At 41.1% G+C, this 115,343-nt stretch carries 103 protein-coding genes, 10 tRNA genes and 3 rRNA genes (2 of these 116 running past the window's edge); 49 read left to right on the top strand and 67 right to left on the bottom strand.

Annotated features, from left to right (window positions below):
• Window positions 1-284, bottom strand: partial view of an exonuclease III gene (locus EVU92_RS13935; RefSeq protein WP_130051726.1) — the 5' portion only. It extends 151 nt beyond the left edge of the window; the window shows 284 of its 435 coding nt (coding positions 1-284); it begins with the start codon at window positions 282-284; the stop codon falls past the left edge of the window.
• Between the two features lie 243 nt (window positions 285-527).
• Here EVU92_RS13935 and xthA point away from each other — a divergent pair, with 243 nt between their 5' ends.
• Genes xthA through EVU92_RS13950 form a run of 3 tightly spaced genes read left to right on the top strand, consistent with a single transcriptional unit; the run spans window position 528 to window position 2,778 of the window.
• Window positions 528-1,337: an exodeoxyribonuclease III gene (xthA, locus tag EVU92_RS13940; RefSeq protein WP_130051727.1), complete on the top strand. Its 810-nt coding sequence runs from the start codon at window positions 528-530 to the stop codon at window positions 1,335-1,337.
• Window positions 1,334-1,984, top strand: a complete 651-nt coding sequence (locus EVU92_RS13945) for an energy-coupling factor ABC transporter permease (protein ID WP_130051728.1) — start codon at window positions 1,334-1,336, stop codon at window positions 1,982-1,984. The genes xthA and EVU92_RS13945 overlap by 4 nt, the downstream gene beginning before the upstream one ends.
• Window positions 1,981-2,778, top strand: coding sequence for a putative RNA methyltransferase (locus tag EVU92_RS13950; protein ID WP_130051729.1), 798 nt, complete (start codon window positions 1,981-1,983; stop codon window positions 2,776-2,778). Before EVU92_RS13945 ends, EVU92_RS13950 begins: the two co-directional genes overlap by 4 nt.
• Here the strand turns inward: EVU92_RS13950 and yfbV are convergent.
• Complete coding sequence (yfbV, locus tag EVU92_RS13955) at window positions 2,775-3,221, bottom strand: terminus macrodomain insulation protein YfbV (RefSeq protein ID WP_130052297.1); 447 nt, start codon at window positions 3,219-3,221, stop codon at window positions 2,775-2,777. The two genes, EVU92_RS13950 and yfbV, sit on opposite strands and share 4 nt — an antisense overlap.
• Window positions 3,222-3,511: 290 nt before the next feature.
• On the opposite strand from yfbV, the gene EVU92_RS13960 reads away from it, so the two are divergent.
• The 7 genes from EVU92_RS13960 to EVU92_RS13990 all read left to right on the top strand — a co-directional run bounded on the left by EVU92_RS13960 (window position 3,512) and on the right by EVU92_RS13990 (window position 10,169).
• Complete coding sequence (locus EVU92_RS13960) at window positions 3,512-4,726, top strand: acetate kinase (RefSeq protein ID WP_130051730.1); 1,215 nt, start codon at window positions 3,512-3,514, stop codon at window positions 4,724-4,726.
• A 4-nt stretch (window positions 4,727-4,730) separates the two neighbouring features.
• Window positions 4,731-6,887, top strand: a complete 2,157-nt coding sequence (gene pta, locus EVU92_RS13965; RefSeq protein ID WP_130051731.1) for a phosphate acetyltransferase — start codon at window positions 4,731-4,733, stop codon at window positions 6,885-6,887.
• A 210-nt stretch (window positions 6,888-7,097) separates the two neighbouring features.
• Entirely contained in the window at window positions 7,098-7,490 is a 393-nt protein-coding gene (locus EVU92_RS13970) for an ACT domain-containing protein (RefSeq protein ID WP_130051732.1), read from the top strand.
• A gap of 57 nt (window positions 7,491-7,547) precedes the next feature.
• Entirely contained in the window at window positions 7,548-7,991 is a 444-nt protein-coding gene (locus EVU92_RS13975; protein ID WP_233786733.1) for a PTS glucose transporter subunit IIA, read from the top strand.
• A 5-nt stretch (window positions 7,992-7,996) separates the two neighbouring features.
• Window positions 7,997-8,341, top strand: a complete 345-nt coding sequence (locus tag EVU92_RS13980) for an ArsC family reductase (protein WP_130051734.1) — start codon at window positions 7,997-7,999, stop codon at window positions 8,339-8,341.
• The gene (dapE, locus tag EVU92_RS13985) at window positions 8,341-9,471 is read left to right on the top strand and encodes a succinyl-diaminopimelate desuccinylase (protein ID WP_130051735.1); all 1,131 of its coding nucleotides are present in this window, start codon (window positions 8,341-8,343) and stop codon (window positions 9,469-9,471) included. Before EVU92_RS13980 ends, dapE begins: the two co-directional genes overlap by 1 nt.
• Entirely contained in the window at window positions 9,468-10,169 is a 702-nt protein-coding gene (locus tag EVU92_RS13990; protein ID WP_130051736.1) for a M15 family metallopeptidase, read from the top strand. Before dapE ends, EVU92_RS13990 begins: the two co-directional genes overlap by 4 nt.
• Here EVU92_RS13990 and EVU92_RS13995 read toward each other — a convergent pair.
• The gene (locus EVU92_RS13995) at window positions 10,150-11,019 is read right to left on the bottom strand and encodes a DMT family transporter (protein WP_130051737.1); all 870 of its coding nucleotides are present in this window, start codon (window positions 11,017-11,019) and stop codon (window positions 10,150-10,152) included. The two genes, EVU92_RS13990 and EVU92_RS13995, sit on opposite strands and share 20 nt — an antisense overlap.
• A gap of 136 nt (window positions 11,020-11,155) precedes the next feature.
• Here EVU92_RS13995 and EVU92_RS14000 point away from each other — a divergent pair, with 136 nt between their 5' ends.
• The 4 genes from EVU92_RS14000 to EVU92_RS14015 are packed head-to-tail and all read left to right on the top strand — an operon-like array spanning window position 11,156 to window position 14,056.
• The gene (locus EVU92_RS14000; protein WP_130051738.1) at window positions 11,156-12,520 is read left to right on the top strand and encodes an adenine DNA methylase; all 1,365 of its coding nucleotides are present in this window, start codon (window positions 11,156-11,158) and stop codon (window positions 12,518-12,520) included.
• Between the two features lie 8 nt (window positions 12,521-12,528).
• On the top strand, window positions 12,529-12,954 hold the full coding sequence (locus tag EVU92_RS14005; protein ID WP_054552954.1) for a YcfL family protein: 426 nt from the start codon (window positions 12,529-12,531) through the stop codon (window positions 12,952-12,954).
• A 10-nt stretch (window positions 12,955-12,964) separates the two neighbouring features.
• On the top strand, window positions 12,965-13,576 hold the full coding sequence (gene lpoB / locus EVU92_RS14010) for a penicillin-binding protein activator LpoB (protein ID WP_054552953.1): 612 nt from the start codon (window positions 12,965-12,967) through the stop codon (window positions 13,574-13,576).
• Between the two features lie 12 nt (window positions 13,577-13,588).
• Entirely contained in the window at window positions 13,589-14,056 is a 468-nt protein-coding gene (locus tag EVU92_RS14015) for a glycine zipper 2TM domain-containing protein (protein WP_130051739.1), read from the top strand.
• Window positions 14,057-14,081: 25 nt separating this feature from the next.
• On the opposite strand, the gene EVU92_RS14020 is transcribed toward EVU92_RS14015, so the two are convergent.
• Together EVU92_RS14020 and EVU92_RS14025 are read right to left on the bottom strand one after the other, a co-directional pair.
• A complete protein-coding gene (locus EVU92_RS14020; protein ID WP_130051740.1) occupies window positions 14,082-15,299 on the bottom strand; it encodes a pyridoxal phosphate-dependent aminotransferase in 1,218 nt (405 codons plus the stop codon).
• Window positions 15,300-15,392: 93 nt separating this feature from the next.
• The gene (locus tag EVU92_RS14025; RefSeq protein ID WP_130051741.1) at window positions 15,393-15,737 is read right to left on the bottom strand and encodes an Hpt domain-containing protein; all 345 of its coding nucleotides are present in this window, start codon (window positions 15,735-15,737) and stop codon (window positions 15,393-15,395) included.
• 129 nt (window positions 15,738-15,866) lie between these two features.
• Here EVU92_RS14025 and EVU92_RS14030 point away from each other — a divergent pair, with 129 nt between their 5' ends.
• Together EVU92_RS14030 and EVU92_RS14035 are read left to right on the top strand one after the other, a co-directional pair.
• Window positions 15,867-16,466, top strand: a complete 600-nt coding sequence (locus EVU92_RS14030; protein WP_130051742.1) for a tRNA-uridine aminocarboxypropyltransferase — start codon at window positions 15,867-15,869, stop codon at window positions 16,464-16,466.
• Window positions 16,466-17,242 carry a CLCA_X family protein gene (locus EVU92_RS14035; protein ID WP_130051743.1) on the top strand — a complete coding sequence of 259 codons (777 nt, stop codon included), beginning with the start codon at window positions 16,466-16,468 and terminating at the stop codon, window positions 17,240-17,242. The genes EVU92_RS14030 and EVU92_RS14035 overlap by 1 nt, the downstream gene beginning before the upstream one ends.
• Here the strand turns inward: EVU92_RS14035 and EVU92_RS14040 are convergent.
• Both EVU92_RS14040 and dcd read right to left on the bottom strand, forming a co-directional pair.
• Window positions 17,208-19,703, bottom strand: coding sequence for an EAL domain-containing protein (locus EVU92_RS14040; protein WP_130051744.1), 2,496 nt, complete (start codon window positions 19,701-19,703; stop codon window positions 17,208-17,210). The genes EVU92_RS14035 and EVU92_RS14040 overlap by 35 nt on opposite strands.
• A 133-nt stretch (window positions 19,704-19,836) precedes the next feature.
• Window positions 19,837-20,424 carry a dCTP deaminase gene (gene dcd / locus EVU92_RS14045; RefSeq protein WP_130051745.1) on the bottom strand — a complete coding sequence of 196 codons (588 nt, stop codon included), beginning with the start codon at window positions 20,422-20,424 and terminating at the stop codon, window positions 19,837-19,839.
• 281 nt (window positions 20,425-20,705) lie between these two features.
• Between dcd and EVU92_RS14050 the strand changes: the two genes are divergently transcribed.
• Window positions 20,706-21,032: a hypothetical protein gene (locus tag EVU92_RS14050; RefSeq protein WP_130051746.1), complete on the top strand. Its 327-nt coding sequence runs from the start codon at window positions 20,706-20,708 to the stop codon at window positions 21,030-21,032.
• A 96-nt stretch (window positions 21,033-21,128) separates the two neighbouring features.
• Here the strand turns inward: EVU92_RS14050 and EVU92_RS14055 are convergent, their stop codons facing one another.
• From EVU92_RS14055 to apbC, 3 genes are all read right to left on the bottom strand, one after another.
• Window positions 21,129-24,080: a TonB-dependent receptor gene (locus EVU92_RS14055; protein ID WP_130051747.1), complete on the bottom strand. Its 2,952-nt coding sequence runs from the start codon at window positions 24,078-24,080 to the stop codon at window positions 21,129-21,131.
• 78 nt (window positions 24,081-24,158) lie between these two features.
• Entirely contained in the window at window positions 24,159-26,810 is a 2,652-nt protein-coding gene (locus tag EVU92_RS14060; protein WP_130051748.1) for a glycoside hydrolase family 16 protein, read from the bottom strand.
• 309 nt (window positions 26,811-27,119) lie between these two features.
• A complete protein-coding gene (gene apbC, locus EVU92_RS14065; protein WP_130051749.1) occupies window positions 27,120-28,199 on the bottom strand; it encodes an iron-sulfur cluster carrier protein ApbC in 1,080 nt (359 codons plus the stop codon).
• 178 nt (window positions 28,200-28,377) lie between these two features.
• Between apbC and metG the strand changes: the two genes are divergently transcribed.
• Window positions 28,378-30,402: a methionine--tRNA ligase gene (gene metG, locus EVU92_RS14070; protein WP_130051750.1), complete on the top strand. Its 2,025-nt coding sequence runs from the start codon at window positions 28,378-28,380 to the stop codon at window positions 30,400-30,402.
• 71 nt (window positions 30,403-30,473) lie between these two features.
• On the opposite strand, the gene EVU92_RS14075 is transcribed toward metG, so the two are convergent.
• A complete protein-coding gene (locus tag EVU92_RS14075; protein ID WP_130051751.1) occupies window positions 30,474-31,289 on the bottom strand; it encodes a hypothetical protein in 816 nt (271 codons plus the stop codon).
• 84 nt (window positions 31,290-31,373) lie between these two features.
• Window positions 31,374-32,033 (bottom strand): signal peptidase I, encoded by a 660-nt coding sequence (gene lepB / locus EVU92_RS14080; RefSeq protein WP_130051752.1) that lies wholly within the window; start codon window positions 32,031-32,033, stop codon window positions 31,374-31,376.
• Between the two features lie 186 nt (window positions 32,034-32,219).
• Between lepB and EVU92_RS14085 the strand changes: the two genes are divergently transcribed.
• Entirely contained in the window at window positions 32,220-32,678 is a 459-nt protein-coding gene (locus EVU92_RS14085) for a hypothetical protein (protein WP_130051753.1), read from the top strand.
• Window positions 32,679-32,885 carry a helix-turn-helix transcriptional regulator gene (locus EVU92_RS14090; RefSeq protein WP_054552938.1) on the top strand — a complete coding sequence of 69 codons (207 nt, stop codon included), beginning with the start codon at window positions 32,679-32,681 and terminating at the stop codon, window positions 32,883-32,885.
• A 60-nt stretch (window positions 32,886-32,945) separates the two neighbouring features.
• On the opposite strand, the gene EVU92_RS14095 is transcribed toward EVU92_RS14090, so the two are convergent.
• The 4 genes from EVU92_RS14095 to aceK are packed head-to-tail and all read right to left on the bottom strand — an operon-like array spanning window position 32,946 to window position 36,484.
• Window positions 32,946-33,206 (bottom strand): DUF2999 family protein, encoded by a 261-nt coding sequence (locus EVU92_RS14095; RefSeq protein WP_130051754.1) that lies wholly within the window; start codon window positions 33,204-33,206, stop codon window positions 32,946-32,948.
• A 53-nt stretch (window positions 33,207-33,259) separates the two neighbouring features.
• Entirely contained in the window at window positions 33,260-34,222 is a 963-nt protein-coding gene (locus EVU92_RS14100) for a zinc-binding dehydrogenase (protein WP_130051755.1), read from the bottom strand.
• A gap of 8 nt (window positions 34,223-34,230) precedes the next feature.
• A complete protein-coding gene (locus EVU92_RS14105) occupies window positions 34,231-34,623 on the bottom strand; it encodes a hypothetical protein (protein ID WP_168990023.1) in 393 nt (130 codons plus the stop codon).
• 52 nt (window positions 34,624-34,675) lie between these two features.
• Entirely contained in the window at window positions 34,676-36,484 is a 1,809-nt protein-coding gene (gene aceK, locus EVU92_RS14110) for a bifunctional isocitrate dehydrogenase kinase/phosphatase (protein ID WP_240701320.1), read from the bottom strand.
• A 126-nt stretch (window positions 36,485-36,610) separates the two neighbouring features.
• On the opposite strand from aceK, the gene EVU92_RS14115 reads away from it, so the two are divergent.
• Window positions 36,611-37,558, top strand: a complete 948-nt coding sequence (locus EVU92_RS14115; RefSeq protein WP_130051757.1) for a LysR family transcriptional regulator — start codon at window positions 36,611-36,613, stop codon at window positions 37,556-37,558.
• 111 nt (window positions 37,559-37,669) lie between these two features.
• Window positions 37,670-38,113, top strand: coding sequence for a hypothetical protein (locus tag EVU92_RS14120; RefSeq protein WP_130051758.1), 444 nt, complete (start codon window positions 37,670-37,672; stop codon window positions 38,111-38,113).
• 5 nt (window positions 38,114-38,118) lie between these two features.
• On the opposite strand, the gene icd is transcribed toward EVU92_RS14120, so the two are convergent.
• The 6 genes from icd to EVU92_RS14150 form a co-directional block, all read right to left on the bottom strand.
• Window positions 38,119-39,384: an NADP-dependent isocitrate dehydrogenase gene (gene icd, locus EVU92_RS14125; protein ID WP_130052299.1), complete on the bottom strand. Its 1,266-nt coding sequence runs from the start codon at window positions 39,382-39,384 to the stop codon at window positions 38,119-38,121.
• Between the two features lie 92 nt (window positions 39,385-39,476).
• Window positions 39,477-42,158, bottom strand: a complete 2,682-nt coding sequence (locus tag EVU92_RS14130; protein WP_130051759.1) for a 7TM diverse intracellular signaling domain-containing protein — start codon at window positions 42,156-42,158, stop codon at window positions 39,477-39,479.
• Window positions 42,159-42,195: 37 nt separating this feature from the next.
• Window positions 42,196-44,460 carry a TonB-dependent receptor gene (locus EVU92_RS14135; RefSeq protein WP_240701321.1) on the bottom strand — a complete coding sequence of 755 codons (2,265 nt, stop codon included), beginning with the start codon at window positions 44,458-44,460 and terminating at the stop codon, window positions 42,196-42,198.
• A 142-nt stretch (window positions 44,461-44,602) separates the two neighbouring features.
• Window positions 44,603-46,834: an NAD(P)-binding protein gene (locus EVU92_RS14140; RefSeq protein WP_130051760.1), complete on the bottom strand. Its 2,232-nt coding sequence runs from the start codon at window positions 46,832-46,834 to the stop codon at window positions 44,603-44,605.
• A gap of 8 nt (window positions 46,835-46,842) precedes the next feature.
• Entirely contained in the window at window positions 46,843-47,784 is a 942-nt protein-coding gene (locus EVU92_RS14145; protein WP_130051761.1) for an acetoacetate decarboxylase, read from the bottom strand.
• Window positions 47,785-47,830: 46 nt separating this feature from the next.
• Window positions 47,831-48,406: a hypothetical protein gene (locus EVU92_RS14150; RefSeq protein ID WP_130051762.1), complete on the bottom strand. Its 576-nt coding sequence runs from the start codon at window positions 48,404-48,406 to the stop codon at window positions 47,831-47,833.
• Window positions 48,407-48,769: 363 nt separating this feature from the next.
• Between EVU92_RS14150 and EVU92_RS21625 the strand changes: the two genes are divergently transcribed.
• The gene (locus tag EVU92_RS21625) at window positions 48,770-48,937 is read left to right on the top strand and encodes a hypothetical protein (protein ID WP_165381452.1); all 168 of its coding nucleotides are present in this window, start codon (window positions 48,770-48,772) and stop codon (window positions 48,935-48,937) included.
• A gap of 111 nt (window positions 48,938-49,048) precedes the next feature.
• Window positions 49,049-49,909: a TIGR02285 family protein gene (locus tag EVU92_RS14155; RefSeq protein WP_130051763.1), complete on the top strand. Its 861-nt coding sequence runs from the start codon at window positions 49,049-49,051 to the stop codon at window positions 49,907-49,909.
• 32 nt (window positions 49,910-49,941) lie between these two features.
• Here EVU92_RS14155 and EVU92_RS14160 read toward each other — a convergent pair whose 3' ends face one another.
• The 7 genes from EVU92_RS14160 to EVU92_RS14190 all read right to left on the bottom strand — a co-directional run bounded on the left by EVU92_RS14160 (window position 49,942) and on the right by EVU92_RS14190 (window position 55,212).
• The gene (locus tag EVU92_RS14160) at window positions 49,942-50,520 is read right to left on the bottom strand and encodes a YceI family protein (RefSeq protein ID WP_130051764.1); all 579 of its coding nucleotides are present in this window, start codon (window positions 50,518-50,520) and stop codon (window positions 49,942-49,944) included.
• 1 nt (window position 50,521) lies between these two features.
• Window positions 50,522-51,076 carry a cytochrome b gene (locus EVU92_RS14165; protein ID WP_130051765.1) on the bottom strand — a complete coding sequence of 185 codons (555 nt, stop codon included), beginning with the start codon at window positions 51,074-51,076 and terminating at the stop codon, window positions 50,522-50,524.
• A gap of 256 nt (window positions 51,077-51,332) precedes the next feature.
• Window positions 51,333-52,184: a GNAT family N-acetyltransferase gene (locus tag EVU92_RS14170; protein WP_130051766.1), complete on the bottom strand. Its 852-nt coding sequence runs from the start codon at window positions 52,182-52,184 to the stop codon at window positions 51,333-51,335.
• Window positions 52,185-52,319: 135 nt separating this feature from the next.
• The gene (locus tag EVU92_RS14175; RefSeq protein ID WP_130051767.1) at window positions 52,320-52,682 is read right to left on the bottom strand and encodes a hypothetical protein; all 363 of its coding nucleotides are present in this window, start codon (window positions 52,680-52,682) and stop codon (window positions 52,320-52,322) included.
• Window positions 52,683-52,894: 212 nt separating this feature from the next.
• Complete coding sequence (locus EVU92_RS14180) at window positions 52,895-53,698, bottom strand: ScpA family protein (protein ID WP_130052301.1); 804 nt, start codon at window positions 53,696-53,698, stop codon at window positions 52,895-52,897.
• 41 nt (window positions 53,699-53,739) lie between these two features.
• Complete coding sequence (locus EVU92_RS14185) at window positions 53,740-54,363, bottom strand: L-threonylcarbamoyladenylate synthase (RefSeq protein WP_130051768.1); 624 nt, start codon at window positions 54,361-54,363, stop codon at window positions 53,740-53,742.
• 9 nt (window positions 54,364-54,372) lie between these two features.
• Entirely contained in the window at window positions 54,373-55,212 is an 840-nt protein-coding gene (locus EVU92_RS14190) for a PHP domain-containing protein (protein WP_130051769.1), read from the bottom strand.
• A 535-nt stretch (window positions 55,213-55,747) separates the two neighbouring features.
• On the opposite strand from EVU92_RS14190, the gene EVU92_RS14195 reads away from it, so the two are divergent.
• From EVU92_RS14195 to trpA, 6 genes are read left to right on the top strand one after another with little or no spacing between them, the layout of a single operon-like run.
• A complete protein-coding gene (locus EVU92_RS14195) occupies window positions 55,748-57,316 on the top strand; it encodes an anthranilate synthase component 1 (protein ID WP_130051770.1) in 1,569 nt (522 codons plus the stop codon).
• A complete protein-coding gene (locus EVU92_RS14200) occupies window positions 57,316-57,921 on the top strand; it encodes an aminodeoxychorismate/anthranilate synthase component II (protein ID WP_130051771.1) in 606 nt (201 codons plus the stop codon). Before EVU92_RS14195 ends, EVU92_RS14200 begins: the two co-directional genes overlap by 1 nt.
• A gap of 9 nt (window positions 57,922-57,930) precedes the next feature.
• Window positions 57,931-58,950, top strand: coding sequence for an anthranilate phosphoribosyltransferase (gene trpD, locus EVU92_RS14205; protein ID WP_130051772.1), 1,020 nt, complete (start codon window positions 57,931-57,933; stop codon window positions 58,948-58,950).
• Window positions 58,943-60,307 carry a bifunctional indole-3-glycerol-phosphate synthase TrpC/phosphoribosylanthranilate isomerase TrpF gene (trpCF, locus tag EVU92_RS14210; protein WP_130051773.1) on the top strand — a complete coding sequence of 455 codons (1,365 nt, stop codon included), beginning with the start codon at window positions 58,943-58,945 and terminating at the stop codon, window positions 60,305-60,307. The genes trpD and trpCF overlap by 8 nt, the downstream gene beginning before the upstream one ends.
• Window positions 60,308-60,314: 7 nt before the next feature.
• Complete coding sequence (gene trpB / locus EVU92_RS14215) at window positions 60,315-61,499, top strand: tryptophan synthase subunit beta (RefSeq protein WP_130051774.1); 1,185 nt, start codon at window positions 60,315-60,317, stop codon at window positions 61,497-61,499.
• Window positions 61,496-62,308, top strand: a complete 813-nt coding sequence (gene trpA / locus EVU92_RS14220) for a tryptophan synthase subunit alpha (RefSeq protein WP_130051775.1) — start codon at window positions 61,496-61,498, stop codon at window positions 62,306-62,308. The genes trpB and trpA overlap by 4 nt, the downstream gene beginning before the upstream one ends.
• A gap of 54 nt (window positions 62,309-62,362) precedes the next feature.
• Here the strand turns inward: trpA and EVU92_RS14225 are convergent, their stop codons facing one another.
• Window positions 62,363-62,935, bottom strand: a complete 573-nt coding sequence (locus tag EVU92_RS14225; protein ID WP_130051776.1) for a type 1 glutamine amidotransferase domain-containing protein — start codon at window positions 62,933-62,935, stop codon at window positions 62,363-62,365.
• 136 nt (window positions 62,936-63,071) lie between these two features.
• Entirely contained in the window at window positions 63,072-63,341 is a 270-nt protein-coding gene (locus EVU92_RS14230; protein ID WP_130051777.1) for an HU family DNA-binding protein, read from the bottom strand.
• Window positions 63,342-63,533: 192 nt separating this feature from the next.
• Here EVU92_RS14230 and EVU92_RS14235 point away from each other — a divergent pair, with 192 nt between their 5' ends.
• Both EVU92_RS14235 and EVU92_RS14240 read left to right on the top strand, forming a co-directional pair.
• The gene (locus EVU92_RS14235; RefSeq protein WP_130051778.1) at window positions 63,534-64,121 is read left to right on the top strand and encodes an inner membrane-spanning protein YciB; all 588 of its coding nucleotides are present in this window, start codon (window positions 63,534-63,536) and stop codon (window positions 64,119-64,121) included.
• 58 nt (window positions 64,122-64,179) lie between these two features.
• On the top strand, window positions 64,180-64,818 hold the full coding sequence (locus EVU92_RS14240; RefSeq protein ID WP_130051779.1) for a CPBP family glutamic-type intramembrane protease: 639 nt from the start codon (window positions 64,180-64,182) through the stop codon (window positions 64,816-64,818).
• A 71-nt stretch (window positions 64,819-64,889) separates the two neighbouring features.
• On the opposite strand, the gene EVU92_RS14245 is transcribed toward EVU92_RS14240, so the two are convergent.
• Window positions 64,890-66,314, bottom strand: a complete 1,425-nt coding sequence (locus EVU92_RS14245) for a sodium-dependent transporter (protein WP_130051780.1) — start codon at window positions 66,312-66,314, stop codon at window positions 64,890-64,892.
• Between the two features lie 176 nt (window positions 66,315-66,490).
• Between EVU92_RS14245 and EVU92_RS14250 the strand changes: the two genes are divergently transcribed.
• The 5 genes from EVU92_RS14250 to EVU92_RS14270 all read left to right on the top strand — a co-directional run bounded on the left by EVU92_RS14250 (window position 66,491) and on the right by EVU92_RS14270 (window position 69,605).
• Window positions 66,491-66,790: a YciI family protein gene (locus EVU92_RS14250; protein ID WP_175580462.1), complete on the top strand. Its 300-nt coding sequence runs from the start codon at window positions 66,491-66,493 to the stop codon at window positions 66,788-66,790.
• A 152-nt stretch (window positions 66,791-66,942) separates the two neighbouring features.
• Window positions 66,943-67,194 carry a PepSY domain-containing protein gene (locus EVU92_RS14255; protein ID WP_130051781.1) on the top strand — a complete coding sequence of 84 codons (252 nt, stop codon included), beginning with the start codon at window positions 66,943-66,945 and terminating at the stop codon, window positions 67,192-67,194.
• Window positions 67,195-67,196: 2 nt separating this feature from the next.
• Complete coding sequence (locus tag EVU92_RS14260) at window positions 67,197-67,871, top strand: response regulator transcription factor (RefSeq protein ID WP_054552907.1); 675 nt, start codon at window positions 67,197-67,199, stop codon at window positions 67,869-67,871.
• A complete protein-coding gene (locus EVU92_RS14265) occupies window positions 67,865-69,202 on the top strand; it encodes an ATP-binding protein (protein WP_130051782.1) in 1,338 nt (445 codons plus the stop codon). The genes EVU92_RS14260 and EVU92_RS14265 overlap by 7 nt, the downstream gene beginning before the upstream one ends.
• Entirely contained in the window at window positions 69,189-69,605 is a 417-nt protein-coding gene (locus EVU92_RS14270) for a hypothetical protein (protein ID WP_130051783.1), read from the top strand. Before EVU92_RS14265 ends, EVU92_RS14270 begins: the two co-directional genes overlap by 14 nt.
• Window positions 69,606-69,664: 59 nt before the next feature.
• Here the strand turns inward: EVU92_RS14270 and EVU92_RS14275 are convergent, their stop codons facing one another.
• Entirely contained in the window at window positions 69,665-70,702 is a 1,038-nt protein-coding gene (locus tag EVU92_RS14275; RefSeq protein WP_130051784.1) for an AI-2E family transporter, read from the bottom strand.
• A 152-nt stretch (window positions 70,703-70,854) separates the two neighbouring features.
• Here EVU92_RS14275 and EVU92_RS14280 point away from each other — a divergent pair, with 152 nt between their 5' ends.
• The 3 genes from EVU92_RS14280 (at window position 70,855) to EVU92_RS14290 (ending at window position 73,013) form a co-directional block, all read left to right on the top strand.
• The gene (locus EVU92_RS14280) at window positions 70,855-71,445 is read left to right on the top strand and encodes a hypothetical protein (RefSeq protein ID WP_130051785.1); all 591 of its coding nucleotides are present in this window, start codon (window positions 70,855-70,857) and stop codon (window positions 71,443-71,445) included.
• Between the two features lie 62 nt (window positions 71,446-71,507).
• Window positions 71,508-72,413 carry a M14 family metallocarboxypeptidase gene (locus tag EVU92_RS14285; protein ID WP_130051786.1) on the top strand — a complete coding sequence of 302 codons (906 nt, stop codon included), beginning with the start codon at window positions 71,508-71,510 and terminating at the stop codon, window positions 72,411-72,413.
• Window positions 72,414-72,596: 183 nt separating this feature from the next.
• A complete protein-coding gene (locus EVU92_RS14290) occupies window positions 72,597-73,013 on the top strand; it encodes a hypothetical protein (RefSeq protein ID WP_130051787.1) in 417 nt (138 codons plus the stop codon).
• A 29-nt stretch (window positions 73,014-73,042) separates the two neighbouring features.
• Here the strand turns inward: EVU92_RS14290 and ccoG are convergent, their stop codons facing one another.
• The 9 genes from ccoG to EVU92_RS14335 form a co-directional block, all read right to left on the bottom strand.
• Entirely contained in the window at window positions 73,043-74,425 is a 1,383-nt protein-coding gene (ccoG, locus tag EVU92_RS14295; protein WP_130051788.1) for a cytochrome c oxidase accessory protein CcoG, read from the bottom strand.
• Window positions 74,426-74,575: 150 nt separating this feature from the next.
• The gene (locus EVU92_RS14300) at window positions 74,576-75,982 is read right to left on the bottom strand and encodes a sigma 54-interacting transcriptional regulator (protein WP_130051789.1); all 1,407 of its coding nucleotides are present in this window, start codon (window positions 75,980-75,982) and stop codon (window positions 74,576-74,578) included.
• Between the two features lie 112 nt (window positions 75,983-76,094).
• Window positions 76,095-76,652, bottom strand: a complete 558-nt coding sequence (locus EVU92_RS14305) for a DUF1439 domain-containing protein (protein WP_130051790.1) — start codon at window positions 76,650-76,652, stop codon at window positions 76,095-76,097.
• Between the two features lie 54 nt (window positions 76,653-76,706).
• Entirely contained in the window at window positions 76,707-79,388 is a 2,682-nt protein-coding gene (locus EVU92_RS14310) for a DUF349 domain-containing protein (RefSeq protein ID WP_130051791.1), read from the bottom strand.
• Window positions 79,378-79,659 carry a DUF1315 family protein gene (locus tag EVU92_RS14315; protein WP_130051792.1) on the bottom strand — a complete coding sequence of 94 codons (282 nt, stop codon included), beginning with the start codon at window positions 79,657-79,659 and terminating at the stop codon, window positions 79,378-79,380. Before EVU92_RS14315 ends, EVU92_RS14310 begins: the two co-directional genes overlap by 11 nt.
• 1 nt (window position 79,660) lies before the next feature.
• Window positions 79,661-79,987, bottom strand: coding sequence for a hypothetical protein (locus EVU92_RS14320; RefSeq protein ID WP_130052303.1), 327 nt, complete (start codon window positions 79,985-79,987; stop codon window positions 79,661-79,663).
• Window positions 79,988-80,138: 151 nt separating this feature from the next.
• A complete protein-coding gene (locus EVU92_RS14325; protein ID WP_130051793.1) occupies window positions 80,139-81,641 on the bottom strand; it encodes an alanine/glycine:cation symporter family protein in 1,503 nt (500 codons plus the stop codon).
• 286 nt (window positions 81,642-81,927) lie between these two features.
• The gene (locus tag EVU92_RS14330; protein ID WP_130051794.1) at window positions 81,928-83,055 is read right to left on the bottom strand and encodes a M14-type cytosolic carboxypeptidase; all 1,128 of its coding nucleotides are present in this window, start codon (window positions 83,053-83,055) and stop codon (window positions 81,928-81,930) included.
• 202 nt (window positions 83,056-83,257) lie between these two features.
• Window positions 83,258-84,700: a glyceraldehyde-3-phosphate dehydrogenase gene (locus EVU92_RS14335; RefSeq protein WP_130051795.1), complete on the bottom strand. Its 1,443-nt coding sequence runs from the start codon at window positions 84,698-84,700 to the stop codon at window positions 83,258-83,260.
• 174 nt (window positions 84,701-84,874) lie between these two features.
• Between EVU92_RS14335 and EVU92_RS14340 the strand changes: the two genes are divergently transcribed.
• On the top strand, window positions 84,875-85,681 hold the full coding sequence (locus EVU92_RS14340; protein ID WP_130051796.1) for a DUF2989 domain-containing protein: 807 nt from the start codon (window positions 84,875-84,877) through the stop codon (window positions 85,679-85,681).
• Between the two features lie 62 nt (window positions 85,682-85,743).
• Here the strand turns inward: EVU92_RS14340 and ihfA are convergent, their stop codons facing one another.
• The 8 genes from ihfA to EVU92_RS14380 all read right to left on the bottom strand — a co-directional run bounded on the left by ihfA (window position 85,744) and on the right by EVU92_RS14380 (window position 96,516).
• Window positions 85,744-86,043: an integration host factor subunit alpha gene (gene ihfA / locus EVU92_RS14345; protein ID WP_002960690.1), complete on the bottom strand. Its 300-nt coding sequence runs from the start codon at window positions 86,041-86,043 to the stop codon at window positions 85,744-85,746.
• Between the two features lie 2 nt (window positions 86,044-86,045).
• On the bottom strand, window positions 86,046-88,433 hold the full coding sequence (pheT, locus tag EVU92_RS14350) for a phenylalanine--tRNA ligase subunit beta (protein WP_130051797.1): 2,388 nt from the start codon (window positions 88,431-88,433) through the stop codon (window positions 86,046-86,048).
• 15 nt (window positions 88,434-88,448) lie between these two features.
• The gene (gene pheS, locus EVU92_RS14355) at window positions 88,449-89,429 is read right to left on the bottom strand and encodes a phenylalanine--tRNA ligase subunit alpha (RefSeq protein ID WP_062568835.1); all 981 of its coding nucleotides are present in this window, start codon (window positions 89,427-89,429) and stop codon (window positions 88,449-88,451) included.
• 77 nt (window positions 89,430-89,506) lie between these two features.
• Entirely contained in the window at window positions 89,507-90,217 is a 711-nt protein-coding gene (gene hda, locus EVU92_RS14360; protein ID WP_178927468.1) for a DnaA regulatory inactivator Hda, read from the bottom strand.
• Window positions 90,217-91,272, bottom strand: a complete 1,056-nt coding sequence (locus EVU92_RS14365) for a DUF2066 domain-containing protein (RefSeq protein ID WP_130051798.1) — start codon at window positions 91,270-91,272, stop codon at window positions 90,217-90,219. The genes hda and EVU92_RS14365 overlap by 1 nt, the downstream gene beginning before the upstream one ends.
• 303 nt (window positions 91,273-91,575) lie before the next feature.
• A 5S ribosomal RNA gene (gene rrf / locus EVU92_RS14370) occupies window positions 91,576-91,690 on the bottom strand.
• 124 nt (window positions 91,691-91,814) lie between these two features.
• Window positions 91,815-94,697, bottom strand: a 23S ribosomal RNA gene (locus EVU92_RS14375).
• 278 nt (window positions 94,698-94,975) lie between these two features.
• Window positions 94,976-96,516, bottom strand: a 16S ribosomal RNA gene (locus tag EVU92_RS14380).
• Together the 16S, 23S and 5S rRNA genes form the textbook arrangement of a ribosomal RNA operon.
• A 591-nt stretch (window positions 96,517-97,107) precedes the next feature.
• Between EVU92_RS14380 and EVU92_RS14385 the strand changes: the two genes are divergently transcribed.
• Window positions 97,108-98,526, top strand: coding sequence for a sodium:alanine symporter family protein (locus EVU92_RS14385; RefSeq protein WP_130051799.1), 1,419 nt, complete (start codon window positions 97,108-97,110; stop codon window positions 98,524-98,526).
• 17 nt (window positions 98,527-98,543) lie between these two features.
• On the opposite strand, the gene EVU92_RS14390 is transcribed toward EVU92_RS14385, so the two are convergent.
• The 13 genes from EVU92_RS14390 to EVU92_RS14450 all read right to left on the bottom strand — a co-directional run bounded on the left by EVU92_RS14390 (window position 98,544) and on the right by EVU92_RS14450 (window position 104,691).
• Entirely contained in the window at window positions 98,544-98,990 is a 447-nt protein-coding gene (locus EVU92_RS14390; RefSeq protein WP_130051800.1) for a hypothetical protein, read from the bottom strand.
• Window positions 98,991-99,173: 183 nt separating this feature from the next.
• Window positions 99,174-99,260, bottom strand: a tRNA-Leu gene (locus tag EVU92_RS14395).
• Between the two features lie 35 nt (window positions 99,261-99,295).
• A tRNA-Cys gene (locus tag EVU92_RS14400) sits at window positions 99,296-99,369 on the bottom strand.
• Window positions 99,370-99,387: 18 nt separating this feature from the next.
• Window positions 99,388-99,463: transfer RNA gene (locus EVU92_RS14405), tRNA-Gly, on the bottom strand.
• A 211-nt stretch (window positions 99,464-99,674) separates the two neighbouring features.
• A tRNA-Leu gene (locus EVU92_RS14410) sits at window positions 99,675-99,761 on the bottom strand.
• Between the two features lie 39 nt (window positions 99,762-99,800).
• A tRNA-Gly gene (locus EVU92_RS14415) sits at window positions 99,801-99,876 on the bottom strand.
• Between the two features lie 63 nt (window positions 99,877-99,939).
• A tRNA-Leu gene (locus EVU92_RS14420) sits at window positions 99,940-100,026 on the bottom strand.
• A 34-nt stretch (window positions 100,027-100,060) separates the two neighbouring features.
• Window positions 100,061-100,134, bottom strand: a tRNA-Cys gene (locus EVU92_RS14425).
• 12 nt (window positions 100,135-100,146) lie between these two features.
• Window positions 100,147-100,222 (bottom strand) — tRNA-Gly (locus EVU92_RS14430).
• Window positions 100,223-100,361: 139 nt separating this feature from the next.
• On the bottom strand, window positions 100,362-100,907 hold the full coding sequence (pgsA, locus tag EVU92_RS14435) for a CDP-diacylglycerol--glycerol-3-phosphate 3-phosphatidyltransferase (protein ID WP_130051801.1): 546 nt from the start codon (window positions 100,905-100,907) through the stop codon (window positions 100,362-100,364).
• 41 nt (window positions 100,908-100,948) lie between these two features.
• A complete protein-coding gene (uvrC, locus tag EVU92_RS14440) occupies window positions 100,949-102,772 on the bottom strand; it encodes an excinuclease ABC subunit UvrC (RefSeq protein ID WP_130051802.1) in 1,824 nt (607 codons plus the stop codon).
• Window positions 102,773-102,780: 8 nt separating this feature from the next.
• Complete coding sequence (gene uvrY / locus EVU92_RS14445; RefSeq protein WP_054553647.1) at window positions 102,781-103,431, bottom strand: UvrY/SirA/GacA family response regulator transcription factor; 651 nt, start codon at window positions 103,429-103,431, stop codon at window positions 102,781-102,783.
• A 108-nt stretch (window positions 103,432-103,539) separates the two neighbouring features.
• Window positions 103,540-104,691, bottom strand: a complete 1,152-nt coding sequence (locus tag EVU92_RS14450; RefSeq protein WP_054553767.1) for a dicarboxylate/amino acid:cation symporter — start codon at window positions 104,689-104,691, stop codon at window positions 103,540-103,542.
• Between the two features lie 227 nt (window positions 104,692-104,918).
• Between EVU92_RS14450 and EVU92_RS14455 the strand changes: the two genes are divergently transcribed.
• From EVU92_RS14455 to EVU92_RS14470, 3 genes are all read left to right on the top strand, one after another.
• A complete protein-coding gene (locus EVU92_RS14455) occupies window positions 104,919-107,240 on the top strand; it encodes a carbohydrate binding family 9 domain-containing protein (protein ID WP_130052305.1) in 2,322 nt (773 codons plus the stop codon).
• A gap of 458 nt (window positions 107,241-107,698) precedes the next feature.
• A complete protein-coding gene (cysK, locus tag EVU92_RS14465; RefSeq protein ID WP_130051804.1) occupies window positions 107,699-108,667 on the top strand; it encodes a cysteine synthase A in 969 nt (322 codons plus the stop codon).
• A 148-nt stretch (window positions 108,668-108,815) separates the two neighbouring features.
• Window positions 108,816-109,256, top strand: coding sequence for a hypothetical protein (locus EVU92_RS14470; RefSeq protein WP_130051805.1), 441 nt, complete (start codon window positions 108,816-108,818; stop codon window positions 109,254-109,256).
• Between the two features lie 53 nt (window positions 109,257-109,309).
• On the opposite strand, the gene EVU92_RS14475 is transcribed toward EVU92_RS14470, so the two are convergent.
• Both EVU92_RS14475 and EVU92_RS14480 read right to left on the bottom strand, forming a co-directional pair.
• Window positions 109,310-109,609: a DUF6172 family protein gene (locus tag EVU92_RS14475; RefSeq protein WP_130051806.1), complete on the bottom strand. Its 300-nt coding sequence runs from the start codon at window positions 109,607-109,609 to the stop codon at window positions 109,310-109,312.
• Window positions 109,610-109,759: 150 nt separating this feature from the next.
• Entirely contained in the window at window positions 109,760-110,275 is a 516-nt protein-coding gene (locus EVU92_RS14480; protein ID WP_130051807.1) for a VC2046/SO_2500 family protein, read from the bottom strand.
• 112 nt (window positions 110,276-110,387) lie between these two features.
• Between EVU92_RS14480 and EVU92_RS14485 the strand changes: the two genes are divergently transcribed.
• Both EVU92_RS14485 and EVU92_RS14490 read left to right on the top strand, forming a co-directional pair.
• Window positions 110,388-110,472, top strand: a tRNA-Tyr gene (locus EVU92_RS14485).
• Window positions 110,473-110,520: 48 nt separating this feature from the next.
• Window positions 110,521-110,605, top strand: a tRNA-Tyr gene (locus EVU92_RS14490).
• A 68-nt stretch (window positions 110,606-110,673) separates the two neighbouring features.
• Here EVU92_RS14490 and EVU92_RS14495 read toward each other — a convergent pair.
• A complete protein-coding gene (locus EVU92_RS14495) occupies window positions 110,674-111,357 on the bottom strand; it encodes a SprT family zinc-dependent metalloprotease (protein ID WP_205987934.1) in 684 nt (227 codons plus the stop codon).
• A 99-nt stretch (window positions 111,358-111,456) separates the two neighbouring features.
• On the opposite strand from EVU92_RS14495, the gene EVU92_RS14500 reads away from it, so the two are divergent.
• Window positions 111,457-112,437 (top strand): ion channel, encoded by a 981-nt coding sequence (locus EVU92_RS14500; protein ID WP_130051809.1) that lies wholly within the window; start codon window positions 111,457-111,459, stop codon window positions 112,435-112,437.
• Here EVU92_RS14500 and EVU92_RS14505 read toward each other — a convergent pair.
• Entirely contained in the window at window positions 112,434-113,504 is a 1,071-nt protein-coding gene (locus EVU92_RS14505; protein ID WP_130051810.1) for a GGDEF domain-containing protein, read from the bottom strand. The genes EVU92_RS14500 and EVU92_RS14505 overlap by 4 nt on opposite strands.
• A 137-nt stretch (window positions 113,505-113,641) precedes the next feature.
• On the opposite strand from EVU92_RS14505, the gene EVU92_RS14510 reads away from it, so the two are divergent.
• Window positions 113,642-115,343: the 5' portion of an MHYT domain-containing protein gene (locus EVU92_RS14510; RefSeq protein WP_130051811.1), read on the top strand. It continues 1,628 nt past the right edge of the window; the window shows 1,702 of its 3,330 coding nt (coding positions 1-1,702); it begins with the start codon at window positions 113,642-113,644; its stop codon lies beyond the right edge, outside the window.

Genomic DNA, 115,343 nt, shown 5'->3' on the forward strand with positions numbered 1-115,343 from the left:
TTAGCAAACACTTCAACTGCTGCTTTTGATGCTGAATTTTGTGATTGTGCTTTTTTAGCAATGTCACGGATGTCAGTACCGTTGCATAAAATGCTTTTTGAAAAACGCGACATTGAAATGCCATGCTTTGCTGCTTCTTTACGTGCAGCGGTAAACCCTTCATTCGCACTTAAGCTACATAACTTAGATTCAATACGGTTATCAGCTGAAAAGTAGTGCGGGTTGCTTGCTAATGAGCCAAATGAGATACATGCAAGAGAAAGCATCACTAATTGTTTTTTCATGGTTTACCTTTAAATAGTACATAATATGAACGGATGGTTTGCGCGCATTATATAAACAAAAATAAGTAGATCAACTGAATTATTTATTTAATTTAATAATTAATAGTGAGTTAACAATGTTTTTAAATTAAGCAGCAATTGATCAACATTTACCCAATTTGATTTTCGTAATTAGCTCATGAATAAGCCCTAGTTTGATGATAGAATTGCGCTAAACACTGAAACAAAAATAATAGGTGCACCATGAAGGTAATCTCATTCAACATTAACGGCCTGCGCGCCCGTTTACACCAGTTGCAAGCCGTAATTGATAAACATCAACCAGATATTATTGGCTTACAAGAAATCAAAGTGCATGATGAGGCCTTCCCTCTCGAAGACGTGCAAAAAATGGGTTATCACGTTTATTTTCATGGTCAAAAAGCGCACTACGGCGTGGCTATGTTGTGTAAGCAAGAACCAAAATCAGTCGTTAAAGGCTTTGCAACTGATACTGACGAGTCACAGCGCCGTATGATCAGTGTTACTGTGACACAAGAAAATGGTCGTGACCTAACGGTGATGAATGGCTATTTCCCGCAAGGCGATAATATTGCCCACGAAACCAAGTTCCCATATAAGCGTCAGTTCTACAAAGATTTAATGACCCATTTAGAAGATAACCACACGCCTGAGCAAGATGTTATCGTGATGGGCGACATTAATATTTCACCGACCGATCTCGACATTGGTATTGGTGAACCAAACCGTAAGCGCTGGTTAAAAACAGGTAAGTGTTCGTTCCAACCAGAAGAGCGTGAATGGCTAAGCACTTTATTAAACTGGGGCTTTAAAGATACATTCCGAGAGCTTTACCCAGAAAAAACCGAGCAATATTCGTGGTTTGATTACCGCTCAAAAGGTTTTGATGACAACCGCGGTTTACGTATTGATGTGATCTTAGCAACTCCAGCGCTTGCTAAACGTTGTGTTGAGTCTGGCATCGATTACGAATTACGTGGTATCGAAAAGCCATCTGATCATGCCCCAATTTGGTCAACTTTTAACGCATGATAGACACTATGCAATGGCAGCTCCCTTTGTGGAGCTGTGTGGCTTTAATACTTTGGCTGAGTTTCGATAAACAAAGCGCATCACAATTATTGGCAACACCAATAAGACAAGTTGGTGTACTCGCTTGTGCTTTAGTACTTGCAGTACTGTGGCGTATTAAAGCGGGGATATTGCCAGGCCTCGAATTGCATATTTTAGGGGTCACTGCAGTGACCCTGATTTTAGGTTGGCGACTGGCCATTTTTGCAAGCCTTCTTGCAAGTTTACTCTTGGTATTAGTCGCTCAGCTGCCAGTATCAATACTGCCAGTGCATTTATTGTTTACTGCTTTTTTACCAGTTACGTTAAGCTATTTGTGTTTTGTGCTTTGCTATAGCTATCTGCCAAGGCACTTTTTTATTTATATCTTTTTATGCGCGTTTTTAACCGCTGCTGCTATTGCCTGTATCAAAATACTTACCAGTGGTGTGTTTTATTACTTGCTTGGTGATTACAGTTTTATTGAAATTTCAGAAAACTATCTGATTCTTTGTGCCATAATTTGGTTTCCTGAAGCAATGCTCAATGGCATGGCCATTACCTTGATGATCACGTATCGCCCTCACTGGGTTAAAACCTTTTATGATAAGGACTATTTAGACTCATGAGTCTTCACTATCACTGCCCACTTTGCAAACTTGAACTTACTCTAACCGACAAAACTTACCGTTGTGACAACAATCACAGTTTTGATATCGCCAAAGAGGGTTATGTCAATTTACTTCCCGTGCAAAATAAAAAGTCTAAACAACCGGGCGATAACCTTGAAATGGTGCAGGCTCGCCGCGCATTTTTAAGTGCCGGGCACTATTTGTTTTTACAGCAAGCTTTAGCAGATTTAGTGACATCACTCGAACCAACTTCAGTGATTGATTTAGGCTGTGGTGAAGGCTTTTACACTCAAGCAATAGCAACGCAATCGAGTGCCGATGTCTATGGTGTCGATATTTCGAAACCCGCGGTAAAATACGCTGCTAAGCGATATGAAAATGCGCATTTTAGCGTTGCCTCAATTAGCCAAGCCCCTTTTGCAGACGCCAAAGCGGATGTGCTTGTTAGTGTGTTTGCACCACTATTTGCACAAGAACTTGCCCGCCTTGCCAAACCACAAGCTAGCTTAATTGTTGCAAGCCCTGGCCCTTGGCACCTAAAAGAGTTAAAAGCATTTATTTATTCCGATGTTAAACCACATACTGAGATAGAACCACCAGCGGGTTTCAGCAAAGAGTCGACGAATTTACTAGAGCAACAGGTGTTGTTATCTGTCGATGAGATTAAACATTTAATTATGATGACGCCGTTTGCATGGAAGTTTCGCCCAGAGCATTGGCAGCAGATAGAGCAGCAAGGCCCACAAAAAATTACGTTATCGTTTTATGTGAGCCAGTTTATTCGGGATTAAAAATGCTCTTTAGTGAAGGCTTTGTCCATTTTTTCGAACATATCCTTTAACAGTTGAGCTAAATCTATATAGCGTGGTTTTTCAGTCGTTAATTGTGACTGATAACCATGCGCCTTCATTTTACTGTGCAATTCTGTATACCAACTTAGCATCGCTGGTTCTAATCTGGTTTGAGCACGTCTTCCTAACCACAACAAACCTTGCAGCGGAAGTGACAAAAAGAATAGCGCAATAGTGATAGCTTGTGGAAAATAATCACTGCCTAAGTAATTAACTTGCATGAATACGGTCAGCATTGCCAAAATTGGCATCACAGTAATTGCCAGATCAGTAGCTTTGATCACTCTAAATTCGGCAAACAATGGAGCGAGCTCTTGTCGCATCGGCCATTTTTTAGCGTACTGACGACCTGTTTGCACTTGTGACATGACACCTTTTTGCATCATCACTCCTAGGGTTTTCATCTCGTTTCACAACCGAGTGTAACACACTCCCGGATACAATCCCTGCAAAACCTGTCCTAGTTCTAATACCAAATTAATGGCAATGAGACTAACGTTTAAAGTCTAAATGAGATAAAATGTTATCGGCTTAAGTCAACTAGACTTTAGTGTAATTACAGCCTAGCTTTGTTAAGTGTAGCAACAAAATACTTATTTACTATACTGGCAAAGAATTCTAATTATCAAGCCTTAATACACACTGACTGATATCGTACTTTTAGGACCTAGCTATGCCGAAGCACCTTTGCTCACCACATCACGTTTTAGTACTAAACTGTGGTAGTTCGAGTTTAAAATTTGCCATTTTAGATGCCACCACTTCTGACGAAGTTATTTCAGGGTTAGCTGAACGCCTTGGATCAGATACGCCTTCAATAAAATATAAATATAATGGTGAAAAACAACTTATTGAACTTGCAAAAGGACAAGCCCATGATGCAGCAATTAATAAACTTGTTTACCTGGTCAAAAACTTAGGTCTTGAGGATAAGTTAGTTGCCGTGGGCCATAGGGTCGTACATGGTGGCGAACATTTTACCGAGTCAGTATTAATTGATAATGACGTATTAATAGAAATCGAGAAAACGGCAGCATTAGCGCCTTTACATAATCCAGCGAATTTATTAGGTATTCGCACCGCACAGCAAGCGTTCTCGACACTACCACAAATTGCGGTGTTTGATACTGCGTTTCATCAAACTATGCCAAAAATTGCCTACTTATATGCATTACCTTACTCGCTTTATAAAGAGCATGGTGTAAGACGTTATGGTTTCCATGGCACGAGCCATTATTATGTTGCCGGTGAAGCGGCGAAATTACTCGGCAAAGAACGCCAGCAAACTAATGTGATCAGTGCGCATTTAGGTAATGGTTGTTCTGTGTGCGCTATTAAAGATGGTAAGAGTGTTGATACCAGTATGGGGCTTACCCCTCTGGAAGGCTTAGTCATGGGTACGCGCAGTGGTAGCATCGATCCTGGTTTATTCACCTTTTTGACTCAACAACTTAATTATTCAGTTCAAGAAATTGATGATTTGTTGAATAAACAAAGTGGTCTGTTAGGCATTAGTGAATTATCAAATGACTGTCGCACTATTGAAGAAGCGGCTGTTGAAGGCCACCCACAAGCAAACCTTGCTCTCGATATTTTCTGTTACCGCTTAGCAAAACAAATCGCTGCGTTCTTGGTGCCTCTGCAACGCCTTGATGCGCTTATTTTTACCGGTGGCATTGGTGAAAACTCAGACATCATTCGTGACAAAGTGATTTCACACTTAGGCTTTTTAGGCCTTGAGTGTGATGAAGCTGCTAACTTGGCTGCTCGCTTTGGTAAAGAAGGCCTAATTTCAAAAGGCCAAGCGCATGTTAAAGCGTTTGTGATCCCAACAAATGAAGAATGGGTTATTGCTAACGATGCAGCCCGCATTGCAAAGGAGGCTTAAGTAAATGGCACGTAGAATTATGTTGATCCCTATTTCAACTGGGGTTGGTTTAACATCTGTTTCTGTTGGTTTGGTACGTGCGCTAGAGCAAAAAGCGCTTAAAGTTAACTTTTTCAAACCCATTGCACAGCCACGCTCTGGCGATACAGGCCCAGAAAAGTCGACGCAAATTGTTACCCATGGCTCGCCAATTAATCCACCGACACCATTCGATTTGAGCTATGCAGAGCAAATGATTGGTGATGGTAAAGGCGACGACTTACTAGAAGAAATCGTAGAGCGCTTTGAAAGCACCATTAAAGAAGACGAAATCGCCATTATCGAAGGTATGGTGCCAACACGTCGTCAGCCTTATGCTGGACGCGTAAACCGTGAAATTGCGCAAACGCTAGGTGCTGATATTGTTTTTGTTTTAACGCCTAGTAACGATAGCAATGACCAAATTGAAGACCGTTTAGAAATCGCCTCTGGCAACTATGGCGGTGTTAATCACCCTCGCGTGTTAGGCTGTATTTTCAATAAAGTAAATGCGCCATTGGATGACGAAGGTCGTGCACGTGCAGATCTTGTTGAGGCCCATGAACCTGAACAACTCGAGAACGAATTAAACCGTTTAGCATCGCTGCCTATTTTCAGAAAGCACCCATTTAAGTTATTAGGCTCAATTCCTTGGGATTTTGACCTAGTAGCACCGCGTGTACGAGATTTATGTGAATACTTAAAAGCTGAAGTAATTAACGAAGGTGACATGGCTCACCGCCGTTTACGTCGCGTCACTTTCTGTGCCCGTACAGTGTCGAATATCTTAAGCCACTTTACCCCTGGAGCATTGCTGGTAACTCCTGGCGATCGCTCTGATGTATTAGTTGCAGCTTGTTTATCAGCCATGAATGGCACCAAGCTTGGGGCAATTTTATTAACTGGTGGTTTTAAACCTGAAGATCGCATTATGAAATTATGTGAACAAGCGATGGATACAGGTTTACCAATTATCGCAACAGAAGAAGATACGTGGCGTACCTCACTGTTACTGCATAACTTCAATATGGAAGTGCCTTGTGATGATGATCAACGCATCGATAAAGTAAAAGATCACAACGCCAGCCATATTGACTCAGACTGGTTAGACAGCCTTGCACAAAGTGTTGGTCGTACTCGTAAAATGTCTCCTCCAGCATTTCGCTTCTTACTAACGGATAAAGCCCGTCAAGCGAATAAAACGGTTGTTTTACCAGAAGGTAATGAGCCACGTACTATTAAAGCTGCTGCTATTTGTGGTCAACGTGGTATTGCTAAAACAATCCTTCTTGGCGATAAAGAAGAGATTTTACGTATTGCTGAACAACAAGGTGTTGAGCTTAACGATAACGTAACCATTATTGAGCCAGCTGATGTAATCAACGATTACGTGGCGCCTATGGTAGAGATTCGTAAAAACAAAGGCTTAACAGAAGTGGTCGCACAAGAGCAATTACTAGATAACGTAGTACTTGGCACCATGATGCTTGAACAAGGTAAAGTAGACGGCTTGGTGTCAGGTGCTGTTAACACAACAGCTAACACGATTCGCCCACCGCTACAATTGATTAAAACAGCTCCGGGTTCATCGTTAGTATCATCGGTATTCTTTATGCTATTACCTGATCAAGTACTTGTTTACGGTGACTGCGCTATCAATCCAGATCCTACCGCTGAGCAATTAGCTGATATTGCTATTCAATCGGCTGATTCAGCTGCCGCATTTGGCATTGAACCTCGCGTTGCAATGATCAGCTACAGCACGGGTACGTCAGGCTCAGGCGCTGATGTAGAGAAAGTCCGTGAAGCCACTAAGCTTGCCCAGCAAAAGCGCCCAGACTTAGTGATTGATGGCCCGCTTCAATACGATGCAGCTATTATGGAAAATGTAGCAATTAAGAAAGCACCCGATAGCCCTGTGGCAGGTAAAGCAACTGTGTTTGTATTCCCAGACTTGAATACTGGTAATACAACTTACAAAGCAGTACAACGTAGTGCTGATTTAATTAGTATTGGCCCAATGCTTCAAGGTATGCGCAAGCCGGTAAATGACTTAAGTCGTGGTGCATTAGTAGACGATATTGTTTACACCATTGCCCTTACAGCGATTCAAGCTAAGCAAGTCGAAAGCATAGAAAATTAACCCTTCAAAATTTAGGCTAATTTATAAAACCTTTATAAATTAGCCTATTAGCTTCTTTATACTGACCTATTCCCATATTTATCCACAGATTCTGTGGACAACATTTAAAGACTGAGCTGAGTAATTCCTCAGCAATCAAAATTATTGCGCTTTATCTTAACTTTGTTTACCTATACTATAAATTCAAAGGCTTCAAAGATAGGATCGCAGATGTCAAAACAAACGTTACAACTTCATAGTGAAGAACTTACCATTCATAGTTTAGATGTCGATGCGACGATTGATCCTACCCTACTTCAACAAGCTATTTTCTTTATTGCTAAAACCGCTGATGAGTTGTCTATAGTGTGTCCAAGTAGTTTTGAGCTAGACAGTCTTGATCAAGAAACGGATTGGTTGGCACTTGAGGTGATTGGCCCTCTTGGTTTTTCACTAACAGGTATCATGGCAAATATTTCTGGAGTACTGGCAAAAGCGTCGATTTCGATTTTTGCTTTATCAACTTACGATACCGATTATGTACTGGTGAAGAAGCAAAGTATGGCCAAGGCAATTACAGCCCTGAAAAAAGACGGTTACCATGTGCTAGGTGATGTTAAATAAGCCATGACTAACGAAGTTCAATACTTACCCGAACGCAGCCTCAGAAAAGCGCGCTGCATGGCTATTAAAAGCCCATTTACTGGGCGTGTAAAAAGCATTAGCGAGCACCCAGAGCCATTTTTCCGCTTTGCGACACTTGGACCAAGTATTAGTGTTGAATTAACTAGTCACAACATCATCGCACCATTCGATGGCACCCTATTACAAGTTAAAAATGCCGGTAAAGAATACATTTTACAGGCAAAAAACGGTTTAAAAGTTTTATTAAACTTATCGTTTTCATCGGTTGAAGAACATATTAATCACACCAATATTGCAAAATTAAATGGCAGTAAAATTAGCCAGGGTGAACGGTTAGCCTATTTTGATTTACGCGAGCTGAGCAGCCCAATGCTCGGTACTCTTTGCGTACTCAATAGCCAACACCTTGGCCCTCTGTATTATTCACTATCTCAGGTCATTGCTGGGGTAGACACATTACTCACTGTAACTAAAAAGTAGAATTTATGACTATCATGTACGGTATCAGCAACTGCGATACAATTAAAAAAGCCAAGAAATATTTAACTGATAACAACCAAGAATTTACTTTCCATGATTACCGTAAAGACGGCATTAGTGCTGAGCTAGTTAATGAGTTTGCAGCACATATTGATTGGCAAGATTTAGTTAATAAACGCGGCACAACTTACCGCCAATTATCTGATGAGCAGAAACAAAACCTAGATAAAGAATCAGCATTAGCATTACTGGTTGAGCAACCTGCAATGATCAAGCGTCCGGTACTCGTGCATAACGGCCAGTACTACTTAGGTTTTAAAGCAGCTCAATACGATGAGATTTTTGCCTAATGACTCACCCTGTTATTGAACTTGCTCAAGCACTTATCCAGCGTGAATCAGTAACGCCTGAAGATGCCGGTTGCCAAGCGTTAATGAACGAACGTTTGGAAAAGCTAGGGTTTAATATAGAATCACTGTTTTTCACTGATACCTTAAATACTTGGGCTCGTAAGGGAGATGCGTCACCGCATTTTTGTTTTGCGGGTCACACCGATGTTGTACCAACTGGTCCCGAGAAAAATTGGCAGCACCCGCCCTTTTCGGCACTAGTAAAAGACGGCATGTTACATGGTCGCGGTGCAGCCGATATGAAAGGTTCTTTAGCTGCAATGGTGGTTGCCACCGAGCGTTTTGTGGCTAAGCACCCAGATCATAATGGATCTATTTCGTTTTTAATTACCTCAGATGAAGAAGGCCCGTTCATCAACGGCACAACCCGTGTTATCGATACCCTTGAAGCGCGTGGTGAGAAGATTGATTTATGCTTAGTCGGCGAGCCATCATCACGGGATGAACTTGGCGATGTGGTAAAAAATGGTCGACGTGGCTCATTAACTGGCTTTTTAACCATTAAAGGTGTGCAAGGCCATGTTGCTTATCCGCATCTTGCTCAAAATCCGATTCACTTAGCCGCCCCTGCGTTAACTGAGCTAAGTCAAACCGAGTGGGATCAAGGTAACGAATTTTTCCCTGCAACGAGCTTTCAGGTTTCGAATATTAACGGTGGCACCGGTGCCGGAAATGTGATCCCAGGTGAACTTGAGATTCAATTTAACTTCCGCTTTAGCACAGAAGTTACACACCAGCAGCTACAACAACGAGTCGTTGATATTGTTGAAAAACACAATCTGAATTATGAGTTAAATTGGATTGTAAATGGACTGCCGTTTTTAACCGACCACGGCCCGTTAGTTGATGCAACTGTGCATGCTATTAAGCAGGTGACTGGACGCGAAACAGCGCTTGAAACCACTGGTGGGACATCGGATGGTCGTTTTATCGCACAAACAGGTGCTAAAGTCATTGAACTTGGCCCGCGTAATGAAACCATTCATAAAGTAAACGAATGTGTTAGCACAGAGGATTTAATTCAACTTGCTGATATCTACGAAATCATTTTAGAGCAACTGCTTACATGAACCAAGCTGAGCTTAAACAATGCGCCACCGGGTCATGTAGCTCACATTTAGTTGAGCTACAACACCATCGCTTGCATCGTGATATTGTCGATGATTTTTTAGCTCTTCAGCAAGGTGCGAAAGAAGCGGGTATTGATCTGACAATTGCCTCAAGCTTTCGTGACTTTCAACGTCAAAGCACTATTTGGAATGCAAAATTTCAGGGCCTTCGACCGGTTTATACCCTTGCACAAAAAACGGTAGACTTAGAAAGCTTGAGTGATATTGAAAAGTGCCACGCTATAATGCTTTACTCCGCACTACCTGGGGCAAGCAGACATCACTTTGGCACCGACCTCGACATCTACGATAACCGCCCTATTGACGATGATTATCAGCTGCAATTAACGCCAGATGAGTATTCGGCCACTGGGCCGTTTGCAAAGCTTGCTGCATGGCTTGATGATAACCTCGAAAAGTATGGTTTTTATCGCCCTTACCAAGAATATAAAGGGGGGGTTGCCCCTGAGCCTTGGCATATCAGTCATATCAATGCATCGCATAAGATGATGCAATATTTGTCAGTTGAAACATTACAGCAATGTATTGAACAAAGTGAACTTATTGGCAAGCAAGCGATACTAGCCGAACTAAACACCCTGTATGAACGCTACGTGTTAAATATTAATACGCCAAAGTCTAAAGGCTGCGCTTTTTAGTCATTAAAAACACCAGTACAGCGCCAAGAATCAAGGCGCTGGCTGTGATTAAACGCGCTGTTAGTTGCTCATCTAAAAATACCACCCCAGCTAACGTAGCAAGCACTGGAACCGTTAGCTGTACCACACCTGCTTGGCTACTTTTAAGCCTTGGTAGTGCAATATACCAAATGCTATAACCAAGGCCTGATGCTAAAGCTCCTGAAGCTATCGCCAAATAAACGCCTGTTGCTGTGATCCCCTGCCAATCGACAACGGCTAGAAAGACTAAAATTGGCACAAGTATTAAACTTCTTAGAAAATTAAAGCTGGTTGCTTGCAAAGGTGAGCTGCATGATTTTCCACGAATACTGTAAACACCCCACGCTACACCACTTAACGCCATGAGCATTGCTGGCATGAAAGAAGGCACCGTCGCTGAGGGCAGCATTAGGTAAATAAAACCCGCAAAAGCGACAAATAAAGCCCCCCACTGCACTTTACTGAGCGGCTCTTTATTTAAAACACTATGGCCTATCATGGTTAACTGCACTGCAGAAAATAAGATAAGTGCGCCTGTACCTGTATTTAAATCAACATAAGCAACTGAAAAGCACAGCGCGTAAACAAATAAACTAAGGGCACTGATATTGTTACCTTTATCGGATAAAGGTTTAGCCCTTTGCGATTTTAATTGCCTTAACTTTGCTTGCCATAACAGTAAGCCAAGCAACATAAATGCCCCACTTGCTAAACGAATAGCAGTAAAGCTCAAAGGATCAATATCACCACTTTGTAATGCCATTCGACACAACAAAGAATTAGCTGCAAAAGCACTAAGTGCAATCAAGGTATACAGTATGGTGCTCAACAAATGCAGTGTCCTTTAACGTTACAAAACAGAAGACCAGAAAGTTGTCTATTAACTTACGATTTTTTACATAATTTATCATAGAAGGTTAAGCCGCGTATGCTAATCTGAGTACATTGTTTAAAAGGAGTGTTCAGTGCATCGACGTTTATTTATTGGAGCTGCTTTACTGTTATCTGGTTGCAGTACCATAGGTATTACTGATCTATTCCAAGATTATGCGACGCAGCTAAAACCTGTGCGCCAAGCTGTTTCTCAAAATAACATAGCAAGTGCTCAGCAACTTTTGCCGAGTAACAGCCGAGGCCATAGTAACTATTTATTGAATCAGCTTGAAACGGCCCGTCTTGAGTTTTTGGCTAAACAAAATTCCGAGGCCAATGAGACCTTTGAAGCTGTTTATCAAAATATGGAAAAAAAGCGTCAAGCAGCCAAAGTACAGCTAAGTGCAGGCCTTGAACAAACAAACTCATTATTGACCAATGATTCAGTGATTGGTTATGAGCCAGCAGCCTATGAAATGACTATGCTGCATAGCTACAAAGCACTGAGCTATGTATTTGATAAACAACTTGAATCTGCATTAGTTGAAGTTAGACGTGCTAATAAAGTGCAAGAAGATGCATTAAAAGACAACCAAGCTGTACTTGATGAACAAGCAGAAAAGGCAGCCGAAGGCTACCCTGATATGGCTGAGCTAATTGGTAATGTCAAAAATGGCTTTCAAAATGCCTTTACGTTTTATTTGTCTGGTCTACTTTATGAGGCAGATAAACAGTTTGATGATGCCTATATCGACTATAAGAAAGCACTCGAAATAAATAGCGAAAATAGCTACTTACAGCAAACAGTGTTACGCCTTGCCAAAAAGCAAGGGTTTGATCAGGATTTTGAAGAATTTAGCAAACGCTTTGGCAAGCTAAAGCAAACTCAAGCAAACACAGGCCAAGTAATTGTAATTGCAGAGCAAGGGTTAATACCAGCAAGGCAAGAGTTTCATTTACGATTACCCATTTATACCTCCCGGGGTGATGCACGCTTTTACAGTATTGCCATGCCTGTTTATCGCGATGCGCCTTATGCGGGCAGTGATAAAACAGTGAGTCTCGATGGCGAAAACTTACCGCTGACACCCATTGTTAGGCTTGAAGCGCTGGCAGCAAAAACTTTAAAAGATCAAAGTGCTGGCAGAATAACCCGCCAGGTTATGCGATTGGTTGCGAAAGAAAAGATGCGTGCAGAATTGGCAAGAAGCGGCGGCGATGTCGGTAATATTTTAGCGAATATTTATAACATTGCATCAGAGCAGGCTGATACGCGAAGCTGGTCGACTTTACCAAGTCAACTGAGTATTGCTCAGCACGCGATGCCAGCAGGTCAGCACGCTTTAAGCGTGCCAGGACATAGCGAAATAGACTTTACGGTTAGTAAGCAAAGGTTAACCTTGATTTTTCTAACCTCTATAAATAACTACTACGACACACATGTCGTACAACTCTAGGAGCAATGATGAAATACTTAGTGCCACTATTAACCATTTTACTTGTTGCGGCTTGCTCCTCACGCCCTACCACTTCTGGCATTGGTGTTGAGCAGGCATCACAACAGTATAACCAACAACTGATTGTTAATAACCCTGAACTTGGTAAGAAATTAGCCATTACAGATGTAAAAACACGTCAAACAAATGGCTTAACTGATGTTGTTGTGACACTGGCAAGCCAATATAAAAAGTCTCAATACTTACAATATCAATTTACTTGGTATGACGCTGATGGCTTTGTTATTCGCGGCAACCATTCGCCTTGGCAACCTATCACTTTATTTGGATTTGCTAAAACCCAGTTACCGGGCCTAGCCCCGACAGCAAATGCTGTCACCTTCTCGCTTGCAGTGCGTGAAGTGTCAACAGAAGCACAAGAATTTGAAGATTAAGGATACTACAATGAAATTACTTTCTGTTAAGTCGGCTGCGGCCGTTGCAATGACAAGCGCTTTATTGCTGTCTGGTTGTGCAAATAAAGCCGTTGTTAGCTATGGTGATGCACAAGCTGTTGAAACTACTGATATAAATTTTGGCTCAACGGATCTACAAAAAGTAGCAAGCCAGATGACAGACTCATTACTTGCTTCACCTGTGGTTGGCACCATGACAGCAAATACTCGCCCTATCGTGTTTGTTGAGCGTATTAAAAACAAAACGAGCGAGCATATTGATACTGAATCAATTACTGATTCAATCTCAACACAGTTATTACGCAGTGGTAAGTTCCGCTTTGTTGATATGACCCGTGTTGAAGCTGTGCGTGAGCAACTTAATTTCCAAAACGTCGATCCACTTGTTGACCCAAATACAGCGATTGCTTTTGGCCAGCAAGTTGGTGCGCAATATATGTTATACGGCAACTTATCGAGCATTGTTAAATCAAATGCTGACAAGGCTGATGTTTATTACAAATTCACAATGCGTTTAATGGATTTAAAAAGCGGTCTAGTTGAATGGGCTGATGAAACTGAAATCCGTAAAACTCGTGAGAAATCAACTTTTGGCTGGTAGCCAGGAGGGTATATGAAATACCTAATTACTATCCTAGCAAGCTGTTTATTACTGAGCTCGCCTAGTTATGCTGATTATCAGCGTAACAAAGCAGTACCAGTACAACAGGTGTTGTTTGGCTCTGTACAATCCGTACGAACCATTACCGAACAAGAGCTAGTCAGAGATAAAACAAACGGCTGGGAAACGTTTGGTGGTGCGCTTATTGGCGGCGTTATCGGTAACCAGTTCGGTGGCGGCAGTGGCCGCACTGTAGCAACCATTTTAGGTTCGATGATTGGTGGCTCTGTTGCTCACAACCGTCAACAAAACAGTCGCGTTATACAATATCAGCTCGTTGAATTGATGATCAAAGTAGAAAGCGGCGAGCAGTTCATGGTTGTGCAAGACAAAGATAACCAAATGCTGTTTAACCAAGGTGATAAAGTTCGCCTGGTGTACCTCACCGATAACACGGTACGTGTTGATAAAGCGTATTAAAAAAGCGAGCCTCGGCTCGCTTTTTTTAGCTTTGTCGATAATCAGCGAAGAATCGCTGCATCTTACTCATGGCTTCTGTTAAATCATCTTTGTTTGGTAAAAACACCAATCTGAAATGATCAGGATCAGGCCAATTAAATGCGCGACCATGCACTAATAAGATTTTCTCAGCTTTGAGTAAATCTAAAATCATGCGTTCATCATTTTTGATATTAAAGTGTGCTGTATCCACTTTCGCAAATGCATATAGCGCCCCTTTAGGCTTTTTACAGCTAATACCATCAATGGCATTTAAACCACGCCATGCAATATCTCGCTGAACGTACAGCCGACCACCTGGGTTAATAAGATTATCAATCGATTGCACACCACCTAACGCTTGCTGAATAGCGTATTGTGCAGGTACGTTGGCACATAATCGCATAGACGCCAGCATATCTAGGCCACGACTTAAGTCGTCCATCATGCTAGTACGACCGCTTAACACCATCCAACCCATTCGCAAACCCGCAGCGCGGTACGTTTTGGCTAAGCCATTAAAAGTGATGATTGGCACATCATCACACAATGCACCAATAGAGCTGTGTGTGACACCGTCGTACAAGATTTTCTCGTAAATTTCATCGCTCAATAGCAAAAGCTTGTGTTCACGAGCAATATTGATAAGTTCCATCAAAAGATCATCACTATACACCGCACCGGTGGGGTTATTAGGGTTAATAAGCACCAGTGCTTTGGTCTTTGAAGTGATCTTCGATTTTATATCAGCAATATCAGGGAACCAATCTTGTTCTTCATCACATAGATAATGCACAGGGTTACCCCCTGCTAATTTAACCGATGCTGTCCACAGCGGATAATCCGGTGCGGGAATAAGCACTTCGTCGTCATTATCAAGTAATGCTTGGGTGGTCATTTGAATTAATTCGCTGACCCCATTGCCGATATAAATATTATCGACATCAAGATTAAATAAACCGCGTTGCTGATAGTGTTGATAGACAGCCACACGGGCTGAGTAGAGGCCTTTAGAGTCACAGTAGCCTTGGGCTGAATATAAGTTACGAATGATATCTTTGTGCATATCTTCAGGCATATCAAAGCCAAAGGCAGCCGGGTTGCCAATGTTTAGCTTTAATACTTTTTGCCCTTCATCTTCCATTTTTCGAGCTTGTGCAAGCACAGGCCCACGTATGTCATAACAGACACCGTCTAGTTTGTGACTCTTTTTGATTTGTGACATGGTTACCTCTACTAATTAGCCTTAAGACTAACCTAGTACGGGGCCACCACGCCAGAGGATTTTTGCGGTTATAACTGAAATAAATTCAAGTTTTTAGCGATTAGCAAACCAAGCTTGTAGTTTTTCTACAGAACCTGATACTTGAACATCTAAACTCTGTGAGTTTTGCTCTGCAGTTGCTAGATCATTTTGATTAAGTGCTTGTTCGATTGACTGCGCAAGTTTAGACAGGCTCGCAGCACCAAATTGGGCTGCATTTGATTTTAAACTGTGTGCATGTCGTGCTGCAGCTTCGTTATCTGAACCAAGATTTGCAAGTACCTCAGAGCCTAAACGCTGAAATTCACTACAACAAAAGGTCAAGGTGTCGGCAAATTGGTCACCTAAAAGTGATTCCATCCCTTCAAGTGCACTCTCATCGATTGTGATTGTCGTCATCTTTATCCCTTAATCAAAAACGTAATTATATAAATCGCAACTTTAGCCGTTCATAGCTAAAAAGCAAACCTGCTTTGCGAGTTAAGCTCATGTATACTAGGCATAGTTTTGATTTACACCTGAGTTCGTATGGCTAGAGAATTGTGCTCACATTGTGGCTTTTCAGTTAAAACCTGTTTATGTGATTCAATAAGCATAATCAATAATAAACTAAAAATCATTATATTACGCCACCCTAATGAGGAAAAAATTACTAAAAACACCGCTAATTTACTGAATTTAGGCTTAGAGAATTGCCAAATCATCGCAGGCGAGTCAGAACGGGACTTTTTGCAGCTTGCAACATTACCAAAGGCAACAACAGCGGTACTCTACCCTGCGGATGACGCATTAAATTTAGACGAGCACACTGCCACTACAGATGCTTTCAAACAGTCTTTGACCCATTTAATTGTGATTGATGGCACATGGAAAAAAGCCTACAAAATGCTGCAATTAACCCCAAGCCTCCACGCATTTGAGGCTGTGAGTTTTAAACAGGTACCACAAAACAAATACGTCATTCGCAAAGCGCCACGAGCAGATAGTTTATCAACTTTAGAAGCTGTGGCTCATAGCCTTAAATTAATTGAAGGCCTTGATGTAACGCCACTATATAGATTATTAGCTGCGCTGGTCGATAAGCAAACTCAGCATATGCCAGCTAATGTTAAGGCGCGCTATCTATAATGCGAGTATCAAAACGACTTAGTGCGGGTTTTCATCGTCAGGGACCCGATTATCGCTTTGATGATCAGGTCGATTTTGACGATATTCGGGATACATTTGGCTTTCGTACAATGGTGGTTGGCAATTGGGTCAACAAACAAGAACGTTTATTAGCGGCAAATTTAATTTACGATGCCTTAGCTGATCTTGCGCAAATACTGACTTTACCACCAACGGCAATTGGTCTTAGGGGGAAGCTTAATTTTGCCTTTGGTCATGGCGGCCAAAAAGGTGTGCAGGCTCATTATAATGCCAATAGTCAAACCCTTGCTCTGGCTAAAAATGCCGGTGGTGGCGCACTCGCCCATGAATGGTTTCATGCTTTTGACCACCATATTTGTCAGCATTTGTTTAGCGACAGAAAGAGTAAGCAATTTTGCTCGGCGCTATGGCTCGAACAGTCACCAGATTTAAGTCATCCACTTAATCAGCGCTTAAATGAGTTTTATCATCAGGTATTTTTAGACAACTCAGGTGCGAACCCAAATGAGTTTGTGAAGCAATCTATCGCTTTTGATCAGCAGGTTAAGCAACTTTATATGAGTATGCCTGAAGAACTCGCGGCCCGCTGTTTTGAACAGTGTATTGACAGGCACCCTGATATAAAAAATAGCTTTTTGGTAAGTGGTTTATCAACAAGTGGCTTAATTTACCCAGATGAGCAACATACCATGCGCTGTTTTGCAGCGCTACTTAATTACTTTAATCAATTAGGTTCGCTGTTGCATCAAGACTAATTTCAACTTTCTGCACCTCGTTTATCCAATCTAAATAATCATCTGCACAGAGCGGCTTTGAAAAATAGTACCCCTGCCCAAACTGGCAGCCATAACTCTGTAACATAGCCAGACTTTGCTCATCTTCGATACCCTCAGCTACAACATGCGCCCCTAAAGTAGTGGCTATATCACAGGTTGCCCTACAGATACTTTGATCATTAACCGAAAACGGCAAATTCAATACAAACTGCTTATCTATTTTCACTTCATCAAAGCCAAGCTGACTTAAATAAGCAAGTGAAGAATAACCTGTACCAAAATCATCAATCGCGAGCTTTAATCCGATTAAACGGTAGTCATCCAGTGTTGCTTTAATCTTTTTACTTTCTTCCAAAGTTGCTGATTCTGTAAGCTCTAACATCACTGAGTCAGCCGATACTTTTTGCTCATTTAAAATGGTGATTAAAAGCACCGGTAAGTCTTTATTTAATAGATCTTTTGCTGATATGTTAATGGAAATAACGTGATCGGGTATCAGTTTGCAAAACTTCGCTTGCCACTCAATACCTCTTTCAACAACCCATTCAGTCAACTGATTGATCACCCCTGCTGACTCTGCTATCGGAATAAACACATCAGGGCTTACTGCGCCAAATACTGGATGCTGCCAACGCAGTAATGCTTCACAACCCACTACTTTGCCTGTTTTCAGACATATCTGCGGCTGAAAATGCAAGCTAAGTTGGTTTTCATCAATTGCAATTTTAAGAGCCGCAGCAATAGATAACCTTTGCTCTGAAAGACGCGCACTTTCAGAGTCGAACATACGCCAACGCTCACCTTGTAAACGCTTTTCCGACATCGCTTGTATAGCACATTGAAAAATTTGCTTCGCAGTATTGCCATGCATAGGGTAATACGCAACACCAATATCAACACTGTCGACTAAATTAATCTCTTCATGAGTTAGTCCTTCTTCAAACACGCCATGGATCAAACATGCAAACTGCTCTATGTGACTTAGCTCAAGCTCTCCCATTACTAAACAGCCAAACGTACTGTCATCAACATGAGCGAGCCATGCACTTCTGCTGGCTTGAATTTCGAGTTTCAATGCATTCATACTCTGCAGCTGACTATTTAAAATACTTAATCTTTCATTGATACAAATATTGGCTTGTTCAAAGCCAAAAGTAGAACGTGCATTTGAAAGTACATGAGCCTTAAATAATAAAACTGAAAAGTGTTGTTTCTGCGATACTTTTTTTACAATTTGCGCGATCAAAAATTGTTTATTTGGCAGTCTAGTATCTACATCATGCAGCATCGAATAACTAAATGCTGAAATTTGTTGGCGATCTTTTAACAACAGCACAGAACAAATCGCCAATGAAGTAATAAGCAAAATGGTATTATGAACGTCATGATAACCAATGCCAAAGCCATTCCAGATGAATAAACTAAATACTTGAATAACGATGGTTAAAAGCATAAAAACACGCAGATGAGTACGGTTGTTAATACGCTTAATCAAACTGTAAAAGATTGCTGCAACAAAGCCCAAAAAGCCCAAACAGCTGACTATAAATAGCCACTGACGATTAAATTGAGGCAATATTGATGAGAGCAAGGCCGCAATCAACAAACAAGCCATCATTGCTTGCCAAGCTTTTTTAAACTTAGCTGTGTAAGTATGAATCGCTAAAAAGTGATATAAAAAATAGCTAACAAAGCACAATGCAAGCTCATTAACAGGCCATTTAGCTTCCCAATCTAAGCCGTCAACTAGGTAGCTAATCAGGCCGTTATCAATCAAGAAACCGATACAAACCAGTACAAAGTAAGCACTTAACACCATATATTTTGGTTGCTTCGATACAAAGAAGTACATTGCGCTTACTAAGATACATAAAATAAGTACACCTAAAATAGCACCGTAACCTAAAATTGTTTGGTGTAAGTTGGCTTCAAATACTTTTGCAGCAACAACTCCCACCTCAATGGTCAACGCCCTATCATGCACAAAATTAACCAATGCCCAGCGATGCCCTTGGCCATGCTCAATCAACCAATGAGGGCGAACATTCGATAAGCTTTCTAGTGAAGCAAGCCGCTGATTATTAGTAGCCTGAAAATTTTCATCTAAAAGATAAAATTTAGCCCATGTTAAGTTTGGCTCGCCGAGAAAAACAACATAGTTTTTGTTCTTGGGTAATTGATATAAATCGATGATCAGCCAATGAGATGTTTTTGCTGCAAGGCGAATCGAGCTTGTTTCTAACGCATTTAATTTTTTTGCATTTTGTAACGATGCTTCGAGGGATTGGCTCAGTTTGGCAAGTGGCTGCTCTGAATCAAGCAACCATACAGGCAAATCTTCATTAGCAGCAGAAACAATGCCGCTGTGTAGCAATACACAACACCATAATATGAGCAGCTTTGTAATTATCCGACTGACTTGCTTGCCAATAAAGTGCATTTTAGCTCCGTGCTTTAAACACCAGCTAAAAGTATGGGGGTGATAAGCTTAAATTGCCAATTATAGTTAACTAAATTAGGTAAAAAGTTTGGCAACAAAATATTATGTGGCACTCAAGCCACATAATATACGATTATTTATTATCATCACTGATACGACTTGCAACGGCCGAATTTTGATCTTTATATTTCGCGTCTTTACGGGTGTTATATGGATTTTCTGCAGGGCTTGTCATGGTTTCAAAGCTCATAGCACCAATTTTCATCATCGGACGAAGTGCTAACGGCAATTTGCCTGAGTTATAAAACTCTAAGACAATATTTCCAGACCAACCTGGATCAATACGATGAGCGGTTACGTGTACCATTAAGCCTAAGCGAGCTAATGATGAGCGTCCATCTAACCAACCAACAATATCAGCGGGCAAAGTCACTTTTTCATAAGTGATAGCCAAAGCTAACTCGCCAGGATGAAGGAAGAAAGCTTCTTCTTCTGCAAGCACAATTTCATCACTCATGATTGATTCCATCGCCTTGTTTAGCTGATCTTTTGGACCACTTAAGTCAACATAAGCTGCGGTATGATCTTGAAAGACTCGAAATTTATTGCCCAAACGTAAGTCCACAGTCACACCTGAAATCATTTCTTTACTCGGTGTTGGCTCAATAACAATGCGGCCTTCGTCAATATACTGCTGAATATGGGTGTCTGATAATCTCATTAATTATTCTACCTAAAACAACTTAAACATCTGATTTTAAGCTGAAAAAACACGCTAAGCTTTAAACTAAACACAGCAAAAGTCGCGTGTGTATTAGTAAAGCCAAATGGGGTGGATATAGTGTGACATATATTACACAAATCAACAGCGTGTTGCGCGAATAATTCTCAACAAAATAAGATAAGCCATCTCAGCTAATAACATCAGCTATTTCCGATTTATCTGAACTGCTGAGGTTTGTTTTAATTCCCCGATTACAGGGAGAATGAGGATAAGTTGTTATGGATTACGTTATTTTATCCGTAATAACATTGCCAGCATGCGTTGTCGCAATTTTAATCGCCAAACATTACGCTAAAAAGCACGATTTATGGTATGGCTTTCTCGTTTTTGTAGGTTCACTACTATTAACTAGCTGGTCGGTGGCTGGCTTAGTTGCTAACGAAACTTTCTTTTTTCCGCTACCTTCATTGCTCAGTATTGCCTTTTACTTCTACTGTTTTGGTGAAACCGATATTGTGTTTATGCCAAATTTTTTAATTAATCCTGGCATTGCTATTTTTTGCTATTTTTCTGGTTACTTTTTTTATCGTAATAAACTCTTTTAAAGCCCTGCTATTTTAAATCGATTAGCTTATCTCCATTAGTTTAATAAAAATAAAAGCCGCTCATTGAGCGGCTTTGGTTCTATCAGGGATCATATATTAAAAGCTATAACGGGCACCAATTGTGTAACGAGGTCCGTATTGACGAGCAAATAAGAATTGCTCTTCGTAACGACCGTAGCCACGCTCAGTTTCGTTGTTAAGATTTATACCTTCAAAGAAAACGGTCATGTTTTCGTTAATGTCATAGTTAACGCTTAAGTCCCATTGACCGTAAGTGTCGCCAAACTGTGGCGGCGCATCAGATGAACCTTGTGACTGACCCACACCAATCAAGTACGAATCACGCCATGCGTATGTTACTTTAACTGACAAGCCATCTTTATCATAAAAGGCTTGGAAGTTAGCTGAATCGCTCAAACCTGATAATGGAGCTTGTTGGGTCAAACTATCAACATCAAATTCAACATCACCATCTACAAATGTGGCATTAACACCTAAACCGAAGCCACTTTCACCAAATAAGTGTTGAACAGCAAGTTCAAAGCCATCGACTGATTTGCTGTCGGTATTTTGTGGCTGAGAAATGTTCCATACCATGAGGGGGTCTGAGCTCGTCGGTTCAATAGCGCCATCCGCATTGCCATAACCAAGCGCTAACATTTCATTGAAAATAGCATCACTCGTAGCCTGCTCTCCGCGCGCTTCAACTGACGCTACAGCCTCTTGGTAACGAGGACCATTTAAGATGTCATGTAAACCATCAATCGTTGTTTCAGTAATTTGTGTTTGAATAAAGTTATCAACGTCTTTTTTGAAGTAGCCAAGCGATGCATAGCTACCTTCGCCGTAGTAATATTCAAGCGATAAGTCTAAGTTAGTTGATTCAAAAGGTAAAAGACTAGTGTTACCTTGGCCACCAGTGCGTGAACCCGGTTTAGGACTACCTGATAAACTTCGGCCACCAGCAAGGTTACCAAGCGGTGCACGTGCCATGGTTTTACCCCATGAAACACGCCCCACAAGCTCGTCTGTGATCTCAACTTTTACATCGATATTAGGTAACCAGATATCGTAATTACCTTCTTCTTGATAAAAATTATCTGTGCCACCAGTTTCGTACTGCATAATCCATTCAGATGCACTCACCCAGTTCACTTGGCTTTCAACGCGTTGGCGAACCGTACTGGTTACATCCGTTTCTTCATAACGAAGACCTGCGTTAATCTGAACGAAGTAATTAGCTACATCAAATTCCCACAAGCTGTTCACATAAAAACTTTGCGTTTTCTCTTCTACATAGCTTTCGCTATCGATACCATCAAAGAATGGGTCAATTGAATATTGATTATCACCCAATAAATCTTCATTTAAAAAAGCAAGCTGACGAGCTAACGCCTCTTCAAAGCTATAGGTGTAATAGTAATTTGGCTCAAGGGCACTACCACCACCAGCGAACTGGTCAAGCATGTCACCAGTTTCGTTATAAGTGAACATGCCGTCAGGGAGAATTTCGGTAAATGATGGATTAAAACCCGGACCGCCTCTTAAGCCACTCCAGGCCGTGAAACCACCCATGGTTTGCTTGGTATTCGCCGCCCCAAATTTTACTTTAACTAATGGAATTTCGAAGCTTTCATTAAACCAAGTTGTATGAAGCTGGGCTTGCTCAACCTTAGACTCACCTGGCGAATAACTAAACTGGCTGAAGTTTGAATCAATTTCACTTGGGTCAAGTACTGTTGTGCCGTTGTTCCAGTTAACGTATGCGTGCGGAATTTCACCTGTGCGGTAGTCATATACTTTGCTCTTTAACTGGTCAGAACCAAGGATAATTTGACCGTCTGAGCCTAAACCGTCATCTGCACCATTATCTGTTTCGTTTTTCGAATCATGATAATCGAACTCAACTTCCCACTGATCGTTAATTTGCCACTCTAGGTTTAAACCGATTGAACGCGCTTTAACTTCTGTAGTAACACGGCTTGCAGTAAATGAGCCGTCGTTTCCACTGATATCGGCATAAAGTGCAGTACCATTTTCATCAAGCTCATAGCCATTAATGTTACCACCGAACTCATTCCAGATACCCCAACCTACGGTATTCACACCAGTAATAGCACGGCTTGCTGTGTAATCAACTGTTGCAGTAAAGCTTTCAACTGGCGAGTACTGTAAAGTTACTTGGCCATTAGTACGCTCACGTTCAACATCAGCAATACTGTAGTTCATGTCTTTCGGGAAGAAATGATTACCGACACGGTTGCCTTCGCTATCTAATGGACGCGGGTCAATGTACTCTCCTTCATCAAGAGTTGGTAAATCAACATTAGCTTGCCAACCTTGAATATTGGCACTTTGCTGTTGAAAGTCACGTTCTTGATGTGAGAAAGATGCCGCAAAACCAAATGTATCATCAGCATAGGTATTGCTGTACATCGCTGAAAATTCTGGCGTTACATCATCACCTTTTTCATTTGACGAGTCATGAATAGCTTTAATAGACGAGCTAAACTTTTCGCCTGGGCTATTTAATGGGCGAGTTGTAATAATATTTACAGTAGCGCCTAGACCACCACTTGGTACATCAGCTTGACCTGATTTTGCTACTTCAAGTGCACTTACACCATCAGCGGCAATATTCTCAAGGGCGTATGAACGCGTATAACCCGTGCCTGGCATTTGGCGACCATTAAGCATTACTAGGTTAAACTCAGGGCCAAAACCACGTACCGTAATTTCGCTACCTTCGCCGTTTGAACGACTCACCGATACACCGGTAATACGCTGTAATGATTCAGCTAAGTTAGTATCTGGGAATTTACCCATCTCTTCTGCTGAAATCGCATCAACAACACCTGTTGCATCACGTTTCATATCCATGGCGCGGATCATACTGCCACGAATACCTTTAATTTCGATAACTTCAATATCGTTATCAGCTTTCTCTTGCTCATCCTGTGCATAAGCCGACATAGTGCCTAGCCCTGCGGTTAAAATCATCGCAACTGACGCTGCAAGAGGTGTTTTAATAAATTTTGTGCTTTTCATGATTTACCTGCTTTTGCAATATGTTGTCATGGATACTGGGTGCTGTAATCAGCACCCATCACTTGTTGCCAATGTTCATTACGGGTTTGCAATAACTGCATTATCAATACGGTAAACCGCACCTTCACCCATCCCCCATGACGGGAACACCATAACAACGTCGATTGCACTAATATCAAGACCTGCACTTAGTAGATCAGCAAGTGTATAGGTATACGTTTGCCACTCACCAACTACAGGCTCGACACCTTCTTGGCTTGCACTTAACGCAAGCTCCACAGCTTGAGCTGCATCGTTTGACTCAATTTTGAATAACCACTGAGCATCTTGGTTGCTGGCGTTTGAAACTATTTTCATTTCAAAGCGAACCACACCTTGTGATAATAAGTGTGAAGCATCAAAGCTTACGCCGTCATCAGCTAAGAAGCCCATAACTGTTGGTTGAGCGCCAATTTGAAACTCAGCAACTGAGCCATGTGCTTCGTCGTCAGTTTCAACTGTTGGCGTACTACCTGCACAACAATCCCAAATACTCCATTGGTCAGCTACATTATTAGCAAATAATGTTAGCTCTGACGCAGCCGTATCTTGCTCAGGTGCATAGATGCGGGCATTGTCAACACGGTAAACCGCACCTTCACCTTGCCCCCATGCAGGGAAAATCATAATTACATCAATTGTACTGACATCTAAACCAGCGTTTAATAAGGTGCTAATTGGGAATGTATAGGTTTGCCACTCTCCAGCAACAGGATCAACACCTTCAGCACTCGTGTTAAGGTTTAATTCAACCGCTGTAGCACCTTCATTTGACTCTACTTTTAAAAGCCAAGGTGCATCTGGCGTTGACGATAAAGACGTGATCTTCATTTCAAATTGCAACATGCCATCATCAACTAATGCTGATGCATCAAACTGGCTACCACTACCACCTGATGAAGTACGGTTGATAAAGCCCATTACTGTTGGTTGAGCACCAATAGAGAACTCAGCTGTCACACCATGCTCTTCATCGTCGATTACTTCGACAGGCGTTGAACCGCCACAACAATCCCATAACGGCCAATCAAGGTTCATTTCATCTGCAAATAAGGTTAATGAAGGTAATGTCGTCGTCGCACCATTGGTGATCTCTACGTTATCAACACGGTAAACTGCGCCCTCACCTTGACCCCATGCAGGAAAAATCATAATCACATCAATCAGTGAAACATTTAGCCCTGCATCTGCCAGTGTTTGCAGAGGGAATGTATAGGTTTGCCATTCACCGGCAACTGGACTTACACCTTCAGTACTCGCACTTAGATTTAACTCAACCGCTGTCGAGCCTTCATCGCTCTCAATTTTAAATAACCAAGGTGCATCTGGAGTTGAAGGAAGCGAAGTTACTTGCATGTCAAAAGTTACATAACCGTCTTCTAACATAGCACTAGCATCGAAAGGTGAGGCTTCTCCGTTTTCATCTGTGATAAAAGCATCACGACTAATGAAACCATTTACAGTAGGTTCTGCGCCAACAACAAACTCAACCACATCACCGCGCTCAGCATCTTCTACTAGCGCAGGTGTTGAACCGCCACAGCAGTCCCATGCAGGCCAGTTAGGATTAAAGCTGTTATCAAAAATGGTGAGTGGCGTTACGGTGCCATCACTCGGTGGAGTCGGAGCTGGTGCTGCACCCTGCACAAGTGCATCTTCTGGATTGTCGTAACCAGGACGAACCGTTTCACAGCCTTTGCCTGTGTCTGGGTTTTGCGAACATTCATAAACACGAACATAGTCAACTTCAAAAGTCTGACCATTTTCGAATGCACTAGCATCAATACCTAAAGCATTAACGTTTTCTGGCCAGTCACCGCCCACTGCAAAGTTAAGAATTAAATAAAACTCTTGATCGAATGGGGCTGTGTCCCAATGAGTTTCTAACTCACCCGTTGTTTGATCAAAATACTCGGTATACCAACCCTTATGTTTTAGAGCAAGCGCCTCACCATTTGCATTGTAAAGTAATTCTGATTTGCGCTGCGTGGCATACAAGTAGTCATCGACGTACCAGCGGATTTCACCCTCTTGCCACTCAATAGCATAGGTATGAAAGTCATCAGCAGGGTTTACACCTTGGTCAAATGTGTAAGCTTTGCCGCTTTGATCGTTATTTGGCCACTCTTTACCATAATGAAGTGTTCCGTAGATGTTTGACTCGACACCATCCTCGGTTGGAACTTTCAAGTTAACCGACTCAACAATGTCAATTTCGCCTGAACGAGGCCAGCCACCGTAAACTTCATCGGTTGGCATCATCCAAAACGCAGGCCAAGAGCCTTGGCCACTTGGTAATTTAGCTCTTACTTCAAAGCGACCATATTTAAAATCAGCTTTGTAACGAGTATTAATACGTGCAGACGTATAAGGTTTTGCTGCCCCTTCTTCTGCAGGTAATGCAACAATATTAAGAATACCGTCTGCAACAAAGGCGTTTTCTTCACTATCGGTATAACATTGTTTTTCGTTATTACCACCACCTGCACAGTCTATTTCGAAATTCCATTTGTTGTCATCTATGGCATCGCCGTCAAAGTTATCTTCCCAAACCATAACCCAATCTGAAACTGGCTCAGTCGGGTTTACAGTATCTATTTTTGTATCTGTGGCAGAGCCACCGCAGCCAGCTACAGTCACTACTGAAAGCGCCATTGCTAGTTGTGTTAAGTGTGTTTTGAATTTGTTCATTGCATTGAACCCTAACATTATGTGTTTGTTAGTACTCAACTGATTCATATAGTATTATTTTAATCAGTTAATTGTAAGCGCTTACAAAACAGATTAAATAAAAAGAACCATTAATGTAAGCGCTTACATTAGAGTATGGCATGGTTATTAAAACGTCAATAAATTATTAACAATTACTGCAAATTTTTTGACATTTTTTACGCAAATTTAGGCTATATGCTGCTAAAAGCGTGGTTGGGAGTGAATTTAGTACAAAATAATCAAGTCTTTGTTAATAAGAAAAACCCATTAACAAAATCTTTGCAACAATCAATCTTCAGTAATAACAATTTCAACGGAGCTTGTGTGTGACTGCTGATAATACAAGCTACTAGCAAGTACACGGGCAGCTGTTTTGTATGTTTCACTTATTTGAGCCGCGTTATCTTTCGCTATTAAATTGCCCTGCTCTGAGCTTTCACGAATTTCAATGGCCAACGGAATATTAGCAAGTACAGGCACACCATGGCGATGAGCTAATTTTACGGCGCCATCTTTACCAAATACATGGTTTGGTTGCCCACAATGGCCACACAAGAAGTAGCTCATATTTTCGATTAAACCAAGCACAGGGACGTTTACTTTATTGAACATAGCTATACCTTTTTGTGCATCGGCAAGGGCTAAATCTTGAGGGGTGGTAATGATCACAGCACCACTAGCAGGCACTTTTTGGCTCATCGTCAATTGAATATCACCCGTACCAGGGGGCATATCAACGATTAGATAATCAAGCTCTCCCCAAACGGTTTCGTTCATTAATTGATTAAGTGCTCCTGATGCCATAGGACCACGCCAAACGGTGGCATCATCACTTGGAACTAAAAAGCCGATCGATTGCGCTTTGAGATTATGTGCCTCAAAAGGAAGTAAGTTTTTATTATCCGCTGTTTTAGGTTCAGCTCCTTGCAGACCTAAAAGTAATGGAATAGACGGGCCATAAATGTCGGCATCGAGAATACCTACTTGTGCACCCTCTTGCTCTAAAGCCGAGGCAAGATTCACTGCCGTGGTTGATTTGCCAACTCCACCTTTACCTGATGCAACTAGAACAATATGTTTAATTTGCTTAAAACTATAAGAATTAGGTAATTTGACTTTGGCGCTAATTGACACAGGCACTGATAATTTATCGGCGACAAACTTTTCAATTTCGTTGATTTCACCACAGCCAGCAAAAGGTAGGCTTAGTTTTACTTGCCAGCTTTTATCGCTGTTTTGATTAAGCTCTTCGAGCCAGCTTTGCTCAATACCAATGGCAAATGCGCTACTACGATAGGCGGCGAAGGCATCAATGATCGGTGCTTTTTCAGTCGATTTACTTGAGAATAGTTTTGACAGTCCAAACATAGCAATAAATTAGCGTTTCTTTGATGAAAAGTGCTGCGGAATTATGTAACATTCAAGGCATTAAAACCAGACAATTAGATAATATCATTGCTTTAGGTTGTATATAAGCAACTCACAATGAATTAAATAATGATATTCGTGCATGTTTGCATCGAACTAATCTCAATTCGGAATGATTATGGCACAGCGAAAGATCCTGATTACTAGCGCATTACCTTATGCCAATGGCCCGACTCACTTAGGTCATTTACTAGAATATATCCAAACTGATATTTGGGCGCGTTACCAAAAACAACAAGGTCATGAAACCTACTACGTTTGCGCGGATGATGCCCACGGCACACCAATTATGCTTAATGCGCAAAAACAAGGGATCACGCCTGAGGAAATGGTTAAAAACGTGAGTGTTGAGCGTCAACGCGACTTTGCTGATTTCAACATTGAATTTGATAACTATCACAGCACGCACAGTGAAGAGAATCGTCACTTTAGTGAATTAATCTACAATCGTTTAAATGAAGCGGGTCACATTAAAAAGCATACTATTTCTCAACTGTTCGACCCAGAGAAAGGTATATTCTTACCAGACCGCTTTGTAACAGGTACTTGCCCTACGTGTAAGTCAGAAGATCAAAACGGTGACAGCTGTGATTCTTGTGGTGCTACTTACAGCCCAACTGAGCTTATCAACCCACGTTCTGTAATGTCGGGTGCTGAGCCAATCTTAAAAGATTCTGAGCATTACTTCTTCGATCTTCCAGCTTTTGAAGACATGCTTAAAGAGTGGTTACACTCAGGTACGATTCAACAAGAAATGGCGAACAAGTTAGATGAATGGTTTGCAGATGGCTTACAGCAGTGGGATATCAGCCGTGACGCACCTTATTTTGGCTTTGAAATCCCTGGTGCACCGGGTAAATACTTCTACGTATGGTTAGATGCTCCAATTGGTTACATGGCGAGCTTTAAAAACTTGTGCGATAAAAAAGGTATCGATTTTGATGCATTCTGGAGTGAAGACTCAGATGCAGAGCTTTACCACTTCATCGGTAAAGACATCATCTATTTCCACAGCTTATTCTGGCCGGCAATGTTAGATGGCGCAAAATTCAGAAAGCCAACAAACGTATTCGCCCACGGTTTTGTGACAGTAAATGGCGCAAAGATGTCTAAATCAAAAGGCACCTTTGTTAAAGCGCGTACTTACCTTGATAACCTAGACCCTGAGTATCTTCGTTATTACTACGCAGCAAAACTAAACAACGGCATCACTGACCTTGACTTAAACCTTGAAGACTTTGCACTGCGTGTAAACTCTGACTTAGTAGGTAAAGTTGTTAACATCGCAAGCCGTTGTGCAAGTTTCATCACCAAGAAATTTGACGGTAAGCTTAGCGACATAGTGATGGATGAAGCACTGTTAGGTGAGTTCCAAGCGGCTTCGGCAAGCATTGCAAATCACTATGAAAACCGTGATTACAGCCGTGCAATTCGTGAAATCATGGCCCTTGCTGATAAAGCAAACCAATTTATCGATGCTAAAGCGCCGTGGGTGTTAATTAAAGACGAAACAAAACAACAAGAAGCACACGATGTATGCTCTCTTGGTTTAAATATGTTCCGTGTACTTATCACTTACTTAAAACCAGTTCTTCCAGGTATGGCTGCTAACGTAGAAGCCTTCTTAAACGACGGTTTAACATGGCAGGGTGCGCAAACAGCGCTTGTAGGTCACGCAATTAATAAATTCAAACCGTTAATGCAACGTGTTGAAATGGATAAAGTAAATAAAATGATTGAAGAATCTAAAGAAAGCCTAGTTGCTGAAAAAGATAAGATTGATCCAAACAGCCCACTAGCAAAAGAGCCAATCAGCCCAGAAATCGAATTTGATGATTTTGCGAAAGTTGATTTACGCGTAGCAAAAATTGCTAAAGCAGAACACGTTGAAGGCGCAGATAAGCTATTAAAACTAACCTTAGATTTAGGTGGCGAAACGCGCCAAGTATTCGCAGGTATTAAATCTGCGTATGCACCAGAAGACATTGAAGGCAAACTAACGGTAATGGTAGCGAACCTTAAGCCTCGTAAGATGCGTTTCGGTATGTCTGAAGGTATGGTATTAGCGGCAGGTCCTGGCGGTAAAGAAATTTATATTCTTAACCCAGATGAAGGCTCAGAGCCTGGCATGCGCGTAATGTAATTGCACAATTACTAGCTACTAAAAAACCGTTGTGTTTTAGGCACAACGGTTTTTTTATGTTGAATGTATGGTTATGAACTTGGGCATGCCGGGTGCTCAGTCAGTACTTGAGTAATTATTTGCCCGAACTGCTGGTGTTGTTGCTCTGTGATAGCAAAAGCAGCATTGTAAGCGAGAGTGTCAGCAAGCTCACCGGTTACTACTTCATAAAAGGTCATTGCGGTAAGTAAGTGCCCTGCATCTGAAGCATGATTACCATCGGCACTGTAAAAATTCAGATCTGGTAATGCAGCTATTGCTTTGTCCCAAACTAAACCGACAGGTGCAACACAGCTTGTTTCTTTTTCGCTAATAGACAAGTGTAATTGATAGACAAGCTCCCCTTCTTTGCTGTCACCTCGCTGTGGATGCTCAGGAAATAAGATGGGTGTGATATCCAGCTCTTTCGCACTTGCAATCAATCGCTCTGCCTCACTCGTAGAATAGTTAACAGAGCCAGACTGAGAATATTTCTGACCTTGAAAAATAGCATGACTCCAATTGTCTTGCTGTAGCTTTTCAACATTGCCCGATTCGTTAACTATCTCATCTAAAAAGCGACCACTGACGGTAAGGGTTGATACTTGAGCGTTGGTTAACTCACTTGAAATGAGCTGTTCAAGCAAATCCCCTAATTTAGCGCTATGGCTATTACCGTAAATAATAACTTTATAGTCAGCACTACCACTGTTATCGACTAGCCCAACAGTTGTATCTGGGGTGGAGCTGTCAGGCTCATCGACTTTTGTAGTTTCGCTTTTTGAGCTTGAACCACATGCAACGAGACTAAATGAAATGACTAGTAACAAATAGCATCGAATTAACCTAGCAAGCTTATCATTGATCATATTTAACCTTTTTGGCTTATTATTTTTATGTCGTTAATATTGAGACATAAAACTGTAAATTGCCAATTTTTATACGATTTTCATCTAAGGTGCTAAATATAAATCATGTAAAACTCGCTCTTTTCGAGGTAAATAATAGTCATCATAATCAAGTGACACTATGACTCTTTTAGCTTTACCTAACAACTCACTGCGAGGCACTAAACCAATCACTCTCGAGTCTGCACTATGATCGCGATTATCACCCATCGCTAAATACATATCCTTAGGAATTACGACAGGTGCAAAATGCTGCATCACCGAAGAGGCTGTTGATACCTGGATGGCGTGCTGAACACCTGCAAGGTTTTCAATCAGTGTCTGCTGTTGTTGCTTGTCATCAGTTAATGCGTAATTAAGCGCTTTACCGTTAATAATCAATTTATTATCTACTAAAGTCACTGTATCGCCCGGCACACCAATAACACGCTTTATTAAACGATTATTTGCAGCCTTGGAATCAAATACGATGATATCCCCGGCTTTTGGCTCATCGGTGCGCATAAGCGAAATATGAGTAAATGGCACACGCAGATCATAAGCCATTTTATCCGTTAAAATACGATCCCCTTCGACAATGGTCGGATTCATTGAACCTGTTGGCACTTCATACCAATCAGCTACCGCACTTCTAAAAACACTCATCAAGCAGATAAATACAATCAATGAACGGTTATTTTTCCATACTTTTACAATCCAGTTCATAGTCATTCCTTATTTTGTGGTTTGTTTTACTAAGAGCCTTTAGCTGAGAATTAGTTCTTAACTAAATGTAACGAGATACGTCAAAGATAAAAATATCATACATGATGTTAAAAATATTTGACACAGCAAGCGATGAGTAGTTTACTTAACATCAAGTCAAATATATTTTACATGGGATTATGAAATATGAGCTACAAAGAAATGACAATTTGGGGCACTTTAGTAGTGACAATTGGCCTTTTAAGTTATTACCTCCTAGGTATTAATTCACTACAAGCTGCTGGAAATCTTAGCCAAGATACCATGGTTTCATACTTATATAAGGTCGTTGTTGTAGCGGTAATCTTAGAGATAATCATGCAATCGATACTTGCAGGCATTAAACACAAAGAAGCAGACTTAGGTGATGATGAACGCGATAAGCTCATTGAATTAAAAAGTACCAAACTTGGACACTGGTTTTGCTCTGCAATTATCTTAATGTGTGTATTTCTAACGACTCAAATTGAGCGTGTGTCAGACCGTATGTTGTTACCTGAGGTCTCTGATCTATATAATATTATGCATTTACTTATTATAGGTTTTTTAATTAGTGAAATTATCACTAATGCTAGCAAAGCATATTTATATCGAAGAGATAGCTAAATGACAAAACAGCTCAGTAATACCATTCGTGAACTTCGATTTCATCACAATGAAATGACTCAGCAAGCATTGGCAGAGGCTGTTGGCGTTTCAAGGCAAACCATAGTAGCGATTGAAAAAGGTAAGTATTCTCCGTCGCTCGAAGTGGCTTTTAAGATTGCTCAATTGTTTGATAAGAAGCTGGATGATGTTTTTTCATATCAATAGGCCAACAAAAAAGGTTAGCTATTTAGCTAACCTTTTTTGTTCAGTAAGCATCGTAAAATCTTACGGCTGCTGATTTTTGAACTGCGCTTTGGCTTGTTCAACTTCGTCATCACTGATCCCAACTGATTCAGCCGCTTCTTTAATAAGGTGTGGCTGCGTCATCACTAATGCCATAAGTTGTTGAAGCTTTTCTGGTGGGATACCTAACTGTTGAACCAAACCCATTGCCATCATTGGGTTTTCCATAAATGCTTGGAACAGCTCACGCACTTTTTCGTCACTTACATTGTGCTCTTTGAGCATTGCAATAATTGGGTTCATACTAACCTTTACTTTTAACTACTAATAAAACCAATAATATGGGCAAATTAATGTTATTCAACTAACATCACCACTTTTCCCGAATTTTCGTTGTTATCTAAAATACGATGAGCCTCATTTGCATCTTGCCAATTTAACGTTTTATAGATATTGCAATCCAACAGTCCTTGTGCCAAATCATCATAAAAGCGGGTTATAAACTGCTCTTTTAAATCGCGCTTAAATTCAATTGAACGGTTTCGTAAGGTTGATGCATGAAAGGAAATACGTTTGCTAAGCAGCCTTGCAAAGTCAACCTCAGCAAAGCGCGCATCTAAAAACGCTAACATCACAATTTGGCAATCCATTGCTGCAACGGCGGCATTTTTGTTTAAATAGCTCCCTGAAACTGGATCAACAATGGTATTGGCCTGTAAATTATTTGCTTTGAAGTATTCTACAAAGTCGGTGGTTTTATAATTGATGGTATGGTCAGCACCCAGCTGTTTGGCATGCTCGCACTTTTCATCGCTTCCGGCGGTGATCACCACTTGAGCGCCAGCGCGTTTAGCCATTTGAATTGCGGCACCGCCTACGCCACTGGCTCCTGCATGAATAAGTGCCGTTTGCCCTGCTTTAAGCTGACCAAATTGAAACAAAGCAGAAAATGCCGTTAAGTAAACTTCGCTGATAGCAGCGCCTTGGGCCATTGTCATTTCATCTGGTAAAGGCATCACTTGCGCAGCATCAACGGCAACATACTCGCTGTAAGCACCGCCCGCACACAAGGCAAAAACGCGTTTATTAAGCCAGTCACCGGATACTGCACTACCTTGCTCAACAATGGTACCGGCGCATTCTAACCCTAGAATTTCACTGTCACCTTTGGGCGCAGGATATTTACCTTGTCGCTGTAAACAATCTGCCCGATTAACGCCGACTGCTTCAACAGCAATAAGAACTTCGTTATCTTTTAGGGCTGGTTTATCTGTTTGCGCAAAATGTAACTGTGAATCTTCGTGCTTAATATAACGCATATCACCTTCTATTTAATTCGTTGCCAGATCTCAGCTTCGACTAATTTGCCATTTTCATACAAAGTGTGGTGCCATAAGTCACCTTCAACTTTGTAATCAAATGCCATACTCTTACCAAGTAGTGAAGGTACATTACCATAGGAAAAAGTTTCGATAAATTGCTGGTCTTGCAAAACATATTTGCCACCACCAGCATAATGAAAGTTGCCTTGCTTTTGGGTGATATAGCTAAAATGACTGGGTGTAATCAGTTTAACAGAGGTTATTTCTGGCGCTTTTGCCGTTACATAACCATCACTGGTTGCATATTTACCTTCAACAAATTGCCAACTACCTAATAACGGATTGGCGCTTACCATAGACGAAATAAATAAACTCGATAATAACAGTGTGTTTTTCATAGTGCGTTCCTTAGCAATTTTTTCAATAGCATACGCTAACACTATGTTTCGATTAAACAGTTACAGGTTGAGATTTTTTCATTTGAGCTTTCATCGAAGAAAAGCGCCAAGACTGCTTATAAGGATAAACATCAAGCAATTGCCCATCGTTAATAGCCGCTTGTAATTGCTGCCACATAGTGGCTGTGAAAATATCTTGGTGGGCTGCATTAAAATAATCAAACGCCCGCTTATTGGCGCTAAAAAATACTTTAAACTGGCTAGGAAATACATCGTTTTCTGCGATGTCAAAGTAGCTTTCGCTGCTGAGCTCATCCAATGAGTCATCAGTTTTTGGCAGCTCTCTAAATTGACATTCTGTCATTGGGCAAATTTCATCGTAGTCATAGAACACTACTCTTCCCCAACGAGTGACACCAAAGTTCTTCATCAGCATATCACCGGGAAAGATATTAGCCCCCGCGAGCTCTTTTATTGCTTTACCGTAATCAACCATGACTTGCTGCAGTTTTCGCTCATCACAGTCATTGATATACAAATTAAGCGGCGTCATTTTGCGTTCTACATAAACATGGCGCAATATAAGTGCATTCCCCGAAATTACTAAACTATCACCAATTTGCTGCTGCATTGTCTTTATTAGCTCTTCACTAAATCGACTTAAATCAAACGCTAAATAACGAAATTCATGTGTATCAACTAACCGGCCAACTCTGTCGGCTTGTTTAACAAAATCGTATTTGGCCATGACCTGCTGTTTGGTGGCTGTTTTCGGTGCACTGAATTTATCTTTGATTACCTTATAGACATAATCTGAGCCTGGGGTTGTAAATACTAGCATTACCATGCCCGGCGTTCCTGGTGCAATAATGTATTTATCATCCACAGGGCTATTGCGCGTGGTATCAACTTTGTAACGATAGAACTCGGTTTTAGCATGTTTGATAAAGCCTATGGCATTAAACAACTCAAAGCGTTGCTTATGGGGCATTAAAACACTGAGATAATCAACGTATCGTGCGGGTTGGTCGGTATCGACCATAAAATAAGTACGCGCAAAGCCAAACAATAAGCTAAGTTGGTCAGCTCCCATCATCACAGCATCAATATGCAGACCTTTTTCACTGTTTAATAACGCAATCGCAAATGGCATGTTATCGCCATTTTTAGCAATACATCGACCTATGATGTAACACGCTTTATTTCTGAAAAACAAAGAATTTGCGTATTCAATATAACCATCGTTGAGTGCAAGTAGCTCATAGACTTGCGGGCATTGCAGTTTTGCACCCGCAATTAAAGTACGCTGCAACATGGCAACATCACCAGTAAAATCAGCGTATTGTGAACGAAACACATGGCGTTTTATTAAGCTGCTGATGGCACTTTCAAAACCATTTTGTAAAGAAATGCGGCTAACCAATGAATCAAAAGGCCGCGGCCCAAGTTGATAACGTGCTTTTAGTACAAACAAATGTACATTGCGGATTTTTCGTGAGTCCCAAATAGCACCGAAGGTTGAGTTAAAAAAAGTATGAGCAATCGGCTGATTTTCATGGCTTTGCACCATTTCTGCGTATATTTTTTTGGCTAGTAACCAAATTGCAGGATCATCTACCTCGCTATAAGCAATAATTTTTACTGCTTGGCTTACCTTTTTTACTTGCCCTTCATAAACCTGTAATCGCGATTTCATAGCCCCTTGAACTTGATGCCACTGGCGCTGTTCAAAACGACTTTGTGCACCGAGGGTAATATTTAAAAACTCTGCAAACATTGCCTCAAAGCCAGCATACACCGCGCGGGCAAGCTTAGTCGCTACTACCTGATTTAACTGTTCGCTGTGTGATTTAACAGCCAAATGTGAGCTCTGCAGTGGCATTATTTTTATCGCTTATGCTGATTATTTTAGTCGCCTTGTTTACACACAATAGCAAGCGCGCTTTAATTTAGGTAATTAATAAAGATAATAAATAAGATTGATCAAATGAATATTAGGCACGTCGACCTCAACCTATTAGTGTATTTAAATGTCCTCATTGATGAACAAAGTGTGTCAAAAGCCGCCAATAAACTGGCTTTGACTCAACCAGCAATGAGTAATGCCCTTAAGCGTTTACGTGATTTATTTGATGATCCATTATTAGTGAGAGCCGCTGGCACGATGACGCCGACAGCAAAAGCGCTCAGCCTTAAACCTGAAATAGAATCACTGTTAAAAATGGCCGAAGAAATTACTCAGCCAAGTGAAGTATTCGACCCTAGCACAGCTAAAATTACATTTCGGATTATGGCAAACGACTACCTTGAATCAACCCTAATTGCGCCGTTTATCACGCAGCAGCTGGAAAAAAATCCGGGACTTAACTTTGATATTTTGAGCCCAAGCGATGTTAATCTTCAAGATATGGAAAAAGGCACCATCGACCTTGCCATAAACCGCTTTAACGGCCTGCCCCGCTCATTCCACCAAGCCAGTGTTTGGCGCGATAATTACTGCTGCTTAACACACCCAGACAATCCCTACTTACAACAGCAAAATCTTGAAGGCTACCTTGCACAAGAGCACATTTGGGTGAATCGGGCAGGTTGGGGCGTAGAAGCGGCATTGACGAATAAATCAGGTAGTCAAAAACTCGGCTGGGTCGATGAGGCATTATGGCAATTAGAACAAACCCGCAATATTCGCGTATTCACCCGCCACTACATGGTGGCAAGCTTGCTGTGTCAATCACCAAAACTGATTGCCACATTACCTCGTCGACAAGCCATGTTATTAGCAAAACACACTGATTTGGTAATAAGTCCAGTACCTTTTCAAATTGTTCCTATTGAAGTGAAAATGTTATGGAGCCCTTTGTTACATCACGCAAACCCGCACCAGTGGCTTCGCAGAGAGCTACTTGCCTTTGCCAGCACCGTGGCTGATCGCTAAAAACAGCGTAATATTGATAAAATCAATATCAGTTATTGAAAACAACAATTTCATTAATAATGAGTGAAGGGCTAGAGTGAAGTTAAGCACATAAACAAAGAGAAAATGATTATGGAAACTTCAGCGCAATTCACTCAACAGGACGGCCTTTACATTAATGGTCAATTACACTCATTCATCGAGCAACAACTTTGTAAAAAAAGTAATTTACCTTGTGAAGAAATTTACCAAACATTAGCCACTATGGTTGATGAGTTTGGTTGCCAATGCCGTAAAACCAAACATCAAGATGATGATGTTTTACAAGCGGACACACTGTTAAAAGCATACAGCACAGTACGCACTCACCCGCATTGTCATGTTGATGCTCAAACAACAACTGCAGTACTCGATGAATACTGCTGCCAAGTACCAGCTATTTTAGTGGTTGCGTTAATGGACACATTAACAGGCATGACAAGCAATGAACCAGGTGCAGAACATATTTACCAACGTGCAGCACAATTAACAGGTAAACCATGTGTCTACGCAGTTAAAAGCGCCAGTGCCGCATAATATGGTTAATTATTTGAGTTACTTATTCGCGCGATGATGCTTTTTGCAAAATCACTGCAACTAAGCATCGTCGCATCGGCTACTAAATTAGCCAAGTCAAACGTCATTTCATTTGCTTTAAGCGTCTCTTCTAGAGCTTTTTCTATTCTATTCGCAGCTTGATGCCAGCCCATAAAACGTAGCATCATTACCGCACTTAAAATACTGCTTGTTGGATTTGCACTGTCTTCACCGGCAATGCGATTAAATGTGCCATGAGTCGGTTCAAAAAAGGCTACTTCATTATTTAAGTTTGCCGCAGGCATAATTCCTACCCCACCGACTTGTGCTGTTAACATATCAGCTAAGTAATCGCCGTTTTGATTGGTTGTTACCACCACATCGAATTGCTCAGGAGTGAGCAGCGCTTGTTGTAACATGTTATCGGCAATGACTTCTTTGATGATTAAATCATCTTGCTCTTCACGTTTGATAACTAACCAACGACCATTGTCATGCGCTATAGCGTTAAATTCTTGCTCAGCAAGGGCAAATGCCCAGCGTTTAAAAGCGCCATCGGTAAATTTAAGTACATTACCTTTGTGCACCACAGTCAGTGATTCACTGTGCTCTTTAAGGGCAAAGTTAAGGGCATAGCGCATCAAGCGTTCTGCCGCCTCTTTCGAGCTGTTTTTAATACCAATGCCGCATTGGTTATCAAAACGTAGTCGGGTGACACCCATTTCTTGACACAGAAAATCAAGCATCCGCTCGTTGTCAATACTGCCAGCCTGCCACTCAATGCCTGAATAAACGTCTTCTGAGCTGTCGCGGATTACTGTTATTTGGGTTTTTTCAGGTTCTTTTAAAGGTGATGGTAAGTGCGGATAACTGCGAATGGGCCGCATGTTAACGAATAAATCCATCTCATGACGAAGGGCCACATTTAAAGAGCGAAAGCCACCGCCAAGGGGAGTTGTTAGCGGTCCTTTTATGGCAATTTTAAACTGCCTAACGGCATGCAGGGTTTCTTGCGGGAACCAGTCACCATCATAAAGCGCTGCTGCTTTTTCGCCATTGAACACTTCCATCCAATGTATTTGTTTATCGCCTTGATAAGCATGGTCCACTGCTGCATCGACAATCTCACGCATCACCGGGCTTATATCATGACCGACACCATCGCCTTCAATGTAAGCGATAACTGGATTGTCAGGAATATGCCACTGGCCCTTACTATCGATAGTAATTTGCACGCCATTCGATGGTACTGAAATATGTTGATACTGCATCATGTCTTCCCAGCAAGGTGTTTTAACAATATTAATATCAGGAAATAATTAATTTGTCTGTGCTTACAAAGAAATAGCCGCTATTCAAGCAATCAATGCGTTACCTTGGTTATCTCGTCTTGCATGGCACAAAATAAGGATGCAATAAGCTGCGTATCGAGCGTGACCGTATCGTTTTTTAGCGCAGTATCAACGGCAACCGCTTTAACATAGAGCATTTCACATTCGAACATGTTTGCAGCGCCTTTAAGCATATGAACATTTCTGCTTAAGCCATCAATATCCATGTTTTTATATTGCTCGCGCATTTCTCGATATTGTTCTTCAAGGCCCTTTATATAATCATCTTTAAGCGCCTGAAACTCTTTTTCAGGTAATTTAATATCAGCTAATTCATCGCAATCTAAGTAACTGGCAATTTTATGACTAAACGCATTTCTATCAATTGGTTTGGCGATTAAATCATTGAAGCCTTGCTTCATATAACGGGCAATTTCATGCTTCATGGTATTCGCTGTCAGTGCAATGATTGGCGCACTCACTCCCGTTGCTTGCATCATTTTTAATGCTTCTTGACCGTCCATAATCGGCATTTGAATATCCAGTAGAATAAGGTCAAAGCTGTCTTCTAGGGTTGCTTGCACTGCGTCTTTACCATTTTCAACGGTGGTCACTGTCAGCCCCATACGCTCTAATATTCGCGCAATTAAACGCCGGTTGTCTGGGTGGTCTTCAGCAAGTAGTACCCTACCCTTTAAGTTCTCAGGTGCATCAAGCTTACTAAACGGTGAGGTTTCAACAAGTTTGACTTCACTCATATCATTGAGCCAACGTGTATTATCTGTGGTATAAACCGACATGGTAAAAATAAATTCACTGCCAGAACCGACATTACTTTTAACACTGATATCCCCATCCAATTTTTTGGCGAGGCTTTTAGAAATATTAAGGCCAAGACCAGTGCCGCCATACTGGCGAGAAATACTTGAATCCGCTTGATAAAAGGCACTAAACAAGGCTTGTTGCTCTTTGTCTGTCATGCCGATACCGGTATCTTTTACGCTTATCGACAACTTATCGTTATGACAGCTCACCGTTAAGGTTATACGCCCGACTTGAGTAAACTTAAGGGCGTTGGTTGTTAGGTTTAATAAGATTTGCCTTAATCGACTCGGATCAGTAATTAGGTAGTCTGGCAACGGGAACTGATAATCAACACTGAACTTTAAGCCCTTATCACGGATTTGCTTGCCAATAAGTGACTCAATATTGGCAATCGTGGCAAACAAGTCTGTTTCGACTAAATCTATTTCTAGCTTGTTGGCTTCAATCTTCGACATATCGAGTATATCGTTTATTAATCCAAGAACATGGCGGCTATTTTGCAATATAACGCCAATCCCATGGTTGCGCTCATGAGGCTTAATGTCCCCGAGCATAATGCCATCTGCATAGCCAATAATTGATGTCATTGGGGTGCGAATCTCATGACTGATATTCGCTAAAAAGCGACTTTTAGCTTCATTCGCATCGCGAAGCTCAGAGGCAAGCTCTTCAAGCTCCAAGGTTCTTAAATGTACTTTTTCTTCTAGATTTTTATTGAGCTCTACGTTGTCATCGTGAAGCAGCCTAAACTTATCGGCCACAGCAAACGCCAGCAACATGGCGTCCATGGCTGTGCCTATCAACCCCAATAAATATAAATTAATGGAAGTAGCTGGCAGCAAGCCTAAATTAGTTAAATTACCCACCATATTCGGTAGCATCATGGCAATGTAAGCCAGCACAAAATAGCGTGCTGGCTTAAAGCCAATGAGCATACAGCGAATACCTATGTATAAGCCTAAACATAAAGCAACACCCGTTACTAACGTTGACCAATAAAAACCAAAGCTTGGCCATAAAATACAAAACGGAATACCCAAAGTGGCAATTACACCCACCGTGAGTGATAATTGCGCCAGTTTCGGAAATGTTTCTTTGAGTTTAAGTAAGTTGTTGTAAAACAGAATATTGGTTAATGGTGTGAGGGCAAAGCCGAGCCAGTGAAGATGAGGATTATAGTAACCAAACAGCTGATCAGAAATATGGAAAAAATGGCTCCAAGCAAACACCCAGGATGCAGTAAATAATGCGTAATACAGGTGTGTAACATCACGGGAAACCAAGTAAATTAATAAATTATATAAACCAAGTGCAATGCCCACCCCAAAGCACAGCATCATGATCATATTTTCGACGGTTATGTTCTGAAAATAATCTTGATAAGGCGTTAATACCAGCTTTGCGGGAGTATAAAAGTAGTCACTCTCAAAATAAGTGATTAACGTGTAGTGCTTACCTTTTTCAAGAGATAAACGATTGCCATAGTGAAAAGCAAATTGGTTAGGCTCGACCCCACCGGTTACAAAGTGCTGTATCGGGGCACTTGGATCAGATATATCATAAATGCGGCTTTCTATTTTCGAAACCAAAGTGTTATACGGATAGAGGACTAAATCTTCGATATCACTTTGATTTTCAATTTCAACAATTAACCAATAGCTACCGCCGACAGAGCTTATTCGAGATTGCGGTTTTTTGCTGACTCGCCAAGCATCAATCGCAGCCACAGATTGCGGGAACATATTATCGTTCGCCATAAACACTTCACCGACATCATGGAGGTTTTGATCAGCTACAGCATCAGTGTAGACAAACGTATCTTGTGCATTAGCCGAAACACTTAATATAAACAATAACAGCAGAGTACTTAAATACAGCTTTAACCGCATTCACAAAACCCCTGTACCATTGTGGTGATGGCAACGACTAGAATTGTAGTGAAACATCAAAGCCATAGCGACGCCCTTCCCCTTTAAAGTCTTCAAGCATGCCTAGGAACGAACTTAAATCGAACTTTAACTGACTATATTCAGTATCAAATAAATTTTTGCCCCACAAAGTAAATGACCAATTATCAACATAGTATTTTAGATGCGCATTCACAATGCTAAAGCCGTCTTGGCGAGCATATGGATTCATATTCTGATCAAAATAGAACTCAGACTGATAATCGTAAATAATGTTGGCCGATAACGGATACGACGCCAAGCTGGTATCGTATTTTATCCCCGCTGAAACATTCCATTTAGAGGTAAATGGCAGTTGGTTATCGGTAATACTGTTACCAAGTGGGTCAACGTATTCTTCAAATTCAGCATGGGGGATATAACCTACTGAAAGTAGCATGGCTAATTGCTTAGTTGCTTGGTAATTAATTTCAGTTTCAAGACCATAAATAGTTGAATCAGCAACATTTTCAAGTAATTGCACAGGAGGCATTTGCGGTGTTTCTGACGCTTGGTTCATAAACACCTGTTGGTCGTTATAATCATAGTAAAACGCTGCCCAATTCATTCTTAATTGCTGGCTAGGCCAGAACGACTTCAAGCCAACTTCATGGGCATTTAAGCGCTCTTTGCCGTAGTTTGCTAACATTGCTTGTTCTTCAGATGACAAAAAGCCGCCGTTGTAGCCACCACTTTTACTACCATTAGCAAAACGATAATAAAGATTGCTTGCATCTGAATAGCGATAATTAACTGCAAATTGGCCAGTAAAGCCATTGTCTGATTGCTCATCGGTAACACGATAAAATGGTACAAGCACTCCGTCTAAGTCATTCACATCAACCACCGCATTTAACGTGGCGATTGAGTCATACTCAAGTGACTCATAGTCATATCTAAGACCCGCGGTGATCATCCATTTATCTGCGACAGGCACTTCAATTTGGCTAAATACTGCCAAATTTTGCATCTCGATTTCGTTATCGTAGATAAAGGTCGCGGTTAAGTTTGTGGGTAAAATGCCACGAAAATCGCGCAAAATATCATTTAAATTATCTTGCTCAATTGTTTCATCTGCAAAATACACCCCACTGGTTAACGTGTAATCAGCAAATTCGTTAAGTAATCTGAATTCTTGGCTAATTAGATGTGTATCTAACCCTAATACTCCTTCACACAAGCGAGCTGGCGAGCCATCGCAATTAAAAGCATGGCTTCTTTCGAGATCGTTAAAGCTCGAAATCGTTGTAAAAGTACTTTGCTCGTTTAAATGCCAATTTACTTCAGCAATAAAGCCATAGCCATCAGATTTATGAGGCGAGTCATTATTGACGCTTACCGCAAAGAAATCATCACTGCCATCATTAAAACCAAAGTTGTCAAAGCAGCGTGTTGAGCCTGCATCTGCTGGTGAACACAGCTCACCCGTTAAAGGGTTGGCGACAATACCAATACTGCCAACAGGCTGGGCAATACCATCCCAGTCTTCAATATGCGCTTGCAGGTAAAGATCAACCTCATCCCACTCAGATAGAAAAGACACACGGGCATTTTTTTGCTCCATACCTGCTGTTGGTGAGTCTGTATAGATATTATTTGTTGAGTACTCGTAGTCTTGATAGTTAACAGTAATACGCATTGCACTTGAATCTGATAGTTGTTGGTTCCACATACCATCGATGCTAGTAGCGTTATTATTGGCAATGCCTAATGTCAATGAACCATAGCTATCAAACTCAGGGCGGTTTGAGCGAATTAGAATTGCACCACCGGTAGAATTGCGCCCAAACAGAGTGCCTTGTGGGCCGCGTAAAATATCGAGCTGTTCAATATCGTATAAGTTAACTATTTGATTATTGGCAGACCCCACCGCAACGCCATCAATATACATAGCGACAGGTGAAGTGTTCGCCGTATTGTAATCAAGTAACCCTACCCCTCGAATACTAACAGCAGGTGGCGTTCCTTCTGCGGCGTTTTGGGTTATTTTTACATTTGGCGCAAACAAACCAATTTCAGTTGAATCTTTAAAATGCTGAGCTTTTAAAATTTCGCCATCCACTTGGCTTACCGCTACACTCACGTCTTCAATTGCTTGCGGACGTTTTTGTGCATAAACGCTAATAACTTCCATGTCTTTTTCAATCTCAGCTCCTTGTGCAACAGCGCTTGCCATTACACATGCCGCCAAGCTGGTGCTCGACAACATCATAAACTTAGGATCTTTCAGAAAGGGTCGCTTCATTAGCTTTTAGACCTTAAAAGAGGGAAACTTGTTAAATTGTTGTAATTTAGTGGTAAGTATAGACCAAACAATCAATTAAAGTCGCATATAAATCATGGAATTTCATGACTTATATGCATACTTATTTACAACTTTACTCACACTAACCTTTTTCGAATGCGTGCTCTCCGCTGATCTTAGTTGGCCAACCACATATTGCCCGCGCTGTTTGCATACCTGCCATCACAGCAGCCTCAACACAGCCTGCATTAACCCCTGTTTTTATCCAGTCGCCAGTGATGCGTAAATTGACAAACTGACTGCCATCTGTAGCAAGGCGGTATTTACTCGAATCAACCACAGATAAAACATAGCGCTCACTAGGGTCTACATTAACGCGCCAATATTGCTGTTCGAGAACAGGTAAAATGCTGTGTGGATCACTATAAAAAACCTGCCAATCAAACTTGTTATCAATATAGGCTTCGGGCCAAAGTGGCCGCATATCTGCGCTAAACAAATTATGCATATTCAATTTGACTTCGGCTTTCATTTGCTCTGGGAATTGATGTGCACTGGCAGGTGGGTAGTTTTCGCAGCTAAACGCACTGCAAAAATAGGCAATGTTCACTGGCGCATTTTCACTTGGCCAATCTTCTTTATCTAGCAAATTGCCCATTGCGGCCCAAGTATCAAACGGCTCAACAAAGCCGCTTAAAATAGGCCCTTCATCAGCGGCATTAGTTTGCGTAAAGCCAAGTTGTGGATCGGTTTTATTCAACCATACTTGGCAAGCCTGGGTCGCCACACTTTGCACTTTTGTTGCTTGTTGAGAAAGCGCGTAATCTACAGCTAAAAGTTCAGAGGCTACATGTTCAAGTGAGGCAACTGAGACACCTAAAATCAGTGTATCAAAATCAATACCATGGCGAAGCGTCACTGTTGGCAATGGGCTACTAAAGTGCTCTTGATAGACCTCGGGCCAATTACTCCAAAATGACTCTAAATTGATCTGATATTCTTGTAATAAATGCGCTTGTTCAGGACTGATTTGCTCATACAATGGCTCACTAGGCCAGCAAGGTAGCTTTTTTACATCAATAAGCGGTTCATAATCTTGGCCAATTAAACTCACCTGTTGGCAAAGTTTAATTTCACTTACCAGCGGCTCACCTTGGTCATTTTGTCCTGCCGATAAGTTAGTTAACTGATGAAAAAACTTAAACTTAACGCCGCGCTGCTTTAAAAGCTCATAAATTGGACCGAAAATGACATCGCCCATCCCAGCTTGCATTTTCCACATCACACCACCTTTGTAGCAAAGGCCTATTCGTAACATGGCAAGGGCGGCAACGCCGGCTTCAACATTGGGTTTATTAAAGTCTCCTTTTGGGTAAGCGAACACCAAATCATAAAAGCCACGTACTGGCGCTGAATCGACGCTGTAAGTTTTGTTAGCACCATTTTTTTCTAGCCACTGACGAAAATCGTAGCAATTAATGACGCCAAAACCGTCTCGATAGACCTGGTCTTTAATCAGTCCTGTGAGCATTGCAATAGCAAGATCGGCGCAAATATAAAGTCTACGCAACTCTGGGTTGTCATCCAGTAAATCAATGACTTGATCTTTGAACCAACGTTTTAACTTTCTGACGATATACCAAATCACCAAGCGATCAGCTTGATTATCGGTGTGCGTAGCCTGCTTTTCAGTGAACTGTAGCAAATGGGTTATCAATGTTCGTGGGTTCGAGGCAATTTCAGTTGCGCCTGCTTCAATATCATCAATAAACTGCTTTGCGCCATTTAAATGGGTATCAATATCTGCTTTGATTTCTTGATACATGTGCTTGAGTAACGATTGATCCCGTGATTTTTTAGTCACTAACGTAGTTTGAGCATGTTGCTGCTGACAAACATGCTCAATGCCTTCGGTCCATTTTTTTAGCCATGCTAATGTCATGGTGACAAAGTCCCACACTGTTATATCTAGGCTGCCATCAGCGGGGTTACCTGCAACGGTTGGAAAATCAATCGGCCAAGTTTGCCATTCGTTATCAATAAACTCTTGTAAGGCAATAAAGCTGTGTGGTTTAAAGGCCTGCTGCCAAGTAGCCAATGAACAACTAGCGGGTCTATTGAGTGAATTATATACACCTTCTAAGGTGCGAAAACTATTCACGTATGCGCCAAACCAAACATGTAAACCATGCTCTTCAATTCGCTGTCCGAAATGGGCGTTACGGCCACTTGCCCCTTTCCCGCCAAGACGCCAGCCTTGTTGATAGACAGTAATTTCGCGCTGGCTTTGCCAATTAACTTGCTCGGTTAAGTACACAGCCGCAGTCATCGCTGCAACACCGCCCCCGACAATAGTGATTTTTTCTTTTTCCATGGTCACCTCTATGCTGGTAACAGTTGTGTTGCGCCAAGCTGGTCAAAATCCATATTGACGTAAAAAGGTAAATGAACAACTTGCTTGCCAAGTGCGATGCCAAACATGTCATTTAAAGGAAAACTCGCAAGCGCTTTTACATCAAGACTAAAATCATTGTGTAAAAGTTTTAATTGGTGGATTTTTTTGATTAGTGATGGCGAATGAACAACGCTCTGATAAACCGCTTTTTCTCCTACACCATCAGGAAATTGTTTAAATAAAATCTGATCCATCTGCGGATGAATAAACCCGTCTAACAATTGTTTAAGAAGTGATATGTCAATGCCTTTAATTTGCGCATCAAACAAGTCTGTTACGTGCTTAGAAAATTGCGATAAGTTATCGAGTAAGTTTTCCTTGGTACTTGCTTGTGTTTGCTCAATGGTTAATAGCTCATGCATCGCTAATTTAGAGTCTGGGTGAAATACATCAAAACATTCTAAAGTTATACTAAAGGGCCCCGCATCACTCACAGCTGTAGGCATTTGGTATTCACATAAGTATTTATTGTAACCCCAAGCCTCTCTGCCATTAATTAAGGCATAGATATTATTCACACTAATAAAAGCCGGATACCAATATAAATGGCTAATATCACCATCTTGCATTTTTGCTACTGGGAGCCAAATAATAATATCGGTTTCTTGCATCCAGCCATGCTCAGAAAACGGTGGCGTTAACGAAGAAATTTTTTCGATATCAGTGAAGGTAAGTAAACAAGCACTCCCTAACACATTAAACGAGGTTGATTCAGTTGCTAGTAGATTTAAAGTTGCATCAACATACTGCTGCATTTTTTGCTCGCAGCCAGACACAAAAAAACCATACATTTGCGCGTTGATCATTCGACAAGGTGGTTTAGCAACCGGGTTAGATAAGAAGTGGCTGTAATTTGTTTGGTCCGTCATAGTCATTACTTATATTGTTGTTTAGTAATGACTATAGACCAGTTTTTTAATCGTTGGGGACAAGTTCTGAGTTACAACACTCTTTTAATAGCTGTTCGGTAAATTGCTGATAGCCGAGCTGATTAAAATTCTCAGATAGCGGGTTCATAAACCCATGAGCATAGTCGGCTACTTCACAGCTCACCTTGGCTTTACTTTTTAATGAAGCAATCACAGGCTTAATATCAAAATGCTCTTCACTGTGAGGAAAAATAAATCGACAAGGAACGTTAGCCTCAAGCTCAAGATGATGTCTAACTTGTGATGGATAAAAGGCAATGATTTTTTTAATGAAAGAATCTTTTAATTCTGCTTGAGCACGCCACACAGCGGCAGCGCCTGCACTAAATGCAATAATCGTGGTTGGCTGACGGACAGTCGCCATTTTTAAATGCACTAGCTCAAAATAACTGTCATGGCCGCATTGAGTCATAAAATGTTGATATTGAAACTGCTCATTTATGGGGAGCTGAATTTCCCCCATGTAAGGGTCACAAAGACTAACCTTACCGCGAAGCTGCTGAGCAAGCAGCGATAGATGCGCTGTTTTACCGAATATATCTGATACCAAAAGGTAATTCATAAGCATACTTCTTATTGTTATTTTGTGCCTAATCACAATACGCCTGTTTCTATTAAACATCCAGAGATTATTTTTGATGTTTAAAAAATAAACCTTGCGCTTAATTGATTCTTACAGTACTCTGATTGTCTGGTTTTTAGAAACCACGCGGTTAACCCCTTACCTTGATCCAGTAATTCCCGCATATTCGTATAAATACTTGCAGCTTGTTCGCTAAATGACATTTTGATGAATTTTCAAATCATCACCAAACTGTCACAAACTTAGTCAACACTGTTAGCAAGACAACAAATGTCGGTCTGTATTTTTTAAATGCCTATTAAAGCTCTACAGACACAGACAAAAGAAAAAGTGAGTTTTATTATGTCATATAAATACAACGGATCTTTGATCCAGATCGCACATCCAGTGCAATCAATCTCGGTAAACAAACAGCGTGTAATTTTTAGCGACACGCAGGGCTTAAAAAATGCCATCTTCCAAAAGGCTAGTGATGCACGCCAATTTGTGAAGTGGTTAAAAGCCAACTAAACCCTACCGATAAACGCCAGCCAACAAGCTGGCGTTTTAGTTTTCACCACCAGCCACATAAGCCTATATTCCTGCTACACTTATATTTTAGTTCCTATATAGGTAGTAACTATGCGTAGTGTGTGGTCTATTTTACTATTACTTTTTTGCTTGCCAGCTTATGCAAATAAGCAACCTAAAGCCATTGAGTGGATCATGGTTGATTTTGCCCCCTACTACATCATGCATGATAAATATGAAGGCACAGGTCGTGATGAAAGTGTGATCAAATTATTAGAAAAAGCACTGCCTGAGGTCTCATTTAAACGCACTTTATTGCCAGCCAGTCGTGCTGTGCATGAACTATCAAACCCACACAATAATTACTGTATGCTGTCGTTATATCAAAACGAGCACCGTAAGCAGCATATTCAGTTTACTGAACATTCATCAACTGTAGGTTTGTCGCCGTCTATTGCAATACGTAAAGAGTTAGCCGCAAAACTTGAGTTAGACGTCACAAAACCTGTGTCACTAAAATCATTATTAGCCGAAAACCTTGCATTAGGGGTATCAATGAGCCGCTCTTTCGGGACTAATATCGACAAGGTGATTAACGAAAGTCATGATGCCAATATCATTTCACGCCCCGGCAGAGACACCCTCGCAAGCTTGACTTATATGCTACAAAAAAAGCGTATTGATATATTACTTGGCTACCCAAGCGAGCATTATTATCTTGCTCATTCCATGGGCTTTGAAGATGAACTAACCCAAATCACACTTACTGAAGCACCAGCGTTAAGCATTGGCTATGTAGGCTGCACTAAAAACAAGCAAGGTGAGGTAACGGTAAAATTATTAGATCAAACACTTGAGAAAATCGCTCATACAGATGCTTTTCATGATGTGTTAGTGCGCTGGCTACCTGATAATTTGCAACCAATTTTAGAAAAGAGATTAAAAGATAGAAACGAAAGTGCCGCTCACTAAGCGGCACTTTTATTAATTAAACATTGATAAACTTACTTACGTACGCCTTCAATAAATAAACCTATATCAACATGTGTCGAAGCAGGACCAAGGTTGTAGTCGATACCATAGTCAGCTAGTTTTAGGCTTGTTTCGCCTTCAAAGCCAACACGATAACCACCCCATGGATCTTTACCTTCACCAATTTTATCAATTTCAAAGGTAATGGTTTTAGTGACACCATTTAAGGTGAATTCACCCGTTACATCAGCTTCATCACCGTCTTCATCAAATTTGATTGAAGTACTTTTAAATGTTGCGGTTGGGTACTTATCAACATTTAAGAAATCTTTGCTACGTAAATGTTTGTCACGCTCAGCATGATTTGAGTCGATGCTTTTCGTTTCAATCGTTACATTGATTTTAGACGCATTCGGCGCTTTATCGTCATAGCTAAAATCACCTGAAAAGGTATTAAAACGACCATGTAACCAACTGTAACCTAAGTGCTTAATTTTAAAAGTTACAAATGCGTGCGCACCGTCTGTATCAATAACGTAGTCAGCTGCATTTGCGTTAGCAGTTGAGAAAAGTGCAGCACTTAGTGCTGTGCCTAATAGTAATTTTTTCATGTTAATCATCCTTCAATGGTTTGATCATTCTAATTAAGGTTTTATCTTTATCGATAAAATGATGTTTTAGTGCCCCTAAAGCATGTAAAACAACCACAGCTATTAGCCCATACGCGGCATAAAAGTGAATTTTACCTGCAATATCTTCTTGGTTTGCGACCGACTCTGGTATTGCCGGTACAGCAAATAAATTAAATACTTCAATTGCACGGCCATCAGCCGTTGAGATTAAATAACCCGATGTCACAATGACAATTAAAGCTAAATAAATCAGTTTATGTACTGAGTGTGCAACCCGATTCATTGCTTTCGAGTTACCTGCAACAGGCTCAGGTTGAGTACCTAACAAGCGCCAACCAAAACGAAACAACAATAATGCCGCTAAGGTAATACCCACGCTTTTATGTAAATCCAACGAGCCTTTGTACCAAGCGTCGTAATAAGTTAGCTCAACCATATAAACGCCTAAGCCAAACAAACCAAACACCCCAAGTGCCATTAACCAGTGCACTAAGATAGCCACCCAGCCATAACTTGACTTTGAATTCTTTAACATACTCATTTCCCATGAGAATCGTGAAACTAAATACAGGTTAACCGATGGGTTAAATAATGAAAATAGCGTAAAACGAACAGCTTCTGTGCGTATATGCACACACAAGGGGAAAGAGAAAAGGTGCTAGGTGCTAGGTGCTAGGTGCTAGGTGCTAGGTGCTAGCAGTAATATGAATCCTCGTTAATAAAAGCGTCTAATTCTTAACGTGAAAATTTTTAGTTTTCTCACAACCGATTAATCGCTCACCCCAATAAACTCAGCCGATTTCAAAAGAAGTAACACCGAAAATACGGTTTAATGGCAAACTCGGAGAGTCGTTGGTATACATTCTGGCGGTTTCAAATGACACCTGCATGTTGTACTTCTGTGCTAAAGCGACAGCAGCTTGATTGATTTCTGGCGTATCAAGGAAAATAGCGTCAGAGGCACCCACTTTAGATTTTAAAGCTAGAAATAGAGATTCAGCCATTTCTGGTGAGTCGGCAAATAAAGGGCCAATTTTAAAGCCGTTTTGGCATTTGCGAATTACGCCGTACCCTGCCAATTTCCCGTTATTCATTATGCCAAACGCGTCGCACTGGGGTTGGCTTAACCATGCTTTATTAAAGTTTGACCTATTCACAGGAAAAAATGCCTGTTCGTATGCGTCAATGATTTCGAATGGCACAGCATTAAGATCAACAATGTCAGCATTTTGCGGTGTACTACCTCCACCTACTCCTGCAAAGCGAATATTGCGATAGGCCAGATTAAAACCAGACTTTTTATAATTTTCTTGCTGTTCCACCACACCATCAAGGCCAATATTCAAGCCTTCAAGACGTTTTAAAGCGGCATTCCAGATTTGCATTCCGTAACCTTTACCACGGTAATCGGGTTTAACAATGTAGAAACCGATAAAGCCAAATACATCGTGGTAATTAATGGCAGAAATTGTCGCTATAGGCTCATCGTCAAGAAAACCAACAAAAAACCCTTCAGGATCAGCAGCAAAGTAACAATCAGCATCATTAAGGCCTGGATTCCACCCCTCTGCTGCTGCCCAATCAATCATGAGATCGACTTCCTTCTTGGTCATGGTTTTGATTGTAAAGTGTTTACTTTGCATCTGCTTTCCTTAAAAAGTTGAAATGCCTCTAACTCAATAGCTATTTGTATTATGATGCCACTCAAAATACATCTATTTATTAAACGCATACCTAAATCTAGCCGCTATAAAAATGTATAGTAAATTTCAGAGCAGCTATATTTTACTTGCTGTTATTTCAATCCTATAAACTTCAACACCCTCAGTACCAACCTCAATCGCTGCAGGTTTATCAAGGTTTACCATTAACTTAGGTTCTTGAAATTTATTGTAAGAACCATTTTCAAATTTATATAGTGTTGATGTCAGTGTCACAATTTGGTTGTTCAACGAAGGGGTTACATCAAATTTAAGAATGCCATCTGCAGTCACTGTTTGAATTTTGTCTTCTTCAGTTTTAACTGCGTGCGTTTTTACAAGTTGGTTATTCAAATAAAGGTTAAGGTCTAATTGCAAATTTTCTGCAGCAGAGGCTCCAAATGCCGCGAGAGATAACAGTACCATTCCTAACTTTTTCATTATATTTTCCTTAATAGTAGGCTTATACCTAGCAGCGTGGGAAAAACAACTTAACAGGTACTGAGCCTTGGCGCAATTATTTAACACTCTGTTAGTTAAGCGCTTCATTCGTATGGAAATATCTATTTTTTGAGTGGTGAATACCTACTTGCTATGAAAGCAGGTACAGCTTTGAAACTTAAAGCTTAAAGCTTAAAGCTATTAACCTCCAGCTATTCGCCTTCTTCCACCAAACCAACATAAATCTGGCTATTGGCATCAACCTGAAAGCAACTGATCAGGTTTTCTTTCACTAGCTCTAACATAGCGATAAAGCTTACTACAACACCACTTCTGCCCTCTTCAATAGTAAAAAGAGTATGAAAAGGTAATTGTGATTGCGCTTCTGAGAGCTTATCTAATATTAAGCTCATGCGTTCACGGGTCGATAAAGCTTCTGCTGTAATATGATGGTGTTCAAATGTTTTAGCTCGGGCCATAACGTCGCTTAGCGCAACGAGCAAGTCTTTCATGTCAACATCAGGTAACAGTACCTCACGTTCACTGAATTCTGGCACCAGAGCTTCGGCTACAAAGATATCGCGGCCTTCGCGAGGGATTTCATCAAGATTCTCCGCTGCTTTTTTAAATTGCTCATATTCTTGTAAACGTCTTACAAGCTCAGCTCTTGGATCTTCTTCCTCTTCAAGCTCTTCATGTTTTGGCAGTAATAATCGTGATTTAATTTGTGCTAATAGCGCCGCCATCACAAGGTACTCACCAGCTAGTTCAAGCTGAAACTCGCTCATCATTTCAACATAACTAACGTATTGCTCTGTAATACTAAAAATAGAGAGCTCTAGTACATCAAGTTTATGTTTTTTGATTAAATACAGAAGTAAATCGAGAGGCCCTTCAAAGGTTTCTAAAATGATCTCTAACGCATCAGGTGGAATGTATAAGTCTTCAGGTTTGTCGACTACCGCTTTGCCATGCAAAAAAGCCAGTGGCAGCTTTTGCTGAACTGGCTCTTGTATATTATCTGGGGCATCAAGCTCTGGGCTAGTCAACGAAGTCTCTACATTTCAAATGGTTTAGTATCACCACAACCCACACGTAAGATTTCAATATCATCATCCGACAAATCAATCACTGTGGTTGCTTGTTCAGGAAGATAACCACCATGAATAATTAAATCAACTTGCTTTTCAATGCGATCGCGAATTTCATCAGGATCAGCCTCGGTATATTGCTTACCCGGTAAAATCAAAGAACACGACATTAACGGCTCCCCTAGTTCAGCCAATAAAGCGCAGGTGATTGGGTGTTCGATAACACGAATACCAATGGTTTTTTTCTTTTCGTTTAATAAACGCTTTGGTACTTCTTTTGTGCCTTTAAAGATGAAAGTATAAGGCCCCGGCGTGTTATTTTTAATTAATCTGAATAGCTGGTTATCGACGCGAGCATAAGTAGATAGCTCCGATAGGTCGCGGCAAACCAAGGTAAAATTATGGTGTTTTTCAATACCACGAATACGTTCGATGCGCTCTTTTGCTTGCTTATTACCAATGCTGCAGCCAAGTGCATAACCCGAATCGGTTGGGTATACAATAACACCACCTTGCTTAATAATATCAACCGCTTGGCTGATTAAGCGTGGTTGCGGATTATCTGGATGAATATGAAAAAACTGACTCATTACACGCTCCTATTGCCCTTCCCATGCTTGCCAAACCCCTTGGCAATCTTTTGGCAAGTATAAATTTTTACCTAACTCCAACCAACTGGTCGGAAAATGAAAATCTGACCCTTGCGACGCAAGTAAACCATATTCACGACTAAGTTCACCTAAAAACTGGCGCTCACTCGGTGCTTGTTGTGGTTGTGCTACTTCCATTGCATCGCCACCCGCGTCTTTAAATTCAATAATTAACTTACGCAGCCATTTGTTAGACATTTGATATCGCCCAGGGTGAGCGAGTACTGCAACCCCACCAGCTTGGTGAATTGCAGCAATTGCCGTTTGCATATCGCACCAACTACTTGGTACATAGCCTGTTTTTCCTCGCCCTAAGTATTTTTTAAATACGCCAGGGAAGTTTTTAGCTACGCCACGCTCTATCAGTGCACGAGCAAAATGCGCGCGTGTGATCTGTGCGTTTTCAGCGAATGTTTTTGCTTGGTCGTAAATGCCTTCAAAACCATTTTTAGCGAGGCGGCGACCTATCTCGGTGGCTCGCTCTTCACGCTTGGCTTGTTGCGCGTGTAATAATGACAGCAGTGAATTGTTCTCATCATCAATATTTAAGCCAACAATATGAATCTCAAAGCTTTCCCATTTTGTTGATACTTCAACACCAGCAATCAATTTAAGCGGTAAATTATCATCTGCAATGACTTTGCGTGCTGGTTTTATCGCACTTAACGTATCGTGATCGGTAATTGCAAACACATCTATGTTTTTCTCAACCGCGCGGTGTAACAATTGCTCGACTGATAGCTGACCATCTGAGTATGTGGTGTGGCTATGTAAATCGTATTTTATCAAAGGGAAAGACTGCTTTACGTAAGTTCTTGAATCAATGATGTGAGTATAACAAAAATTTAGTGCGAGGGCGTGATTATCTTTTTAAGTAAGACATATAACTGTGTGTTTTACCCTCATAAATGGGCAATTACGATGGGTAAATGCCGAACTCGTATTAATATGTAAATTAATGCTTGACAGTATCGGCTTAGGTACGCTTTACTGTAGGCACTTTCAGACACGTTAAATAAGAAATAACAATGAACAAAACAATTCAAATCACAATTTGGTGGTGGCACTCGTAACTAGCGGGTGACGAATTGTCGTGTCTAACGATTTCAAAACCCGCTCATGTAGCGGGTTTTTTTATATCTAAATTTTAAGGTTTTATAATGAATTACATAGCAACTCTTACACATCATTGGTGGTGGCGCCTGGCTTAGCGGGACGGTAAGGGTCTATCTAATTTATAGGCATCTTTATACGAACCCCGCCAAGCATCGCTTCGCGGGGTTTTGTTTTTTAAAGAGTTTTTGGGAATGAGGGAGAATAAGGTTTGATTTTTAGTCATATAACGACGACACCGGGTGAAGTAACCAGTATCACTCAAGTGCGTGACTACATTAGTAGCCCACTTGCGTTATACAGTTTACTCGATAAGCCTAATTCACTGCTGTTAGAGTCTGCTGAAATTGATTCAAAAGACAGTGTAAAAAGTCTAATTTTGGTTGACTCAGCGCTACGTATTGTTTGCCAAGGCAAACAGGTCACACTCACAGCACAGTCAAATAATGGCAAACAATTACTGCCTTATTTACAAAGTCATGTGCAAAACTGTTCTGCTGAGCTTGTAGATGACACGTTAACGTTAACCTACAACGAGATCGCAAGCGACATTGATGAAGCCAGTAAATTAGTAGCAGATAACGCATTTAGTGCGCTACGTAGCTGCATTAACAGTATTAAAAGTACCACAGACAACCCGTTTTCTGTGTTCTTAGGCGGTGTGTTTGCCTACGATATGGTTGCTAATTTCGAAGCCCTTTCTGATGTACCTGACGGCGAAAATAGCTGCCCAGATTATGTTTTCTACTTAGCTGAAACGTTAGTTGTCATCGACCATCAGGCAAAAACAACAGAACTAATCGGCAATGTGTTTAACGGCCCTGAAGTACACGCTAACTGCTTTGAAGTGGGTCAACAGTTAGAACGTTTAAATACCGTATGTGACAATGCACAAAGCTACCAAGGGCAAAAACAAACAGGCTCAAACCCTATTTCTATCGATGTTAGCGACGAGCAATACTGTGAACATGTTATCAGGTTAAAAAAGAACATTGTTGATGGTGATATTTTCCAAGTTGTTCCATCACGTACTTTTTCTCTCGCCTGCCCTGACTCACTTCATGCTTACAGCCAATTAAAACAACAAAACCCAAGCCCATATATGTTTTACATGCGCGATGAAGAGTTTGTATTATTTGGTGCATCGCCCGAGTCAGCCCTCAAATATTGCCCAGAGAGTAAACAAGTTGAGGTATACCCTATTGCCGGCACTCGACCTCGTGGCAAGTTTGCTAACGGACAAATTAATCCAGACCTAGACAGCCGCATTGAGCTTGAGCTTCGCAACGATCAAAAAGAACGTGCTGAGCACCTGATGTTAGTAGATTTAGCGCGAAATGATGTAGCTCGTATTAGCGTACCTGGCACACGCCACGCTAAAGAGTTATTAAAAGTAGACCGCTACTCACAAGTGATGCACTTAGTTTCACGTGTTGTTGGTACTTTAAAGCCAGAATTAGATGCGCTCCATGCCTACCAAGCCTGTATGAACATGGGCACGTTAGTGGGCGCACCTAAAGTACGTGCCGCTGAATTAGTTCGTCAAACCGAACAAAAACGCCGTGGCAGCTATGGTGGTGCAGTAGGTTATTTAACGGGTGATGGTGCCATGGATAGCTGCATTGTTATTCGCTCTGCCTTTGTTAAAAACGGCACAGCCTTCGTGCAAGCAGGTGCAGGTGTGGTGTTTGATTCAGAACCACAATCAGAAGCCAATGAAACTCGTGCTAAAGCGCAAGCCGTGATCACTGCGATTCAATCGACCTACGAGGCACAATAATGACAACAACATCAGCCTATAAAATCTACTTTTTAGATAACTTTGATTCATTTAGTTATAACTTAGTCGATGAACTTTCTATGTTAGGGTGCGAGTTAGTGGTATACCGTAATAACATCAGTGCACAAAGCATCTTTGACAAAATGTGCCAAGAGACAATGCCCGTGTTATTAGTGCTTTCACCCGGCCCTGGCGCACCATCGGATGCGGGTTGTTTAATGGAACTCATTGAACTGTGTAAAGGCCGCTTCCCGATGCTGGGCATCTGTTTAGGACAGCAAGCACTAACACAAAGCTACGGTGGGATTATTGGTCATGCAGGTGAAACAGTGCATGGCAAGTCATCAATTATTGCGTTGACTGAGCACCCAGTATTTGCAGGTATGGGCGATAAAATGCCGGTTGCTCGTTATCATTCATTAATGGCAACCAAAGTCCCTGATGACGTTGAAGTAATTGCTTCTTATGAGACTATTCCGATGGCAATTTACCACCAACAAGATAATGCCCTTGGCTATCAGTTTCATCCTGAGTCAATTTTAACGCCAAATGGCGCATTGCTATTACAGCAAAGCATTGAATTTTTAACCGCACGCGTGCAGTAGAGGAATAACATGGAAGCAACAACCCAAACCCAGTTAAACCAATTATTAGCAAAGCAAGATTTATCATTTCTGCAAGCAACTGCATTGTTTGACGCCATCATGAATGGTCAGCTTAATGATATTGAATTAACCGCTGCACTTATCGCCCTAAAACTAAAAGGCGAAACGAGTGATGAAATCGCCGGTGCGGCAGCATCAATGCGCGCCAATGCAGTGCCATTTAAAACCAGCAAAACCTTGCTTGCAGATAGCTGTGGTACCGGTGGCGATGGCTCAAATACAATTAATATTAGTACCACTGCTGCTATTGTAGCCGCCGCTGCGGGCATCAACATGGTCAAACATGGTAATCGTAGTGTATCGAGTAATTCTGGCTCTGCGGATTTACTAAAAGCCTTGGGTATCAATATCGATATGAGCCCTGAGCAAGCAGCCATTTGTTTAGAAAATACTGGCTTCACATTTTTATTTGCGCCGCATTATCACAGTGGTGTACGCCATGCGATGGGCGTGCGAACAGCCCTTAAAAGCCGCACAATTTTTAATATTTTAGGGCCGCTTGCCAACCCTGCTGCACCCGAGGTTCAATTGCTTGGTGTTTATGACGCTTCACTGTGTTTACCAATGGCAGAAACCTTAAAAACCCTTGGCACTAAACGCGCCATGGTGGTTCATGGTGCAGGCACTGACGAAATTGCCTTGCACGGGACAACCAAAGTGGTTGAGCTAAATAACGGTGAACTAAGCGAATACACGCTAACAGCGAGCGATTTTGGTCTTGCAAACTATTCACTTGAACAACTAGCAGGCCAAGGGCCAGAATATAACGCAAAAGCAAGCTTAGCGATTTTACAAGGTCAAGGTGAAATGGCGCATAACGCAGCTATTATAGCCAACGTTGCGGCACTTCTTTATTTAACTGATAAAACAAGTGATTTAAAAGCAGCCGCAGATCAAGTAAGTGAATTATTAGCATCAGGCAAAGCGATGGACACATTGAACGCAATTATTGAGGTAAGTCATGGCTAACGTGTTAGACAAAATTGTTGCCGACAAACGCATTGAATTAGAACAAAGAAAAGCACAGCGCCCGCTTGAGTCATTCATTGAGGATGTTGTACCAACCAAGCGAGACTTTGAAGCAGCGTTAGCAGCAACTGGCACACAATTTATTTTAGAGTGTAAAAAAGCATCACCGTCAAAAGGGCTTATTCGCGAGCCGTTTAATTTAGACGAAATTACTTCGGTATATAAAAAGTACGCAACCTGCATGAGTGTGCTTACTGACGAAAAATATTTCCAAGGCAGCTATCAGTACCTTGAATATGTGCGCAGCCAAGTTGAGCAGCCGCTAATTTGTAAAGACTTCTTTATTGATGAGTACCAAGTCTATTTAGCACGCTTGTCTGGTGGTGATGCTATTTTATTAATGCTCTCTGTCCTTGATGACGAACAATATTTAGCGCTTCATAAAGTGGCTGATTCTTTGAATATGTCGGTACTCACTGAAGTCAGTAATGAGCAAGAAGTAAGCCGCGCACTTGCACTTAATGCCAGCCTTATTGGCATTAACAACCGCGACCTTCGTGATTTAAGTACTGATCTTGCGACAACAGAGCGATTACGCCAGCTTATCCCAAATGACAAAGTGGTCATTTCAGAGTCGGGCATTTATACCCATAAAGATGTAAAACGCCTAGCGCCATTATGCGACGGCTTTTTAATCGGTAGCTCACTCATGGCTGAGCGCGACTTAGAAGCCGCGTGTCGTAAAGTGATTTTAGGTGAAAATAAAGTGTGTGGCTTAACCCGTTCACAAGACGCGATGGCAGCCTACGCGAGTGGTGCTGTTTATGGCGGTTTAATTTTTTACCCTAAGTCACCACGTTATGTCGATATCGACTGCGCCAAGCAAGTAACACAAAGTGCCCCGCTCGCTTATGTTGGTGTTTTTGTCAATGCGCCTGTTGAACAAGTAGTAGATTATGCACAAAGTTTAAAGCTAGCTGCAGTGCAATTACATGGTGACGAGAATAGCGAATATATTCAAACTCTCAGAAAGCAATTACCGCTTGGCTGTGAAATTTGGAAAGCACAAGCCGTTAAAGGCGAATTACCAAAACCGCTTGAAGGGGTTGACCGCCATTTGTACGACACTTACAGCAAAAGCCAAAAAGGCGGCACAGGCGAAACATTTGATTGGTCTGTACTAGAAACGGCAACGGTGCCTTTTATGTTAGCCGGTGGTTTAAATCCAGAGAATATTCATGCAGCGCTTTATCGCGGTGCCAATGGCCTTGACCTAAATTCTGGCGTTGAAGCGTCAGCGGGTAAAAAGTGCCAAACAAAATTACAAAATGCGTTTTCGCATATCAGAAATTATTGAGGTTATAATGCAAAATCCAGCTTATTTTGGTGAATTCGGTGGTATGTTTGTACCACAGTTGCTTGTGCCTGCACTCAAGCAACTAGAAGCAGAGTTTAATAAATCACAAAAAGATCCAGCTTTTCAGGCTGAATTTGAAAAACTATTAAATGAATACGCAGGTCGCCCTACGCCACTAACATTGACACGTAATTTAGTTAAAAACCCAAAGGTAAAACTATATTTAAAGCGTGAAGATTTACTCCACGGCGGTGCGCACAAAACCAACCAAGTACTTGGTCAAGCACTACTTACAAAGCGCATGGGGAAAAAAGAAGTCATTGCAGAAACAGGTGCTGGCCAACACGGTGTTGCAACTGCCCTCGCGTGTGCCCTACTTGGCTTAAAGTGCCGTGTTTACATGGGCGCAAAAGACGTTGAACGTCAGCAACCAAACGTATTTCGAATGAAACTAATGGGTGCAGAGGTTATTCCTGTCACAGCAGGCTCTGGTACTTTAAAAGACGCAGTAAACGAAGCACTACGCGATTGGTCTGCTAATTACAAAGATGCTCACTATTTACTGGGCACTGCAGCAGGCCCTCACCCATTCCCAACCATGGTACGTGAGTTCCAAAAAATGATTGGAGAAGAAGCAAAACAACAAGTGTTAAAAGCAGAAGGTCGATTACCGGATGCCGTGCTTGCTTGTGTTGGCGGTGGCTCTAATGCAATTGGTATGTTCACAGACTTTATTGATGAGCCAAGCGTAAAACTGATTGGTGTAGAACCTGCTGGTAAAGGCTTAGATACGCATCAACATGGTGCGACCTTATGTAAGGGCACAAAGGGCATTTTACACGGTACTTATACTTATATTATGCAAGATGATGATGGTCAAATTGAAGAGTCTTACTCTGTTTCAGCAGGTCTTGATTACCCAGCCGTTGGTCCACAGCATGCTCATTTACATGAAACAGGCCGTGCACAATACGTTGGTATTAGCGATACTGAAGCTCTAGAGGCATTCCAATTATTAGCTAAAAACGAAGGGATTATTCCAGCCCTTGAGTCAAGCCACGCCCTAGCATATGCCCTTAAATATGCCGAGCAACAAACCGAAGACACTATTTTAGTGGTTAACCTAAGCGGCCGAGGCGATAAAGATTTGGCTCACGTACACAGTGTTTTATCAGAAGGAGGCGCACTATGAGCCAGACTAACCGTTACGGACAACTGTTCGCCACATTAAATGAAACAAACCAAGGTGCGTTTGTGCCGTTTGTGACCATTGGCGACCCTAATAAAGCACTGAGTGTAGAAATCATCAAAAGCTTAATTGATGGCGGCGCTGATGCCCTTGAGTTAGGTATTCCATTTTCTGATCCGATTGCAGATGGCCCTGTTATCCAAGCGGCCAACATTCGTGCGCTTGATGAAAACATTAATACCCAAGATTGCTTTGATATCATCAAACAAGTGCGTGAATACAATGCAGATATTCCAATTGGCCTATTATTGTATTCAAATCTGGTGTTTAAGCGTGGCATCGAAAAGTTTTATCAAGATGCTAAAGAAGCAGGTGTCGATTCAATTTTAGTGGCTGACGTACCGCTACATGAATCAAAGCTATTTCGCCAAACAGCAATGAAAAATGGCATAGACCCAATTTTTATTGCCACGCCTAATGCTGATGACGACACTTTACGCGAGTGTGCTTCATATGGCCGTGGTTACACTTATCTGTTATCACGCGCAGGCGTTACGGGAACAGAAACTAAAGCACAAATGCCAGCAGACTCGTTAGTTAAAAAGCTAAAAGATTATCATGCTGCACCAGCTTTATTAGGCTTTGGAGTATCAACACCGGAAGATGTTAAATCAGCACTCGAATCAGGGGCCGCTGGGGCGATTTCAGGTTCTGCAGTAGTTAAAATCATAGAAGCAAACCTTGATGACAAAGCAGCTATGCTAAGTGGGTTGAAAGAGTTTATAGCCAGTATGAAAGCAGCTACAAAATAAGTTGTTTAGTTTACTTAAAAAAGGGCCTTATAGGCCCTTTATTGTATCTAACTATTAATGATAGCGATGCACACCCTCTTTAATTTCTTCAATGAATTTTCGATTAAAAGCCTCTAAGTCAGCTGGGCTTCGGCTTGTGACTATACCTTCATCAACACACACCTCTTGATCAACCCAATTTGCACCAGCATTGATTAAGTCGGTTTTAATGCTTGGGTATGACGTCACCTTGCGGTCGCGTAATTTGTTAACTTCAGCTAGTAGCCATGGTCCATGACAAATCGCTGCAATGGGTTTATTTTTACCTGCACTGAAGAAACCATCAACAAAGGCTTTTGCTTCGCTATCTTGACGCAGTGTGTCTGGATTGAATAAACCACCAGGTAGCAATAGGGCATCATATTCACTTGAGTCAGCCTCGCTAACTACACGATCCACAGTGACTCTTTCACCCCATTGGTTTTCATCCCAGCCAGTAATATCTCCACGTTCAAGAGACACGACTTCTACAAGTGCACCTGCTTCTAACAATGCGCTGCGTGGTGATAATAGCTCACTTTGCTCAAAACCATTGGTTGCTAGAATGGCAATCTTTTTACCATTAAGTTGGCTGTTTAAATTTGACATGTTATCTCCTTATTTAGGTAAACCTAAAGTAATAGCAGCAGACAACATGCCAAATTTAACACATTGAAAGTATTAACTTAATTTAAAAATATCCTGTTTCAGTGTGTAAATGCTACAACGAATTTGCAAATCCTGCTTATAGGGCGTCTTTTAATGCTTTAGCAGGTTTAAAAACAGGCTTGTTAGCGCCTTCAATTTCAATTTCTTCACCTGTTTGTGGATTACGACCTTTACGTGCTGGGTAATAACTCAATGCAAACGTACCAAAGCCATTAATTTGCACTTGATCGCCTTCAGACAGTGATTTTTCGATAGCATTTAACATACTAGTTAAGGCAGCTTGTGTGTCTTTTTTTGTTAATTCACTGTGGGCAGCCATTTGTGATACTAACGCGGCTTTATTCATAAAATGCTCCAAAATACGCCACTTAATCATCTGAGGTTAAGCGGAAAAAGATAAGGTAAAACAACCTAAACGCAGGTTTAGGCCAGATTGGCTCGGGAGGCTAAGCTTTCAGCTCTACTAAGTCAACCTTGTATCTTGCGCAATAACTTGATACAACCCAGTATCTTTTTAAATTAGAGCATTTATAAATCTATGCATGCGATTATTGAATACATCCCGCTGATTTTGTTCTTTGCGGTTTTCAAGTTAGTTGATATTTATTGGGCAACAGCATTGCTGATGCTAACCACCTTAATTCAGGTTGCTTATTGTTATTTTAAGGATGGCAAAGTGCCGACCAGACATTGGCTGTTTTTTGCCATTGCGGTGGTGTTAGGTACACTTACTTTAGTTTTTCACGATGAACAGTTTGTCAAATGGAAAGCCACCATTGTATATGCAATTTTCAGTGTCACTTTGTTAGTAAGCCGCTATGTACTTGGCAAAAACCTAGTGAAAAAAGCACTTAGCTCGATTTTAGAAAATGCCTCTGAGAGTAAACAAGAAATAAAGGTACCAGAAGCATTATGGAACAAGCTTAACCTGTTTTGGGTTGCAATTACTGCGGGTATTTCTGCGCTTAATATCTACATTGCGTATAACTTCTCACTCGACTTTTGGGTTAACTTTAAAGTGTTTGGCTTAATGGGTATTACCTTTGTCTGCGTGTTAGCAACAATCATCGCCCTATTCAAATACTTACCAGAAGATGACGAAGAGAAAGATTCAAAGCAATCTTAGTGTCATAAAACTGTCGTCTTAGCTTGTTAGCGTAAACAAAAAAAACGCTGAGACGACATTGAACGCTAACCAATACCGCTGGTTTGAATTTTCCCTCATATTTGTTTCTTTGCCGCTCTTAGGCTTCTTTTTGCGTGCCTACCTCGCTAACTGGCTCATTCCCGCACTTATTATCTTAATGATTGTATGTGGCATGCTGCTTCTGTCTGATCCCCACTTTAAGCGTTTTCGCTTAACAAGCCTCGGGCAATTTAGTGCGGTAAAACGTCGTTTATTTAGTTTTTTCTTTTTAGGAGCGCTATTCTCCGGGATGTTTTACGGCATCATGAATCAAGAAAACTGGTTTTCACTACCACGAAACTCATTCAACGATTGGCTAATGTTGCTACTGCTCTACCCTATCTTATCGGTGATGCCGCAAGAACTTATTTTTAGAACCTATTTTTTCCATCGTTATAAACGCATTATGCCAAGTAAAACGGTGCGTATTATTGTCAGCGCATCGGTGTTTGCATTGGCGCATATTGTCTATGCGAATGTATTGGCCGTACTTCTAGCATTTTTAGGTGGACTGTTGTTCTCATATACTTATTCGCAAAGCCGCTCTACCTTCGTGTGTGTAATTGAACACAGTTTGTGGGGACTTTGGATGTTTACCCTTGGCTTGGGTGATGTGCTTGATGCAGGAGCATTTTGATTATTAAAGCACAACAAATAGCAGGCATAAAAAAGCCGCGCAAAGTGCGCGGCTAAGTATTGAACTGGTTTTTAAAATCCGAAAATACTAAATGCAAAGAATTTAGTCGCCACCGTATTTACAAAGATTAGTAATAAAATGGCAGGGATAAAAGTTGATAGTGAGAAGTTCACATACTTCTCTGTGAAGCTACCAACATAGCCGTCACAGCCTTGGCTTAGCTCTGCTGATAAGTTTGCTTTTTTCCAACGGTACATAACGAATAAACACACCATTAAACCATTAAGCGGTAAAATTGTGTCGTAAAACACATCATAAACAATATCAAATAAACTCTTATCTGCGCCGCCATAACTAACAAACTTAGTGAGTGATTCAACCATACCAAACGACATCGTACAAAGCACAGTTAATACACCTGTAGATAAAGTTAAGATAAGCAACGCTTTTTTACGGCTAATACCTTTGCGGTCACTTAATGTTGCTGTTGGAACTTCTACAATTGATACAAGCGACGTAATTGCAGCAAAAAAGACGAGTAAAAAGAATACAAACGCAACAATTGATGCACCTACATAACCAATATCAGCTTGTAACGCTAATAGTATTTTTGGTAAATAAACAAAAATCATCGATACCGATGAGTCAGATAAAGTGCTTGGGTCAGTGTTTGGGTTAAAGCTAAATATAGCAGGAAGAACCATAAGACCCGCAATAAATGCAACAAGAGAATCGGTTACAGCAACCATTTTAGCACTACCAACAATGTCGTCTTTCTTTGAAATATAAGATGCATAGGTCATTAAAATACCCATACCTAACGACAATGAGAAAAACGCTTGTGCTAATGCACCATTTAATACACTTGCATCCATTTTTGAAAAGTCAGGCACTATATAGTACTTCACACCAGCCATCGCGTTATCAAGTGTTAATACATAAATAACCAACGCTGTTAGTAGAACGAATAAAGCTGGCATCATAAACTTAGCTGCTTTTTCAATACCTTCTTTTACGCCGCCAACCAAAATCAAGTTAACGATGATAGCAACCACTGCCATATAGCCAAACACGGTGTAGCTGTTAATAAAAGTGCCAAAGTTATCTGGCTGAGCCAAAGCATCTAAATTACCAAATGCAGTTTGCGATAAATAACCAAAAATCCATACAGTGATAACCATATAAAAAACAGCAATCATAAATGGCGTTAATACTGCTAAAAAGCCTGCAAAGTTCCATTTAGGATCGTTGCCCGCTAATAATTTGTAAGAACCAAGAGGATCTTTTTGCGCTTTACGACCCATTGCCATTTCAGCCATCATCACTGGTAAACAGATGAAAATGACAAACAATGCATAAACTAATAGGAAAGCACCACCGCCGTTTTTTGTAGCTGAAACAGGAAAACCCACTAAGTTTCCGATACCTACAGCAGAACCGGCTGCCGCTAAAATAAAACCGAGGCGGGAGCTAAAATGCTCGCGTTTTTCGCTCATTTAAAAACCTTATTATTATTTTCTCAACCCAGCGACTCTACCAGTGTTACACCGCGTATTTCAAGCTTTATAAGTTAAAGTTATATGGGTTTGTGTAAAGATTATTACGCGAATATTCTCTCGTCTATTGCTAAGAATATGCTACTATTTTTTAAAAATAACATTGAGAACACACCATGCTGTATATGATTTATTCAACTGATGTTGAAAATAGTTTAGAAGCACGCAAATCTGCGCGTCCTGCTCACCTAGCACGTCTACAAGAATTAGATGAACAAAACCGTTTATTCACAGCAGGTCCGCTTCCTGCCATTGATAGTGAAGATCCCGCTGAAGCTGGTTTTACAGGTTCGTTAGTCGTTGCTGAGTTTGAGTCATTAGAAGCAGCTCGTGAATGGGCAGCAAATGATCCTTATATTGCTGCAGGTGTTTACGACAACTCAGTTGTAAAACCATTTAAAAAAGTATTTGGTTAACGTCTGAACTTAACTGAATCATTAATTCAGTGTTTGTTCACGGCTTATTAACTAAGATTTGTCTATTGAAATTACAGAATTGAACGTAATTACTTGAATTTTAGTTAATTGGTTAATTAAACTAAATGGGTCTGGTTTAGGAGTTCCCCGTCATGCGCATATTATTAGCCTTCAGTTTTAGTCTTTTATTTGCATTATCAAGCTTTCATGCTGATGCCAGTAAGAAACAAGTCTCTGAAGTGACTAAAAAACAGGCTGTGACAATTGCCAAAAAATCTGAGGACGGCCGAACCCTAAAAATCACAGAGCAAGATAAAGTATTTACCGTAAGAATTTTAAAAACGAACGGCCATGTGGTTGATGTCCATGTGAACAAAAAGACTGGCGAAGTGAAAAAGGATTAAGAATGCGAATTTTAGTTATTGAAGATGATTTACACTTAGCAGATAACCTCCGTAATGCACTTGAAAAAGAGCGTTATAGCGTTGACCTTTGTCACGATGGTGAAGCTGGTTTATTCCATATTACCGAGTACCCGCTTGATATGGCGGTAGTAGATCTAGGCTTACCAAAAGTAGATGGTATCGAATTAATTACCAAAGCCCGTGCTCAGGGGATTACTATCCCTATTTTGATTTTAACTGCACGTGACCGTTGGCAGGATAAAGTAGAAGGCTTAGATGCAGGTGCTGATGACTACCTAACTAAACCTTTCCATGTTGAAGAGCTGATTGCACGCTGTAATGCACTTATCCGCCGCAGCGCAGGTAAAGCAAACCCAGAAATGACAGCAGGTCCTATCAAAATACACACTCGCTCACAACAAGTTTGGGTTAATGATAAAGAACTTAGCTTAACTGCATACGAATACAAAGTTTTAGAATATCTAATGGTTAACCCACAAAAGGTAATTTCTAAATCTGAATTGACAGAGCACATTTATGATCAAGACTTCGACCTTGATTCAAACGTAATAGAAGTTTTCGTATTGCGTTTACGTAAGAAGCTTGACCCTGACGGTACCCTTAACCCAGTTGAAACATTACGTGGCCGTGGTTATAGGCTTAAAAGTCAGTGGTAGCATCGCAAATACCGCTTAAAGTAAGGCAAGGATTTATCCTTGTCTTTGTTTTATTAGTAGCCTTGCCAATTCTGTTTTTCTCAATTGGTAAGGCTTACTACGCTTCTTTGGTCGAAGCGACCGAAAAAACCCTCGAAGCTCATTTATATTCTCTTATTTCTGAAGTTGACTTCACTGAACGCGGCATTGTAATGCCGAGCACCATCTTAACTCCAGAGCTAAATCGTTTAAATTCAGATACCTATGCAATGATTTATCGTGGTGATCTTCCTGTTTGGTATTCTGAATCAGCCACCAACATCAATTTTATTCCAGATAACTTTGAAGCCCCAGCAGGCTCTGCGGATTTTCGTCGTGTTGAATACAACAAGACCGTGTACTGGCAATTAACCCTTACCGTTATTTTAGAAAACATTGACCAATCGGAGCATGCGCGTTTTATCTTATTAAAACGTAATGATGCACTTCTCAGGCTGATGGATGGCTTTAAACAAACGTTAGTAAATTGGATGTATGTAATGGGTGTGGCCATTGCAGCGCTTATGGCGATTGGTTTTGTTTGGAGTGCAAGGCCATTGCAACGTCTTGATAAAGAAATTAAAGCCATTGAATCGGGCGATAATCAGCAAATAAAAGGTCTCTACCCAGTAGAGCTGCAAACCATAAAAGCCGACTTAAACTTATTACTTGAATCGCAACAGCGCCAAAAAGAGCGCTATAGGGCTTCGTTAAGCGATCTTGCTCATGCATTAAAAACCCCCTTGGCAGTCCTTAAATCAAGCCCTTTAGCCAATGATGCCGATGCACAAGAGCAGTTAGATCGTATTAATGTGATGATCGAACATCAATTAAAACGAGCTGCAACGGGTGCTTCTGATACTTGGAAAAAGCAAACCCATATTAAACCTGTTATTGATTCAATTTTAAGCGCGATGAGCAAGGTTTATCGCGATAAAGATATTATTTTTACCTCTGAGGTTAGTGAAAAAGACTATTTCTTAGGTGATAAAACCGATTTAATGGAACTACTCGGTAATTTAATCGATAATGCCTGTAAAGCTTGCCGTTCACAGGTCGATATAAAGGTTAAACAGAACAAAAAGTTAACACTCAGCATAAGTGATGATGGCCCAGGTGTTCCTGAGCACAAACGCGAATCATTACTGACTCGCGGTACCAGACTCGATACTTACGAAAGTGGCCATGGTGTTGGCATGGCTATCGTATCTGATTTAGTAAACTCGTATAATGGCACATTAACCATTAAAGATGCAGAGAAGCTAGCCGGCGCTGAGTTTATATTAGAGTTTAATTACCATGATAAAAAATAAAACATCCATATTCGTTAAGAGCATCTTTTTAGGTTTAATTACGACTGCATCACAGGCTCAAGCAGAGCAAGCTTGTGAGCTTGCGAGCAACCATACTGATGACACCAAGCGGTATATTCAATGCCTTGATCAAGTTATTGCAGACCTGCAACGTGACCAAAAAATGTGGGTTAATAAGCTCACTATGGATCTTGAAAAAATAAAAGAAGATACCGGTAATAGCCAATTGCTACCAATTTTTAATCGCAGTATAAAAAACCAAGAGCGTTATTTAGAAGACAGTTGTCGTTGGCGCTACTTACAAAAAATGCCAAATGGCACTAGTGCCGCTATTGCCTACAAACAATGTGAGATTGAAATTCTCAAAAACCATGTAAAGGTTTTACAACAACCTCTAAAGTGATACCAAGTCGCTATAATCGTTAATCATTTTGAAAAATAAAAAGGCGCTTAACCGCCTTTTTAATCCTCAAGTTTTAGCTCTTCACCATTACCTAGCAAAGTAGCAAGCCATCGCCCTTCTTGGCTGGTTTCTAAAGCAATTTTAACTATCATAGTTAATGGAACTGACAATAGCATACCAACTGTTCCCATCAACCAGCCCCAGAAAATCAACGATAAAAACACCACTAGCGTCGATAAGCCCAGCCCTTTCCCCATAAAGCGCGGTTCTACAATATTACCCATCACTGTGTTAATAACTAAATATCCACCAGCGATAAACCCTGCTACCAATGGGCCTTGCGTGATTAAAGCAAGTAACACAGCTGGTACTGCAGCAATAATAGAACCAATATTAGGAATATAGTTAAGCATAAACGCCACCACAGCCCAGAGCACAAAATAATCAACATTAAGTGCCCACAGCATGAATCCTGCAAGAACACCTGTGCCTAGACTAACCATTGTTTTTATGGCTAGATAAGAATTAATTGAATCTAAGAAACGGTCAACTTGCTGCATTTTCATTTCAGGGTCATCGAGTGCTAAATGCACTTTTTTGCTGAGCATTGGCCCTTCAAATAGCATAAACACGACAGTTAATATGATTAAAAACAGGTTCGCCATCACCCCACCTAACCCGGTGAGCATATTAGTTGCAACATCAATCATTTTACCTGGATCAAATAAAGAAATAATCTGCTCTTTATCAATCAAAATGTTATAGCTTGCAGCAACGTTAACCACCCAGACAAACTCTTCTTTGAGTTGTGCCTTGTACTCAGGTAAATTTTCTGAAAAATCGGTCATAGATTGCCCAACCAGACCGGCAAGGCTTATCCCTATACCGACAATCATCAGCATCACAAAAACCACAGCAATACCTTTAGGGATACCGTATTTGGCAAAGAAACGGATTAAGGGATTACAAATAATAGCGATAAAGGCCGCCAACACAAATGGAATAACAATCACACTTGCAGCTTTAATACCCGCTAAAACAACGACTAAAGCAGCAAATATTACTAAACTTTTATTTACACCAGTCAGGCTCGACAAAATAAAATCCTTGTTAACTTTTTTATCAGTGTAAGTGAAATACGCCGCAAAATAAATCACAAAGCTTCTGGCATAATTAATGCTGATTATACGTGCATAATTTGAACAATTTATGATACATATAAGTAAGCGTGCTAAAGAAGGAGCTTTATATGGCACATTTATCCGAACAAGAACTTACTTTTTTCAACCGTTTATTCGAGGCTGAAAACCTTGATGGCGATCCAACCGATACAAAAATGTCTGTTAGGCTCAACTTGCCAAATAAATTAAACGGCTTACTAGCAAATTCCAAACTAACTTTACTTGCCGAGGTGGGTATTTATCAGCTTTGGTTTCCACTTGAGTTTATCAATGACGAAAATGGCCAGCTGATACCCTTACTCAGTGCACCAGAAGTGATAGATACCAAAGGGATCGAACGCAGCTGGCGAACTCCTGATCTCGAAATACATACCGAGCAATTTCAAATATTGTCTTTATCAAGTACTGGCGTGTTACTCAAGCCTAAGCGTCAAGCTCCAGAGCTAAACAAAGACATATTACTCGCATTTGATTTACCTAGCAGAGATCACATTATTCTTAGTGTGAAGCCAATTCGAACCACTAGTAAAGGGATTGCAGGTAAGATCGTAAAGGTTTGCAAAGGTGAAGAGGAACTTCGTAGATACTTATTTGAGGCCCATAAGCACCATCACGCAAAGCTGTATGAGCAAGGTACCTTTACCACTGAACTTATCTAGTTGCAGTGACTTAACGGCTTAGATAAGCTTGGCGTTTTGTAGCAAGTCGAATAAGGTATTTTATGAGTTACCCTATAGGAACCCCAGGTAAACCGTGGAACGAAGCAGATAAAAAAGCATGGTTTAAATCACAGACAGTAAAACGTAGCTATATAGATGATGTTGTATCGCAATTAGAGTCTTTATCAATCGATTTCAATATTGAACAGTATGGTGCATTAAGTTACGACAGCGACAAGTACCCTCTTTACATTTTAAAGAGCAAGCAATGGCAAGCTGATAAACCGACAGTATTGGTTACCGGTGGCGTTCATGGCTATGAAACAAGTGGTGTGCATGGCGCATTAGCGTTTGCTAAGAACAAAGCTAAAGACTACTTTGCCGATTTTAATATTTTAGTAGCACCGTGTATCAGCCCGTGGGGTTATGAAACAATTAATCGCTGGAACCCTAATGCGACAGATCCAAACCGCTCATTCTACGCTGACAGCCCAGCTGAAGAGTCTGCAGCAATCATGCAGTATTTAGCTGACAATACCATTGCACCTTACGTGCATATCGACCTACATGAAACAACTGATACTGATAATAGTGAGTTTCGTCCTGCTCTTGCAGCACGTGATGCAACCACTCACGATAACTGGAACATCCCAGATGGCTTTTATCTCGTTGCTGATAGTGAACGTCCACATGACGCGTTTCAGGCAGCGATTATTAAGTCTGTTGAAAAAGTAACTCATATCGCACCTAGCGATGAGAATAACCAGTTGATTGGTGTACCGCAAACCCAATTGGGTGTTATTCATTACCAAGCGAAAAAACTCGGCTTATGTATGGGTCTCACTGATGCTGAATTTGTGACAACAACAGAAGTTTACCCTGATAGCCCACAGGCAAATGATGAAGTCTGTATTGATGCACAAGTAGCCTCGATTACCGGTGCATTGAACTATATTGTTAATAAATAGTTAGTTATATTTTAAATTTGGAGTGAATAAATAATTTACTCCAAACCACTTAAATATATAAAACACACAAAAAAACAACTCAATTGAATTATTTATGTTTTTTAATAATTGTATATTAAATAACTAGACACATACATAGAATTGTATAAAATTCGCGCTCTTTTAATTCAAAAGGGAAGCAAATTGGAATTTAAGAATCACTATGGCAGTGTCAGTATCATCACTGATGGTCCAATTATAATTGGACAATTTTCTGGTAATATTAACGCACGTTTAGTCAATGACTTTGCAGTAGATATAAAAAAGCATATTTCTGATCTAGCTGGAAAGCCGTGGGCTTATATTAGTCATTCTACCCAATTACTTGCTACTACTCCTGAGGCCGAACGCGGGTTTATCCAATTGTTACGTGCTCTACAAAGCACTAACTGTGTCGCTACCGCATACATGTTTAGCTCATCAATTGTACTCAATCAAATGAAACGCATCATTGCACAAGCACAATCACCAATTCAGATAATGGACTGTTTATTTGATGATTTAGATAGCGCTAAAGCCCATGTGCTAAAGAAACTCGAATTTGCAGAAATGGCTTGTTAAAAACAAGCCATTTTCATTTTGGGGTTGGATTAATCTCGGTAAAACTTAGTCTCTTTAGTAATTGCGATATTGGCATCTTCTAATGCTTGAATGTGAAAACTGATAGGCGTTACTTTTGACTTTAAGTCATAGCCATCAGCAACCACAGTAACAGGTACTCGCTTCATCTGACCTGCTTCAACTTTGATAGTTTCAGGCAATTGTAAGCTTGCTTCTTCGATACCACTTATACCAATTGAATAACTCAAACTATGCTGCGTTTTATTGATGATTGATAAGGTATATGGATTCTCTACCAAGCCTTCAAAATTAACTCGGTACAGTGCATTACGGTCACGAATTACAGAGGCCTCGATTGGTGTGCGCATTGCCATCCACACAACCATCCCAACGACAAATAGCGCCGTCAAACCACCATAACCAAGAAGTTTTAGTCTAAATGGGTTGGTCGTTTTACCTTCCATTTGTTTTTCCGAGGCGTACTTGATCAGCCCTTTTTGATAGTTGAACTTTTCCATTGTGCTATCACAGGCATCAATACATAAACCACAGTTTATGCATTCATATTGCAAGCCATTACGAATATCTATACCAGCTGGACATACTTCTACACACAAATTACAGTCTACGCAGTCACCTAAGCCTAACTCTTTTGGATCGGCTTTACGCTTACGAGCACCGCGAGATTCTCCTCGCTCTTGATCATACGTGACCACCAAGGTGTCTTTATCAAACATTACTGATTGAAAACGCGAATATGGGCAAGCAACAGTACACATTTTTTCACGCAAGAATCCCGCATTCCCATACGTACAAAATGCGAATAAGAATACCCAAAAGCTTACAATGCCAGACATTTCTAGGGTAAATAGGCTCATGTACAAAGACTTAGCCGGGATGAAATAAGCCATGAATGACATTGATGTGAGTAAAGAGATCACAAGCCAAGCGGCATGTTTAGTGATTTTCTTTTGCCATTTACTTGCTGACCAAGCTGTTTTATCAAGTTTAATACGCTGGTTTCGGTTACCTTCAACTTTGTGTTCAACCCAAGTGAACATAAGCATCCAGATTGTTTGCGGGCAAGTGTAACCACACCAAACACGACCTAGCCAGTTAGTGACGAAAAACAAAGCAAACGCACCAGTCATAAATAACATGGCTAAGATCATAAAATCTTGCGGTAACAACGTTAATCCAAACAGGGTAAATTTTTGACTTGCTACATCAAGTAATACAGCTTGCCGACCATCATATGGGATCCACGGAATAGCTATAAAAGTCAGCATCAGCACCCAGCCTAAGTAACGGCGGATACGTTGGAAATGCCCTTTTTGCTCTCGAATATAAATTGGCCCATCTTGGTTGTAGGGCTTGATGATTAAGTCTTGCTCTTTTATATCAAATTTCATTTTGCTACTTACTATTGTGTCGGTAATAACCTGACAGAGCAACTATCAGGCCAACAAAAAATAAAATCAAACCATTGATATAAAAGGGAAATTTAAATTTAAGAATATTAAAATCGCGAAATATCACGAATGCTCGCGATATATCACGAATTAGCGTTTTATAGCCAACTTTTTCATTTTTGACCTGAGGGTACTTTCTGGAAGACCCAGTAAAGTTGCAGCGCCATTATCACCTGATACTTGTCCGTTACAACGCTTTAGCACCTGGAGAATATGCTGCTTTTGTACAGCATCAAGCGAGACAACCTGCTCATCCGGTTGTTCATTATTCAACGGAGCAGAGAGTTGTAGTACAGACTGCTTAGATAAAATAGCTTCACGCTCAAGGATATTTTGTAATTCACGAATATTGCCAGGCCAATCATAGTTACCCAGCTTAGTGAGCGTTGCTTTGCTAAGCCCCTTTAACTGCTTACCTAAGCGCTTATTAAGCTGAGTTATTATGTTTGCTGCTAAAAGTGGAATATCTTCTTTGCGTTCACGTAGAGCTGGCACACGAATAGGAAACACATTTAAGCGATAATACAAGTCCATTCGAAAGCTACCCTGCTCAACCATTTGCCACAGGTTTCGATTTGTTGCAGCTAACACGCGAATATCAACTTTTAAAGTTTGACTGCCACCAACTCTCTCAAACTCTTGTTCTTGTAGCACGCGCAGTAATTTACTTTGCGCTTCTAATGGCAGCTCTGCCACTTCATCTAGAAATAAAGTCCCCTTGTCAGCTAATTCAAAGCGCCCTTTTCTACGTTCATTTGCACCAGTAAATGCCCCTTTTTCATGACCAAATAGTTCAGACTCAATTAAATTAGCTGAAAACGCAGCACAATTGACCTTTATAAAAGGTTGCTCAGCACGGCTACTCAAGCGATGAAGGTTTCGTGCCACCAGCTCTTTACCCGTGCCGTTTTCACCTAAAATCAAAACTGTACTATTAGTCTGGCTTACCAAGGTAATTTGCTCGAGCATACTTTGGAATGAATGACTTTGACCAACCAAACCGGAATCTTGCCAATCTTCGTTTAACTCTGAAATAAGGTAAGCATTCTCAGCTTGTAGTTGCTCAGACAAGTGCTGAACTTGCGCTAGAGCGTCGCGCAATGCCACTTCTGTTTGCTGCTGTTTTGATACATCGCGAAAAATCGCGACCGCACCAATCAAGGCGCCATTTTTATAAACTGGGGTTGAAGTATACTCGACGGCAAAATAGCTACCATCTTTACGCCAGAAGACTTCATCGTTTACATGACGATGTTTACCATCGAACATAGTGCAATATATTTGGCATTCATCTGCGGGATATGGTGACCCATCTTTACGAGTATGGTGATGATATTGGTGTATTTTTTTACCAAGGAGCTCGTCTGCTTTCCAGCCTGTCATGCGCTCAGCGGCAGGGTTTACAAAAACCGCATTACCCGATAAATCGAAGCCATAGATCCCTTCACCAACTGCATTTAACAGTAACGTAGGGTCGTTTAAAAATTCCTTGATCATAGCAATCACTTGTTTCGCGAAATATCACGAGCAATTATGGCAAGGTTGAACTTGCTTAACAAGTAATTACAAAAAAGCGGCTCAAGGCCGCTTTAAAAATTTTTAATATTTTTTATAGTCTAGGTACTAAGATAATTTCGCCCTGAGATACTTTCATATCTAATGGCAATTTGCTCAGTAGTGCAACTTTAGGGTCGTTCATATTTAATTTATAAACAGGGTTAACCGCTAAAAAGCCGTTAATCACTTGCATTGCTTGATCATCTAATAAGTTTAAGCTGCCCTTAAAACCCGCTGTATCTAAAGTTGTATCAACCAGTTTTACATTTCGTAAAAAGACCGCTTTTTTCTCGCTGTCATAAAATGGACTACCTTCGATTTGAAGCTTTAAGCGGACTGGATACTTAAGCGCGAAAGCTTTGATGACAGCACTAGAATCAGCCCCTAAAACCACCACATCACGCTTATCTGGGCCGACATTGACACTCAGATCGTTTACAGCAAAATCAACAGGTAAGCCCATCAGCTTAATCTGTTCACTTAGTTTTGGTAATTGATTAGCAAGGGCTGCTTCAATTTCTGAATTAGTAAACGAGTACACCGACATTCCTTGATCTGTACTTTTACATGCCCCTAAAAATAAACAGGTAAGTAGTAATAAAATTCTCATTGTTTTCCTCAAAAACACACGGAAAAAAACCGCTTCAAAAAGCGGTTTTATTCGTTAAATTGCAAATATTGTTTTAAGCCTTGCTAGTGTGTCAGCTGAAACTGAACCCTTACTGACTGCAAGTAATTGCTTTAAGTAATAATAAACATCTGCATGTTCACCACGGTGTTTATCATCTAACATCGCAACTTGCTCTGTCATACGTAACTGACTATCAGCTGACTCAACACCTGCCAAAATTTCGATACGAGTTAAGAGCTGCGCAGCATTTAAGTTTGTCGTTAATGCAGCTTGGAATTGCGAAGGAAGTTCGCTGCCGCTCTCAAGAGCAGCAAATAAAGCCGTTAACTTAGACTGCTCTGCTTGCTTGCTAATGTGCGCTGTTTTTGCACTAATCGCTGTCTCTAACTGACTCACTCGTGCTGATAATGCTTTTGAGTACTCAAGTTCAGCCAGCTTCACTGTCAAATCTTTAAGCTGTGCAAGATGCACCACTGTTTCAAGTGCTGACTCAAGCTCACTCAACTGCGCTGCTGCAACTTCATCATTTTGCTGCTGTACTTGCTTTTGCTGTTCAAACTCGGCGCTGCGCTTTGCAAAGGTGTCGTCATTAACACGTCTAAATTGCTGCCATAAGGTATTTTCTGCTTTCATTCCTGCAAAGCCAATAGTTTGCCAAGTTTGTTGCAATACCTTGAGTTCTTGGCACGCAGACGCTAAATCATCGCTTTGAGATAACTGTGTTGCCTGCTCTACCAGCGCTGCTTTTTGCTCAGCATTTGCTTTATGGAAGGCAGCTAGCTGTGCTTGCACTAGTGATTGCGCAGCTTTGAATTGCGCTTGTAGTTCACGATACGTTTTAGGATCAACATTTCCTGCTGAGCGCCAAGCTTTAGCGGTACGATTGAACTTATTCTCAAACTGCTTCCAATCGAACTCATCAGAAGACGTATCAAGATCTGTTAGCTCTTGCATTTGCTTGATTGTATCAAGACGCTGTGCCTTAGCTTGTTCTCGCTGTTGCTCTTGCTCAGCAAAATACTCACGACATGGTGCAAACAGCAACTCTATTTGCTGATCGAATAACTCACCTTGTTGTTTCTCTGCATCAGTGTCTAAACGGCCTAATTCATTCCAACGACGACGCAGCTGTTTAACTTGCTCAGCGCGTTGTTTAGGGTCTGTACATTCTGTTGCGGCTAATTCATTTACTTCAGCAAGTAATGCTTCACGCTTTGGTGCTGAAGCATATTTTTGCCAATCTTTTGCTTCTGCTAATTGCGCTTCCAAATCAGCTTTTAGGCTATTTAATGGCTGCTTGTAATACTCTGTTAGCGTAGCGTATAACTCTTCAAAACCTTTAAACACACCAAATGCAACATTAAAGCGCCCTTGGTCAATTAAGCGTTTTACATCACGTGCTTTACGCTTTGCTGTTTGTTGGTTCTTCTCAAACTTATTAGTAAGCGGTGCCATCGCTTGCTGCCAGCTATTTACTGCTTCAGCTAAATTTGCTTTAAAGCGACCTTGTAAGCGATTAGGAATACTTGCCAGCTTTTTACGTGCAAGTTTTTGCTGTTGTTCAAACTGCTGTTTCAGGCCGTCAAACTCGCTTTCTTCTTCTGTTGTCGCAACCGTGTTTAATTTATCAAATGCATCTTTAAACTCAGCGATAGCAGTAACTAATTGCGGTAACTCTTCAACTTGGTTGAATAAATTTGTTAAGTGCTGTTTTACATCACGAACATTTTGGTTATTAGGTAGATTCGCCTCTGTTAACGCATCTTTTGCTTGTGCAACTTTAGCTTCAAGCCAGTCTTGCTGAATTTGTTCTGGCGTTTCTAAACCCAGTTGCAATGCATTTTCAATTTCTTCACCAATTGCTTCAAGGCTTGCTAATGCTAAGACCTGACGCTGTTGCTCAGCTAAAGCTTGCTGCGCCGCTTCATGCTCTTTGCTTAGTTGTGCAATATGAGACTCAAGCTTTTGCGTAATCGCTGAATACTTTTTATCAAGTGTGCTTACTTGCTCATCGCTTAACCATTTTAATTCAATAGCTTGCCACTGCTGTAATAACTCAGCTTGTTGCATTGATACCAACTGAAAATCATTTTTATCACGAAGTGCATTCAGCTTTGCTAATACTACACGTGTATCTGCTTCAACTTTTGCAGGCATTTCGGTTGCTAGGCGTTCATTTTCAAGGTAAGCGGCTAGCTGTGAATACGCTTCACCTTTTGCATGTTTAAGTAATGATTTAGCAAGTTGGTGACTAATGACAAGCTCAACAAGTTGCAATTGCAGTTCTTCGCGGCCTTCTTTAAAGGCTTTATCAATTAAACTTGGATTTGCTAAGCGTTTTAATAATTTAACCCGAACTTGAATTTCTTTTTCTGCAAACGCAAGTTTTTCAAGCGTTTTTACTGGTGCATAACGCTCAATAAACTCATTTTTGATGTTTGCATCTAGTTTGCTATCAGTGTTTAACACAGCTTGGTTTATATGTTGCTCTGCAACGTCTTTAAGTGCTTGATCTTGTTTGTATGCTTGCCACCATAGAACAATATCATTGACTTTGTTCAGGGCTTTTTTACGGATCTCAGCAGAACTGTCTTCAAGAGCAATGCTATTTAAAATACTAAGGTCACGCTCTGTATCAAGACGTTCAACCGCAGCTAAACGAACTTGATTTTTAGGGTGCTTCCATTTTGGAGTAAACAGGTGTTTAAAGATCATTTTCACTAAACCTAGCTATTTCTTTTTCTGATGCGAACTCTTTTTGCAATTGAGCTTTGCTCTTTTGCACCATTTCACCATTTGCGCCAATGGTAAACTGCTCATTGCTTTGCGAAACTTTAGCTTGATAAAGCATCACGAGTTGAACGGTTTGTTGTTTTTGCTCTTCAGACAAAGGCGTGCCATCAGGCCACTTACCGGTTGAGGCACCATACTGAAGACGTTCAAATACTTCTGGGGTGATATTTTTAACGATATGATCAATATTCATGTTACTTTTTCTTTTTTAAAACAACTAAATAGATGCGACTTACGAGATACCATACAAAACCGACTGCCATTGCCGATGTATAAGCATACCACTCAAGAGACTTTGCTTCGGGGTGCATAAAGTAATAACAGAAAAAGCCCCCTAAAAATAAAATCAGTGCGAGGAAAGACTGATTCATAAACTTTTGTTGTCTACGAATACGCGTTTCTTTTTGCATTTGCTGCAATTGCTCATTGCTTAGATCGGTGACTTGGCATTCACAATGCGGGCATTGTTTATGTTTGTCAGATATTGGTTTTGCACACTGCGGGCAACTAATAATCGCCATATCTTTCTCCATACTACGCATAAAAAAGGCGCCTTAAGGCGCCCTTTATTGTACTTGTTTTATGAGTCGATGTCTTATTTGAATTTCATTCATTTGTGAAGATTCGAAAACCTGCACAATTAAATCCATCACAAAAACTCAAAATCCTGATTTATTGTTTCTGTTTCGCCTTTTCAGCTAGACGCTTTTCCCAGAAAGTAGCATTTTTAATGCCTAATTTAACTGGGTCAAAAGTGATTTCACCACCGGCTTTCTTTTGGTCTTCATAATCACGTAAACAACTAAGAGCAGGTTTAGCGACAAAGAAAATAGCCAAGATACCAACAATATTGATCCACGCCATTAAACCAACACCTATATCACCAATATTCCAGATATAGCCTGAGCTATTCACCATCCCATAAGCCACCATAAACATAATAACTAGCTTTACGATAACTAACGGAATATTGCCTTTGAAATAACGGTTTAAATAAGCAACATTGGTTTCAGCAATATAGTAATAAGCAAGAATTGTGGTAAATGCGAAGAAGAATAAAGCAATACCAACAAATGCTTCGCCAAAGCCACCGAATACACTAAATAATGCCATTTGCGTGAAAGCAGCAGAGCCTACTTCAGTTGCAGCATCAACGTTTTGAACAATGAATTGACCTGCAGGTAACTCACCAACAATGTTGTATTGTTTAGTGATTAGAATCATTAGCGCTGTTGCTGTACATACAAAGATAGTATCAACATAAACAGAGAATGCTTGTACTAAGCCTTGTTGTGCTGGGTGATCTACTTCAGCAGCTGATGCTGCATGGGGGCCGGTACCTTGACCTGCCTCATTTGAGTAAATACCACGTTTAACACCCCAACCAATTGCTGCGCCAAAGCCAGCTTGAGCTGTGAAAGCATCAGATAAAATCATTGAGAAAATACCCGGTACTTTATCTAGGTTTAAGAACACCACTATTAAAGCTAACACGATGTAACCTAACGCCATAAATGGCACTACAATTTGGGTGAAGTTTGCGATACGTTTAATACCGCCAAAGATAATAAATGCCAGCACAATTAAGATGATTGCAAGGGCTACTAACTTGAAGCTACCTACTTCACCAAAACTGGTGCTAACCAGTGTACCTTCACCGAAAACTTGAGTGAATGCATTACCTACCGCATTAGCTTGAACGCCTGGAAGGAATACACCACAGGCGATAATCGCTGATACCGCGAATAATACGGCTAGCCACTTTTGTTGTAAGCAACGGTCGAAGTAATATGCAGGACCACCACGATATTGGCCGTCTTCTTCTGATTTATAAATCTGACCAAGTGTTGACTCTGCATACGCAGTACTTGCGCCTAAAAACGCAACAATCCACATCCAGAAAATCGCACCTGGACCACCAAAGCCAATTGCTGCAGCAACCCCAGCAATATTACCTACACCTACACGGCCAGATAACGATACAGCTAGCGCTTGAAATGAAGAAATACCCGTATCTGAATTATTTGAGCTTAGCAATAATTTACACATTTCTTTGAAATGTCTAACTTGTGCGAATCGGGTTAAAACGGAATAAAACAGACCTGCACCTAGACATAAATAAATGAGTGCACTACTCCAAATTATGTCATTAACGGCGCTTACTAAAGCTTCCATGGATATCCTCTATGATTATATTTTTTATTGTTAGTTACGATACTCAGCGTGAGCTTGTGAGAATGCGCGACACTATGACTGTGAGAAATAAAAAATGAGATTTTGGTACTTCTCAGTTGAACATATTGAATATTAACTTAAACCAACCAAGTTTGTTAACAGTTAATTTTCAATATAACAAATGTACCCACCTAGTTAACATTCGATGCATCTTGCTCTACACCGTCATTTTTCAGTCTACAGATACAATTACGGGCATCAGTTTTGCTGATGCCCGTAAGGTTCGTTATCTTAATTTATCAACCACGTTAACGATAGCCGCTAACGTATCTTGACCAAATTGATACGAGCGACGATCTGACCAGCCGTAATCTGGATCTGGTAAATCATCGTTATCTTTAAATGGCATCTCTACCGTGTAAGCTAATGCATTAAATTCATGCGCGACAGCAGAAGAACCGACAGTTAAGTTAGCCTGGCCCGGCTCATCTTTTGGATAACCATGTTCGTCTTGGAACTCAGGCGTCACAGTTAAAAGCGCAGCTTTAAAGCTATCTTCTAACTCTTTTAAGCGATCATCGTAGCCTGGGATACCTTCACTACCCGCAACAAAGTTATAAGGAATTGCTTCGTCACCATGAATATCTAAGTGCATATCAAGGCCCGTTTCACGCATTTTGTTAAGCACTAAGAAAACTTCAGGGCTATTTTCCATGCTCGGTGTTTGCCATTCACGGTTCAAATTGACACCTTTAGCGTTAGTACGTAGGTGACCACGCACACTGCCATCTGGGTTCATATTTGGCACGATGTAGAATACTGCTTTAGATAGTAACGCAGCTGCATGTGGGTCTTCATCATCAAGTAATTTATGAAGTAATCCTTCAACATACCACTCTGCCATTGTTTCGCCTGGGTGTTGACGCGCCGTGATCCAGATTTTCTTCTTCTCACTACTAGGAATACCCACACGTAATACACTCATGTCACGACCATCAAGTGTTTCACCTAATGTTTCTAATTCACACGCATGCTGGCTTTGTGCCCATGCAAGTAAATCTAAGTGACGGTCATAGCTGTAAGGTGCAAAGTAAGCAAAATACATACTGCTACACTCAGGCTCAACTTCAAATGATAGTGTGCCGTTTGCGTACTCAGACGGAACACGGAACCACGTTTGACGGTCGTATGATGCAACCGTGTGATAACCCTCCCAGCCATCAGGATAGGCTGAATTTTCTAGATTATTAATATGTAATTTATGGTTTTGAAACGCAGTTGTTTCAAGACGAAAGTGAAACCACTGGAAAAAATCAGACTGATTGTCTTTATTAATTTCTAATTGAATGTTCAGTGGATCAACGGCTTCAATAACCTTGATATTACCACTATCAAAATTGCTGGTGATTTTCATTTTATAAACCTATTGGTTAAATATAATTCTTAGCTACTCGCTTATTAGTTAAGAATTAAGCCAACGCTCTATAGTTAGAACGTTTTGTTAGTAATATGGTGTAGACCCTAAACAGCCTATCACATGCAGAAAATTTGCAAAAACTTTCACGACTAAAAAAGCCAGCATAATGCTGGCTTCTTGAATCTGTATAGTTTAGGTATTAGCGAGGTAAACTTGGGAAAGTTACTTCAGCCATATCACGCATACAGCGTACTACCTGACAGCTATAACCAAACTCATTATCGTACCAAACGTAAAGCACAACACGGTTGTCATCTACGATTGTCGCTTGTGAATCAACAACACCTGCGTAACGACTACCCACTAAGTCAGTAGATACGATTTCAGTAGACGCTGTGTAATCGATTTGGTCACGAAGATCTGAGTAAAGTGCAGTTTCACGTAAGAAAGCATTTAGTTCTTCAACGTTTGTACCTTTTTCAAGGTTTAAGTTCAAGATAGCCATTGATACGTTTGGTGTAGGAACACGGATAGCGTTACCCGTTAGTTTACCTTCAAGCTCTGGTAAAGCTTTAGAAACTGCTTTAGCAGCACCTGTTGAAGTGATAACCATGTTAAGTGCAGCAGCACGGCCACGACGTTCAGCTTTGTGGTAGTTATCAATTAAGTTTTGGTCATTGGTGTATGAGTGAACAGTTTCAACGTGACCGTTTTTGATACCAAACTTATCGTTAAGCGCTTTTAACGTTGGCGTAATAGCATTGGTCGTACAGCTAGCCGCACATACAATTTTATCTTCAGGTTTGATATCTTGGTTGTTTACACCGTATACGATGTTTTTGATGTTACCTTTAGCTGGTGCAGTTAATAATACTTTTGCCGCGCCTTTTGCTTCTAAGTGCTGACCAAGGCCTGCTTCGTCTTTCCAGATACCCGTGTTGTCAACAACTAGTGCATTTTCGATACCGTAAGCAGTGTAATCAACTTCGTTTGGTGAGTTAGCGTAGATAACTTGAATGTAGCTACCGTTAGCTTTAATTGCGTTGCGCTCTTTATCAATTGTAATAGAGCCATTAAATGGGCCATGGATAGAGTCACGACGAAGTAAGCTTGCACGCTTCTCTAGGTCGCCGTCTTTACCACCACGTACAACGATTGCACGTAAACGCAGGTCTGCATAAGGGCCAGATTTTTCGATTAATAGACGTGCTAATAAACGACCGATACGCCCAAAACCGTATAACACAACATCACGTGGCTCTTTGCGCTCAGAGTTTGCGATTTCTGCTAATTCGTCAGTTAAGTACTCTTCAACTGAACGACCTTTTGCAGCATCTGTAAACAAATAACCATACGCTAGTTTACCAATATCGATACGTGCAGAGTTTAAGTCCATTTTGCTAATTGCTTCTAAGAAAGGGAAGCTTTCACGTAGACGTAGTTTTGTACCTTCAAACTGAGCAACTGTTTTATGCGCTTTGATGATATCGATTGTACTGGCATTAACGAGAGGACGGCCATATACAGCGATTTCGATACCACGATTACGGTAAAGTCTACCAATAATAGGTTGCATACTTTCTGCGTAATCTTGACGTTCTTGCCAGCTGCTTGTGTATTCTAACTCGTGAGATGAGGTCATTTTTTTTACCTAATTAAACAATTTTGAACGGATAGCCTTAAAAAATGTGCTGTGATTTGAGAGCAACACATCTCAGGCAGGGGTATTCTAATTTAAACTCAAACGATTCTCCACTGTTACAGAACAAATCATTGCGCTAGAATAAAGTAGTACAAATTAAGTTGAGGTTAAGGAATGTTATTAAGAGCAAGTGTGTTGCTTGGTTTATTGGCATTAGCAGGCTGTGAAGATCCACTTACACTGGCAAAAGTGTGCGACGAAACACCTGGCTTCTGTAGTGATTTGAATAAAGACAGTCACTGTAAAGAGCAACGTGCCGAAGTTATCATTCAACGTTACGTTGAATATAAGTCACCAACAGACGAGAACAAATACCAATTATTAAAGGATTTTGAGAAATACGATCAATGTGTGTCTCTTGCCGCCAAGATTGAGCATATAAAACTAAAAGAAAAAACCACGTCTCGCGTTGAAGGCCATTTAACGAGCATTAAAGAAATGACGCGAATTTTTCAAGATACCAAAAATACTGACCACCCAGGTTTGTTGTATTACCATTGGTCACGTAATAATGACCAATCTGCATTAACTAAGTTACTCGCCCTTGAAGAAAAACAAGATAAACGCGTCACTGAAGATGCCGAAATGCAGTTTTTCTTAGCGAGCTACTACGTGAAGTTTGATGATGAAAAAACCATTGATTTGCTTTACAAAACGCTAGAGCTAAATAAAGCAGGTGCAACACCCAACCCTGAGATCTACCCTACTCTCGTGAGCTTATTCTACAAACATGAAAAGTATAAGCATGCCTACACCTTTGCACGTGTAGCACAATTATCAGGGTATGAAGATGTCGATATTTTACCTATTGAGCATCAACTCGCTGCCGCAGGTAAAAGCTTAGACAGCTTAGATGATTTAGCACAAAAAACCTACGACAGTATCCAAGGAGGAAACTTCGTATCACCACGCGGTTTTTAGCTTTTGATAGCTCGCAAGTAAATACTTAAACAAATAAAAAAGGCAGCTAACGCTGCCTTTTCTTATTTTGCTTTGCTTGTGCCAACTTCTACACGAGTTTTTAGCTTCTGACCTGGTCTAAAAGTCACAACTCGGCGCGCCGAAATAGGAATATCTTCACCTGTTTTCGGATTGCGGCCTGGACGTTCTTTTTTATCTCGAAGATCAAAGTTACCAAATCCAGAGAGCTTAACCTGCTCGCCTTTTTCTAGCGCTGAGCGGATTTCTTCAAAAAACGCTTCAACTAAATCTTTGGCATCTTTTTTATTGATCCCGAGTTTTTCAAATAGGTGTTCAGCTATGTCGGCTTTAGTAAGCGCCATATCTAGTCCCTCAACGATGCGTTAAATTGTTCGGCCAGTGCGGCCACCACATTATCAACTACTTGATTGATATCTTTCTCTTCGAGCGTTCTATCAACCGCTTGCAGTGTTAGAGCAATCGCCAAACTCTTATAATTTGGCTCAATACCTTTGCCCTTATACACATCGAATAAGTTTAGGTCAACCAATTGATTTCCGCCAACTTTTTCTATGACATTTAAAATATCGCCAGATTTTACGTGATCTTCCACTAAAATCGCGATATCACGGCGGTTTGACGGGAATTTCGAAACTGCCACTGCTTCTGGTAATTTTCTTTTTTCTAGTGCAGACATTTCGATTTCAAACACAAATGCTGTGTTATTGATATCTAGTGACTTTTGCACTTGTGGGTGCACTGCACCAAAAAAACCTACTTTTTTACCATCAACATAAATAACGGCTGATTGGCCTGGGTGTAAGCCATCAGACTGCTCTGCTTTTATCTCAAAACGTGATGAATCGTTACTAATTGCTAAAAGTGCTTCAACATCACCTTTTAAGTCATAGAAATCAACGCTACGCTTTTCTTGAACCCAATGTTCACCGTGTGCAAGACCAGAGATTACACCACCAATGACAGCAACTTGGTTTACACCGTTTTCAGCATTTTCCTCACGTAAGAATTTAAGGCCATGCTCAAATAAACGTACGCGTGGTTGCTGACGGTTTTGGTTGTAAACTAGTGACGCTAATAGACCCGGCATTAAGCTCACACGCATTGCTGACATTTCAACCGAAATTGGGTGTGGTAATACAAGCGCATCACTTTGCGGATGTAAAATTGCTTGTGCTTTTGGATCAACGAAGCTGTAAGTAATTGCTTCTTGGTAACCACGTGTTACAAGTGTATTGCGGAATTTAGTTACCGCAACATGAGACTCGTCATGGTTAGTCATTTTTAATTTAGCAGTTGGTGCAACGTTAGGAATGCTGTTATAGCCGTAAACACGCGCAACTTCTTCAATTAAATCTTCTTCAATACGAATATCAAAACGGTAACTCGGTACGTCAGCGCTCCATACACCATCAACAATTTTCACATCTAAACCTAAACGCGTTAGGATGTCAGTCACTTTTGCATCATCAATGTGGTGGCCAATTACACGGTCTAAACGCTCACGGCGTAAACGCACTTCTGTCACTTTTGGTAATTTATCAGTGGCTACTGCTTCAACTACAGGGCCAGCTTCACCGCCGACAATCTCAAGTAGTAATGCAGTCGCACGTTCCATAGCATCTTTTTGTAGTGCAAAATCAACACCACGCTCGTAGCGATGTGATGCATCAGTGTGTAAGCCGTAACTACGTGCTTGACCTGCAATAGCGACAGGGTTAAAGAATGCGCTTTCTAATAAGATGTCTGATGTTGCTTCAGTCACACCTGACTTTTCACCACCAAAAATACCTGCAATGGCAAGTGCTTTGTTGTGATCAGCAATCACAAGTGTAGACTCGTTAAGTTTTGCAGTGTTGCCATCTAGTAAAACTAACTCTTCACCCGCGTTTGCGCTACGTACTTTAATGCCACCTTCAATCGCATTTAAATCAAATGCATGCATTGGGTGACCAAGCTCTAGTAACACGTAGTTTGTAACATCAACTACCGGGTCAATTGAGCGAATGCCACTGCGACGAAGTTTTTCTACCATCCAAAGTGGTGTTTCTGCATCAAGGTTGATACCTTTGATTACACGACCTAAATAACGAGGACACGCTTCATCATTTACAAGCTCAATCGATACTTTGTCGTCAATCGTTGCAGCAACTGGTGTGATTTCAAGTGTATTTACATCAACACTGTTAAGTACGCCCACTTCACGCGCCAGACCTTTGATACCTAAACAATCACCACGATTTGGTGTTAAGTCAACATCAATAATGTTGTCGTCTAGGCTCAAGTATTCACGTAAATCAGTGCCGATTGGTGCATCACTTGGTAATTCCATGATGCCATCGCCTTCTTCGCTGATACCTAACTCAACGAATGCGCAAAGCATACCATGCGAAGGTTGACCACGAAGTTTGGCTTTTTTGATTTTAAAATCGCCTGGCAATACAGCGCCTACAGTAGCAACCGCTACTTTTAAACCTTGACGACAATTAGGTGCGCCACAAACGATATCAAGTAGCTCATCACCACCTACGTTTACTTTCGTCACACGTAACTTATCAGCATCAGGGTGTTGACCACATTCAACAACTTCACCTACAACAACGCCTGTAAACTCCGCAGCCGCTGGCTCAACACCATCAACTTCAAGACCAGCCATTGATAACTGTTCCGAAAGAGCCTGCGTGTCGATTGCTGGGTTAACCCACTCTCTTAACCACTTTTCACTAAATTTCATTTTATATCTTCACTCTTAACGGAACTGGTTTAGGAATTTTAAATCGTTTTCGAAAAATGCACGTAGGTCGTTTACGCCGTAGCGCAACATGGTTAAACGCTCAACACCCATACCGAATGCGAAGCCAGTGTATTTTTCTGGATCAATACCCACTGATTTAAGAACGTTAGGGTGAACCATGCCACAGCCTAATACCTCTAACCACTTGCCGTTTTTACCCATAACATCAACTTCAGCTGATGGCTCAGTAAATGGGAAGTAAGAAGGACGGAAACGAATTTCCATGTCTTCTTCAAAAAAGTTGCGTAAGAAGTCGTGCAGAATACCTTTTAACTCAGTGAAGCTTACATCTGTGTCAACCATTAAGCCTTCGACTTGATGGAACATTGGCGTGTGTGTTTGGTCATAATCATTACGGTAAACACGGCCTGGAGAGATGATACGCAGTGGTGGCTGTTCAGTTTCCATGGTACGAATTTGTACACCACTTGTCTGCGTACGTAACACAAGTTTTGGGTTGAAATAGAAAGTATCATGATCAGCACGCGCTGGATGGTGCTCAGGAATATTTAGCGCATCGAAGTTATGAAAATCATCTTCAACTTCAGGACCTGATTTAACCGCAAAACCTAACTCACCAAAAAAGCTTTCTATACGTTCAATTGTACGAGTTACTGGGTGTAAGCCACCTGTAGGCATAACACGACCCGGTAAAGTTACGTCGATCGTTTCTGCCGCTAGCTTCTCTTCAAGAGCCTTACTTGCTAGTAACTCACGCTTTTCGTTTATCGCTGTTTGTACTTCTTGTTTTGCTTGGTTAATCACTTGACCCGCTTCTTTACGCTCTTCAGGGGCAATCTTGCCAAGCGTTTTAAGTAAGTTGGTGATTTCACCTTTTTTACCAAGGTAATTAACCCTGATATCTTCTAATTGCGCGATTTCATTCGCACTGGCAACAGCCTCTAGTGCTTGCGCTAAAATATTTTCTAAGTTCATTGAGTACCTGGTCTTTCACAGAAGGATTTTTGTAATAGCTAATGATAACTGAAAGCAAGGACTAGATTCTAGCCCTACTAAAGCTTTAACGTTGATTTTATAAAAGGAATTGTTAATTTTCTTTGTGCAGCCATTGAGGCATGGTCAAGTTTATCTAAAACATCTAATAATGCGCGCATATCACGGCTTAATCGCGTTAATAAAAAGCGCGCACATTCTTCGGTAAGTTCAAGACCACGCATGTGAGCACGTCGAACTAAAGCTTCGGCTTTGTCATCATCACTCATTGAGCGAATTTGCAATGTCGTGCCCCATTTCAAACGAGATACTAAATCAGGTAAATTAATATGCAACATATCGGGTAATAAATCAGCTGTTACAACAAGGTATTTACCAGGCTCATTGAACCGATTGAAAAAGTTAAATAATCCCTTTTCCCATACATCATTTCCGGCCACCAGGTGCACATCATCAATACATAGCACATCAAGATTTTCGAGGCCTTCAAGTACAACAGGACCATAATCAATCACTTCACGCATCGAAAGCAGCATAGTTGATAAGCCACGCTCTTGTGCGTGAATACAGGTAGCATACAAAAGGTGTGACTTGCCAGAATCACCTAATCCACATAAGTAGGTATATTGAAATTTATTACTAAGCTTTGTAAACGCATCTTTAAGGTGACTAACTTCAAGAGAATTTTCGCCACCAAAATAAGAGGTAAATGTTTCATCATCAGGCAAAGTAACTGGCAATGCCATTTGCATTGGTTCTTGCACTGTGATTAAAGCCCCTTCCATTGATATTCAAGTTCGTCTTTGTTGACTACCTGATAAAAGTCACGAGGATCCTGATGGGCTTTAAAGGCAGTATCAAGCTCTAACGCTTTTCTGAAATCATTCATGCTGCCAGTATGATTTACTGTAAATTGCACTGCATCTGGAGTACGTACAGATATCACTGCTCGTGTAACAACACTTAAGCTTTCTAAGCGGCGTTTAGCGAATTCAATATCTACGAAGTTATTAATGCCTTTAAGATAAAAGGTAGCTGTAGCTATTTGGCCAATCATTGTAGGATCGATTGCATACTCTTGTGCTAAACCGCCCGCTAAACTGTCAATCATATCAGCAACAATTTGCTGCTTATCACCCATCAAACGATTAGTATCAAATAATTCTGCATTAGTAAAACGCCAATCAAGGATCCACGTTTCTGAATCAGCCTGTTGATACATTCTTGCGGTAATGCTGCGCTCTGCGCTGTAACGGCTGGAAGCTTGCTCGACGGGCTCAGAAAAGTTACCCCATACTTCAGGAATGCCAACGATAGCGCGGTCTTGCAAATCTAGTAATGGTACAACTACAGGTAAACCACGACGATCCGCTTTGTCATAAATAAGTTGCTCAAGCTGCGGATACGACTCTTGTGTAACTAGTTCACGACGCCAATTATCTTCAATCGCTAACCAAATAGCCACTAATGGACGACGCGTGCCCCACAATGGCAAGCCTAGATCTTTAAGCAATGCATTAATTTTGTTAGCTTCAAACTTAACAACCAGATTTAAACTACCATCTGCTTTTTCGTCATATTCAAATTTGAGCATATAATCTGAAATGTCGCGGATACGCTGTTTAGCTACAGAGTTTTGATCAGCGCTTGTATCACCACTCACTTTCACCAATACATTTAGCAGCGCTTCACGACTTGCTGCCAAACGAGCATCACGTGATTTGTCCGCAACTTTGAGGGTATCTTGATATAAATTAGTCACTTCAACTGCAAAGCTTGAAGCACTCGAAAAAAATAATAATAAACAAATAAGTAATCTAGACACAGGCCATTAGTTCTTGCTTTTAAACTGATTTGATCCTAAATCAAAGCCATAAACAAAGCAAAGTTAATTTAATGAACGGCAGATGAGCGAATTGGGAGTTGCAAGAATAAAGCTTTAAGTCTAATCGTAGCCATGCATGTTTTATTATGGGCTTAATTCAGCACTGACGTGCCTCCTACAAGGTTTTGTTGCTGAGGGAGCCTCCGCATTATACAACCCCACATTTCAGCTGACGGCTGAAAGCTGACAGCTCCAGACGCAAAAAAGCCCGACTCTTTCGAATCGGGCTTTCTTTAATTTGGAGCCTGGCAATGTCCTACTTTCACATGGCAAATGCCACACTATCATCGGCGCTGTTTCGTTTCACTACTGAGTTCGGCATGGGGTCAGGTGGGTCCAAAACGCTATTGTCACCAAGCAAATTTGGGTCGTTAATCGCCTTAGCAATCAACTAAAATTCGGAATTCTGATATCAAGTAAATGTCTACTTTAGTTTCTTAACTTCTGTCTGTTACGCTGTCATAAAACGCGTTTGGCGTTGTATGGTTAAGCCTCACGGGTAATTAGTACAGGTTAGCTTAATGGCTCGCACCACTTCCACATCCTGCCTATCAACGTTGTAGTCTTCAACGGCCCTTCAGAGACTTTAAAAGTCTAGTGAGAACTCATCTCGAGGCCTGCTTCGCGCTTAGATGCTTTCAGCGCTTATCAGTTCCGAACGTAGCTACCGGGCAGTGCCATTGGCATGACAACCCGAACACCAGCGGTTCGTTCACTCCGGTCCTCTCGTACTAGGAGCAACCCCTCTCAATTCTCAAACGCCCACGGCAGATAGGGACCGAACTGTCTCACGACGTTCTAAACCCAGCTCGCGTACCACTTTAAATGGCGAACAGCCATACCCTTGGGACCGACTTCAGCCCCAGGATGTGATGAGCCGACATCGAGGTGCCAAACACCGCCGTCGATATGAACTCTTGGGCGGTATCAGCCTGTTATCCCCGGAGTACCTTTTATCCGTTGAGCGATGGCCCTTCCATTCAGAACCACCGGATCACTATGACCTACTTTCGTACCTGCTCGACGTGTCTGTCTCGCAGTTAAGCTGGCTTCTACCATTACACTAACCGTACGATGTCCGACCGTACTTAGCCAACCTTCGTGCTCCTCCGTTACTCTTTGGGAGGAGACCGCCCCAGTCAAACTACCCACCAGGCACTGTCCGTAATCCCGATTAGGGACCAACGTTAGAACATCAAAACTACAAGGGTGGTATTTCAAGGACGGCTCCACAAAGACTAGCGTCTCTGCTTCAAAGCCTCCCACCTATCCTACACATGTAGGTTCAATGTTCAGTGCCAAGCTGTAGTAAAGGTTCACGGGGTCTTTCCGTCTAGCCGCGGGTACACAGCATCTTCACTGCGATTTCAATTTCACTGAGTCTCGGGTGGAGACAGCGTGGCCATGGTTACACCATTCGTGCAGGTCGGAACTTACCCGACAAGGAATTTCGCTACCTTAGGACCGTTATAGTTACGGCCGCCGTTTACCGGGGCTTCGATCAAGAGCTTCGTCCGAAAACTAACCCCATCAATTAACCTTCCGGCACCGGGCAGGTGTCACACCGTATACGTCATCTTGCGATTTTGCACAGTGCTGTGTTTTTAATAAACAGTCCCAGCCACCTGGTCACTGCGGCTCCCGTCCGCTTAGAGAGCAAGTCTCATCACAGATAGGAGCGTACCTTCTCCCGAAGTTACGGTACGATTTTGCCTAGTTCCTTCACCCGAGTTCTCTCAAGCGCCTTAGTATTCTCTACCTGACCACCTGTGTCGGTTTGGGGTACGATTCGGTATAATCTGAAGCTTAGAGGCTTTTCCTGGAAGTATGGCATCAACAACTTCACACCCGTAGGTGCTCGTCTCGTGTCTCAGTCTTAAGAGTCCGGATTTTCCTAAACTCTCAACCTACTCACTTTCACATGGACAACCAACGCCATGCTTGTTTAGCCTGCTCCGTCCCCCCATCGCAATTATACCAAGTACGGGAATATTAACCCGTTTCCCATCGACTACGCCTTTCGGCCTCGCCTTAGGGGTCGACTTACCCTACCCTGATTAACATGGGATAGGAACCCTTGGTCTTCCGGCGTGCGGGTTTTTCACCCGCATTATCGTTACTCATGTCAGCATTCGCACTTCTGATACCTCCAGCATACCTCCCGGTACACCTTCAACGGCTTACAGAACGCTCCCCTACCACTCAAACAAAGTTTGAATCCGCAGCTTCGGTGCATAGTTTAGCCCCGTTACATCTTCCGCGCAGACCGACTCGACCAGTGAGCTATTACGCTTTCTTTAAAGGATGGCTGCTTCTAAGCCAACCTCCTGGCTGTCTGGGCCTTTCCACATCGTTTCCCACTTAACTATGACTTTGGGACCTTAGCTGGCGGTCTGGGTTGTTTCCCTCTTCACGACGGACGTTAGCACCCGCCGTGTGTCTCCCGGATAGTACTTTACGGTATTCGGAGTTTGCAAAGGGTTGGTAAGTCGGGATGACCCCCTAGCCTTAACAGTGCTCTACCCCCGTAAGTATTCGTCCGAGGCTCTACCTAAATAGATTTCGGGGAGAACCAGCTATCTCCCGGTTTGATTAGCCTTTCACTCCTAGCCACAGGTCATCCCCTAACTTTTCAACGTTAGTGGGTTCGGTCCTCCAGTTGATGTTACTCAACCTTCAACCTGCCCATGGCTAGATCACCGGGTTTCGGGTCTATACCTTGCAACTAAACGCGCAGTTAACGCTCGCTTTCACTACGGCTACCCTAATCGGTTAACCTCGCTACAAAATATAAGTCGCTGACCCATTATACAAAAGGTACGCAGTCACCCTCGAAGGGCTCCTACTGCTTGTACGTACACGGTTTCAGGTTCTATTTCACTCCCCTCACAGGGGTTCTTTTCGCCTTTCCCTCACGGTACTGGTTCACTATCGGTCAGTTGGGAGTATTTAGCCTTAGATGATGGTCCACCTATATTCAGTCAAAGTTTCACGTGCTCCGACCTACTCGATTTCACTTAAGATGCATTTTCGTGTACGGGACTATCACCCTGTATCGTCAAACTTTCCAGAATGTTTCACTAACACATAATAAGCTTAAGGGCTGGTCCGGTTTCGCTCGCCGCTACTTCCGGAATCTCGGTTGATTTCTGTTCCTACGGGTACTTAGATGTTTCAGTTCTCCGCGTTCGCCTCGTTAACCTATGTATTCAGTTAACGATACCTGCAAGCAGGTGGGTTTCCCCATTCGGAAATCCTAGTCTCAAGCGCTTTTTACTAGCTTGACTAGGCTTATCGCAAGTTAATACGTCCTTCATCGCCTCCAACTGCCAAGGCATCCACCGTGTACGCTTAGTCACTTAACCATACAACCCAAACGGGTCTTTGTTAGTGACAGCTGTTAACTTCGCCAGAAGTTAATTCATCAAATAATGATGAGAATACTAAAGTAGATACCAATTAATCTTTCGATTAATGGCATATTTTTTACTTTTGAAAACTCTTTATAGATACAAGTATCTATAAGAATTTTAATATCAGCTTTCCAAATTTTTAAAGAGCATATTAATTAGTTAAACCAAGTGGTTTAGCTAACTAACAATCATCTGTGTGGACACTACGAACAAATAAGTTCTAAATCGTATAAGGAGGTGATCCAGCCCCAGGTTCCCCTAGGGCTACCTTGTTACGACTTCACCCCAGTCATGAATCACTCCGTGGTGAACGTCCTCCCGAAGGTTAGACTATCCACTTCTGGAGCAACCCACTCCCATGGTGTGACGGGCGGTGTGTACAAGGCCCGGGAACGTATTCACCGCATCATTCTGATATGCGATTACTAGCGATTCCGACTTCATGGAGTCGAGTTGCAGACTCCAATCCGGACTACGACGCACTTTAAGTGATTCGCTTACCCTCGCAGGTTCGCAGCACTCTGTATGCGCCATTGTAGCACGTGTGTAGCCCTACACGTAAGGGCCATGATGACTTGACGTCGTCCCCACCTTCCTCCGGTTTATCACCGGCAGTCTCCTTAGAGTTCCCGACCGAATCGCTGGCAACTAAGGATAGGGGTTGCGCTCGTTGCGGGACTTAACCCAACATCTCACAACACGAGCTGACGACAGCCATGCAGCACCTGTATCAGAGTTCCCGAAGGCACCAAACCATCTCTGGTAAGTTCTCTGTATGTCAAGTGTAGGTAAGGTTCTTCGCGTTGCATCGAATTAAACCACATGCTCCACCGCTTGTGCGGGCCCCCGTCAATTCATTTGAGTTTTAACCTTGCGGCCGTACTCCCCAGGCGGTCTACTTAATGCGTTAGCTTTGAAAAACAAGTCCGAAGACCCGAGCTTCTAGTAGACATCGTTTACGGCGTGGACTACCAGGGTATCTAATCCTGTTTGCTCCCCACGCTTTCGTACATGAGCGTCAGTGTTGACCCAGGTGGCTGCCTTCGCCATCGGTATTCCTTCAGATCTCTACGCATTTCACCGCTACACCTGAAATTCTACCACCCTCTATCACACTCTAGTTTGCCAGTTCGAAATGCAGTTCCCAGGTTGAGCCCGGGGCTTTCACATCTCGCTTAACAAACCGCCTGCGTACGCTTTACGCCCAGTAATTCCGATTAACGCTCGCACCCTCCGTATTACCGCGGCTGCTGGCACGGAGTTAGCCGGTGCTTCTTCTGTAAGTAACGTCACAGCTAAGTGCTATTAACACTTAACCTTTCCTCCTTACTGAAAGTGCTTTACAACCCGAAGGCCTTCTTCACACACGCGGCATGGCTGCATCAGGCTTGCGCCCATTGTGCAATATTCCCCACTGCTGCCTCCCGTAGGAGTCTGGGCCGTGTCTCAGTCCCAGTGTGGCTGATCATCCTCTCAAACCAGCTAGGGATCGTCGCCTTGGTGAGCCATTACCTCACCAACTAGCTAATCCCACTTGGGCTAATCTTATGGCGTGAGGCCCGAAGGTCCCCCACTTTGGTCCGTAGACATCATGCGGTATTAGCAGTCGTTTCCAACTGTTGTCCCCCACCATAAGGCATATTCCCAAGCATTACTCACCCGTCCGCCGCTCGACGCCAGAGGTGCAAGCACCTCTTCGTTTCCGCTCGACTTGCATGTGTTAGGCCTGCCGCCAGCGTTCAATCTGAGCCATGATCAAACTCTTCAATTAAAAGTTTTTTCTGTCCCGAAGGACATGCTCAATGAATTCTGAATTTTGATTCTTTCGAATCGAATTGACTGTGCTGAAACAAGTAAACTTGTTTCCGTTGGTCACTCAGTTCAATTGAGACTCTAAATTTGTTTGCGTCATCTAGCGAACTAGAATCGGCTGTTAGAACTCAATCTGTACGAGTGCCCACACAGATGATTGCTTTATATTGTTAAAGAACGTTGCGACGTTGTCGCTAGGGATGCGTATAATACATCCTTAATTTTTCGAGTCAACACTTAATTTTAAACTTTCTTTTTAGACCGTTTTAAACCGAAGTTTTACTTAACTCTCTGCCACGTTGTTCAGCGTCTTTCGTTGCTGCCCGCCGTGTCAGTGGGGTCGCATTATAGGGAGATGGATTTTTTACGCAAGCACTTTTTGCAGGTTTTTTTGCTTATTTTCAAATTAGCTAGATACCCACCAAATGCAAACAAGTTACTCACAAACAACTGTGGATAACTGACGTTTTTTAGCAGAATAACTAAACTCTCCTCACTTGTTATGGTAACTTGCGCCGCAGATTTTCCACTCGCTCACAAGGCAAGAAAAATGACAGACATTATAAATAGTATAAGTGGCCTCCTTTGGGGCCACATTCTGGTTTACCTCTTAATAGCTGCGGGGCTATTTTTTACACTTCGACTTGGTTTTATTCAATTCACGCAATTCCCGCATATGATCAAAGTTATGTTTCAGAGCCGACAAGGTTCTGGCGACGGCATTTCTTCATTCCAAGCATTTTGTACTTCATTAGCAGCTCGAGTGGGTACGGGTAATATGGCAGGTGTTGCCGTTGCACTTTATTTAGGTGGCGCAGGCGCAATTTTTTGGATGTGGCTTATTGCATTAATAGGTATGGCAACAAGTTTTGCTGAGAGTACCCTTGCCCAAGCATATAAAACGGTTGATGAAGAGGGCAACTTTCGTGGAGGTCCTGCTTATTATATGGAATATGGTTTGGGTAAACGTTGGATGGGAGTCATTTTCTCGCTTTGTCTCATTCTTGCTTTTGGTTTGGTATTTAATGCTGTTCAATCAAACTCTATAGCAGCTGCATTTAATGTCGCTTTTGGTATTCCAAACTATGTTGTTGGTATCGCCTTAGTATTAGGTTCTGGCATTATCATTTTCGGCGGCTTAAAAACCATTTCACGTTTTGCAGAAATGGTTGTGCCCTTTATGGCATTGGCGTATTTGTTAGTTGCACTTTATGTATGTGCCATGAACTACGATTTATTACCAAATGTATTTATGCATGTTATTAATAGTGCCTTTGGTATAGAGCAAGCAGGCGCTGGTGCTATTGGTTATGGTGTAATGCAGGCCATGATCCAGGGTATTAAACGTGGTTTGTTCTCTAATGAAGCCGGTATGGGTAGCGCTGCGAACGCTGCTGCAACGGCAACACCGAACCCACCGCATCCTGCCTCACAAGGTTATGTGCAAATGTTAGGTGTATTTGTAGATACAATAATTATCTGTACAGCAACTGCAGCCCTTATTTTATTATCACAACAGCTAATACCTGATTCAGGAGTAACAGGTATTGCGTTAACACAAGCTGCACTTGAAGAACATGTTGGTAGTTGGGGAGCAACGTTTGTTGCAATTGCCATTTTGTTTTTTGCATTTACATCTATTGTTGCTAATTATTCTTATGCCGAAACCAATTTATTGTTTTTAGAGCATAACCATGCATCGGGTATGTTGATCTTCCGATTACTAGTACTTGGTATGGTGATGTTTGGTGCTCTAGGCGAATTGCCACTAGTGTGGACCCTTGCAGATGTTTCAATGGGTTTAATGGCTATCGTTAACGTAATCGCTTTATTTATGTTATCGGGTGTCGTTATTTGGTTAGCGAAGGATTACAATACACAACGTAAAGAAGGTAAATTACCTACTTTTGATCCTTCGCAAAACAAAAAACTCGATCAAACCATTCCTAAAGGCGCGTGGCGCAAATAATCAAGTTTAATTAATGTTTAATTGGGGAGCGTTTGTGCTCCCTTTTTTGTATCTGCTAACTTTTCAAAAACAGACAATATGAATGTAATTTGCTGTTCGTTAAGCTTTGACTCGAGTTGCATGACAAGCTGCTCTTTGATTTGCGCTTTTAATGTTTGTCTTTGCTTGGCAGTTAATAATGGCTGCGATTGTTGATGATAAGCTTGCACGGCAGTGAGCGTATCCATCACCACGTCATTATCAAAGTCAATTAACGCTGTTTTAGCATTACTGATAGCCCGTTCAGATTTTTCAAAGACTGTGGATACTTGACCAACAAGCACGCTAACTTCATGAATTTTAAGTACATCGTTAATGTTCGACATAATAATAGCAACAGGAATAAGTACTAATGAGATTGCTAAACATAACCCAAACACTGCACCAACCCAGAACTGATTTAAACCACCTTTAAATTGCTCCATTATCTTTCCTTGATCCCATTTATTTAATTCAGTTGTACCAGTTCAAAGTTTTATACTGCAAACTTTTTAACTAATTTGAAAAAGAATAAGGAAACTATAAAGCTATTTAGTGAAATAAAAAACAATTAGATTAATTTATAAACTGAAGTGTTAATGAAATAGATAGGAGGTATTGTATATAAATGGTGCCCGGGGCCGGACTTGAACCGGCACGTCCTTACGAACGAGGGATTTTAAATCCCTTGTGTCTACCAATTCCACCACCCGGGCATCGGGTCGCTCGTATGAGCATGTGGAGTATTATATGGAGGCGGAACCCGGAGTCGAACCGAGGTAGACGGATTTGCAATCCGCTGCATGGCCACTCTGCCATTCCGCCTTATCGCTTCCAAATAATTGGAGCGGCACACGAGGCTCGAACTCGTGACCTCAACCTTGGCAAGGTTGCGCTCTACCAACTGAGCTAGTGCCGCAAATTTATTTCTATCAGTGATTTGTCCGTTGGTTCACAACCTTGAAGGTTGCGATGATAACGTTCTGGCAACTGAACTACTGCCGCAAATTTATTTCTATCAGTGATTTGTCCGTTAGTTCACAACCTTAAAGGTTGCGATGCTAACGTTCTGGCAACTGAACTAGTGCCGAAAACTTGAGTCTTTATCCAATAAACTATTTAAGTTTAAATGGTGCCCGGGGCCGGACTTGAACCGGCACGTCCTTACGAACGAGGGATTTTAAATCCCTTGTGTCTACCAATTCCACCACCCGGGCATCGGGTTTGCTATTTAAAGCAAGTGGATAAAGTTAATATGGAGCGGCACACGAGGCTCGAACTCGTGACCTCAACCTTGGCAAGGTTGCGCTCTACCAACTGAGCTAGTGCCGCATCATATTAACTCTAAAACAAAATATTTTTAAAACTACATTTGGTGTTGTAGTTAACCACAAATGGTGCCCGGGGCCGGACTTGAACCGGCACGTCCTTACGAACGAGGGATTTTAAATCCCTTGTGTCTACCAATTCCACCACCCGGGCATCGGGTTGCTCATAGAGCTGCGTGGAGTGTTGATGGAGGCGGAACCCGGAGTCGAACCGAGGTGGACGGATTTGCAATCCGCTGCATGGCCACTCTGCCATTCCGCCACATTAGATAATTGGAGCGGCACACGAGGCTCGAACTCGTGACCTCAACCTTGGCAAGGTTGCGCTCTACCAACTGAGCTAGTGCCGCTTTCTTTATCTTGGGGGCTATGCCCTCTCAACACGGACGCATTCTACAGAGATTATTAAACGCGTCAATATAAAAAATGCTAGTTTTGAACTGTTTGCTTATTTTTTATCTAAAATGGTGTGTAATTATACGTTTAGGATCAATTTTTGGTCAACTCAGACCATGCGGCAACTAAATACTGCAACATAGAGCTTAGCGTCAAGAATGTTGCAATGTATAAAAGACCATAGCTTAAGTAGATCATCCATGTATCAAACTGCCAAATCAAACCAATAATGGCTAGCATTTGTGCCGCAGTCTTAAACTTACCCATGTTTGATACAGCCACGTTATCACGCTTACCTTGCTCTGCCATCCATTCTCGTAATGCAGAGATTACAATTTCACGGCTAATAATAACTAATGCCGGTATCGTCATATATAAAGTTTGGTAATGACTTGATAAGGCAACTAATGCCGCACACACCATTACTTTATCAGCAACTGGATCTAAGAAAGCACCAAAAGGCGTTGATTGATTTAAACGACGCGCTAAATAACCGTCAAGGATATCTGTGATTGACGCAAGCCAGAAAACAAACGCAGCTGCGAAAAACGCCCATGAAAAAGGCAAATAAAATATCACCAAAAAAATGGGGATAAGAAAAAGTCTAAAGGTTGTGAGTGTGTTTGGAATATTCCACATAACTACTTGGAGATGTCTTTTTTTCTATATTCGCACGAAGGCTACGCCTTGTCATGCAAATGATTAAATATCTTTTCAGCCATTTCAGGGCTGATCCCAGGAACTTGTTTTAATTGGTCTATATTAGCAGCTTTTACCCCTTGCATGCCCCCTAAATATTTTAATAATGCTTGTCGGCGCTTTTGTCCAACACCGTTAATTTCTTCTAATAATGATTGAGTACGTTGTTTTTGACGTTTATTGCGATGTCCAGCAATAGCAAAACGGTGCGACTCATCGCGAATGTGTTGGATTAAATGCAACGCTGGTGCATCTGAGTCAAGTGGAATTGTTTTACGTCCGCCATCAATTAATAAAGTCTCTAAACCTGGTTTTCGACTTGTGCCTTTTGCAACACCCACCAGCAATGGCATCTTATTATGTGGCCAGTTTTCAAAATATTGCTCAGCACGAGATAATTGACCTTTACCACCATCGATAAATATGACATCTGGAATTTTTTCTTCATCAACTACTTTGTTGTAGCGCTTGTTAAGTGCAAACTCCATAGCTGCGTAATCATCGCCACCAGTTATACCCGTAACATTAAAGCGGCGATATTCTTTATTATTTGGACCTTGTGAATCAAACACCACACAACTTGCAATGGTGTTTTCACCCATTGTATGGCTGATATCAAAACATTCCATGCGATTAATATCATCAAGACGTAATGTTTCTTTTAGTTGTGCATAGCGTTTATTGATTGAGTCCTGCGTACTTTGTTTTACGCTGATGCTGTTAAGTGCATTTTTATTAGCGAGCTTTAAATACTGCGCCCGCTCTCCACGATTAGCAACTTTTAAACTGACTTTACGCTCAGAGATTGCCGTAAGCGCTTCACTTAAAGGCTCACTTTCTTCAATACTGAATGGTAAGATAATTTCTTTGGCAATGCGCCCTGTTGCACCGGGTGCTAAATAATACTGACCTAAAAAAGAGGTTAGGATTTCTTCTTCACCAGAGTCTTTTGGCACTTTTGGAAAATAGGTTTTACTGCCTAGCACTTTGTGGTCGCGGATCATTAATAAGTGAACCGCATTTAATCCATTTAAGTGAGCAAAGCCCACTACGTCCATTTCAGCATGGTTACCTGAAATAGATTGTTGCTCCTGCATTTTCCTGAGCAACAAAATTTGGTCTCGTACTTTTGCAGCAAGCTCAAATTTAAGTTCTTTGCTAGCTTGTTCCATCTTTGCAATTAAATCGGCAATAACTTCATGGGACTTGCCTAATAAAAACTTACGAACAAAATCCACTTCTTGCTGATACTCATCATCGGAGATTTTATTTACACAAGGCGCTGAACAGCGTTTTAACTGATATTGTAAACATGGACGGCTTCTGGCTCTATAATAAGCATCTTCACATTGACGTACAGGGAAGATTTTTTGCATTAAACGCAAACTTTCAGATACTGCCCCCGCACTTGGGAATGGACCAAAATACTCGCCTTTTATTTTACGGCTACCACGATGAAAAGCTAGGCGTGGGTGTTTGTGAGCAGTTAACAGAATATACGGATATGACTTATCATCTCGCAACAAAATATTGTAACGAGGCTGATATTTTTTAATTAGGTTGTTTTCAAGTAATAAGGCTTCGGTTTCAGTGTTGGTCAGGGTGACTTCAATACTGCAAATATTGCTTACTAGTACACGCGTTTTACTATCAGTAACATTACTTCGAAAATAACTACTTACGCGCTTTTTTAAGTTTTTGGCCTTACCTACATAAATGACTTGCCCTTCACTATCAAGCATTCGGTACACACCGGGTTCACTTGATAGTGTTTTGAGAAAACGGGCTGGTTCGAAATCAGACATTGAGCAAATTAATGCGAGCTATCAATGTCGATCATTTTGTGGCGAATTGCTAAATGTGTAAGCTCAACATCACCACCTACATTTAGCTTTTCAAACATGCGATAGCGATAGCTATTCACTGTTTTTGAACTAAGATTCAAACGCTCTGCGATATCTTGCGCTTTCTCACCTTTGGTGATCATCAGCATAATTTGTAATTCTCGCTCAGACAAACTCTGGAATGGGTTTTCATCTGTACGGCCGCTGACCTGTGCAAGGGCAATTTGCTGTGCTATTTCAGGTGCAATATAGCGTTGCCCTGCATTTACAGCACGAATGGCGTTAACCATTTCATCAGAACCGGCACCTTTGGTTAGATAACCGTGAGCACCAATTTGCATTACTTTACTTGGGAATGGATCTTCACAATGCACAGTAAGTACAATAATTTTTACATCTGGGCAGTAGCGACAGATTTTCTTTGTCGCTTCTAAACCGCCAATACCTGGCATATTCATGTCCATCAACACGATATCAGGCGAATGTTGACGGCAAAATTGCACCGCTTCTTCACCGGTTTTAGCTTCACCCACCACTTTAAAACCACGAACATCATCAAGTATACGTCTGATCCCTGTCCGTACAAGTTCATGGTCATCAACTAAAAGTACATTAATCAATGGAACACCCTCAAATAACCCAAATAGCTGCTTTCGCACAATTTAATGTGCCACATTAGCACAGAAAAAGTGAAACGATAAATCAAAATATCGTTCCACTCATTAATTTTAAGCTGATGCTTTCTCGCTGAAACGATCAACCCATAAAGCAATGATACCATCACCTGTTACATTACAGGCAGTACCAAAACTATCTTGTGCTAAATAAAGTGCAATCATTAATGCAACAGCGCCTTCATTAAAGCCAAGCATACTTGTTAAAAGGCCCAATGCCGACATAACAGCACCACCTGGTGCACCAGGAGCTGCAATCATTACAACGCCTAGCATCATAATAAATGGCAACATACCAAACAATGATGGTACATCCATATTAGGAGATAAGAACATCACAGCCATCGCACACGTCACAATAGTAATTGTTGAACCTGACAAATGAATTGTTGCACATAAAGGTACCGTAAAGTTAGCAACATCTTCTTTTACGTTATTTGCTTTACTTGAGCGAAGTGAAACCGGAATAGTTGCTGCACTCGACATTGTACCTAAAGCAGTAAAATACGCGGGTAGCATGTTTTTTACAAGCTCTAATGGGTTTCGCTTTAGTAGCAGTCCTGTAGATACATATAAAACCGTTAGCCATAACCAATGCATAATTAATGCAGCCAGCAGAACAATACCAAAAGTTTGTAGTGTATCAACCACAGTACCAGCGACTGTCATTTCAGCAAATACACCAGCAATGTAAAAAGGTAAAGCTGGAATAATTACTTTTGCTAGTAAGCCATCAATAACATCACGGCCCTGATCAGACACTTTCTTTAAAGTATCAAGCTGTAACTGGCTCATTCCAATACCAAAAATGAATGCTGCAGCAAGAGCTGTCATTACACTCATTAGAGGTGGAATTTCTAAATCAATAAAGCTACCCACTTCTGTGGCGACTTCAGCTTCAAACGTTAAGCCCCCATCAAACAATGGGATCATAGCGCTGACAAGTAAAAACGCTAAGGTACCTGCAATAACGGTTGAACCATATGCAAAGCCAACCGTTTTTCCTAACAAGTGGCCTGACCCTTTTGGTAAGCCAGCAATACCTGATGCGATAAAAAATAAAATAATTAACGGAATGGTAAAGGTGATCAACTGACCTATTATTTCTTTTACTGTGTAAAGGAGTTCAACACCTGTTAGTGGCACATACAAGCCCACTAAAATACCGGCAACAATACCAGCAATTAATTTTAAAATTAAATTCATAACGATCACTTCAATTTTTAGGTGGTAATCTTTTACCACGTTTTAGTTTACTTTTGTTATAAAACAGCCAAATTAACGTTTAACTGCGCAATTTACCACCAGAGCTTGGCAGAATCTAATTTGAACGTAAATATATGCGGCCTGTCGCGTTGCATTTGTTAACAAAGTTGCAAATTAATAACATGCTCGCAGTTTTGAATACCCATATAGTGCTTATGTATAAATCAATGTTGAGTGCCGCTCTGTTGAGTGTGCCTTTTACTAGCTTGGCCATCAGCCAACCTATCACCCTTCCTTTTATTGCAGAACAGCCAACAATTGACGGTAAGCTTGATGAAGCAAGTTGGCAACGTGCAAAAAAAATTACAATAGATAACGTCACTTGGCCTTATGAGAACAGTAAGAGCCCTGTTACTACCTACGCTTATGTCTATGAAGATGGCGAAACGTTATTTATAGGTTTTGAAGCGAACGACCCTAACCCAGAACTTATTCGTGCTTTTTACCGTGACCGTGACGCAGCTTGGGATGATGACTTAGTCGGGCTAAAAATTGATTCATACAATAACTCTCAATTAGCGTATCAATTTTTTATTAACCCACTTGGCGTACAGCAAGATTCAATAGAAAACGAACTAACTAAACATGAGAGCTCATCATGGGACGGTATTTGGGATAGCGTCGGTGTTATCCATGATAAAGGCTATACAGTTGAAGTTGCTATTCCCTTACGCGTACTAAATTTTGACGACAGCGTCGCAAGCAAAACCATGGCAATGGAGTTTTTACGCTTTTTACCGCGCAGTGAACGGTTGCGTATCTCTAATATGCAGATTGACCACGGTAACAATTGTTGGATTTGCCAAATGCCAAGTTACCAAGGTTTTGAACAAGCCAAACAAGGCAATAACGTGGCGATTATCCCATCTGTGGTGCTTGGCAAAAATGAGACCCGCGAAATTGATGGCGCTCGAGTTGATGATTGGGAGTCAGAGAACAATACTGAAGCCAGCCTAGATGTAAAATGGGGGATCACTCCTGATATTACCCTAAATGCGACCATCAACCCTGACTTTTCTCAGGTTGAAGCGGATGTCGCACAATTGAGTGTGAACAATAATTTCAGTTTGTTCTTCCCTGAAAAGCGCGCCTTCTTTTTAGATAACGCTGACTACTTTGCCTCAACTCTCAACCTTATTCATACCCGTAATATTGCCCAACCAGATTACGGAACAAAGATCACCGGCAGCAAAAATGGCCATACATTTGCCGGCTTCATAGCCAATGACACACAAACCAATGTGTTGATTCCTGGCAATTTAGGCTCATCTCTTGTTGCCCTTGACGAGAAAAGTGAAAATGGCGCTATGCGTTATCGATACGATTTTGAGTCAGGGTTATCGCTCGGTTCAACTGCAACACACAGACAAAGTCATGATTATAAAAACACGGTTTACAGTATTGATAGTAAATACAAGCCAACAGTGAACGATGTTTTCTTAGTCCAAGTATTAAAGTCACAAACACAATACAGCCAAGATTTTATCGACGAGTTATGTGATGGTGATAACTGCTTACAGCCCGAGCAAGTAATTTGTGAATTAAATAGTGACTGCGACTATAACGAAGGCGTACTTCGTGTTTTAAGTAAAGAACAGCAATCAGGTACTGGCTACTACGTAAAGTATCAACACGACGAGAAGTACTGGCGTGCCTTTGCTGACTATAATTATCGCGATGCTGATTTAAGAGCTGACTTAGGCTTTATCTCACAAGTTGATTTTAAAAAGTTTACGACTGGCGGTGAATACCGCTGGTATGGCGATAGAGGCAATTGGTGGAATCGCGCTAACCTTTACGCCGATTGGGATATTACCCACAACGAAAATAATGAACTTCTCGAAAAAGAAGCACAAACTAGTTTTTCAGTCAGCGGCCCGTTGCAAAGCTTTTTTGAGCTCTCTGTTGAGCACCGTAACCGCACCGGCCTTCGCCACGATAAATCACGTTTAGATATTGATGGTAACACTGACTTGTTTAGCGAAAATGGCGTTGGTTTTTACAGTGACTTTAAACCAACCGCAGGGGTATTTGCCTCTTTATATATGTATACAGGTAATGCCGTTGATTTAGCTAATAATCGTGTTGGTGATAAGTTCCATATACGCCCTGTGCTGAATATGAACCTTGGTAAGCATTTTGAAGTGCGTTTACGCCATACTTATGAGCAGCTTGAAGCCGACGGCAGTGAAGTATTTACCGCCAACCTAAGTGATGTGCGTTTAACTTACCAATTTAATGTGAATAGCTTTTTACGCCTTGCAGTCATTTATACCGATTTAGAGCGCAATCAGACTAATTACATTGATGATGTAGATAGCCAATATAAAAAGTTAGCCACTCAGCTGCTGTATTCTTACAAGCTGAACCCGCAAACGGTATTCTTTGCAGGTTATTCTGATAATGGCTATCAAGATGATGAGCTTTCATCAATTACTAAAGAGCAGCGTACGTTGTTTGCTAAATTTAGCTACGCTTGGTTGCTTTAATACCTTATTAGCGCATCTTTTGGTGCGCCCTCCCCTTTTTTTGTTTGCTTATTCCTAAACTATACCCAAGCCACCTCAAGATGCAGAATTCAGCGTTTCACAGGTGCTTAATATCAAGGCGTTACTTTGCAAGAATGGCAGTCCCTTTTAAGAAGTAACAACGATGAGAGTAAGTGCCTGTGAAGCGCCCGACGGGTTGGTTTGAAAGCGATTTATACTGCGTTATTGATTTTAGCAATAGAACCACTATTACTTGCAATCAATGCCTTGCCTAAGTCGCTTTTAATTCCAACTGAAACTCGCACCTTGAGATGGTTTGGGTATATAAGCCTATTCGCTATATGTTATAGCCAAACTTTACTTTCGTTTTTTATTCACCACAGTAAAGTGTGACTATTACAGATCGCTAGCCTAAGCTATTCGATCACGATTGAATAAATTGCTTCCAAGGGAACACTATGTCTAACATTTTTGAAGATAATTCATTAACGATTGGTAATACTCCAATCGTAAAGCTTAACCGCGTAACCTCAGGTAATGTTTTTGCTAAAGTAGAATCACGTAACCCAAGTTTCAGTGTTAAATGCCGTATAGGCGCTTCAATGATCTGGGAAGCAGAAAAGTCAGGTGTATTAACCAAAGACAAAGAGTTAATCGAGCCTACTTCGGGAAATACCGGTATTGCACTTGCGTTTGTTGCTGCTTCTCGTGGTTATAAGTTAACACTGACTATGCCTAACACTATGAGCCTAGAACGTCGTAAATTGTTAAAAGCGTTAGGTGCTAACCTAGTTCTAACTGATGGCGCTAAAGGTATGAATGGCGCAATTGAGAAAGCAAAAGAAATTCAAGCAAGTGACCCTGAAAAATACATTCTTCTACAACAATTCGAAAACCCTGCAAACCCGAAAATTCACTTTGAAACCACGGGCCCTGAAATCTATGAAGCAATGGATGGTAAAATCGATATCTTCGTAGCAGGTGTTGGTACGGGTGGTACTATTACGGGTGTTAGCCGCTACCTTAAACTTGAAAAAGGTTTAAATGTTCAGTCAGTTGCTGTTGAACCAACTAACTCACCAGTGATCAGCCAAACCTTAGCTGGTGAAGAAGTAAAACCGGGTCCTCATAAAATTCAAGGTATCGGTGCAGGTTTCATCCCTGGTAACCTTGATTTAGAAGTTGTTGATGCCGCTGAGCAAGTATCAAATGAAGATGCAATTGCAATGGCGCATGAACTGATGAAAAATGAAGGCATTTTAGTAGGTATTTCTTCTGGTGCTGCAGTTGTTGCTGCAAAACGCCTTGCTGAAAAGCCTGAAAACGCAGATAAAAATATTGTGGTAATTTTACCAAGTGCAACTGAGCGTTACTTATCTAGTCCATTATTCGCTGAAGAGTTCAGCGATAAAGAGCTTGTTCAGTAAGAACGACTAAGTTGTCTAAAAAGGATGCAAAGATGCATCCTTTTTTATTACCTAAAATAGATAAAACCAATAAATTTACCGAGTTAACTTTACATCATGCTAATTTAGTCACACACTTAATATTAAGTTCACTCGTAAAACAACAAAAATGAAAAATATACTCTTAATTTTTATTCTGTTAAGTAGCAGCGTCCTTTTCGGTTGCGGCTCCGAAGACGCTCCAAAAGGCGAACAAAATACGCCAGGTAATGTGGCTACTCTCTATTTTGATGCCTTATATAACCAAAACGATTTGAATCTTGCCATGGAATACTCCACTCCAAAAATGGCGCGTATTATGAAATCTTATGGTACTGCTGGGCAGTTCGCTCGTAACCTTGTCAATATGCAATACGATGAAGTCGTAATTGAAGTCGATATGACCAATATGAGTTTACGCGAGCAATATGGCGATAAAGCCAATATCAATTTAATTTTTACTGGTTATTTTAATGGTAAGAAAGTTGATGATATGCGCAGTGTGAAAATGATACGTAAGAAAGGAAAATGGTACATAGAAAAAATTAATGCCGATCCATTTGCACGTTAATTTAAAACTAAAAAAGGGCCTGATGGCCCTTTTTTAGTATAAGAGTATTGATATTACTCTTCGTCAAACTCTTGATGTTGACGCTGTGCAGGACGCGCTAAGATCTCAACGTAAAACGATGTAAGCCCTTTAGCTTCGATATCGCTAATACACTTATTAATCTCTGCCACGTGAACGACATTGGCCTCATCCGCTGACTCACCAAACTTACAGTCAAATGCCCAATAGTCAGCACCTGCTGGGAGTGTTTTATTACGCTCACGTTTTAAGTATTTTTTTACTTCGTGCTTGGCTGCATCAACCATACGAGGATATTTAATTTTCTCGTGGTTTAGCGTGAATGTTTTCTTCATTATAGTCCTAGTAACTTGGTTCAATGACAATGGCATTAAGCCATAGGCTGCTATTATAACAAGCACATCTTAATTTAGCTGTACTTTTTGCCATTTTACTTAAATATAGTTTATTCAGAGTCTATGACAATTCGATTAAGCCGCTAATACTTAGGCTGTTGCTAAATGTAGAGGTTGATGTATAGCTTCATCATTTAGGCTGTCATAAAAGGCAGCTGCATCTATTTGTGGCCGCTCAACTGGTTTATTCTTTTCGTAAAAACGTTTTCTAACTGCAGGTTCACAGTTATCAATCACTTCAAGTGGCACATGCTGCCTATCATCACGTATATTCAGTGGTTCAGGATTTAAGCAATGACGCAACCTGATATCTGATAAACCACCTTGCAATAGCCTGTAAGCATTTTCTTGACCAATCAGCATGTCAAACTGCTCAGGTGCCAATGGTTGTGCTGGCCCTGCTCCTAATTCAGTTCGCAGAACAGATTCAGACACATCAGGGTTGGTTAATTCAGTTTTTGGTAGGTGAAACTGACTAAAATCGAGCACATCATGAGAAAGCATTGCTAGTAATAAAGCAAACTCCCCAGGGCGTTTCTCTTGAACACTTTTATTTAGACGATTATCGAGTTGACTCTCTGTGAGCAACAAACCATCAATTTGCATAGTCTTTAGCCAAATAGTTTCTTGATTAACCAGTTATCGGCATTTATGTAATTTTCTTTAGTTTTTTTCTTTACTTAAATAACCAGTTTGCTATTATCAGCGCCGTTGCATTGGAGGGGTTCCCGAGCGGCCAAAGGGATCAGACTGTAAATCTGACGGCTCAGCCTTCGCTGGTTCGAATCCAGCTCCCTCCACCACTTTTCTTATTTGAAAAGTGGGGCCAAATGCAATAGTAAAATCTGTGTGGAGGGGTTCCCGAGCGGCCAAAGGGATCAGACTGTAAATCTGACGGCTCAGCCTTCGCTGGTTCGAATCCAGCTCCCTCCACCACTCTTTACTCTTTCTAACTTTACTCTTTCTAACTTTACTCTTTCTAACTTTACTCTCGCTAACTTAAGCTACCAACTCAAACTACTACCATTTGCTTTTAGCCAACTTTCTGCTTTTTTATAGTCAGGATAAAAATGGCACACTCGCTGCCAGAACTTAGCGCTATGATTCATATGTCTGAGGTGCGCAAGTTCGTGAATAATGACATAATCAATCACCCATGTCGGCGCGCTTGCTAAATGTAAATTAAATGCAAGCTCTCGGCGCTTATTACAACTGCCCCAACGACGTTTATAATGTTGAATCTTTAACTTTGCAGGTAAAGCTTCAGTCATTTGCAAACAGTAGTCATGAACACGCATTTCAATATAGCTCTCAAGCTTTTCATGTAAAAACCGTTCTAGCAGAGCTAAGTAGTTAGCTTCTTGATATTTGACCCGTGATGAAATAGATAAAGTGAGCCGAGATTGTGCATCTTGTTGCCAAGTGCTTTTAGGGCCTTTAGCAAAAATTATCGGCACACTCTGACCGAATAACTTAATAGTCGCGTTTACAAGAGGAAGTTGACGTCGTTCAGCTTGTGAGGATTGTCTCGCGATTTGTTCTGCGACCCAATCCTGTTTTGTCTTTAGCCAACCATCTATCTCAGTTTGTGAGACATAAAAAGGCGCATAAACAGTGAGTTTCTGCTCAGCAACTTTAATTGCAACTGTTGTTCTGCGTTTACTGCGCTTTAAGGTGTAATCTAACAAATATAAGCCAATTCAATTAATAAAAATGAGAGATTCCATTTTACCCTGCTAAATAGCTGCTAATCTATAAAGATGACTAACAAATAAGTTTTCGTCCTTATGCCTGATAAACCATGTTGTAGTTATACCTCACCAACAGGTAACAAGTGCCAAGAAACAGATATGGGCTCTGGATTTTGCTTTTGGCATGATAGTAAATTTGATAAATCAGGGCTAGACCTCACCCAAAAATTAGAGCGCTATGCAAAAAAAGGGGGATTATTAGAAGGCCTGCAACTGAAAAGAGCGAACCTTTCAGGACTAAACTTAATCAAACAGGATGACGAAGAAGGCTATGATCTCTCTTATTGTAATTTTTACCGCGCGAATTTAACGGGCGCTCACTTATTTAATAACAAAATCTCCAACGCCTCATTGATGAAAGCCAATTTACATAGCGCTAGTTTGCATTACTGTGATTTAAAAAATACCAACCTACTGGGTATTAAACTCAATGACAGCCGTATTGATAATATCGAACTGGGCGATCAATTATTACAAGAAGCGGCTGCATTTAAAGCTCGTAAAAATAAACAATTCGCAGAAGCCCGAGACTTATTTGAACAATCAGAAGAAATATACCGAAACTTAAGGAAAGCCTCAGAACATCAAGGGCTATTTGAGCTAGCCGGTAACTTTACATACAAAGAATTACGGATGCGCCATGCGCAGTACCCTAGAGGTTCAACCAAGCAAATTACTTCAAGTTTTATTGACATGCTGTGCGGTTATGGAGAAAAACCCGAGAATGTTATTCGCTTTAGCTTGTCACTAATTATTTGCTGTGCCTTTTGTTATTTCTTATTTGGGGTAAGTTATCAAGATTCAGTGATGCAACTAAGCGTTGAAAACTCATTTACAAGCAATTTATCGGCATTATTAAATAGTTTTTATTTCAGTGTGGTAACTTTTACAACCCTTGGTTATGGGGATATTACTCCGATTGGCTTTTCAAGGTTGATTGCAGCAATAGAAGCATTCTGTGGCAGCTTCTCGCTTGCTTTGTTCGTTGTTGTCTTTGTAAAGCGAATGACCCGCTAGCGCATAATATATGAGCCTATATGCTCCTTCGCTTGATACATTTTCTTATCAGCACGATTAATTAACTCCTCAGCATCTACTGTGCTATCAAGTGGTGCTGCTATTAGGCCAAAACTTAAATGAAGCTCAGGGTACTGTTGTTCGAATGCAGCTATTAGTTTTTCACAAATATTAACACCACTGTCTATCTCGCAATCAGGCAAAATGACACAAAACTCATCTCCCCCGTAGCGACAAGGAATATCAATCTCGCGTATATTTTCAAGTAAATATTGGCCTATATATTTAAGCACTTCATCGCCTTTTAAATGCCCTTGCGTATCATTTACTGACTTAAAGTCATCCAGATCAAAATACACAATGGTTAATGGTGATTTGTGCCGTCTTGCTCTGGCAAGATCCCGTTGTAATAACTCTTGCATGACACGGCGATTATATAGGTTGGTGAGTGGGTCAAGCTTCGCTAGCTTCTCAAGCTCTTGAGTACGCTGCGCAACTTTTTCTTCGAGGCCTTTTGCGTAAACTTCGGTGCGACGTTTCGCATTTTCAATTTCGCCCACCAAACTATCAATATAAGTGTCAAAGACCAAGGTGGTATCAAAGTAAATTAGCTTATCTATGATGTTTAGCGTTTGATTCAATTCAGCTTGATCGCTTATTGTCGCCCTAAGCACATTAAAAATGAGTTCTTTTAAAGTACACACTGCCGATAAATAGAGTTTTGGTTCAACCCCAATACGCTTATGTACCATGCCAATACGTAAGCGGTTATTAACATATTCATGTTCGTAACGACCACAAAATAGATCAATAATATATTGGCGTTGCGCATCTCTTAGTCGCGTTAAAGTATCCGCATCACCAATTAATAAAGAAATTTCATCAACTTCGGTTTGCTTTTTATAAAATTCATTCACTACATTTTCGATGGCTGATTCGATAATAGGTTTGTAGTTCAAAAGAGATGAGAGACTGTTTGAACTCAGCCCCAATAAGCTCATCCTATGCTGAATTTCGACATCATTAATTTGCATTTGCTCAACTAAAGTCTGCTCAGTTCTTCTCATCTACTCACCTCGGACTACTCCTTTTTAATTAAATATAGTCAAGGTTTTCAATACTACGTACTTAAGTGATAGGTTTTTCTCTAATTTAACAATAATTTGTATTAAACTAGCTTTATAAGCCGTTTCAAAAAAATATTATGCTCGCAAAATTTTTTATTACCAATCAAGACCCCAGCCTAATTGTCAGCGGTGTTTATGATCCAAGCTTAGTTGTACTTTCTATTGCTACCGCTATCTTTGCTGCTTATTTTTCACTCCATATCATTGATTTAGCGAACAGAACTCACTTTAATTCATACCGAAAATTAGGCAGTGCAACCGGTGCTTTGGTTATGTCAGGCGGGATTTGGAGCATGCACTTTATTGGTATGTTAGCTTTTTCTTTGTGCACCAACGTTGAGTACGACCCAACTCTGACATTTTTTTCATTCATACCTGCATTTTTAGCCTGCTACACCGCTTTTTCATTTTTGAGACGCAAAGATTTAAAGCAAATTCCAAAAACAATTAAACTTCTAATTGCTTCTGTGTTGCTAGGGTCAGGTATAGGAACCATGCACTATTCAGGCATGGCTGCCATGCAAATGAGCCCTCTACTTCGCTACGATCCAGTTTGGTTTGCAGCATCAATTGTGGTGGCAATTGCTTTATCTTTTGTAGGCTTATATGCGCGCTTTCATCTTAGCGAACATTTTAAAAAGCTAACCATGCTACAAACCCGTGTCATTTGCGCCATTATTTTTGGCTTTGCAGTCGCAGGAATGCATTACATGGGCATGGCGGCAACACGTTTTGTCGCAACCTCACCTTTGTTATCCGAAAACGTGCAAACGTCGCAACTTACTTTTATCGCCATTAGCGTTTCATTTGCCACCGTATTATTAACCGCTCTGGTTGGGATTATTAATGGCATGGTGCGTTTTCGTTTATTACTTGCAGAAAAATCAGCAGAAGAGTCGCGCTTAGATGCCATTTTAGGCACTGCAATAGATGGCATCGTCACGATTAATATTCATGGCATTATTTTAAGCTTTAATAAATCAGCAGAAACTATTTTTGGTTGGCGCCAAGACGAAGTACTAGGCAAAAATGTAAAACTATTAATGAACGACGATATTGCTGCTCAGCACGATGATTATTTAGCTGATAGTAGCAGGCATGAAGTTAAAAAAGTCATTGGCGTTAACCGAAATGTCTATGCAAAACATAAAGATGGTCACTTATTCCCTATTCGCCTAGGACTTGGTGAAGTAAAACAGCCTAATGCAGAAACACTATTTGTTGGCTTCATAACCGATCTTACAGAGCAACGTGCACTGCAGCAAAGTCTTGAAGAAAAAGAGAAGCAATATCGTACGTTAATGAACAATACCCCCGGCGCTGTATTTCGTTGCTTGTTAGATGAACACTGGACGATGAAATTTATAAGCCCAAGTGTTACTGACTTAACAGGATATAGCCCTGAAGAGTTTACCAATGGCACAGTTACATTTGCTCAAATCATTAATAATGATGATGTAGTGCATATTGATGAAGTTATTGAAAAAGCCATAGCAGAAAAAAACCAATATGCTGTTGAATACCGCATTCGCCACCGAAGTGGAAAAGTTGTGTGGGTTTTAGACCAAGGAACAATTAACGAAAATAGTGACTCTGACCAAAAGTGGATCGATGGTGTACTCATTGATATCACTACTCGTCACGAATATGAAGAGTCACTTAAACAAGCAAAACAAGAAGCTGAAGCTGCAGCACAAGCAAAACAATCATTTATGGCAAATATGAGTCATGAAATACGCACACCAATGAATGCAATAATTGGCTTTAGCGACATATTAA

The organism is Pseudoalteromonas sp. MEBiC 03485 (genome assembly GCF_004195145.1).
GTDB classification, from domain to species: domain Bacteria; phylum Pseudomonadota; class Gammaproteobacteria; order Enterobacterales; family Alteromonadaceae; genus Pseudoalteromonas; species Pseudoalteromonas apostichopi.

Bases quoted from the DNA above. Each gene is read 5' to 3' on its own strand.
- xthA (WP_130051727.1), top strand. From the start codon at position 528: ATGAAGGTAATCTCATTCAACATTAACGGCCTGCGCGCCCGTTTACAC.
- EVU92_RS13945 (WP_130051728.1), top strand. From the start codon at position 1,334: ATGATAGACACTATGCAATGGCAGCTCCCTTTGTGGAGCTGTGTGGCT.
- EVU92_RS13950 (WP_130051729.1), top strand. From the start codon at position 1,981: ATGAGTCTTCACTATCACTGCCCACTTTGCAAACTTGAACTTACTCTA.
- yfbV (WP_130052297.1), bottom strand. From the start codon at position 3,221: ATGCAAAAAGGTGTCATGTCACAAGTGCAAACAGGTCGTCAGTACGCT.
- EVU92_RS13960 (WP_130051730.1), top strand. From the start codon at position 3,512: ATGCCGAAGCACCTTTGCTCACCACATCACGTTTTAGTACTAAACTGT.
- pta (WP_130051731.1), top strand. From the start codon at position 4,731: ATGGCACGTAGAATTATGTTGATCCCTATTTCAACTGGGGTTGGTTTA.
- EVU92_RS13970 (WP_130051732.1), top strand. From the start codon at position 7,098: ATGTCAAAACAAACGTTACAACTTCATAGTGAAGAACTTACCATTCAT.
- EVU92_RS13975 (WP_233786733.1), top strand. From the start codon at position 7,548: ATGGCTATTAAAAGCCCATTTACTGGGCGTGTAAAAAGCATTAGCGAG.
- EVU92_RS13980 (WP_130051734.1), top strand. From the start codon at position 7,997: ATGACTATCATGTACGGTATCAGCAACTGCGATACAATTAAAAAAGCC.
- dapE (WP_130051735.1), top strand. From the start codon at position 8,341: ATGACTCACCCTGTTATTGAACTTGCTCAAGCACTTATCCAGCGTGAA.
- EVU92_RS13990 (WP_130051736.1), top strand. From the start codon at position 9,468: ATGAACCAAGCTGAGCTTAAACAATGCGCCACCGGGTCATGTAGCTCA.
- EVU92_RS14005 (WP_054552954.1), top strand. From the start codon at position 12,529: ATGAAATACTTAGTGCCACTATTAACCATTTTACTTGTTGCGGCTTGC.
- lpoB (WP_054552953.1), top strand. From the start codon at position 12,965: ATGAAATTACTTTCTGTTAAGTCGGCTGCGGCCGTTGCAATGACAAGC.
- EVU92_RS14015 (WP_130051739.1), top strand. From the start codon at position 13,589: ATGAAATACCTAATTACTATCCTAGCAAGCTGTTTATTACTGAGCTCG.
- EVU92_RS14020 (WP_130051740.1), bottom strand. From the start codon at position 15,299: ATGTCACAAATCAAAAAGAGTCACAAACTAGACGGTGTCTGTTATGAC.
- EVU92_RS14025 (WP_130051741.1), bottom strand. From the start codon at position 15,737: ATGACGACAATCACAATCGATGAGAGTGCACTTGAAGGGATGGAATCA.
- EVU92_RS14030 (WP_130051742.1), top strand. From the start codon at position 15,867: ATGGCTAGAGAATTGTGCTCACATTGTGGCTTTTCAGTTAAAACCTGT.
- EVU92_RS14035 (WP_130051743.1), top strand. From the start codon at position 16,466: ATGCGAGTATCAAAACGACTTAGTGCGGGTTTTCATCGTCAGGGACCC.
- EVU92_RS14040 (WP_130051744.1), bottom strand. From the start codon at position 19,703: ATGCACTTTATTGGCAAGCAAGTCAGTCGGATAATTACAAAGCTGCTC.
- dcd (WP_130051745.1), bottom strand. From the start codon at position 20,424: ATGAGATTATCAGACACCCATATTCAGCAGTATATTGACGAAGGCCGC.
- EVU92_RS14050 (WP_130051746.1), top strand. From the start codon at position 20,706: ATGGATTACGTTATTTTATCCGTAATAACATTGCCAGCATGCGTTGTC.
- EVU92_RS14055 (WP_130051747.1), bottom strand. From the start codon at position 24,080: ATGAAAAGCACAAAATTTATTAAAACACCTCTTGCAGCGTCAGTTGCG.
- EVU92_RS14060 (WP_130051748.1), bottom strand. From the start codon at position 26,810: ATGAACAAATTCAAAACACACTTAACACAACTAGCAATGGCGCTTTCA.
- apbC (WP_130051749.1), bottom strand. From the start codon at position 28,199: ATGTTTGGACTGTCAAAACTATTCTCAAGTAAATCGACTGAAAAAGCA.
- metG (WP_130051750.1), top strand. From the start codon at position 28,378: ATGGCACAGCGAAAGATCCTGATTACTAGCGCATTACCTTATGCCAAT.
- EVU92_RS14075 (WP_130051751.1), bottom strand. From the start codon at position 31,289: ATGATCAATGATAAGCTTGCTAGGTTAATTCGATGCTATTTGTTACTA.
- lepB (WP_130051752.1), bottom strand. From the start codon at position 32,033: ATGAACTGGATTGTAAAAGTATGGAAAAATAACCGTTCATTGATTGTA.
- EVU92_RS14085 (WP_130051753.1), top strand. From the start codon at position 32,220: ATGAGCTACAAAGAAATGACAATTTGGGGCACTTTAGTAGTGACAATT.
- EVU92_RS14090 (WP_054552938.1), top strand. From the start codon at position 32,679: ATGACAAAACAGCTCAGTAATACCATTCGTGAACTTCGATTTCATCAC.
- EVU92_RS14095 (WP_130051754.1), bottom strand. From the start codon at position 33,206: ATGAACCCAATTATTGCAATGCTCAAAGAGCACAATGTAAGTGACGAA.
- EVU92_RS14100 (WP_130051755.1), bottom strand. From the start codon at position 34,222: ATGCGTTATATTAAGCACGAAGATTCACAGTTACATTTTGCGCAAACA.
- EVU92_RS14105 (WP_168990023.1), bottom strand. From the start codon at position 34,623: ATGAAAAACACACTGTTATTATCGAGTTTATTTATTTCGTCTATGGTA.
- EVU92_RS14115 (WP_130051757.1), top strand. From the start codon at position 36,611: ATGAATATTAGGCACGTCGACCTCAACCTATTAGTGTATTTAAATGTC.
- EVU92_RS14120 (WP_130051758.1), top strand. From the start codon at position 37,670: ATGGAAACTTCAGCGCAATTCACTCAACAGGACGGCCTTTACATTAAT.
- icd (WP_130052299.1), bottom strand. From the start codon at position 39,384: ATGCAGTATCAACATATTTCAGTACCATCGAATGGCGTGCAAATTACT.
- EVU92_RS14130 (WP_130051759.1), bottom strand. From the start codon at position 42,158: ATGCGGTTAAAGCTGTATTTAAGTACTCTGCTGTTATTGTTTATATTA.
- EVU92_RS14135 (WP_240701321.1), bottom strand. From the start codon at position 44,460: ATGAAGCGACCCTTTCTGAAAGATCCTAAGTTTATGATGTTGTCGAGC.
- EVU92_RS14140 (WP_130051760.1), bottom strand. From the start codon at position 46,834: ATGGAAAAAGAAAAAATCACTATTGTCGGGGGCGGTGTTGCAGCGATG.
- EVU92_RS14145 (WP_130051761.1), bottom strand. From the start codon at position 47,784: ATGACGGACCAAACAAATTACAGCCACTTCTTATCTAACCCGGTTGCT.
- EVU92_RS14150 (WP_130051762.1), bottom strand. From the start codon at position 48,406: ATGAATTACCTTTTGGTATCAGATATATTCGGTAAAACAGCGCATCTA.
- EVU92_RS21625 (WP_165381452.1), top strand. From the start codon at position 48,770: ATGTCATATAAATACAACGGATCTTTGATCCAGATCGCACATCCAGTG.
- EVU92_RS14155 (WP_130051763.1), top strand. From the start codon at position 49,049: ATGCGTAGTGTGTGGTCTATTTTACTATTACTTTTTTGCTTGCCAGCT.
- EVU92_RS14160 (WP_130051764.1), bottom strand. From the start codon at position 50,520: ATGAAAAAATTACTATTAGGCACAGCACTAAGTGCTGCACTTTTCTCA.
- EVU92_RS14165 (WP_130051765.1), bottom strand. From the start codon at position 51,076: ATGTTAAAGAATTCAAAGTCAAGTTATGGCTGGGTGGCTATCTTAGTG.
- EVU92_RS14170 (WP_130051766.1), bottom strand. From the start codon at position 52,184: ATGCAAAGTAAACACTTTACAATCAAAACCATGACCAAGAAGGAAGTC.
- EVU92_RS14175 (WP_130051767.1), bottom strand. From the start codon at position 52,682: ATGAAAAAGTTAGGAATGGTACTGTTATCTCTCGCGGCATTTGGAGCC.
- EVU92_RS14185 (WP_130051768.1), bottom strand. From the start codon at position 54,363: ATGAGTCAGTTTTTTCATATTCATCCAGATAATCCGCAACCACGCTTA.
- EVU92_RS14200 (WP_130051771.1), top strand. From the start codon at position 57,316: ATGACAACAACATCAGCCTATAAAATCTACTTTTTAGATAACTTTGAT.
- trpD (WP_130051772.1), top strand. From the start codon at position 57,931: ATGGAAGCAACAACCCAAACCCAGTTAAACCAATTATTAGCAAAGCAA.
- trpCF (WP_130051773.1), top strand. From the start codon at position 58,943: ATGGCTAACGTGTTAGACAAAATTGTTGCCGACAAACGCATTGAATTA.
- trpB (WP_130051774.1), top strand. From the start codon at position 60,315: ATGCAAAATCCAGCTTATTTTGGTGAATTCGGTGGTATGTTTGTACCA.
- trpA (WP_130051775.1), top strand. From the start codon at position 61,496: ATGAGCCAGACTAACCGTTACGGACAACTGTTCGCCACATTAAATGAA.
- EVU92_RS14225 (WP_130051776.1), bottom strand. From the start codon at position 62,935: ATGTCAAATTTAAACAGCCAACTTAATGGTAAAAAGATTGCCATTCTA.
- EVU92_RS14230 (WP_130051777.1), bottom strand. From the start codon at position 63,341: ATGAATAAAGCCGCGTTAGTATCACAAATGGCTGCCCACAGTGAATTA.
- EVU92_RS14235 (WP_130051778.1), top strand. From the start codon at position 63,534: ATGCATGCGATTATTGAATACATCCCGCTGATTTTGTTCTTTGCGGTT.
- EVU92_RS14245 (WP_130051780.1), bottom strand. From the start codon at position 66,314: ATGAGCGAAAAACGCGAGCATTTTAGCTCCCGCCTCGGTTTTATTTTA.
- EVU92_RS14250 (WP_175580462.1), top strand. From the start codon at position 66,491: ATGCTGTATATGATTTATTCAACTGATGTTGAAAATAGTTTAGAAGCA.
- EVU92_RS14255 (WP_130051781.1), top strand. From the start codon at position 66,943: ATGCGCATATTATTAGCCTTCAGTTTTAGTCTTTTATTTGCATTATCA.
- EVU92_RS14260 (WP_054552907.1), top strand. From the start codon at position 67,197: ATGCGAATTTTAGTTATTGAAGATGATTTACACTTAGCAGATAACCTC.
- EVU92_RS14270 (WP_130051783.1), top strand. From the start codon at position 69,189: ATGATAAAAAATAAAACATCCATATTCGTTAAGAGCATCTTTTTAGGT.
- EVU92_RS14280 (WP_130051785.1), top strand. From the start codon at position 70,855: ATGGCACATTTATCCGAACAAGAACTTACTTTTTTCAACCGTTTATTC.
- EVU92_RS14285 (WP_130051786.1), top strand. From the start codon at position 71,508: ATGAGTTACCCTATAGGAACCCCAGGTAAACCGTGGAACGAAGCAGAT.
- ccoG (WP_130051788.1), bottom strand. From the start codon at position 74,425: ATGAAATTTGATATAAAAGAGCAAGACTTAATCATCAAGCCCTACAAC.
- EVU92_RS14300 (WP_130051789.1), bottom strand. From the start codon at position 75,982: ATGATCAAGGAATTTTTAAACGACCCTACGTTACTGTTAAATGCAGTT.
- EVU92_RS14305 (WP_130051790.1), bottom strand. From the start codon at position 76,652: ATGAGAATTTTATTACTACTTACCTGTTTATTTTTAGGGGCATGTAAA.
- EVU92_RS14310 (WP_130051791.1), bottom strand. From the start codon at position 79,388: ATGATCTTTAAACACCTGTTTACTCCAAAATGGAAGCACCCTAAAAAT.
- EVU92_RS14315 (WP_130051792.1), bottom strand. From the start codon at position 79,659: ATGAATATTGATCATATCGTTAAAAATATCACCCCAGAAGTATTTGAA.
- EVU92_RS14320 (WP_130052303.1), bottom strand. From the start codon at position 79,987: ATGGCGATTATTAGTTGCCCGCAGTGTGCAAAACCAATATCTGACAAA.
- EVU92_RS14325 (WP_130051793.1), bottom strand. From the start codon at position 81,641: ATGGAAGCTTTAGTAAGCGCCGTTAATGACATAATTTGGAGTAGTGCA.
- EVU92_RS14330 (WP_130051794.1), bottom strand. From the start codon at position 83,055: ATGAAAATCACCAGCAATTTTGATAGTGGTAATATCAAGGTTATTGAA.
- EVU92_RS14335 (WP_130051795.1), bottom strand. From the start codon at position 84,700: ATGACCTCATCTCACGAGTTAGAATACACAAGCAGCTGGCAAGAACGT.
- EVU92_RS14340 (WP_130051796.1), top strand. From the start codon at position 84,875: ATGTTATTAAGAGCAAGTGTGTTGCTTGGTTTATTGGCATTAGCAGGC.
- ihfA (WP_002960690.1), bottom strand. From the start codon at position 86,043: ATGGCGCTTACTAAAGCCGACATAGCTGAACACCTATTTGAAAAACTC.
- pheT (WP_130051797.1), bottom strand. From the start codon at position 88,433: ATGAAATTTAGTGAAAAGTGGTTAAGAGAGTGGGTTAACCCAGCAATC.
- pheS (WP_062568835.1), bottom strand. From the start codon at position 89,429: ATGAACTTAGAAAATATTTTAGCGCAAGCACTAGAGGCTGTTGCCAGT.
- EVU92_RS14385 (WP_130051799.1), top strand. From the start codon at position 97,108: ATGACAGACATTATAAATAGTATAAGTGGCCTCCTTTGGGGCCACATT.
- EVU92_RS14390 (WP_130051800.1), bottom strand. From the start codon at position 98,990: ATGGAGCAATTTAAAGGTGGTTTAAATCAGTTCTGGGTTGGTGCAGTG.
- pgsA (WP_130051801.1), bottom strand. From the start codon at position 100,907: ATGTGGAATATTCCAAACACACTCACAACCTTTAGACTTTTTCTTATC.
- uvrC (WP_130051802.1), bottom strand. From the start codon at position 102,772: ATGTCTGATTTCGAACCAGCCCGTTTTCTCAAAACACTATCAAGTGAA.
- EVU92_RS14450 (WP_054553767.1), bottom strand. From the start codon at position 104,691: ATGAATTTAATTTTAAAATTAATTGCTGGTATTGTTGCCGGTATTTTA.
- EVU92_RS14455 (WP_130052305.1), top strand. From the start codon at position 104,919: ATGTTGAGTGCCGCTCTGTTGAGTGTGCCTTTTACTAGCTTGGCCATC.
- cysK (WP_130051804.1), top strand. From the start codon at position 107,699: ATGTCTAACATTTTTGAAGATAATTCATTAACGATTGGTAATACTCCA.
- EVU92_RS14470 (WP_130051805.1), top strand. From the start codon at position 108,816: ATGAAAAATATACTCTTAATTTTTATTCTGTTAAGTAGCAGCGTCCTT.
- EVU92_RS14475 (WP_130051806.1), bottom strand. From the start codon at position 109,609: ATGAAGAAAACATTCACGCTAAACCACGAGAAAATTAAATATCCTCGT.
- EVU92_RS14480 (WP_130051807.1), bottom strand. From the start codon at position 110,275: ATGCAAATTGATGGTTTGTTGCTCACAGAGAGTCAACTCGATAATCGT.
- EVU92_RS14500 (WP_130051809.1), top strand. From the start codon at position 111,457: ATGCCTGATAAACCATGTTGTAGTTATACCTCACCAACAGGTAACAAG.
- EVU92_RS14505 (WP_130051810.1), bottom strand. From the start codon at position 113,504: ATGAGAAGAACTGAGCAGACTTTAGTTGAGCAAATGCAAATTAATGAT.